Raw genomic sequence first — 90,952 nt, 5'->3', positions numbered from 1 at the left:
ACTCCTCAGGAAAAGCTTTCGGCATGACAGACATCCTTCCAGCAAGGACCCAAGTCCTCACAGATCAGGAGTCAACCGAACCGGGGGCAGTCCCGTACGAAAGGCTTGCAGTCTGGCGCAGAAGTATTGCGAACGGAAGTCTTCCCCGCAGGCAGCAGCTCCACAGCGAAGCTGACGCCATAAGCAAACGATGGTTCCATCCACAGACAACGTGCAAAGGCCCAGCGAGGCTTCATCGTCTGGTCGTCCGGCTCCGGCTGTGCGGTCGCAGCTACTTCTCCTCGGCGCGGGTCCGTATCGTCGAGGTGACTTCCCGCAAAATCGCTAGCTTCTGGCTGAAGAGCGGATCCAGCTGCAACATCCAGGTCACCGCAACCCAAATGACGCAAAAGAATTTGAGCGCACCACCCGACGCTCCGCCAACCGCCATGCCAAACTTTCCCGAGGCAGTGACGACTGCGGGCGGCACGGCGCCAATCACCAGCGTCTTCGCGATCTGGCCGGCCATCGTCAGCCGCTGCGGGCCGGTCACCGGAGGACGATCACGGTCGCCTGAATCCCAGCCTCTGGAACCAGCTCAGCCCGAAACAGCCAGCCAGAACTGAGACAGCCGACGCTCGACCGGTTCGAGGACAGTCTGATTCGCCGGAGGCCGCGCCCCTCTGACGGCTGCCCGGGTAATCGGCGTCGACCTGCGGACATCCGGAAACTCATGTGCGATGCTCTGCCCTGTGCGGCCTTCGATTCGGACCACCGTGGCGATCGCATCGTCTGCAACGGTGGCGGTCCTCGCCTGCGCTGTCCTGATCGGTGTCTTGTCCAGCTCGAATCCGGTAGACGCGGCGCAGATCGTTGGCACGATCATCGCCGCTGTCACTCTGGTCGGCGTCATCGTCACGGGTCTCTGGCGTTGGGGGCCAGCTGCCTTCTCAAGGCAGCGATCGACCATCAAAGATCTTACCGAGGGTGGCAACCGCGGGCTCGTTCCGCGCCTCTCCCAAGTCTCGCTGAGCGACCTCGGAGTGAGAGATCCCAGGGATGCTCTGGGCGGTGCCCAGAGCCACCTTCCCTATGCCTCTCGGCACAGCCTAGATCCGCGTCTGCAGTCTGCGTTACGGGACCGGAGGTTCGTCCTTGTCCATGGACCATCCGCAGCCGGCAAATCTCGGTCTACCGTCCAGGCGGCCATCCAGGTGTCCGGCGACCGGCCGGTGCTCATCCCGGTCTGTCGCACCGACGCGCTCCAGAAGCTTCTCGCCGCGGGCGCGGTCAGCAAAGGTGCGCTGATCTGGCTGAGCGATCTCCAGGAGCACATCGCGGCTGGAGTCGACGCAGCGCTCCTTGAGCAACTGCTCGACATTGAAGGTGTCACGGTCGTCGCCACAATTCGCGACGGCGAGTACCAGCGCCTCGTTCCGCATGAGGACCTACGGCCCCAAGGCCGAGACGTGATTGAGCTGGCGATCAGACACCATGGCCTCGTCTCCTTCGACGGCTGGGACGAAATCGACCGCGACCAGGCAGCGAATCAGTACAGCTGGCTCCAGCGGACCGACGTGACTCAGGCGCTCAAGACAGGTCGAGGCCTCGGCGAGTATCTGGTCGCCGGGCCAGAGCTCATCGAGCGCCTGCAAGTGGGGCAACCACCGGCCAGCGGTATTGCCGTTGTGCGTGCAGCAACAGATTGGTACCGAGCAGGTCTCACCCGACCAGCCCCGCTGAACCTCATCCGCGAGTTGTATCCCGCCTACCTACCGGCAGACGACGGAGCACAACTGGTTCGATTCGAGGAAGGTCTCATTTGGGCTTGTGATCTCGTGTCCGGCACCCGCACGGTAACTCAGATGACCGACGGTACCGGCTTGGTTGTCCACGACTACGTGCTCGATCATTGGCCCAAACACTATCCCCGGCCAATCCCAGATGTGACTTGGGCGGCCATAGCTCACGAGATACGGGATCGGCCCAAGGAGCTCGTCGCAGCGGGGTCCGCCGCGGCCGAAGGGCATCAAAATCCTTCTGCCGCGATCCAGCTACTACGGCCTGCGGTCGATCTCGACAATGTCTTCGCGATGTACAACCTGGGTGTCGTTCTGGTTATGCAAGGCGAATCCGCTGAGGCGGAACGCCTATGGCGACGCGCAGCCGATGCCGGCCTGCCGGATGCCATGTACAACCTAGGTGTTCTCCTGAGCAAGCGCGGTGACGACACAGAAGCCGTAGCCTGGTGGGAGAAAGTGGCCGCGAGCAAAGACGTCAGCGCGATGTACAACCTCGGAATCGTCGAGAAGCGCCGTGGCAACCTGGCGGCAAGCGAGAGATGGTGGCGGATGGCCGCCGAAGCGGGACAGACCGATGCAGCTCGAAACCTTGCTGGTCTGCTACAAGCTCGCGGCGAGCTCGTCGAAGCTGAGCGATGGTTTTATGCCGCGGTCGAAGAGGGCGACGCCAAGGCGATGAACAACCTTGGTGCTCTCTACGCCGAGCAGGACGATCTTGAAGCGGCTGCGCAGTGGTGGGCGCAAGCTGCAGCCTGCGGCATAGCCGACGCAATGAACAATCTGGCCGTCGTCGCGAAGGCAGAAGGCGATCTTGAGGCCGCAGAACGCTGGTGGCGGGACGCTGTTGCGAACGGGCATGTGCAGGCCATGGAGCACCTGGCATTCTTAGCCGAGCTCCGGGACGACCTGGTGGAATCCGAAAGTTGGCGCCAGAGGGCCGCCGAACACGGGTTGACCAGCGCGATGAATGATCTGGCCGTGATGCTCCATGGCCGTGGAGAGGACGACCAGGCAGAGCGCTGGTGGCGAGCTGCTGCAGAAGCCCAGCTGCCTGAAGCAATGAACAGCCTTGCAGTTCTGCTCCTCCGGCGCGGAGAAGTTGAAGAGGCAGAGAGGCTGTGGCAAACAGCCGCCGCGGCCGGCCTGCCTCACGCCATTAATAGCCTGGCCTTCTTACTCCAAGCTCGCGGCAATCACGCGGAGGCCGAAGCCATATGGCGGAAGGCCGCAATGACAGGCCTACCCGCCGCAATGAACAACCTAGGGACGGCACTGCGGAGGCGCGAAGAGTACGACGAAGCGGACGAATGGTGGCGAAACGCAGCCGAGGCCGGAGACACCGACGCGATGTTTAACCTCGGAGTGAGCGCCACCGCCCGCGGTGCCCACGACGAGGCCGAGCGCTGGTGGCAGCAAGCTGCGGCTGCAGGCGACACGGCGTCCGCGAACGCGATTAGGCTCGACCGCCCGCCAGCCCGGGGAAGCGAGTCTCCGTGAGCCCCGCGACTCCCACCGACGGCCTGGACGAACGCAACCGGCCCTGCTCCGGTTACCTCTGCCGGACTTGCGCTCGCCAGTTGGGTAGCCGTCGTGCTGAGGTAGCGTGACATTGGCCTGGCCGAATAGGAAACTGCCAGCTCCGCAGCTTGAGCTCTGACGCAGTCGTGGCCGCCGTGTGCGACACGATCGTCGGCTGGCTCCTCCATGCTAGTACTTGTAATCCACACCGGTCCGGCATCCGGTGCCCGGGAGGACCTGCAGGCAGGATCAACTGGTTCTGACGGTGAGCGCACAGCGCCACCAGGAAACGCGTGCGGTACCGAAGTAGCTTCGCCACCAGGCGCTCAGCATAGGGTCTGCTAGCTGCCGAAGGTGCTCCGGAGGGTCCATGAACAAGATCCCGTCGTTGCATCGCCGATCCGCATACCGAACGGCTCGGCTGTCAGGCCGTTGACATCAAGCTGGGTACGGCGTGGCCGCCGGGCTCCGACGAGCACACGGCGTCCGTGAGCAAATAGCATCACTTGGGTCGTCTGGTCTATCGTGCTTCGCCAGATCTAGGGACGGAGGCTGAGCATGTCGCAGTTGCGGCTCCGGCTGAATCTGCGAGCCATGGGGTCACGCCACTACTGGCGCCTAAGTGCCATACACCAAGGCGTGGGGATGCGGGCAGCGTCGGTGCGGATCGCGGGCCTCTCCAACGTGGCCGACTACACATCTCTCCTACGCACCGGAAGTCAGGCACTCGCCAAATCTCCCCTCCTGCTCCTTCCTGCACTCCTGGCTTTAATCCTGACTCAATCGGTCGTTCGACTTCACGGCCGGTCGCTGCCCTGGTCAGACTCATTACCAGGCTGGGTCAGACAGGCAGCGGGGTGGGTCACCTCGCCGGTTTCAGCGACTTTCGACGCGGCCTCCCTCCCATCTGGAGCAATTGAGGTCGTCGGAGTGTTCGTCGCGGTCTACTTCGCAACAGTGACGTTCGTTGTGTCCACGACATACAAGGACGCCACACGTCGGCTTCGTGACCAGATCGTCCGGCAGCCAGAGACACGCTGGTATGTAGCGTTCTTCACGCCCTCGGTGGTGTACGTGGGCCTGGCCTTGGCTCTGCCGGTCGTTGACCAGGTTGCCACCCACTTGACACTCGTGACCACCGGATTCGCGGGCGCCCTAGTCGTGCTGTCCTTTGGTCGCATCTGGATCACGCTCTTCGTGTCGCTCGAGCCGACCTCAGTGTTCCCGTCGATTCAGCGAGACCTCAACCTCTGGGTACATCGGGCCTACAGGCTCGGCCGTCGCAACAACCCCTCGCCGACAGCTGTCCTCCGCGCGAACCAGAAGATCCGCGAAAAGCTAGCAACGCTTGACGATCTCGTCACACTCATTCTCGATCGGGAGTATGAACGCGCTTCGGATCGCGGCATCGCAGCCAGTTTCGACCCCAGGATTCGCACGGCGTTAGAGCACCTGCGGCTGACCTGGGAGACCTACGCTCGCCGCAAGCACATGCTGAGTGGCCTTCCTGGATGGAATCCGTCCCGCACTCAGGCGAAGGACTGGTTCCTCGCCTCCTATTCGGAAGTCGACATTGCCGTAGCCACGGGGACGACGCTAGCCGGCAGTCAGGTGGTCGACGACCTCTGGTTTGAGCGCTGGATCGCCGCCCTGGTCGAGCGCCTCCTCTCTGGAAGGGATCTTCTTTCAGTCCAGAGGGCGGTTGATGGCCTCATGCCTCTGTCACGAGCGCTCGGCGGCCGAGGCCAATTCGACGAACTGCGGCTGTGGATGACGGCTACGACCTTTTCTCCAATGAATGCCGTCAGCGAGTATGCCGGGCAGAGGGGACCGCTCGAGACGCCACCCACGGCGGGTGACGCGCAACGGTCGTACATGTCACGGTCCAAGCATTTCGCGCTGCCCGGGGAGGCGAGTTCTCACAACCTGGTTGACTTCGTGCTCCTGGAGATGCTGAACACATGCCTCGGGTACACCGACTACTTCGCTCGTATGCAAAGCGAGTTGATGGATGCCGGCGCAGTCATCGCGAATAGCAAATCTCAGCTCGTGGCCGGTAGGTTGGTTCTCGAGATCGCGAGGAACGCGCGTGAAGCCCTGGCGACCGAGACCGCCCTTGAAAGCGAACGTGTCACGCCAGATAGCACTCTGGCACAGCTGATGGCGAGGGGCCTCGCCACCGAGACACTCGACGAGCTACAGCAACTCCTCGCCTACCTGGAGACCGAGCTCTGGCCCTGGGTCCTTGAGGTCGGCGGTTCCAACTCATGGGCCGCCGGGGCGGCACTCAGTCGCGCTACGGAGGTGGCTGCGAAGCTCGAGGTCATGCTCGAGTTCGCACGACGGCTCCTTGACGACTGCGAAACAGCCCACAGGGAAAAAGACGATCGGTGGCCTGACACCGCAACGACGGACATTCTTCGGCGCGCCAGATCATTGCGTGACCAATTGGAGCTGCCCGTAGCCCGGTTGGCGACAACAGTCGACTCAACCCCCGACTCAGATCGACCGGATCATTTCGGATGGGCCTACCACAGGGCACACGAAAACGTTCTGCGACGGCTGCTCGCGGACGAGCCAAGTGAGCCCGAAGCGCTCCGCCAGCAAGTACTCCTGCTGTACTGGGCGGGCGACCTAGCCACACAACGGTTGAGTTCAACCGTTCGACGCAACGACCAGCGGCTCATCAACTCCTACATCGCAGAGCCCTACCTGAGGTTCCTGCAACTCTGTGGAATCGCACTCGTCCTCTCGGAAGTGACGCAGACTCCCGACTTGTTCCGTCCCTTCGAGTCAGCGTGGACTGCCCTACTCACAAGTGCCACCCGATCCACAGCGCTGCTAGGGCGCGCGGCAGCGACGCTGTTCGCCGACACCGGGCTGTTCGCACTCACGCCGGGTGGCGTCTCGCGTTCGAGTATTGAGATCAGAGCCCACCAGAAACTTGAGGAGCTCGGCGTCTCCCACGATTTGTTCGACTTTGGTGGATTCGGAGCGACAGAGGGCGGCAGGCCCGCTTCAGTGAGCGATGAGGCGAAGCGTCTCCTACGCACCGTCCGGTCGAGCAATTACGAAGGGATGTTTTACGCCCATTGGCTTCGGCCGACCGCGATCGCTGCCGGTGCCACCGTCCCGACTGACGCCGAGCGATATCTCTCTCGCCTCGACCTCGACGGTGACATTGAGGAAGACGAGGACGATGACTGACACCGACGCCGTCGATGCGAGACAGAGCGCCTTTCCTTGGATGCTCTATCAGTCGCACCATCTCGGCACAACGCGCTCCGCCCGCAGGCGCGACGGTCTCTACGTGGGAATGCTGAAGGAAGACCTCCAAAACTACCGCTACTCCTACGACCTCTCGATCATTCCTCACGGCGTCCACGAGCCCCGTGCATCCCAGCTACTGGCCGCGCTACTGGAAGACTTCAACCACACTAGCTACGACAGCGGCCCCGCCGAACTGGTGGTCGAATTTGCCATGCGCCTGCTCGAAGAGTCATCTGATGGCAAGGAGATGACTCTGGAGCTCCACAGTGCGGACGGTCGACGCCGCGGCCGCAGATCCCGCCACGGACGGCACACCGACGACCCAGACCAGCGGCCCGGGCCACTGCCAACCCTCGGTTTTATCCCGCAATGGTCAGTCACGAAACATCGAACCGGGCTTCTACAGTTCGCCCCCGAAGCCGGCCATCGGCCTACGCCTATCAGCTCTTCCCGCCTCCACTCCGTCAGCCTACGGAGAGAAAACAAGCGCAACTGGGATCGGGCGATCAAAGGACTGAGGCAGGTCGACACGACGGATCTAGGCGGCTACAGCACCTCGCGCATCTCATGGAAGGGCTACGAGTTCTCGAAGCAACTCACCGCCCAGAAACTCGTCATAGCCGCATCTACGGCAGGTATCGGCTGGGACGCTCGAGGAACTTTCAACGACTACGTGACGTCGCCGTACCTGACCTTCCGGCAGCTCCGCTTCGTCAAGTTCTGGGTCGAGTCGATCGAAGACTCCGTCAGTTTTCTCAATCAGTTCACTGGGAACGCGAGCCTGTACGGCAGTGACGCCTTCACGTTCTCTTTAGCCGGCCTGCCATCGCCGGAGGACCTGTTGGAAGCGATGGACGCCGTCCGCAGCGGCTCGCTGAACGTGAAAGATGCGTATGACACCTTCTTCTACCCCAAGCACGCCAAATCTCGAATCGACTGATGGCTTCCCGCGCAGCGATCACCTCGACGGCGCGCTCGTTTATTCAGCGGACCCGACCGCACTCAGCACCGCTAGAACGATGCGCCCTCGATACACTCGCGGATCGCGGAGCCCGTGGCGAAAGTAGCAGGCCACTGCCACGGACGTCCTGACCGGACTCTAGTGGGCGCGCTCTGCGTAGAGCGATTTGGGCACCTCTTTACGCACCTCAATCAGCGCGAGAGGATGGTCGATGATGAGCATCTACAGACAGCAAGAAGCGGTGGAGGCCCTTACCAGCAAGGGATCGTGGCCACTGACGGCACAGGTCGATCAACCTCGGCTGCAAATCAGCGGGTTCGGGGTTCGAGTCCCTGGCGGCGCACAAACACCGAGGCCCGGGCAGACATCGCAATCTGCACCGGGCCTTCGTGTTGCCCGACTCACCTTTAACTCACCTCTTTGCCGCCTCCGGCACAGGCTGACGGTTTACGTGATCGTGACTGTGCGTCAGATCACATCGGTTGCCGTCGTTGCCGACCTATCGAAATCTTCGGCCTCAGCCCCGTTGATCCAGCTCCTAGACGAGCTGGAGGCATGAGATGGCGAGACCACCGCTGCAGATCGGATCCTGGGGCAAGGTGTCGACCTCGATCACCAATTTCGACGCCAACGGCAAGCCCCTCGGCCACACAGCCAAGGCCAACTTCCGCGACCACGACGGCCACGTCCGCGACGTCACGGCAACCGGCCGCACCAAGTCCGCCGCCGAGCAGGCACTCCTCGCCAAGCTCAAGGACCGCGCAAGAACCGGCGGCGCCGGCGAACTGACAGCAATGCATAAGGTCGGCCTGCTGATCGACCTGTGGGAGAAGAGGTCAAGAGGCTCGCCGAGCGCGGCAAGAGGTCCCCCACCTCCTACGACACCTACTAGCGCGTGACCCGCCTCCACATCCGCCCGGCCGTCGCCGAGCTTCGGATCGGCGAAGCGACCACCCAGCGACTCGACAAAGTGATCACCAAGATCACCGAGAACGCAGGCCCCTCCACCGCCAAGACCGCCCGCGCCATCATCTCCGGCGCGATGAGCCTCGCCGTCCGCTACGGCGCCATCGCGGTCAACCCGACGCGCGAGATCGAAGCCATCGAGGCCGCCCCCAAGAACCCACCCAAAGCCCTGACCGCCGAGGAAGTCACCCTCCTCCGGACAAGCCTCGCTGCCGATCACGCGCGGTCGACGCCGAGCTCCCCGACCTCGTCGCCTTCATGCTCGGCACCGGCGGGGGAAGTTTCGCAGGGGCCACTGATGGGCGCGCGGCCGCGCCGGGCAGGTCAGGGATTGTTGGCTACGCGGAACACCGGCCATCCGATCTCGGTGCGCCAGGCGGCGCTGTCGTCGGTGTCGCGCGGGCCGACCAGGTAGCGCTCCCGCACCGGTCCGGCAACTGCTAGCGCGTTGCTTACCACCCAGGAGCCGAGTTCGCCGTAGGTCACGTCGATGCCTTCGTGTTCACCTTGGTGGGTAGTGACGACGAGTTCGGCGGCGGGCAGGGTGACGGGGTGGACGCGCCCGCGGGTGGGGGGCTTCGGGGTGGGCCGGTAGAGCAGAAGGCGCCCTCGGCCGTTCTCGAAGAGCGCGTTGTCGTAGAGACCGCCGGGCGGTCCGTGACCCGCCGGCGGGCCGAGCGCCGCGTCGAGTTCGGCCATCGCTCCGGCGTACCAAGCCACAACGTCGTCCTCGCCGACCTCGTCCTCGACCGCCGCCACGGTCACGGCGGGCTCCGCGCGCAGCTCCACCTGCAGCGGGGCCGGCTCCGGCGACAGCAGACGTCGCAAAGAAACGACCGCCGCCCGGGTGCGGGCCAGCTCGGACTCCAAACGCTCGACGTGCTGAGCAACCAGGGCAGCTCGTTGGTCCGGGTCGGGCGAGCGCAAGATGCGCTGGACGTCGGAGAGTGGAACGTCGAGCTCACGTAGCCGGTGGATGACCTGCGCGATCGGGATCTGGGCACCCGAGTAGTAGCGGTAGCCGCTGGAGGTGTCCACCATCTCCGGCTCGAGCAATCCCGCCTCGTGGTAGCGCCGCAACGTACGGATGCTGAGGTGTGTCATCCGTGAGAACTCACCGATCGCCAACATGGCAGCAGTTTGCACTCTCTCCCTGGGGGAGAGTCCACTTCTTGACTCTCGCGCTCTGCGAGCCAGCACGCTCCAACATATGGATACCAACAAGCACACAGAACAGTTGCCCACCACGATCCGCGCCTTCCTGGAGGCCCAGGACGCCCGCGATGCCGACACCGCTCTCGCTCTCCTCACCCCGCAGGCCGTGATCGCCGACGTCGGGGAGTCCTTCAGCGGCGACACGGAGCTGCGACGCTTCATCACCGAGGCAGGAGCCGAGTTCACCGTGACCAGCGAGATCACCAAGGTCGATCGCGACGGCGAGATCTGGGTGGTCAGCCACCACCTCGAAGGCGACTTCCCCGGCGGGAAGGCGGACCTGGACTACCGGTTCGCGCTCGAGGATGAGCGCATCGACCGGCTCGACATCGTCCTCGGTTGAACCCTCGCCCAGCGCCGGCTACCGCGCGGAAGAACGAGTGCAAGCCTGCCGATGCGAAGCGGATCTGCTTCGCTGAGCGATAGATGCCACTGCCCGTTTAGCAAATTGGGCTCGAAGTGGCTTGTCGAGCAGTTGAAGCAGGCCTAACCCATCCATCGACAGCGGTACATGACACGTTATAGCGAAGGAGAAGTTCATGAGGACTTGGTTCATCACCGGTGCCACGCCCGGCGGGTTCGGCCTGACCTACGCCGAGGCCGCACTGGAACAGGGCGATCAAGTGGTAGTGACCGCACGGCGCCCGGCCGAACTGCAGGAGTGGGCCGACCAGTACGGCGACCGGGTGCTGGTTCTCGGGCTCGACGTGACCGACACAGCTCAGGTACTCGCGGCGGTCAGTACGGCGGAGGAGCGGTTCGGCGGGATCGACGTGCTTGTCAACAACGCCGGCCGAGGCTGGTTCGGTTCGGTCGAAGGAGCTCGGGACGACGTGATCCGCCGCACGTTCGACCTGAACCTGTTCGGGGTGGTTGAGGTAATACGGGCGGTTCTGCCGGGCATGCGGGCGCGGGGCGACGGCTGGATCGTGAACATGTCGTCGGTCGCAGGCCTCGTCAGCGCTCCCGGCTTCGGCTATTACGCGGCGGCCAAGTTCGCTGTCGAAGGGCTGTCGGAGGCCTTGCGTTCCGAGGTCGAGCCGTTCGGGGTGCGCGTGCTGCTCGTGGAGCCAGGAGCGTTCCGCACCAAGGCCTACGCCGGCTTCCAGGAGGAGCCCGTCGACGAGACCGTCGACGCCTACATACCGATGATCGAGGGCGTCAAGGCGGCGTTCGTCGACCAGGACGGCAAGCAGGCAGGTGATCCCGTCCGCGGTGTGCAGGCCGTGATCAGCGCCATGAACGCAGCCGTTCCACCGCAGCGGATCGTGCTCGGCAACTCCGGGTACGACGTCGTCGTCGCCATGCACGAGAACGCCCTCACAGAGCTCCGCCAGAACGAGAAGCTCTCGCGGAGCGCGGACTTCTAGTAGCGCGCCCCACCACGTCGACCGAGTAGTCAGCGGAGGCCCCGGTCGGCCGGGCGAACCAGCATCCGGCCGACAGCCGTCGGAGCCCTCAAGTGGTCACGCTCGCGATGACGCATCACTGTCTACATAGGTCGCGCCTGACGTAACAACTGCAATCGGCTCTGAGCCTCCGGGAGTTGCGACAGGTTTGTCGTACGGTGTCGGGCATGGCTGCTTGGGACGCAACAGTGTTCGGGAACGACGATGCAGCCGACTGGGCCGGTGACCTGGCCGACGCCGGCGAGGATCAGCGCGTCGCTGAGGCACTCGAGCGCGCCGCCGGGACGGCACGTGGCGAGTACTTGGAGGCGTCCGAAGGTGCGCAGGCGCTGGCTGCGGCTGAGATCGTCGCTGCCGCAGCCGGCGCTCCTACCGGAGTGAGCCCGTACAACGAGCGCGCACTCGCATGGGCGTCTGGCCGCGCTGGTCTGGTCGAACTGATCCCGGTCGCGCTCAGGGCGATCGACCGGGTGGTTGCGGATGACTCCGAGCTGGCCGAGCTGTGGGAGGAGGCAGACGACCCGGCTTGGTTGAAGGCCGTCGACGATCTGCGGGCCCGGCTGCGGACCGGAGGCTGAGACCGGATCGCGGATCCGATCGGCCGGCCAGCTTGCCTAGTCCCACGCCCGAGCTGGGGCGGAATGACCGAGCCGGCCGCGTGGTTGAAGTGACACGAAATGCGTGACACAAATGTGGGTGTAAACAGACTTGCCTCCCACCTTCGGGTGGACGGGAAGTGAAGGCTGGGCCCCCGGTGGACCGGGACCCAGCCTTTGCGCTTGTTAGCGCACCTTGACCTCAATGAGGTCAACCGTGCCGTGCAGCTGATCGAACCGTTGACCACGCCCGCAGCGTCCGGCGGTCACCGTGCCGACTTGAGTGCTGCGGCCGGCGGTCGGGGGTTCGACATACCTGCCGGAGCGGCCGCCTCGTCGGGGTCGGAGTTTGTCTGCTCGAGTCCTTGTTCGGCCTCGGGATACGGGTGCTCCGCGATGAACTGCCGGGGTTCCTCACACGCCCGCTGGATGTACTCCTCGAGCTTGTCGCGCTCGACTCGCCCTGGTCGAGGGTGAGAAATCGCCGGGCTGACGTCAGGCATACAGAGCATGTGGACGGACGGACAGGGCCAGGGTGGGTGATTCCAGCGGAGTCACCCACGCTGCCGGTTGTGGCAGACACCGTCACCGCTGAGGTGGCCTGTCGACGTTCGTCGTACTGAACGAGACCCCCCACTGGGTCAGGGGCAACAACGGCGACCTCATGTACGAGACGATCGGGCCGGCAACTAAGCGTCCGGCTGGAACAACGTCGGCCACACCTCTCCCGAAGACCTCCTCGCCGCGCAACGACCTGCTCGCGTTCACGCTCCAGCAGTTCGACGCCGGCGGGCTCGCGGTGTTCGTTGACGGAAGCAACGTCTTCGCCTTCTACGTCGGTCGCTAGAAGCGTCCGGACTGTAACGTGCGCGAACTCGCCACCGGCCGCGATCAGAACCTCGGCGACCCGGTCACTGCGGCGACGATCGGCTCGACAGTATCCGTGGTCTTCCACTTTTACAGGGTTGGATTTGGTGTCGTACTGGGGTGGGTTTCGGCTTGCGTACGACGCCGGCTCACGTCAGTCGTGGGCGCCGATCGTATGGCCGGCGGCGTGGAACAAACCCATCGGCAGCGCACCGACGGCCAGGCCGAGCAGCGCCCAGCCCGGATGCCGCACCGGGTGGGCACCCCACAGACAGAGCGCCGCGAGCGTCAGGCCCGACCAGCCGGCGATCAGGTTGACCACCGGGGACGAGCCGAACACCGTAGGGAACCGTTGTGCCGTGACTCCCTGGGCGAAGTGGGGATACGCGTTGCACCCCAGCACGCCGGCCAGGAACGCGAGCAGTACCGCTTGCCACATGCCGGTCTCCCTACCGTTGCCGCGGAACCCAGTGAGCTAGAATCGGAATCGTGATTCCGTTTAGAGAATACGGACTGCTCATTCCGTTTGCAAGGCGGGGTCGATGACCACGGGCCGGCCGCTACGCGCCGACGCCCAGCGCAACCGCGGGCGGGTACTAGCAGCGGCCGAGCAGGTCTTCGCCGAGCGAGGTACTGCAGCCTCGATCGAGGAGGTGGCCCGTACAGCCGGCGTCGGCGTCGGTACCGTCTTCCGGCATTTCCCGAGCAAGGAGGCGTTGCTCCAGGCACTTGTCGTGCAGCGCCTCACCCGGATCGCCGCCGACGCCCGCGACCACGCCACATCACCGGACCCAGGAGCGGCGTTCTTCGACTTCTTCACCGCGGTTGTCCATGGCTCGGCAACCAAACTCGAACTCGTGGACGCGCTAGCCGAACTCGGCATCGAACCGAACGAGGCGGTCGCGCCGGTCGCAGCAGACGTGACCGAAGCCCTGACCGCGCTACTGCAGCAGGCGCAGCACGCCGGGGCGGTACGCCGGGACATCGACGTCAGGGACGTCATCGCGCTGCTCGCAGGCGCCTCTCAAACCCGCCGCTACGCCCCCGACGACCGGCCGCTTGCCGTCATCCTCGATGGCCTGCGCGTTCCGATCGCCCAATAGCACCAACGTATTGCCCGTCCCGCTCCCCCAACCCACTCACAAGCCTGCTAAGTAACTAACTATTGACTTAGATCTTGGATCGCGTCATGCTGTATATATCCAGTTAGTTACTCCCTGAGGAGAGGGCATCATGTCCACAGTCCTGATCACCGGCGCGAACAAGGGCATCGGCTACGAGACCGCCCGGCAGCTCGTCGCCGCCGGCCACACCGTGTACGTCGGAGCGCGCGACGCCGACCGTGGTCGCGCCGCCGCCGACACGCTGGGCGCCCGCTTCGTCCAGCTCGACGTCTCCGACGACGCCTCGGTCGAGGCCGCGGCCAAGACCATCGAGGCCGACGGCGGCCTGGACGTCCTGGTCAACAACGCCGGGGTCGAGCCACGCGCGGCCGACGGCGGCTTCGTCCCGGTGGCCGAGGTCACCGCGGACAGCATGCGCAGCGTGTTCGAGACCAACGTGTTCGGCCAGATCCGCACCCTGCACGCGTTTCTGCCGCTGCTGCAGCGCTCCGAAGCGCCGGTCGTGGTCAACGTCAGCAGTGGCCTGTCGCTGGTGCGGGGGATTGCTGATCCGGAGTCCCCGGCCCGCTTCTACCCGGCCGTCGAGTACCCGGCGTCGAAGGCTGCAGTCAACGTCATCACCGTGCAGTACGCGAAGGCGTACCCGGGTGTCCGGATCAACGCGGCGGACCCTGGTTTCACCAAGACCGACCTGAATCACAACTCCGGTACGCAGACAGTCGAGGAGGGCGCGGAGGTCATCGTCCGGCTGGCACAGCTCGGCCCGGACGGACCGACCGGCCAGTTCTTCGACGCCGCCGGCCCGCTGGCCTGGTGATCGAGCGAGCCGTCGGCGGTGCGCGGGGGCTGGACGAGCTGACCGCGATCGTCGGTGCGTGACACAGATGAGAGGGTGAACCGCATGACCGAGCCGACCGCTGAGCGTAAACGGCGTCCCCGCGATTCCGGGGCGACCAAAGCGCTGCTGCTGCAAGCCGCGACCGAGGAATTCGCGGAGTACGGACTCGCCGGTGCCCGAATCGACCGCATCGCCGAGCGTGCGGGAGCCAACAAGAGGCTTATCTACGTGTACTTCGGGGACAAGGACGCGCTGTTCGACGCGGTCGTGGACGAGCAGGCGCGGACGGTGGTCAAGGCCATTCCGCTGGACGAAGGGGATCTGACCGCGTTCGCGGCCCGCCGGTTCGACTACGTCCTGGCCAATCCGGCGGCTCGGCGGATCGCCATCTGGCGTGGGTTCGAACGAGCCGAGCCGACCGAGGCGGAGTTGGCGAGTTATCGCGAGCGGGTCGAACTGGTCGAGACCGCGCAACGCGAAGGGCGGCTGCGGGCCGACATCCCAGCGGTGGACCTGTTCGCGATCGTGCTGCGGATGACCGAGAGTTGGTTGAGTGCGCCGGCGGGGCTGCGGGCGGTGGCCGACGACGACACCGATCGCCTGAGCGAGCATCGGGCCGCACTGCTGACCGCCGTTCGGAGTGTGGTCGAGCCGCCGGGGTGACAGTCCTGGCAATCGACCGCGAACAAGCCGGGCTAGTCATGGGTCACCACCTGCAACGCCGGGTATACGGCTCGGGTGCCCTGACCGCGGACGACGTGCAGCAACTGCTCGGCATGCTCAGCGGCCTGGCCGGCCAAACCCCAACTGGCGCCGCCACATCGCCTGATCCTCGACGACCTCTCCCCCACCGGCCTCAGTGATCGCGAAGGCGTCGCCGAAGCACGTGACTGAGGGCGCTGATCTGTGGCTCAGCGGTTGGCGGCGGTGACGTTGCCGGCGGCCCAGGCTTTGCTGACCGTTTGGTATTCGACGCTGGCCGCGCCGTAGAGGTCGGATGCGGCTTGGAGGGTAGGAGGGGGCGGCCGTCTGGACGGTGTTGAGTGGGACGACAGCGACGTACCGGAGCCAACGGCGGCCGCCGGGTAGGCGACCGTTGCCTGCGGCACCGACAAGGCCGAGGCGCCGGCGGCGACGCCCGCACTGGACTCGCTCCTGTCATCCCGGCTCGCCCCGGAAGGAGGAACTTCCCGTCGACGGCGGGGGCACTCGGTGCGACGATGGCGTGATGAACGAGGTTTCGCGGTTCTACGGCGGCCCCGGCGGGCTATTGGCGACCATCGGGTCCGCCTTGGATGCCGCCGGTCTGGACCGCGCGACGCTGCGACCGGCCGACCTCGCTCCGGTCGACGAGTTCCACATCCGCGGTCGGGCAGCATCGCTGGAAATCCTCGAGGCACTCGCCCTCACCTCCGAATCCCAGGTGCTCGACCTCGGCAGCGGGCTGGGCGGGCCTGCACGAACGCTCGCCGAGCTGACCGGGTGCACGGTCACCGGCGTCGATCTGACGGCAGAATTCTGCGAGGTGGCGACGGCATTCTCGGACTGGACAGGCCTCTCGGAACGCACCCGATTCCTGGTCCGTGACGCCACCGCCACCGGTCTGCCGGACGCGACGATGGACGCGGCGCTGACAGTGCACGTGGCGATGAACATTTCCGGCAAGCATGCGCTGTACGCCGAAGCCTTCCGCGTGCTCCGGCCCGGCGGCCGGTTCGTGGCGTACGACGTACTCCAAGGTGAAGGCGGTGCCGTCCACTACCCGGTGCCGTGGGCAAACGACTCCTCGACGAGCTTTCTCGCGACCCCCGAAGACATGCGCGAACTGCTCCCAGCTGCAGGCTTTGAAGTCATCTCGGAAGTCGACTCCTCGGACGAAAGCCTCGTGTGGTTCCAGCAGATGCGTGCCCGAATCCAGCGCGACGGACCACCTCCGGTCACCTTCGCAGCCTTCCTCGGCGACACGTTCGGCCAGATGGCCGCGAACCAGGTCGCCAACCTCGCCGAGCGACGCATCCGCACCGTCATGTACACCTGCGCGCGACCAGCCTGAGCGTCCCCGCAAGCTGCAGCCGTCCGCCAGTACGCCGGCCCTCCGCCGGCTTGTCGCCGACCGAGAGCTGCTCCTGCGCCGCGACGACTGATCCGGGGCACGGCGCAGGAGGGCGACCAGCCGGCTGCGGCTGGGGAACGTAGGGTTGCTCAACGAGGGAATGATCAGTTCCAGTCGTTGTTCCGCATGGCGACGCACCTCCTCCCGGCAAACCGGGGTGCCCGCCTGGACGATCGAGCCGCCGCTGACAATCCGTGACGCGACAGCTACTCTGATCACCGGGGACCACAGTGAGGGTGGGGATTCCATGCCGAGTATCCGCCATTGGGCGCGGCAGCGCAGGCGCCGCAGACGAACCGATGCAGCTTGGTCGCCGGCGCGCTGGGACCTGTGGTCCGTTTCGCGGCCCGTGCTCGGCTACGTCCTGGCCGTCGACCTGCTCGCGCTCGCGGCGATCGCGGCCACGATCAATCTCGTCGACCTCACCGCGAGTCACTGGCGCTGGCTCGCCATCCTCGCGGCCGGGTCTGCGATCCACATCGAAGGCTCGCTGCGCATCGAGCGGCTGCGCGAACGCACCACCGTCGGCCCGCCGTACGTCAACCTGAAAGGGATGTGGACCTTCGCAGGAATCCTCGTCCTGCCGCCGCCGCTGGCCGTCGTGCTGATCGTGACGACCTACGTCCACTCGTGGCTGCGGCTGAGCCGCGTCCCGCCGTACCGCTGGTACTTCTCCGCCTCCACGATCGTGCTCGCGGCCGCGACCGGCGCGGTCTTCCTGACCGCGATCAGCCCAGACCCCTACCCGGGCTACCCGCACGGCCCGCTCGGGCTTGTCGCTGTCGGCACCGCCGCGTTGGCCTACTGGTTCGTCAACTACGCGCTCGTCGTCGGGGCGATCATGCTGTCCAACCCCACCGGAGAAGCCGGCAAGGCGCTCGGACGGTTGGCCGACCAGTTCATCGTGGCCGGAGCCCTCGGGCTCGGCATCGCGATCGCCGCGCTGATCAGTGGCCAGCCCTGGACGCTGGCCGCACTCCTTGTGACCGTCCTCGCGCTCCACCGCGCCCTGCTCGTCGGCCATTTCCAGGACGCCGCCCGCACCGACCCACTGACTCGGGTCGCCAACCTGGCGTTCTGGCACCAGCTGGCCGCGACCGAGATCGCCCGGGCCGAACGCGGCGGTACGCCGCTCGGCGTGCTCTACATCGACCTGGACCACTTCAAGACCGTCAACGACACGTACGGGCACGCCGCCGGCGATACCGTCCTCACAGCAATCGCCGACGAACTGCGCCACGAGCTGCGCGGCGACGACCAACTCGGCCGCCTCGGCGGCGAAGAGTTCGCCGCACTCCTGCCCGACACCACCGCGGCCGACACCACCGCAACCGGCGAGCGGATCCGTCGCCGCATCGCCGCCCTGACCGTCGAGGTTGCCACCAGCAACGGACCGGCCGTCGTCGACGGCCTGACCTGCTCCATCGGCGCCGCCACCTACCCCGACGCCGGCCCCGACATCAACGCCGCCCTGCTCGCGGCCGACACCGCGATGTACGCCGCCAAGGAAGCCGGCCGCAACCGCGTCATCACCGCACCGACCAGCGCCTCCACCTGAGCGCCACCCGCCTAGCGGCCAGACCACAGCAACCCCGGCAGACAGGTACGCAACCTGGGCGGGGGTCTGCGCGGTTCATCGTGGAGAGTTCCCAGTCGCTGCGCCGCGCAGGATTCCGTCGCATGACTTCACGGAGTGGGAGCACCAACCAACCAGGCGTGAGTTCCGCCCGAGACGGGGCATGCCAGGCCGCGCGCGTTCACTCAGTAGCGCGCGGCCGCTCCAACCAGAGATGGTCCACCGCCGCTGCTTGTCTGAACGACCCAGACCTCGAGGCGAGCCAGCGACGTACGCCGAGTCGCTGGCGACGCCACGCAATGGATTGACGGTGCGTAGAGGTCGCGGTTGGCGATGCGGATCGGGACTGCTCATTGGTTCCACCAGTTCGCCAGGTCGTCGCTGATGTCCTTGGCCTGGTTGGTTCCCGCGGCTGCCGCGATGTCGACGAAGCGGGGGTCGAGCAGGTCGAGCGGAGTCTCGTAGAACGGCTCTGCGACGATCACACGCACGTGGTGACCGTGTTCGGCGAGGGCCGCCTGTTCGCGGGCGAGGGCCTCGGACGGCATCGGCGCCAGGACGAGCACGCGGCCCGGAGACGAATCGGCCGGCAGAGCTGCCCAGTCCGGATCGAGCAGCAGGTCGGCGTTGGTGCCGGAACGGACGCCGCCGTCGATCCATACCGATCCCGCCACGGTGACCGGTGGTGCGGCGCCAGGTGCCGCGGTCGAGCACGACACCGCCACCCCCAACGGGATGTTGTCGGACGCCGACCAGCCACGCGCGGCGCCGGTCTCGGCGTTGACCGCGACGATCCGCAGCTGGGGCGGAAACGGGCCTGTTGGCAAGGCCTGCTCCCACAGGTGCTCCGCCTCGTCCACCGAGATCGGTGGGATCGCGGCGATGGCGGCCCGGCCGATCCGTACGGCGCGGTCCGGGTCGTCGGGCCCGCCGCCGGCCAGGCGGCGCAGCAGACTTCGATCGCCGAGGCCGGCCCCGGCGTTCTTGGCATGCCAGGCGGCGCGCTTCTGCATCAGGCCCGGCAACGCTTGCAGACCGGGCTGGTCCATTGTCAGCCAGGCTCCTGCGACCGATCCGGCCGAGGTGCCCACCACCAGGCCGGACTCGGACAGCGGCAACCCTGCGGATTCGAGACCGAACAGCATCCCCGACGTCCACGCGACCCCTACCGGCCCGCCACCTCCGAGTACCAGCGCGTCCAGCGGAGTCACCCCAGAGCCGGATTGCCCATAGTCGTTCATTCGTCACGGTCCTTTGTTTCGACGTTGATCCAGCCGTGCCGGTGAATCGACAGTTGCCATTTTCGGCCAGGCGAAGCCGATAGTATGGCGAGATGCGAGCGTCGTACCGGCTCTTCGAGGACGCTGGATGATCAAAAACGGACAACTGTCCATCACCGCTCTGCCCTACCGGGCCGGCGTCGGCGCACCGCCCGGCGTCGAGGTGCTCGACTTCGACCGCCTGCTTGTACGGGCCACCGGTCACGGCGTCGACCCGTACGACCTCCAGCGCCCGGAGTTCCACAAGCTGATCACGGTTCGGTCCGGGGAGCTGCGCTGTTCCCTCGACTTCATCGACTACACGTTGGGCCCGGGGAGCTTGCTCTGGGTCCGACCAGGACAGGTACACCGCTACGACTCCGACCTGGGCGCCGCCGATGGGCGGGTGGTGTTGTTCCTGCCTGATCTCCTCAGCCGTACGACGGCCCACCTGGCAGGCGCCGAACTGGGCATCTGGCAACCGGCTTCCGAGCCGGCCTCAGCAGGACGCGACAGCCTGGCCCAGATCCTCGACCTGCTCGAACAGGAGTACGCGCGCTGGAGCCGGCAGCCGTCGCAACTGCAAGTGGAGCTACTGCGGCATCTGCTCGCGACCCTGGTACTCCGATTGACCGCGCTCAACGGCTCCCCCGGCGGACCCGACGCAGGCGGGGATGCGTTCCTCCTCTTCCGCGAGGCGGTCGAGGAACGCTTCTCCTCCACCCGCCGTGTCGACGACTACGCGAACCAACTGGGCTACAGCGTGCGGACGCTCACCAGAGCCAGCCTCGCAGCGGTGGGCCACGGCGCCAAGCAGTACATCGACGACCGGGTCCTCCTGGAAGCCAAACGCCTCCTTGTCCACACCGACCTTCCCGCAGCAGCGATCAGCCACCAACTCGGCTTTGCCGGCGCCACCATCTTCACGAAGTTCTTCCGCCACCGCACCGGCCAAACACCCACCGAATTCCGCGCCCGCGGCGCCTGAGCACCATGATCAACTGCCGAGGCGCGGTTTCCGGAGTGAGGTCCCGGCGCGCGGCGCCAACGAGCAGCGGGACGCTCCGCGAACACGTGAACGGCTGAGGTGGATCAGTCCTTTCGCCCTGTCACCGCGACGGTGACACCGAGCCCGATCATGGTCAGCCCGCCGATTCCGCCGACCAACGAAAGCCGCTGCGGCGAGCGCGCGAACCAGTCCCGGGCAGTGGCCGCGGCCAGCCCCCAGATCATGTCGGACGCAACAGCGATGGTGTTGAAGACCAGGCCCAACAGCAGCATCTGTACGGCGACATGCCCTTGACCGCGGTCGACGAACTGCGGCAGCACGGCAGCGAAGAACACGATGGTCTTGGGGTTGGTCACGCCGACGGCGAACCCCTCCCAGAACGTCCGCAGACCGCCCTGCGCGACCTTCGCCCCGGTGACCACCGCATGCAACGACCCACGCTCACGCCACGCCTTGACGCCGAGAAATACCAAGTAGGCGGCACCCGCCAGCTTGAGCACCGTGAAGACGAGAACCGAGCGCTCCACCACTGTCCCGACCCCGAATGCCACGGCCACGATCAGCACATAAGCGCCGAGCGTGTTCCCCACAACCGTGGTCAATGCGGCACGCCGTCCCTGCGCCAGCGCCCGCCCGATCACGAACAGCACGCTGGGACCGGGAACCACGATCAGCAAGAACGACATGGCCGCGAAGGCAAGCAAACGGTCAGTAGACACCATGACGCACATGCAAGCACAGGAAGGGACCGCCCTTCTAGTCGTATTCCACGTCCGAGTCCGAGCGCCGGATGCCAGGCAGCACGGCGAGTCTGGCAGGTCGTGCGGGCGGCGCTAGTCGCCGCACACCCACCGCGGACTGAAGGTTGCGCTCGACCACAGCCGAGTGCGTGATCAAGGTGCTGGAGTACTGGCTCGAACGTGGGGTGGATGTGTGGCCGCTCGATGCGGCGTGCGCGGTGCCGGCCGAGTATGCGCTCGGCAGGCACAATGCGTTGCTGGACACGTTCGTGCCGCAGACCGGACCGAATAGTTGCCATCAGCATCGATTGTCAAACCGACACCTGCCCCCACGCTCGAGAACGCATCGCCATGAAGATCCCACCCGCCCCCAGCGCCGCCTGAGCATGGCACTGCTGCGGAGTCTCAGTGGGATGCCAGCGAGGTGTCAGCGGGTGGGGTCAAGCTGGGGGCATGGAGACGACCTACAGCAAGAGATCTGTGGTTTCGGTAGACGGGACTGTGGTCGGCTATCGGCAGATGGGCGGCGGGCCGGCGGTCGTGCTCGTCCATGGGTCGATGCTTGCCGCGCAGCACTTCACGGAGCTCGCCGCAGCGCTCGCGGACGAGTTCACCGTCATCGTGCCCGACCGTCGCGGGCGCGGGCTGAGCGGCCCGCACGGTCCGGACTTCGGAATCGAGCGCGAGGTCGAGGATCTCCAGGCGCTCGTGAAGGAAACCGGTGCTGCCAGGGTGTTCGGGCTGAGCTCGGGCGCACTCATCGCCCTGCGAACTGCAGCTGTCACGCCGGCCATCGAGAAGCTCGCACTCTACGAGCCGCCGCTGTCGATCAACGGTTCCGTCCCGAGCGCCTGGGCCGGGCGCTATCGTCGCGAGATCGCCGCCGGCCGGACTGCCGCAGCGCTGGCGACCGTGCTCAAAGGGCTCCGGATCGAGCCGGCCTTCACCGTCGTCCCCCGGTTCGCGCTGGTTCCGCTGCTGACCCTCGGTCTTCGTTCGGAGCGGAACGGGGACGACGTACCGATGACGGATCTGATCCCGACGATGTCCGCCGATCTTGGCCTGGTCGAACAACTGGCGGACACGACGAAGGATTACGCGGCCGTCGACGCCGAGGTCCTGTTGCTCGAGGGATCCAAGAGCCCGGCCTACTTCGGCATCGCTCTGGACGAGCTCAGCGCCGTACTCCCGCGGTCCTCGCGGCGGGTCCTGCCGAAGCTCGACCACTCCGCTCCCACGGACGACGGGAATCCTCAGGTTGTCGCCGACGTTCTGCGAGGGTTCTTCAGTCCCGCGTAGGCAGCGGTCTGTTCCGGTACGGCGGGCTCGAGGCCGCGGCGGAGCTTCTCGCCCTCGACGTCGATGTTCGGCAGTAGCCGGTTGAGCCGGCCGGGCAACCACCAGGCGGATCGGCCGAGCAGCGCCATGACTGCGGGGACGATCGTCATCCGGACCACGAAAGCGTCGATCGCGACTGCGACAGCCAGCCCGAAGCCGAGTTCGCGGAAGAGCGTTTCGCTGGAGAGGATGAACCCGGAGAAGACGGCGATCATGATGACGGCCGCGGCGGTGACGACCCGGGCGGACTGGCTGAAGCCCTGGATCACCGAGCCCAGTGGCGTTGCGCCGTGCACGTGGGCCTCGCGCATTCGGGTGACCAGGAAGACCTGGTAGTCCATGGCCAGGCCGAACACGACGCCGATCATGAAGATCGGGAGCATGCTGAGGATCGGTCCGGTTTGTCCTTCGATCCCGAAGAGACCGGCTAGCCAGCCCCATTGGAAGACTGCTACCAGCGAGCCGAAGGTGGCGGCGACGGTGAGCAGGAACCCCAGAGTCGCCTTCAAAGGGACCAGGACTGACCGGAAGACCAGCATCAGCAGCAGGAACGCGAGACCGACCACCAGGAACAGGTAGGGCACCAGCGCGGAGCCCAGTTTGGCCGAGATGTCGATATTGACCGCGGTGGCACCGGTCACCGACACAGTGGCGCCGCCCGTCGATGGCAGGTCGCGGATCGAGTTGACGAGATCCTCGGTCTGGGTGGAGCTGGGGCCTTCAGCCGGTATCACGGTCATCAGGGCGGTGTTGCCGGCCGGGTTCATGGTCGGCGGCGTCACGAGCTGGACGTGCGACAGACGTCGTACGGCGTTAGCTGTGTCGGCAACGGCCGCTTTCGGATCGGCCGACGCCATCGCGTCGACGACAACCAGCAGCGGGCCGTTGAAGCCAGGGCCGAAGCCGGTACTCAGCAGATCGTAGGCTGCGCGCTGGCTCGTGCCGGGCTTGGCGGTGCTGTCGTTGGACAGTCCGAGCTGCAGATCGAGGGCTGGAATCGCGAGCGTGCCCAGGCCGAGTGTCGCCACCGCCAGTACGGCGGCCGGCCGTCGGGTGACGAACTCCGCCCATCGGCGGCCCATGGTCTTCTTGGCGACCGTGGTTCGCTGAGCGGCGGCCTTGCGAAGACCTCGGATCCGGCCTCCCATGATTCGGGGTCCGACCGCGCCGAGCATGGCGGGCGTGAACGTCAATGCCATCGCAACGGCCACGAGAACGGTGAAGGCGGCGGCGAGTCCCATCTGGGTGAGGAAGGGGATGCCGACCACCGAGAGTCCGGCGAGAGCGATGACGACGGTCAGGCCGGCGAAGACCACTGCCGAGCCGGCGGTTCCGACCGCGCGGCCGGCTGCTTCTTCGGGTTCGAGTCCTGCGGTCAGCTCTTGGCGGTAGCGGGACACGATGAACAAGGCATAGTCGATCGAGACCGCCAGTCCGATCATCAGCGCCAGCACCGACGTGGTTGAGGCGATGTCGAGGAACCCCGACGCCGTACTGATCGAGGTGACTCCGATCCCGACCCCGATGATTGCTGACAGCAACGGGAGCCCGGCTGCGACCAACGACCCGAAGGTGAACAACAGAACCACTGCGGCGACACCGAACCCGATGACCTCTGTCAGGTGCTGCGCTGCGGTCTCCTTCATCGCGTCCCCGCCGTACTCGACCGTCAGCCCGGCGGTCCGCGCCGGTTCGATCGCGGCTCTGACAGCGTCCCTGGCCTCCGGCGTCACTTCTTGCACCGGGACCTTGTAGGCGACCTGCGTGTACCCGATCCGGCTGTCGGCGGAAATGCCGCGTGCTGCGTACGGATCGGTCGCTGCGGCAACCTGTGGCGCCGACGCGAGCCGCTGGACAGTGTCCTTGAAGAGGGCGCGGTTGGCGGGGTCGGTGAGCTTCTCCCCGGCCGGCGCCTCGAAGACGATCCGGGCGGTCGCACTGTTCCCGCCCATCTGCGGGAACCGCTCGTGCAGCAGATCGCCGGCGCGTTGCGACTCGGTGCCAGGGATCGAGAACCCCGTCGATGTCAACGAGGACAAGGTGACAGCGCCTACCACCCCTGCCGCGAGTAGGCCGAGCCACAGGAAGATGACGAGACGTCGACGCCGGAACGCGAACCGGCCCAGCCGGTAGAGGTAAGTAGCCATGCGGCCGATACTTCAGCGACGCACGGGTAGTCCGCGTCTTCCAGCTGCAGGCTGTCGCTCCTGCTGCGGCTGCGGTACGACGTACTGCGGCCGCAGTACGTCAGGCCGGCGTACCGGGCCGGACCAGGCCCGTCTGATAGGCGATCACCACCAACTGTGCCCGGTCTCGGGCATCCAGCTTCATCATCGCCCGGTTCACGTGTGTCTTGGCGGTCAGCGGCGACAGCACCAGCCGTTCGGCGATGTCCTCGTTGGACAGTCCCTGCGCCACCAGCCCGACAACCTCACGCTCCCGCGTCGTCAGTACATCCAGCCGCCGGATCCCCGTCGTCTCGCTGAGCTCCGGCTGGGCCAGGAACCGGTTCATCAGCCCCCGGACGGCCTTCGGCGACAACAAGGCGTCGCCCTGGGCCACCAGCCGGATCCCGTTGATCAGCTCGGCCGGCTCCACGCTCTTGCCGAGGAACCCGCTCGCTCCGGCCCGAATCGCCTCGAACACGTACTCGTCGACCTCGAAGGTCGTCAAGATCAGTACCTTCACCCCGGCCAGCGACTCGTCCGCAACGATTTCCCGGGTCGCCGCCAGCCCGTCAAGCACCGGCATCCGGATGTCCATGAGGACTACGTCGACACGCTCGCTCCGAGCCAACTCGAGCGTCTGTCGCCCGTTGCCTGCCTCAGCTACGACCTCCAGGCCGGGCGCCGAGTTCACCAGCACCCGGAACCCGCTCCGGATCAACGTCTGATCGTCGGCCAGCAGCACCCGAATCGTCACCGAAAGCTCCATTCTCCAGCGGGATGACAGCATGAACACGGAACCCACCGGCAACGATCCGGCCAGTCGACAGCTCGCCGCCCACCGCCGCCACCCGCTCCCGCATCCCGAGCAATCCGTGCCCGGTGCCAGGCGAAGCATCGACCGCAGTCCGAAACGGCGTACTCCGGCGGCCACCGTCATCCACGACCTCGACGAGCAGTGATCCGCGCCGTTGCTCGAACCGGACCTGTACGACGGCGCCCGGCGCATGCTTCACCACGTTGGTCAAGGACTCCTGCAGGATCCGGTACGCCGTCAGACCGATCACCTCGGGCAGGACGTCCGTCGACGGCGATCGCCAGTCGATCTCAAGGCCCGCTGCGGTGAACGAGGCGATCAGCGAGTCCAGATCGCGTAGCGAAGGTGCCGGCGAGGTCGGCATCGAACTACCAGAGCGACGGAGCACACCCAGCAGCACGGTCAGCTCCTGCAGAACCGACCGGCCGTTCTCCCGGACCAGGCCAAGCGCCTCGTCCGCCTCGTGCGGTTGCTCACGGAGCAAGTGCGACGCGACCCCGGCCTGCACGTTCATCAAGGCGATGTGATGAGCGATCACGTCGTGCAACTCGTGAGCGATCCGGAGCCGCTCCTCGATCAAGCGGCGCTCCGCCTCCTCTTCGCGAAACTGCTCAGCTCGCAGGGCCTGCTGCTCCAGCTCCGTCAGATACGCCTGGCGATAGCGGACCGCTTCGCCGAGGACAGCGGCGAACAACACCATCACCGCGCTGAACACGTTGGTGAACAGATCGCCTTCGGTGAAACGGGTCGACACGAGGATCGTGCCGACCGCCGCCGTACTGACCACGATCGTGCGCGTCCGCAGGTCCTTCCGCGTCACCACCGTGTAGACCGCGACCGCCATGAACAGCGCGATCGGACTCTTCACCTGCTCAATGATCGTGTAAACGAGCACAGCGAGGGTGGTCAGACCCAGCACAGTGAACGGGGCTGCGCGGCGAAAGACCAGCGTCACGCCGGCGAACACGCAGAGCACCACGCCTGCGGGCACGTTGATCTGGTCGCTCTCGGTGGACTTGCCAACGAGATGCCAGACGCTGATCACCAAGCCGATCACCGCAAGAACGCCATCGGCCACCAGCGGGTGCACCCTGATCCGGCCGACCCACTCCACAGGTGCACCCATACGCTCACAGTACGTGTCTGCTGAACCGATTCGCATCGTCCGTACGTGGTATCCGGCGCGTACTACGAACACGGTAGACGCGACTGCGCGAGGGCAGCACTGGACGCGACCCCGTCCGCGACGATCACTCGTAATGGGAGCTCCAGACGCGGGCCTTGTAGATCTCCGCTCCGCTCAAGGTCCGCGTGGCCGCCGGTACGGCGAAGCTGACGGTGTCGGTGCACCACGTCGTACGGCAGCCTGTTTTCGGGGAGGTCCGGACCTGCTGAGCGTTCGGCATGCTGCCGATGCTCTTGATCCCGGCTTGGTCAAACGTTGCGACGACAGCCGCGGCCGACTTGCTGACCTGATACACCTTCGAACCCGTCGAAACCCACAGCCGATCGTGATCCTCCAGCACCGAAGTCAGGTCGTGGCCGCCGCCGGTCGGCAGCTCGATCACCGGACCGTCGCCGATCACCGGGTTGGCCGGTGTACCACCGATCGTCAGGCCGGCGAGCTTGTTGCGGCCGAGGACCCAGAGCAGTTGCCGGGCAGGATCCCACTGCACGCCATGGGCATCCGGCAGCGGATAGGTGACGAACCTGGTCGACGACGAGCCTTGGGACGCGGTGTAGATCCGGACGAAGCCGCCGGTGCTCGCAGCGACCGCGACGTTCCCGTTCGGCAGCAGCTCGACACTGTGCGGGTTGTTGACCGCACCGACATTGACACCCCACAGTTTCTGACCGGCCGGGTAGCTGATCAGCCCCGCCAGGCCTCTCGAGTCCGCGACCACGGCGACGTACGCCCCGGCCGAGCTGAGCCGGAGCTTCACGTCACTGGGCAGGCCCCAGGCGGAGGTCAGCCCGGAGAAGCCATTGGCCGTCGTCGGCGACCACCTCCACTTCTCGGCGGCCGCGGTGTTCCAGTCGGCCACCGCTGGATCCATCAGCCGGATCCGGGCAGCCGGCAGGTTGTCGTAGTCCTGATCGGTGACAGCGACCAAACGGCCTGCCTCGGCGGCGGGCTCGGCAGCGGCAGGGGCTGCTGCAGAGGGAGTCAAAACGGTGGCCAAGAGACTGATGCAGCTGAGCACGCGGATCATCGCAACCCCCAGGTCGGTATCTACGACCCAGGGTAAATGCTTACGCATTCATTCGCCAGATTGGAAATTATTCACAGTCCGGGCCGGTCCAACAGTTGCCTGTCGCTACACGTCGGCTCGGACTCGTCACGAGCGCCACTGTCTTGTTGACCTCGGTTGTATGCGTCCCAAGCTGAAGGACTATCCCAGCTCACCCACGCACGCCCCGGCGTCAGATCGCCTGTACGCCGGGCTGTCCGTCTTCGATGACGAAGGACTTCGCCGTCACCGCGGGACGGTTGGTGACCGTCACCTGGTCGACAGATCGGAAGTCGACGCGCATCTGCGCCGGGCTGATCGTCGTACGGACGTATCCGCGTCGCGCGCTGTAGAACTTCAACCAGGGATTGATGTCCACGTCGGGGATCGCCGTCGAGGCGCTTCCGTCGCCGCCCGAGGTCACCGAGCTGGTGACCAACTCGGTGCCGATGGTCGCCGAGTTCGGATTGTCGTAGTTCGCCTTCAGGTCATTGGCCCAGGCGCGGTGCACATCACCAGTGAGCACCACGGGGTTGCGGGTCGCCCGGTCGACCCAGCCTTGCTGTATTCGGGCTCGCGATGCGCGATAGCCGTCCCAGGCATCCATACCTGCTGCGCCGGTCGAGTCGTAGCGCCGCGCGAAGAAGACTTGCTGCGCAAGGATGTCCCATCGCGCGTAGTGCTGGTTCAGCCCGTTGAGCAGCCAAGTCTCCTGGGTATTTCCCGGCAGACTGCGCGATGCCAGATCCGCGTCCGAGCACACCTGCCAACCGTCGCCGCAGGCCTGGTCGTCGCGATACTGACGGGTGTCGAGCAGGTGGAACGTTGCCAGGCTCCCCCATCGGACCCGCCGGTACAACGGGATGCTGTTGCCGTTGTTGGCCTGGGCCGGCCGCAGCGGCATGTTCTCGTAGTACGCCTGGAACGCCGCGGTCCGCCGGGCGGTCCACTCGGCTGTCGTCAGCGCCGGGGAATTGTTGGCCCGCACCATCCCAGCCCAGTTGTTCTCCACCTCGTGGTCGTCGAAGACCACCAGCCACGGCGCCGCCGCGTGCGCCGCCTGGAGATCCGGGTCGGTCTTGTACTGCGCGTACCGGCGCCGGTAGTCCGCCAACGAAACCAGTTCGGTGGCGCCCGCATGCACCCGAACCCCGTCCGCCGTGGCACCTCCTTCGTAGAAGTAGTCGCCCAGGTGCACGATGACGCCGGGGTTCTCCTCCGCCATCCGCCGATAAACAGTGAAATATCCCCCTTCGTAGTTTGCGCAGGAGGTGAACAACATCTCCAGATTCCGGCCGTTGCTTCCATCGGCGGGCGCCGTCCGGGTTCGGCCAACGTCCGACAGGTGTCCCTGGGCGCGAAACCGGTAGTAGTAGTCGGTATCGGCGAGCAGGCCGCCCGCGACCACATGCACCGAGTGTGCGTTGGCATACGTGGCTGTCACCGTTCCGGAAGCGACCAGCGCAGCGAACGTGTTGGTCAGCGAGACCTGCCATTCCACTGTCACATTGACATTTGCCATCCCACCGTGGCCGTCGTCGTTCAACGGCGAAGGAGCCAGCCTGGTCCACAACACCACGCTGCTGCTGTCAGGGTCACCGGAGGCGATGCCTACTTCGAACGGGTAAGGATCTGCAGCCGCCGCCGTGATCACCGACGTTCTCAAGGGCACAATTGCACTTCCGGCTACCGCGAGGCCGCCGGCGAAAAGGGTTCTTCGACTGATTGGGCGCACGTGAATCGCCTCCAACGAGGTGTTCCGGCCGGTGGTTCGGCAACGCGACGGTTGCCGAGGGCAAGATTCGCAGAAAAGAATCAGGTTGCGAAGAGGCGTGAGATCCGCCTTGTCAAACAATCTACGAATTCACCTATTCAGCGTCAATATGCCGCGAGCGGTCTCGAATCGCTTGCGCAAATCTCCTGCAATACAACAGAACTGCTGTGGACGCAGCCGCAGGACTCCCGATGCATCACCTCGACCGGTAGCCGCAGGGTCTGCGGTGTGGCGAAGGGATCCTGCATTCGACGTACCAGCAACTGGACGGCACGGGCGCCGATCGCTGCCGAAGGCTGAGCGATGGTGGTCAGACCGGGGCTGAACAGATCCGCCCAGGGAAAGTCGTCGAAGGCCGCCAACGCCATGTCGTCGGGGACCCGAACGCCCGCCCGCTGCAACGCGGCCAAGGCCCCGATCGTCATGCCACTGTTGGCACTGAACAGGGCGGTCGGCGGCTTCGCCAAGCGCAGCAGGTGGGAGGTGGCCGCGTACCCGCCGGGAGTCGAGGAGTCGCCGACCCGGATCAGCTCCGGATCGACCCGTACGCCGGACCGCGCGTGCGCAAGGTGGTATCCACGCAGGCGTTCAGCGCTGGTGGACAGACCGGGTATGCCGCCGAGCATGCCGATCCTCGTGTGACCGCGCTGCAGCAGGTGTTCGATCACAGCCGTCACCGCCGCTTCGTTCTCGGCGCCGACCTGATCGACTCTCAACTGGGGGTCGATGCGGTCGACAACGACGAACGGCGCACCCTGATCGCGCAGCAGCGGCAGGGTGGAGCCGCGCCATTCGGCCGTCGGCGCGATCACCAGCCCATCGATGCGGTGCGCGAGGAGATTCGCCACCGCGCTGTGCTCGTACGTCGCATCGTCGCGGGTGTCGACGACGACCAGTTTGAGCCCGGCCCGGCCGGCTTCGGTGTCGATGCCTTGGATCAGGTCGACCCAGTACGGATTGTTCGCCACCGTGATCGCCAGGCCGATGGTCCGGTTCGATCCGGCGGCCAGGGATCGCGCTGTCGGCTGCGGCTGGTAGCCGGTCTGCTCGATCGCTTGCAGGACCCGCTCGCGGGTGGCCGGCGCGACCACCCGCGTCCCGTTCAGGACATGGGAGACAGTCGTGATCGAGACCCCGGCGACGGCTGCGACCGCAGACATCGTGACCGACCGGCTCATGGCTGTCTCCCCTTTGTCATCGGTCGATCGGGAGGGTGAAGGAGAGCAGGCCGGCGCCCGTGGCATTGGTGATCCACGGACCTGCGCGGAGATGACCAAGGTAGGTCAGCGCAGTGGCCGCGGTGGCCGGGCCGGACAGGTCGAGCAGCAGCTTCCCACCGGCCTGGGTCACCGAGGTGACGGTAACCGGCGCACCTTCGACCCGGAAGTCGGCGGCAGCTCCGTTGTCGACCGTCAGTACGTCGTCCGAGCGGAGGTTCACCACGAGTTGTGATCCGGCTGCTGTCACCGTGGAAGGGTTCGGCGGTGCCACGCCGGCCGACGGGCCGCCGTACAGATCTCTGGCCAGTACGGCCAACGTGTGATCACCCATCTCCCGATAGCCACCGGCATAGGCGTAGTGGCACCCGTCATGACCCGACAAGCCGTTGGTCGACAAGACGGTGACGCCGTCGGTGTCGCCGAGTCTGCGCTGGGCCTCCCGCAGCTTGATCGTGGTCGAGTCCGAACAGGGCGACGTACGGACCTGGTAGACGTAGTACCGGGTTGCCGCAGTCCCGATCTCGGCCCGCCAGTCCGCCAGCAAGGTCCGGAACCCGGCCACGTGCACAGCGGCATCGTCCTTGTCCTGCTCGCCTTGGTACCAGAGCACGGCCCGGACGTCGTCGATCACTCCCGCGGCGGTCAGTCGTTGCCGCAGGCGCCCATAGTTCGTGGTGATGTCGTCGGGCTCGGCGTCGTTGCGCTGGAAGAACGAGATCGGCCGGCCGCCGTGCGCACCCTGGATGATTGCCACCGGCACCTTGTAGGTGTCCACGATCCGCCGCCCGGTCCGGATGGCCCATTGGCCGACCGATCCGGACTGGACGGTCACGTCGCCGGTCGCATAGTTCCAGGACCGATCGGCCTGGGACAGCGGCGCGTCGGAGGTCGAGCTTCCATAGCTGCGCAGGTACGGCGACTCTTCGGCGTTCGCGGCGCCGTCGCGCTTCGCCGCCTCGGCATTGGACTGGCCTTCGACGACGTACACATCGCCGGAGACAACTCCGGTACGCCGAGCCACGACCCGATCGACATCGCGTCCGGACGCACGCAGTACGAACGAGTATTCCTGCAGTGCCGCGTTGATCCGCGGCGTGAACCGGAAGGCCCGCGACCGCGACGTGTACTTCTGCGTCTTCCCGTTGCTGGTCACGCTGAGCTCGACCTGCTGCACACGCGGGTCGGTGATCCGGCCGGCCACCGGAACGTTCGCGCCGTTGCGACTGTCCCGCGGGATCAGCTGCAGGTCTTGCGGAGCCTCGGACAGCGCGACTGCCGACGTACGGACGTAGGCCGTCAGCTTGCGTTGCGTGTACTGCGCCGCGTTGTTGGCGAAGGTCCAGTCCGGCTGCGCGGTCGGGCTGGTGCCGATCCCCACCGACAACGCACTGCCCGGTTGGATGAACGAGTTGACCGCGAACACGGTCTTGGGCGGAACGCCGGACGCTCGCGTCGCGCCGATCTGTGAGACCTGGAACGAACCGTAGTTCAGTGCCGCGGTCGGGCTGTCGTCCGCATCGAAGACGGTCGACGACGAATTCGCGACCTGAGTGCTCGCACCGGCCGCATAGCTGTTCGGCCACATCTCGAGGTAGCCGGTCTGCCCGGTCCCGGCGGTGACACCGGGAACGTTGGACCACACGTCGAGATCATCGACACGCTGCCGCACCACCTCGCCCGCCTTCGTCGGCAGCCCGATCCTGCTCGCGTCCGGCGAGAACGGCTCCATCGCCGTCCATACCCACTGCGACCCGTTCGGGCCGTTCAGCTGCAGGCAGTACCCGACCCGGTCGAAGTTCGCACCAACCTCGGTACGGCGATCCAGGCTGTACGGCAATTCCTTGTTCAGGAAACCACCTTGTTCCGGCAGCTCGAGCTGCAGGACCGGCGTGAAGCCGGCCGCGGCTGCATCGCAGCTCTGCACAGTTTTCGTGCCGATCTCCAGCGCGTCGAGATTGATCCCGCCGGAGTCGCCGGGTTCGTAGACCAGAGACACCACCGGTGCCTGACCACTGATCGGGACGTCGTCGATCGTGGCGCTGCCCCAGTCGTCCCAGCTCTTCGAGACGATCGGAAGGCTGACCTGCCGAACGGTGGTGCCGTCAACCTTCAGCGTCAGCGTCCGGGCGTCGTTGTTCGCATTGGCGTACTTGACCGTGACCGACACCCGCTCCGGGGCCGCGGCCCGGCGATGCACTGTGTAGGTCGACGTTGCGCCGGTCGCCTTGAATCCGTCGACGAAGGCGCGGCCGCTGAACCCGCTGTGATTCCCGTTCGTCTTCACACCGCCGCTGTTGGTCGCGTCCTCCGCCTCGATGAGCTTCGGATCGGGGCAGCCGCCGAGAGCGGTGGTACCGGCGGTGTCCGCGCAGTTGTCGCGGGCATCCGGCACCAGGTCCGCATCCCGGTCGCCGGCCCCGCTCCCTGCGTGTCGCTCACGGTGCCCGTCCCCGTGGCCCGGGCCGCCGTGACCTCGATCGTCGTCACCCGTCAGGCTGATCTCGACGGTGTGCTTCCCGCGCAAAGACGACGGAACGGAGTTGCCGGGTACGTGCCGGCCGTCGACCGTGAACGAGCGAATGTTCCGGCCGGATCCGCTCAATGTGATGGTCAGGTCGGCGTTCCGGTACCGCACCCCGCGCAGCGTGACGTCGCCCCAGCCGACCGGCAGCGTAGGAGCGAAGGAAAGCTCCCGCTCGCCGAAGGTCAGACCGAACAGTCCGGTGTGGATCATGTCGATGAACCCGGTCGCCGACCAGGTCTGGTTGGGCTGCGAGTTCCAATGGTTCTTCACGACACCGTTGCGAATCTGGTAGCCGCCGTCGATCACGCCGGTGTCGCCGTTGTAGATCTCCCAGAACCCGCCATTGTTGTTGGCCAGCTTCGCCAGCAGAGCCGTCTCCTTGGCGAACTCCTGCTCAGCCCCGGTCTTCGCCAGCGCCTTCGCCCACAGGCCCTGGACCAGCGGCCAGACGATGGCGTTGTGCCGCCCCGGCTGCTCGGCGGAGTACCGGTCCCAGTGCGGGAACGTGTCCGGCATCCCCCACGTCATCTCCTCGGCCTTCGCGATCACCGAGCGGGCCTGCGCCTGATCGGCGATCCCGAACAGCAGCACGAACGCCAGCCCCGTGCCTTCCTGATAGGCCCCGCGTGCCCCGTCCGCCAGCAGTTGGTAGTTGTACGTGCCGGTGGCGCGATTCCAGAACTGCTTGTTGATCGCCTTCTTCAGCGCCGCGGCCTTGTCCCGGTACGTCGCGATCTCCGCCGGCGGGCGGCGCAGCTTCGCCGCCATGTTCGCGGCACTGACGTACGCCGAGTAGTAGAGCGCGTTGGTACTCAGGTACATGCCCGACGCGATCCCGGCGTACGACCTGCTCCCGCTCCCGAACGACTCGTTCGCATCCGCCGGAGGCGCCGGGAAACCGGCGACACCGTCGTTGAAGAACGACGGGCCGTTGAAGAGCCCGAAGCCGGAGTTGAAACCGTAGACCTTCGCCTGTTCGCGGATCGCCAGGGTGGTGGAAGTGGTGCGGTAGGCGTTGCCGAGGAAGTCCTGATCGCCCGTGACCAGGTAGTGGTTCCAGGCGGCGGTCGCCCAGACCACCTGGTCCCACTGCTGGTTGTCCTGCTGAACCCTAAGGTTGCCGGCGGCATCCTTGTCGACGACCGCCCACAACGTGTTCTTCGCCAGGCCGGGTGCCAGTAGGCTCGTCGCGTTCCAGCTGTTGATCGAGGCGTCCCGGGTCCACGGCTGTGCGTAACCACCACCGGCCCGGACCATGCCGACGCTCGGATCCATCAAACCGCTCTTGCTGTGCTCGGCGTCGTACGGAACGGTGTTGATCTCCAGCAGGTTCTTCAGCGCCATCGCGTACGCCGTACCGAACAGAGCCTGACTGTTCGGATTGGTGAACTCCAGCGAGGGCGCGATCGGACTCACCTCCGCCGCCGTGGCCGGTGCAGCGCTGTAGAACGTCGTTCCCAGGAGGCCGAGTAGAGCAATCCATGGTCTGAGGCGCATGGCGTCACATCTCTCTCTGAGGGCAGCATCACCCGGAAAGTAGAGCGACTTATGACTGGCGTCAATCGAAAGAATCTTGTGATCCGTTAGAAGTTTGCGCAAAACCCCGACCAAGTGGTCGAGCGGTAGCTGAGGCACGACGAACGGTTGGGGCCTGACCTGTCGTGTTTTTCGCCAGCTGCCGACTAAAGTCGCTCCATGACCTTGGCCACCGGCGCGGAGGACCTCCTGCGCCTGATGCTCGACGGGCGCCCGCACACGCGCCCCGACCTGATCGAGCTGTCCGGTCTCGCCCGATCCACCGTCGTCTCCCGGATCGACACCCTGCTCGCCACCGGCCTCGTCGTACCGATCGGTGAGGCTTCCTCCACCGGCGGACGGCCGCCGTCCCGGTTCGCACTGGCTCCGCAGTCCCGCTTCTTGCTCGCCCTCGACGTCGGGGTCCGGCACCTGACGGTCGCCGTCACCGATCTCCTCGGCACCACCGTCGACATCACCACCACCGCGCACGACATCGATGCCGGCCCTCGGGCGGTCCTGGGCAAAGCAGTCCGGCAAGCCCGGCGGCTCTTGAAGGACCGGCCACTGGCCGGAATAGGTGTCGGACTGCCCTGCCCGGTCGATCCCGAGACCAGCCGGCCCAACCTCGGGCCGATCATGCCCGGCTGGGACAACTACGACGTCGCGGGCCGCCTGTCCGACGAACTCGGCCGGCCGGCGTACGTCGACAACGACGTGAACCTGATGGCACTCGGCGAACACGCCGCCACCTACCCCACCACGAACAACCTGCTGTTCCTCAAGGTGTCAGCAGGCATCGGCTCCGGGATGATCATCGGCGGCCGGCTCCAACGCGGCGCGCAAGGCCTCGCCGGCGAACTCGGCCACGCGCGCACGGCCGACGGTCACGACATCGTCTGCCGCCGCTGCGGTAACACCGGCTGCCTCGGCACCGTGGCCAGCACCGTCGGCATCACCGCAACCCTCGAACAACAGGGCGTCCACGGCGACCTCCTCGACCTGGCCCGTTCCGGACACCCAGCCGCCCTCACCGCGATCCGGCAAGCAGGCCGCGAGATCGGCTCCGTCCTCGCCACCTGCGTCAACCTGCTCAACCCGTCCGTGATCGTGATCGGCGGCTCCCTGGCGGAAACCGGCGAAACCCTGATCTCCGGAATCCGGGAGAACATCTACTCCCGATCGCTCCCCCTGGCCACCGCCAACCTTCGAGTCACCACGGTCAGCACCCCCGACATTGCCCTCAAAGGCGCGGCCACCATGGTTCTTCAGCAGTTGCTCACCTGATATCAGTCCTAGCGGTCAACGGGAGCGGTGCCCCAGGTTGTGGGCGCCGCTCCCATCTGTACGACGATCCGCCCGCCCTGCGTGGTGAACGATTCCGGTAGCCAGGACTCGGATCGCTCCTGCCCGTTCAGCCGGAGCGACCCGACGTACTGGTTGGTGTCCGAGGTTGCCGGCGCTTCCACCGTGATGCGTACGCCGTTGCTGCGGCGGAGCTCGACCTTGGGGAAGAGCGGGCTGCCGACCAGGAGTTCGGCGCGGCCGGGCGTCTGCGGGAACAGGCCGATCGCGGCGAAGATGTACCAGGCTGAGAGCGTGCCCAGGTCGTCATTGCCGGGGAGACCGGCCGGGCCGGTGCCGTAGACCGTGTCGACGATCTCGCGGGTCGTCGCTTGCGTCTTCCAGGCGACACCGAGGCCGTTGTAGAGCCAGGGGGCGTGCAGACCGGGTTCGTTGGTCGGGTCGTAGCGCAGCGCGCTGCCGCCCTTGACCGCCCAGTTGCCGTTCTCGTCGTGGAAGAAGGCGTCGAGGCGCTCGACCGCCTTGCCGTTCATGAGCGTTGCAAGGCTGGAGACGTCCTGTGGAACCATCCATGTGTACGTCGCGCTCGAACCCTGCGCGAAGCCGGTCTGGGTGGACGGGATGAAGTTGGGTTCCCACGTACCGTCGGCGCGGCGTGCTCGCTGGTAGCCGACTGCGGGGTCGAAGGTGTTCTTCCACCAAGTGCCGCGGGCCTTCAGATCCGGTGCGCTGGTTCCGATCCGCTCTGCCCACTGGGCCAGGGAGTAGTCGGCGAGGGAGTTCTCGAGGGTCTCGGCCGCGCCGCCCCAGCAGTGGCAGGCGTCTTGTGGTGCGTACTGGTGCGCCAGGTAGGTGTTGAGAGCCGGTCGTTGCCCGGTGCATTGCCCTGGGCAACCACCGTCGTTCTCGGCCTCGGCGTTCTGCACGCGGGCCTGCTGCCCGAGCGACTCGAACGCACCCCGTACGTCGAAGTTCCGCACTCCCATCGCGGCGAACGTGGCCAGTGTGGGCGCGGCCGGGTCACCGGTCATCACGTGTGTCGGGCCGTTGTTGTGCAGCCAGCGATCCCACACACCCTTGTTCTGCTGGGCAAACTGATACATCGACTGCGCGAAGTCACCCGCCACATCGGGTTTGAGGAGGGCGAGCAACTGGATGTGCGCCCGGTACTGGTCCCACCCGGAGAAGGTTCCGTACTGCGCCTTCTGACCGCGGGCCAGCCGATGGATCTTCAGATCACTCCCCAGGTACCGGCCGTCCACGTCGTTGAAGATGTTCGGCTGCAGCAGCACGTGGTAGAGCGCCGTATAGAACGTCGTCCGCTGTGCCTCCGTGCCACCGCTAACGTCGATCGCCCGCAGTTCCCGGCGCCAGGCCGCGTAGCCTTCGGCCGCGATCCGGTCGACGGTCGCGTTCGGCCGTACCTCGGTCCTGAGGTTCTGCTCGGCACCGGCCAGACTCACGTACGAGATACCCAGCCGCATCCGCACCTTCGCTCCCGGCGCGAACGTCACGTAGCCGCCCGAGCCGCGGCCCGCACGGTCGGCGCCGGTCGCGTATCCCTCACCGCCGGTGGTGTGCGTGCTGCCCGCGGCCAGGTCGCCGTTCTTCCAGGTGCCGTTGGCAACGACCGGCTGATCGAACGATGCGGTGAAGTACAGCCGGTAGTACGTCTTGCGGTTGTTCACTCCCCCGTTGGCACGGCGGCCGCAGAACGCGCCGGTCAGGACAGAACCGGTCACCTTCCGGCCACTCGGGTCGATGGTGATCTCCGCGTCTTCGCTGCCGTTCAGGGAGTTCGACGTACGGAACAGCAGGTTCGCAGTCTGGTCGGCCGGGAAGGTGAACTCGCCGACACCGGCTCGTGTGGTCACCGCCAGATCGGTCTTGACGCCGGAGTCCAGCGTGACTGTGTAGCGGCCGGGGACGGCCTTCTCTGCCGCGTGGCTGAAGTTCGTGGCGTACTTGGCGTCCTTCGTGTCGGCCGTCGGAGACGAGTCGACCGCGCCGACGTACGGCATGATCGGGATGTCGCCGGCGGCGCCGGGGTTACAGCCCGCGCCACTCAGGTGAGTGAGGCTGAACCCGCGGACACGGGTGACGTCGTACTGGTAGCCGTTCGCGGCGCCGGTGCTGGTCTGATCGCCACGGGTGCTCGTCGGGCTCCACGAGATCATCCCGAACGGCCGGACCGCACCCGGCCAGGTGGTGCCGTCGCGCAGCGAGCCGATCAGAGGATCCACGGACGCCGCAGGGTCGTCCGGCCCGTACGACGCCGCGGCGGGTGCGGCTGGGACGAGCAGTGCGAGAGCGAGACCGGCGGCGATCAGGCGCATGGAGGATGCCTTCCATTGGGCGAACGGAATGACGATAGAAGTCGCAGCTAACCGAGAAGGGAATTTGCGCAAAAGTAGCCACCAACATCGTGAGTCAGGCAACGCTATGCCAAGGAGTTGATGAGTCGGCGGCAGCGGACAGGATCCTCGGTCAGGCCGGCGCCCACCGCCCAGAGGAGGTAGTCGGCAGCACGGACGATGATCCAGGCACGTGCGCGGTCTGCGTTGAGGTTCGTGGCCGAAGCGAGGTGGGCGAGTGTCGACGGGATGTCGTCCATCTCGTCGATCCGGGTCCAGAAGAGCTCGGCGAGAGCTCGCTCGGGGTGCCCGGCGGCGGGTTTCGGGTCGATCGCCAGCCAAGGCTCCCTGTCCCCGGCCAGAATGTTGCCCATGTGCAGGTCGCCGTGGACCAGCGTATTGCCGGGATCGTCGCTTGCCAGCTCGGCGGCCAACCCGCGCACGAGGGCGACGTGATGTGGCGGCAGTACCTCGGGAGGTACATCTGACAGCTGAGCCATGCCGGCTGCGGTGATCGCCACGCTGGGAAGGCCGCTGGGTGCGGGCACGCTGAGTTGGCGTAGAAGTCTCGCGTAGACCGGGATTGCATCGGTGAGATTCAGATCGGACAAGCATCGGTTCGGGTCAAGTCGTTCGAGCAGAAGTGCATCTGGTGCTTCGTCGACCAGGAGTACGGCGCCGTTACCGTCCCAAGCCCGGAGCGCTGCTGCCTCATCGGCCGCGCTGTGGCCGTCACCGACCAGCTTCAGGACGTAGTGTGCGCGGCCGCGGTGGGCGAACAGGATCTCGTTCCAGTCGCCGTACCGGCGCGTCATCGGGTCGAGGTCCAATCCCCACGTGACGGCAAGAGCCTGTGCTCGCTCGGACATGGGAGCAGCGTTCCACGGGCCGCGCGACACAGTCGACCGAGTTTCGCGCTCAGCTCGCTGATACCCGTTGGGCATTACAGAGCGCGGAACAGGTCTTGGACGCGGTTTCCTTCGCTGCGGCACTCTCGTCAGTGAACGGAGGAGTGCAATGGTCAAGCCTGGAATGGATCGGGACGCAGTTCTGTGGTCGGCGTCCGGCCACGCCCGCGGCAGTCGGCCTGTCCTGGTGATGCTGCATGGGTGGAGCTACGACGAGACTCACCTGTATCGGCTGCTCGTGCCGGAGCTGCCGCGGGAACTGGTTGTCGCGTCGGTCCGGGCGCGCATACCGGAGGCCGGTGGGTACGCCTGGTTTCCCAGCCGGGGCAATCCGATCGGTGATCCGCAGCCCGAGGTCGCGAACGCGGCGGCCCATGATGTGCTGCAGTGGATAGCCGGCATCGCCGCGCCCTCGGTCGGCCTGCTCGGCTTCTCGCAGGGCGGCGCGATGGTGCACCAGCTGATGCGGCTGGCGCCGGACCGGTTCGCGTACGGCGTGAGCCTTGCGGGTTTCGTCGTACGCGACGAGCAATCCGGTGACGCCGCACTGGCCGAGTCCCGGCCGCCCGTGTATTGGGGCCGCGGCGAAAGTGACTGGGTCATCCCGAATGCGGCCGTCCAGCGCACCGAACGCTGGCTGGAAACCCATGCAGCTGCGGACATCCGCGTCTATCGCGGTCTGGGCCACGATGTGGCCGGGCGGGAGATCGGCGACCTGACCGAGTTCGTCACCAAGCAGATCGGACAAGGGTGAGATTCGTGCGGACATTTCGACGCCTACGCGGCGATGGATTCACGGTTGCCTCACAGGCCTCCGGGACTGGTTTGCAGAGCATCTTTCTTCCGGCTGCGCGAGGCCCGGAGGTTGTTGATGTTTCCGCAGCTGTGGACGTCGTGCCACTGGCCGCTGTGATTCCGGGAGGTGTCGTAGAAGGCTGACCGGCAGCCCGGTTCGCGGCACAGCTTGAGCCGGGCCCAGGTCCCGGTCAGTTGTGCGAGCAGGATCTCTGACCAGACAGCTGACGCCAGCCAATCGCCGTCCGTACCCTCGGGTTCGATGCCGACTCGTCCTTGCGGGTCCGCTACGAGCTTCGCCCGGGCGTGCACCTGGATGTCCGCAAGTGCACCTTCGGCACGCTGATCCGCCGGTACGGCGAGCAACCCGGCCACTGTCGATCGCAGATCCAGCAGGTCCCGCAGGCCCGCTTCGCTCAGGGCGAGGTCGGGAGCGGTGCGGCCGCGAACCTCGGCCCAGCGCCGAGCGGCGTTCTGCAGCCAGCGCTGCGCCGAGGGGCGGTCGAGCAGTAGTTCCTCGCCGTCGCGTTCGACCGCATGGGTGTTGACGAGGTCCTGCACCAGGGCCAGGCCGGCCGGCGCGGTCCGTGCTCCGAATCTCTCGGTCGCTGCCCATGACATAAGTCAACCCTACTTGACTCAGTCAACGGCGATGGCTACCGTCCACAACAGAAGCAATTGCCCCTTTGACTATGTCAACCATAGAGGAGACCTGTGATGACCACTGTCGGTGGAGCGACCGTTCTGGTGACCGGCGGGCAACAAGGGCTCGGCAGGGAGATCGTGCGTGAGCTGCTCCGGGCCGGAGCCGCGAAGGTCTACGTCACCTCGCGAAACCCGGTGGCGCAGGATGACGCGAGGATCGTCCCGGTCAGCTTCGAGCTGGCGGATCCGCAGGCCGCCGTCGAGCTCGCACGCGTCGCGGGCGACGTCGACATCGTCGTGAACAACGCAGGGATCATGACGATGGGCCCCCTCCTGGCCGACGACCAGGACGAGGTCGACCGCGTCTTCGGGATCGTCGCTTTCGGGCCGCTGCGCGTCGCGAAGGCCTTCGCGCCCGTGCTGGCAGCGAACGGCGGCGGCGCACTGGTCAACATCCACTCCCTCGTCGCGTGGATTGCCGGCTTCCCCGGGTCCGGAACGTACGGCGCCGCGAAGGCGGCACTGATCTCGTTCACCAACAGCCTGCGCGCGGAGCTGTCCGCGCAAGGCACGCACGTGCTCGGCGTACAACTGGGCCTGACCGACACCGATCTTGTCCGCGGGCTGGATGGGCCGAAGAACAATCCAGGTGCCGTGGCCGCGGACATCGTTGCAGCACTGGAGAAGGGAGACCTCGAACTCCTCGCGGACGATCACAGTCGGCACTTCAAAGGCGCTCTTTCCGGTCCGGTGGAAGCACTGGACGTTTCCCGCTGACAGCCGCCAACTCGAGGAGTTCTCTTGCTACCTGACTCACAGCACGCCGGTGCCACGGCCCCTCGCGAGCGCCTGCTCCATGCGGCTGGGGAACTCTTCTACCTCGAGGGCGTACATATCGGTGTGGATGCGATCTGCAAAGCGGCTGGGGTGTCGAAGAAGTCGATGTACCAGTTGTTCCGGTCCAAGGACACTCTGATCGCGGAGAGTCTGACGAGCGTAGGTGTGGAGTTCCTGGCAGCGCTGGCACCGACAGACAACGACGGGCGATCACCCCGGGAGCGAATCCTGCACGTGTTCGAACGTCAGGACCAGATGTCGAACTCTAGGACCTTCCGGGGCTGCCCGTTCGTCAACACCGCAACCGAACTCAAGCAACCGGACCACCCAGGGACCGTCGTCGCACGTGCCTTCAAGCAGCGGATGACCGACTTCTTCCGTACGGAGGCGATCGTTGCGGGGTTCGCCGACCCGGCCACACTCGCCGGCGAGCTGACCATGGTCTTCGATGGTGCAAGTGCCAGGGCTGTCGTCCTCGCGCAACCGCTCAGCGGGGCCGGCGTCGCGATGGCGTCAGCCGTGCTCAGTACCGCCGTACGTCAAACGTAAGGCGTGCTGCACCACAGCTCAGGGACGACGGTGCGCCGCGAAGAACTGCCACATCAGGGTTGAGGCGTCGATCTCCTGGGTGGCGCCGGTGTCCGTCGGACTGCCGGGCCAGCTGTGGGTGCCTCCGGCAACCTTGTACAGCACGACCTCCGCACGGCGAGCGCAGTCACCGTAGGCGAGCCTGGTCACGTGGGCCGAAACGGTGGTGATCGCCGGACCGGACGCGCAGCGGTTGATCTGTGCCCAGGACTGGACCGCGAGCGGTGTCGAGTAGCCCCACCGCAGGTCGGTCGGCCTGCCTTGGTACGGATTGGTCGTGTCGGCATCTCCGTGGAAGGTGATCACCGGCACCGGCTGGTCCGGCTGGCAGCTCTGCACCTCCACCAGCATCGGATCGAGCGGCGCGGGACGGCCGGCTCGCAGGCCCGCGCTGGCACCGGCGGCGGCAATCTTGTCCGGGCGGGCGCAGGCGTACGCCGACGCCATCCGGGCGCCCCCCGAATGACCGGTGATGTAGACCCGGGAGCGGTCGACGCAGCCCAACTCGGCGAGCTCGTCGATCACCCGGGTCAAATAGGAGATGTCATCGCGCGCATCCGGCGGCGGATAGCTGCCCGCGGTGGTCGGGACACCAGGGACGTTCCAGAACCAGATCTTGTTCGGATTCGGCGTCGCGGCGGGACTGTTCCCATTGGGTTCCACCGTGATGAAACCCTCGCGGTCCCCGACCGGTTCGAGGCCCGAGTACGCCGCCTGCTGATCGGCGTTCCCGTTGCTGTAGTGCAGGTTCAGCACCATCGGCAGCCGTTCTGTCGGCCCAGCGGACGGCGGCACGTTGACCCGGACCGGATACACCTGCCCGGCGAAGGACACCTCGGCGGTTTGCAGGCCGGGACTCAAGGTGCGGACACACGGCCGACCGTGACCAGGGTCCGCCCCGGCGCCACCGGCGGGCAGGACGAACTGGGCTGCAACGATCGCAACAACTGCGAGGACGACCGAACCACGACGACGTTTCATCAAGAGCTCCCGGTGGGCAGGCGGCGGTTGCTCCGGCCGACGAGTCTGCCCACCCAGGACGAAGTTCGCCCTACTCAACAATCACCAGCCGAGCGGGTCAAGAGGTCGGACCGCCGCACGCGGCCGCGAAAAGAATCCAGGCCCGCGGCAACCTTTTGCTGTGCCGGTGACAACTAGGGGGCGGATCGGGCCCCTCCGGTGCCTGGATCCGCCTTCTTCCGAATGACATGCAAGGAGTACACCTCCCAATGGACAACCCCACGCGCCGCGGGCGTCGCGGCCGCCGCTGGACAGTCGCTGGTCTGCTGGTCGGCGTGCCCGCGATCGTCGTACCGTGCCTCTTGTTCGCGCAGGATGACTCGCAGGCCGCGACGATCGACGGCAGCGCCTACTACCAGCTGGTTGCCGTGCACAGCGGCAAGGTGCTCGACGTCAACGGGTTCTCCACCGCGGACGGCGCCCGTATCCAGCAGTGGACCGACCAGCACACCGCCAACCAGCAGTGGAGGCTGAGGGCCACCGGCAACGGCTACTACGAACTGGTGAACCGCAACAGCGGCAAGGTGCTCGGCATAGCGGGTGATTCGACCGCCAACGCGGCGACCGCCGAGCAGCAGACCGACAGCTCCTCCACGGCCCAGGAGTGGAAACTCAGCGAGGTGAGCGGTTCTGACGCCGTCACCTTCACCTCTCGCAAGAGCGGCCAACTCCTGGACGTCTCCGGCAACTCCACGGCGCAGGGCGCTGCAGTCATCCAGTTTCCCGGTACGGGCGGTACCAACCAGCAATGGAAGCTGGTGAAGTCGGACCAGCCCGATACCGCCGGGTCCGGACCGTATACCTGGAAGAACGCCCAGGTGGTGGGTGGCGGCTACGTCACCGGTCTGGTGTTCAACCCCCGCGAGAAGGGCCTGCTGTACGCACGTACCGACATGGGCGGCGCCTACCGCTGGGACACCGCGGCCGAGCGGTGGATCCCGCTGACCGACTGGGTCGGCGAGAAGGACTGGAACCTGCTGGGCATCGATGCGGTGGCCACTGATCCCGTCGACCCCAACCGGCTCTACCTCGCTGCGGGCACCTACACCAACGACTGGGCCGGCAATGGCGCGATCCTGCGCTCCACCGACCGGGGCCGCACCTTCCAGCGCACCAATCTGCCCTTCAAACTGGGCTCCAACGAACCCGGCCGCGGGGCGGGCGAACGGCTCGTGATCAACCCCGCGGATCACGGCACCCTGCTGCTGGGCAGCCGTAAGAACGGCCTGTGGCGCAGCACCGACTACGGCGTGACCTGGAGCCAGGTCTCCTCGTTCCCCGTCAAGGACGGGGCGAGCAGCGGTGCCGGCATCTCCTTCGTCACGTACGGCCCGGCCGGCAGCAACACCGTCTATGTCGGCGTCAACGACAAGTCCAGGTCTTTGTACCGCTCGACCGACGGTGGCAGCAGCTGGCAGGTTGTTTCCGGGCAGCCCACTGGCCAGCTGCCGCAGCACGGCGTGGTCTCCGGTGACGGGTCGCTGTACCTGACATACAGCAACAGCATCGGCCCCATGGACGCGACAGCGGGCTCAGTGTGGAAGTACAGCGGAGTATGGAAGAACATCACGCCGTCGCAGGGCAGTTACGGGTTCTCCGGTCTGGCCGTCGACCCGCAGAAGCCTTCAACGGTGATGGTCACTACCCTGGACCGCTGGTGGCCCGAGGACGAGGTCTACCGAACCACTGACGGCGGTACAAGCTGGAAGGCGCTGGCGGACAAGTCGCAGCGCGATGCCTCCGGCGCTCCGTACGTCGGCAGTGGCACCGGGCACTGGATGACCGCGCTGGCCATCGATCCCTTCGACTCCGGGCACGTGCTGTACGGCACCGGCAACGGCATCTGGCGCAGCAAGGACGCCAATGCCTCCGACAGCGGAGGCACCAGCCACTGGGTCTCCGGGGCCCGCGGTCTGGAGGAGACCGCGCTGGCGGACGCGATCGCCCCTCCCGGCGGCGCCACCGTCATCACCTCCATGGGCGACCAGGGCGGTTTCCGCCACGATTCCCTGACCGAGGTGCCCGCCGGACGGCTGAAGAACCCGCTGATGAGCAGCAGCACCGACATCGACTTCGCCCAGTCCAAGCCCTCGGTGATGGTCCGGGTCGGCACCGGCGGCGCGCAGGACGGCGCTTACTCCACCGACGGCGGCAGCAGCTGGACCGGCTTCCCGGCAGAGCCGGTGGGCAGCGCGAGCAGCGGCCGGGTCGCGCTCGCGGCGGACGGCTCCACCATCGTCTGGACCGAGGCCGGCCAGGCGCCGTACCGCTCGACTGACAAGGGTGCGAGCTGGTCGAAGGTCAGCGGCCTGGGCACCGACGCCGAGGTCGTCGCCGACCGCTCCGCGGCCAATACCTTCTACTCACCGTCCGGCGGCACGCTCTACGCCAGCACTGACGGCGGTGCGACCTTCACCGCCCGCGCGGTCAACCTGCCGACCGGCCGACTGACCGCCGTACCGGGCATCGCCGGTGACCTGTGGATTTCGGGCGGCGGCAAGGGGCTGCTGCACTCCACCGACGGGGGCCGCAGCTTCACCACGCTCACCTCGGTGCAGTCCGCCTCCGCCCTCGGCTTCGGCAAGGCCGCGCCGGGCACCACCTACCAGGCCCTGTATCTGATCGGCAGTGTCAAGGACGTCACCGGGGTCTTCCGCTCCACCGACAAGGGCGCCACCTGGCTCCGTGTCAACGACGACGCCCACCAGTGGGGCAGCATCGGCGGAGTCGGCGTGATCACCGGAGACCCCGACACCTACGGCCGCGTGTACATCGGCACCAACGGGCGCGGCCTGCAGTACGGCGACCCGTCCTGACCCCACGTCAAGCCTGTCCAAAGGCTTGCCGAATCCATCGAAGCGGCGCCGCTCCGCACACTAGGGTGGCGCCGGATTCGAGGAGGACCACACCATGAGACGCCTGATCGGGAGCTCGGCTGTGCTCGCCACGTTGCTGCTCCCTGCAGCGCCGGCGGTCGCGGCGGGCAGCGGCGACATCACGCTCGACATCCGGGCGAACCGGGACATCACTCTGACCGGTGCCGCGGTGGTGAACGTGCCCGACGGCACCACGACGTACGACGGGGTGATCCGCGGCGAAGGAACGCTGCGGATCGCGGGCAGCGGCACGTTGATCCTCACCAGGGACAGCAACTTCTCGTTGCCCAAGGCAAGACAACGGCAGGCGGTCCGGATCCTCGGCGGCAACCACCCGTACGTCGTGGTCACGCGCCCCGATCCGCCGGCGATCGTCGTCGACAAGGGAGCGACCCTGCAGTACGGCAACGGCGGCGGCACCGGCCTGATCGGCAACTTCCCGTACAACACACCCGGCTACCAGCTCAATCAGGACAACATCGAGGTCAACGGCACTCTGCGGTTGTCGCTCATCCGGTCCATCAACCTCGGCACGATCAGCGGCTCCGGGCTGATCAGCCAGCCGCGCTTCCTCTGGGGCACCCTTGATCTGGCCGGCACCAACCCGTTCTCGGGTGTGATCGACAACGGGACCCAGGCGTCCGCCGGCAAACCGGAGACCTCGGTCGCACTGCCGAACGCCCGGGCCATCCTCAACCAGGGCACCTGGACCGTCGACACTCCACTGCACCAGACAGTCACCATCCGGCAGAACTTCTACCAACGTGAGTACGGCAGCGACATCAACGTCCAGTCCCGCCCGGGCAGCAAAGTGATCCTGACCGGCCAGTACAGCTACTCGGACCGCGGCGGCAGCACGAACCCGTCGCTGAGCGACCCGGCGATCAACTGGCGGAAGATTCCGCACAACCTGAACAAACGCGGCACCAACATCAAGGGCGCCAATGTCCAGTGGGGCGACGGCACCACCAGCAAGATCTTCATGCCGGGCACCGCGGACACCGTCTACATCAACCTGCTGGCCGCGCGGTCGCGCTCCAAACTCACCTTCGCCTACAACGGACCGGTCACGCTCGGCGCCCCGATCGGCGGCGGCGTGTTCCACGACACCCTGAAGTCGCCTGGCGCCGGTGACGTCGTGATCAAGTCGGTCCGCGGCAACGACGTGACGTTCGCCGCCGGCCAGTACTACGACGGCTCGACGACCATCGAGAAGGGTGCGACCCTGCGCCTCGGAAGTGGCCGGCCCGGCGGTGACGGCAGCCTGTTGACGAAGGCCCCGTCGTACCGGATCGTCAACGAGGGCTCACTGGTGGTTCGCAACACCAGCAAGGAGATCACGTTGTCGAAGATCAGCGGCACCGGTTCATTGACCCAGGCCGGCGCGGCGACAACTCGCCTCGCCGGGGCGCTGACCTACACCGGCACCACCACGATCTCGCGCGGAGTTCTGGCGCTCACCGGTGGCAGCCTGACGTCCAGCAGCGCCGTGACGCTCGCCAAATCCGGCGCCAAGCTGGATCTGACCAAGGCCGGCAACCAAACACTCCGAAACCTCAGCCAGGCCTCCGGCAGCACAGTCCAGTACGGCGATCGCGCCACGCTCACCTTGAGCCGTCAGTCCAAGCTCTCCGGCACCTTCGTGGGCGGCCGGCTCGTCAACGTCGGCACTGCCGGCGGAACGTTCGCCGTCAAGGGCGATTTCGAGCAGACTCCCGACGGCCGGCTGTCCGCTCGCGCGGACGGTACGCCGATCCGCGTATCCGGCAAGGTATCGCTGGCCGGACAGCTCGACCTCACTCACCCGGCCAACCTCACCAAGGAGACCCTGCTCATCGCCAACGATGGCGCCGACCCGATCGCCGGCGCGTTCGCCAACCTCCCCGAAGGCGCCCGGGTCGCGGCGTACCAGATCACCTACAAAGGCGGCGACGGCAACGATGTCACGCTGAAACCCGTTAAGGCGAAGGCAATCCTCGACCAGCCCACCGCGGACAACACGCCCCCGGCAACCACCCCGACTGCGGCCAGCCGCGCCTCCCTCCGCCTTCCGGCCACCCTCGCGGCCGTTGCCGTCGCGCTCCTCGCCTTCATCCTGATCGGCGTCCGCCTCCGACGTCGCACCTCGCAAGGACAATCCGGCGCGTGAGCCTCCGCTCAGCGCCAGGGCATGTGCTGGAGGCACCAGGTGTTGCCGTCGGGGTCGGCGAAGAACGCGTAGAACACTCCGCCGAGATCCTCGACCTCGCCGACCTCGACGCCGCGCTGAACGAGTTCGGCGCGGGCCGCCTCGATGTCGGCGACGACCAGGTGCAGACCGCGCAGGGTTCCCGGCGGCATGTCGAGGTTGGGCAGACCTTCGGCGAGGGCGATCGAGCAGGCCGAACCGGGCGGGGTGAATTGGACGATGCGGACACCGGGCGTCGGGCTGACGTCGACGTCGAGGCGGAAGCCGAGCTGGTCGGCGTAGAACGCTTTGGAGCGTTCGATGTCGGTGACCGGCACGGGCACTAGCTCCAGCAACAGCGTGCCGGGCGGCACGGGCGGGTTGACGACCTCGTTGGCGGGGGTGGACGTGTCAGTCATGATTCGCGCCTTTCGTTGATGAGCGTGTCGAGTACGGCGGCAAGTCGGTCGTAGCCTTCGCCGGCCCCGCGTTCCATCGGGCTGCGAAGAACGGCGTCGCGGATCTCGGACGAGGAATACTGCGCGGTGACGGTCATCGCGGTGGACCCATCGGTCTCGTCCAGAACAGTGGTGACCAGTGCTGCACCGTCGGCCCAGTCCCGGTGGATCTCGGTCTGTACGACGCGCGCCGGCGGCACGAACTCGCGGTACAGCCCATGGGTTTCCATCTCGGCGCCGCCCGGGCCGGTGGAGACGAACCGCCAGGCGCCGCCGGGGCGCGGGTCGACTTCGCAGACGGTGAGCTGCCAGCCGCGCGCGCCGTACCAGCGGCGGAGCAGCTCCGGCTGCGTGAGCGCGGAGAAGAGCAGCGGCGCCGGAGCGGCGAAGGTGCGGGTGAGAACGAGGTCGGTGGTCCCGGAGGCGACCACCCGCAGCCCGAAGCCGGGGTGTGGAGATGTCACTTTTCACCCTCCTGCAGGTCTTCTAGCAGGAGGTCCAGTCGCTGGTAGCTCGCTTCCCAGTAGTCGCGGTAGTCGGCCAGCCAGTCCGTGGCCGTCCGGAGCGGTTCGGCCACCAGCCGGCACGGCCGGCGTTGCGCGTCACGGCTGCGACTGACCAGACCGGCTCGCTCGAGCACCCGCAGGTGTTTGGAGATGGCCGGCTGGCTCATCGCGAACGGCGCGGCCAGCTCGGTGACTGTCGCGTCCCCCGTCGCGAGCCGGGCCAGAATCGCCCGCCGCGTGGGGTCGGCCAGCGCCGCGAACGTCGCGTCCAGCGTGTCGCTTGCAACCATGTAGATAACCTTTCAGTTCAATAACCTACTGGTTTTATACGCGCTGGGGTCGGGGCTCGTCAAGGTCGCGGGCAGGAACCCGTCATCCGTGGTCGTCGAAGAGCGTCGCGAGGCGGAAGCGGAGCCGACGTACGAGCGAGATTTTGAAGCCTGTGGGCGGCGCCGGTACGGCGTGGGGGTGACCGGCGAGCGCCCAGCGGCGGTAGGGGGTGAGCGGGCGATGGTCCTCGACGTAGCCGCCGTCCGGCAGACGAACGACCCGTCCGGTCTCCACGCCGTGCTCGGCGACATCCAGGTCCGCTCGCTCCAGGCCGATGCAGATGCGGCGGGTCACCACCAGCGCGATCGGAGGGCCGATGAGCAGCAGCACCTGGAACAGGTGGATCAGCGTGTTGAACGACTGGTGGAACGTGATCGCGAGGGTGTCAGCGCCGGCGGCGGCCCAGAGCACGCCGTAGAAGACGATGCCGGCCACGCCGATCCCCGTGCGGGTCGGGTTGTTGCGGGGGCGTTCCAGGAGGTTCTGATCCGTGCGGTCGCCGAGGATCCACTCCTCGATGAAGGGGTACGCCGCGAGCACGATGAAGAACAAGGTGCACAGCGCGACCGGAAGCAGGATCGCCAGCGTGAGAGTCCTGCCCCACAGCTCGACCTCCCATCCCGGCGCCAGCCGCAGCGCGCCGTCCAGGAAGGCGAGGTACCAGGCTGGGCCGATGCCCGCCGAGGCGTCCGCCGGGTCGGCCGGTCCGTACATCCAGATCGGGTTGATCGTTGCCGTGGCGCCCATCAGCAACGAGACGCCGGCCACGAACGCGAACAGACCGGCGCCCTTCACCGCGGCGACGATCGCCGGGCGGCCGACGATGTTGTCGTTCGTCCGCCCCGGGCCGCTGAACTGCGCGGGGCGGTGCTTGAGCGCGAGGGCCGCGAGGACGACGAACAGCACGACGATGACGGCGGGTAGCACGTAGACGTGCAGCGGGTAGAAGAGCCCGATCACATCGCCCGGGAACTGGCCCCCGAACATCAGCGACGACAACTCCGCCCCGATGAACGGGATCGACTTCACCACCCCGTCGAGGACGGCGAGACTCGATCCCGAGAGCATGTCGTCGGGCAACGACGTACCGGTGAGGGCTGCGCCCAGCATCACCAGGAACAGCGTGAACACCACGATCCAGCTCGTCCGTCGCGGCCGCCGGAAGCCACCGGTGAAGAACAGTCGCAAGAGGTGCAGCATGATCGCCGCCACCATCAGCAGTGAGGCCCAGTGGTGAACCTGCCGCACCAGCAGTCCCGCGCGCATCTCGAAGCTGATCGCCAGCGTCGAGTCCAGCGCCCGCGAGATCGTCACCCCACGCAGTGGCGCGTACGGGCCGTCGTACACGACCGGGTCGAGCGACGGCTCGTACGGCACCATCAGCACCAAGCCACTGACGCACACCACAACGAAGCTGTAGAACGCGATCTGCCCGAACAACAACGACCAGTGATCGGGGAAAACCCTCCCCCGCAACCCATCCAGCCAGCGGCGCATCAGCCCGACCTCCCGCCACAGAGTCCTCTCGGCTGCAACCCGCAGCCATACACAGGACCCCGCGGTACGCCGCTTTGTGACGTCCTATGAGTCAGGTCACAGCCGACGGCCGAGTCGTGAGTCGCTCAGGGTTTGAGGGCTCGGGTGGCGTAGTAACCGGGGAGCCAACCGGCGGTGGCGGCGGAATGGTGCGGGGCCTCTTCGAAGCCGGTGATCACGAAGCCGGCGGCGAGCTGGCCGCCGAGCTGCTCCGCCATTGTGTGGCTGTACTCGAGCGGCGCGTTGGCTCCCCACAGCCGCTCGCGCTCCTCGGCCGGGACGTGCGTCAAATCGCTGTACGGCAGACGGTGGCGGACGACCAGCTCGCCGCGGGTGTCCAGGGCCTCGTTGTCGAACAGGTAGACGTCAGGATTGAGGAAGCCGCACAGCAGGGCGCCGCCCGGACGCAGGACCCGGAAGCACTCGCGCCACACGGGTGCGAGTTCGGGCACGAACAGGTTCGAGACAGGGTTGAAGATGAGGTCGAACGACGCGTCGCCGAACTCCGACAGGTCGCGCATGTCACCCAGTACCGTCCGCAGCTCCAGACCCTCCCGCTCCGCGACCATCTGATCCTGCGCGAGCTGCCGCGGCGAGTTGTCGAAGACCGTCACCCGCGCGCCCGCCGCGGCCAGCGTCGGGCCTTGCTGTCCACCACCCGACGCCAGGCACAAAACATCCACAGCGGACAGGTCGGCCGGGAACCACGTCCGGTCCACCGGCCGATACCCGATCAGTACGACGGACCAGTCACCGGCCCGTGCTCGCTCGATCGTCTCCGGAGTGACCGGACGCGACCACTCATTGCCGCTCTCGACCTCGAGGTCCCACGCCGCGCGGTTGTGCGCTACCGGATCAATGCTCACGAGCACACGGTAGCGCCCAGAAGGAAGCCCCTGGTCTCCACATTTCTGCGGACCAGGGGCCATCAGCAGCTTCGCCCAGTGAAGGATGATCCTTCACTGCTTTATCAACTACCCCTCCGACAGAGAAAATCTGCGCAATTCTTGCCGCGCAGGCTTTCCGTCACAGGAAATCAGTTACCGCTGCTGTTGCCGCCATCGCCGGACATTTTCAACTCCTCCCGCAAATAACACAGGTGTCATTTCATAGCACGTCATTCCGTGGTCCACAAAATCGACACGCCGTAATTCTCGCGGGGGTGGCACTTATCGGCAAAAGTGTGCTCTACCGCCCCGCCGCTGAGCTTCAGTAGGTGCGGATCTCCGTCCGGCGGTTGCTCACGTCGCTCCCGGTCCGTGGCTTCGGCGTACCACCAGCAGGCTGCCGGCAGTTCTGACTCGTCGAACCTGATCCGGATGGTCAGACCGCTGGTCGGGATGTGTCCGCCGAGTCGTCCGCCGGGCGCGATCCCGTGGTGATCGACCTCCACGTTGACCCAGATCCGGTCCGGTGCCGTCAGATGTTCGTCGATCGCCTCGGAGGAGAAGTAATACTTCTCGTTCCGTGCGAGTGGATGCGCGAACCTGAGTCGAACGGTGACCTCCTCTCGACCCTGAACCGGCGACATGGGTTCGACGGTGCAGCCCCACAACGGCCGCACCGAAAGCTCAGGTGGATCACCTGCCGCGGATGCGAGAGCTCTTGCCTTGTAGCCGCTAAGGTCGTCCACCTGCGACGTGATCAGACGCTCCGTGATTCGCCGATAGGCGGTCCGCTTCTTCATGAAGACCGTTGTGACGAACAGATCCACGAAGACAGGTTGAGCAGTGGCAGAAGGGGAACGGTAGCCGATGGGTTGGCCGGACGCTCCCGGGTCTCGAGCGAGCTCGGCCTCTACTTCGCGGGCGAGTTGCACGTACCCGTCCCACCCGCGGCGATGGTGCACCAGTTCGGCCAGCTTGGTCCGCGCACCTGGCACAAGGTTCTCCCGGAGCGCCCGGCTCCAGGCTTGATGCATTGGAGTGTTGGTCGTCGGTTGCGGATCACCGTAGACACCTTTGAGGGCCATCAACTGATCGAACCGGGCCCCCAGGACGGGCTTCCACGGACCCGTCACCTCATCAGGCGGCGGCAGCCGGAACGCGGCGATCAGCACGTTCCGCCGGCGCGACCGCCGGTCGGATCCCACTTGCCGCACCAGATCGATGATCACGCCCCAGACTGCGAGCGCACGCAGTTCGGTCGTCATGTCGGGCAGATCGGCAACGGTCTTCACGAGCGACTCAAGGTGAACGCCCGACTCGCTGGTCGGATCCTGCAGGGCGAGATGCAGCAGTTCAAGGGGAACCGCATGGCGCCGTGTGGCGAGCCAGCGAAGTGCAGCCTCGAGCCCGGCTGCCGAAGGTGCATCGCTTGGCTCTCCGACCACCCAGACCCCCACACCACAACGTCCGACGACACCCGACAATGTCTGACAACAGAAGGCAGACATTAACAACAGGTGACGCGATCGGACCATCGCTCGACCATCGGAAAAAACCTGCGACAAAGTCCAGCGAACTGTTTCTGACTTACTCTGGAGCTGAACACAGAGGTCTAAAGTCGCGCGCTGCAACCTCGGCCGGACCCGCTCTTTCGCGAACCTCGACTCGAGTTACCAAGTCGTTATCCTAAGGCCCTCGCGGTCAACAATCAAGATCCTCCGCGCCTTAGTCGGAAACCCCGACGAAAACGGCTTCCAGTTCGAGGAGGCACCGAAATGACCAACGACTTACAAGTCCCCGGCTCGGACGACAACACGCCGACGCCCCGGGAGCCCAGAGGCCCGCACGCCGTCGTGTCGGTCATCACCGCCGCTTTCGCCGCCGTCGGAACCCTCTACCTCATGACGGGTTCCGTCGCCGTCACCATCATCGGTGCGATCGTCTCACTGGTCTCCGTGGCTCTCTACCTCGGAACCCCGCAGAAGTAGGAAGCTAGTTGATCGACCATTGCTGGAGGGCGGTGCCGGTGTTGGGTTGTTGGGTGACCTTTGCGCCGTCGGTGGTGGAGGCGGTGGTCAGCAGGAGGCCGCTGCTGACTGAGGTGAGGGTGTAGGTGCCGTTGGCCAACTTGGTGGCGGTCCAGCGTTGATTGGTGCCGTTGGTGCAAGTCCACTGGATGATGGCCGTGCCCGCGGTGGCGGCACCGCCGCTGACGTCTACGCAGAGGTTGGACGAGTTGTTTTTGAGGGTGTAGGAGCCGTCGGTCTGCTGCGTGAACGTCCATTGCTGGTTGAGGTCGCCGTGGTTGGTCCAGGTGATCAGCTGGGTGCCGGTCGCGGTGCTGCGGTCGGGGTCATCCAGGGCTTTGCCGCCTGTGGAGACTGTGTGTACGCCGTTGAGGTTCTGGGGCGCGGTGCCGACCTGGGTGAGGGTGAGCGTCTGCTCGGCGGCGGTGCGGTTGCCGCCAACGGTGTTGCCGGTGGTGTTGGTCCAGTCGCGGGTCGGGGTGGTCTCGGCGAGACGGCTGGAGTCGCCGGAGAGGCCGAGGACGAGACCGCTGTAGCGGTTGACGAATCGGAAGGTGCCATCGGCGTTCTTGATCAGCCACCATTGCCGGCCGACCGATCCGCCGGTACCTACGGTCGGCTTGGTGCCCCAGGCGCGGGTGGTCGTCGTACTGGTGTCGACGCCGAGCGCTTGGCCGGAGGACGAGTTGAGGATCTGGTACGAACCGTCACCGACGGCGGCGAAGTACCAGGACTCCAGGGTGCTGCCCGAGGAGGTGCCGACCGAGGTGGTGGCCGTCGAACCGGACTGCTGGGCGAGGATGCGGTTGCTGCCGGCGGCGATCCGGTACGTCTTGGTGAGGTCGAACGGCGCGGCGGCGGGAGAGGTGGAGTCGATCGTCAGGTTCACGTACTCGCCGGACGCGCCGGCGGAGCAGCCGAACGAGCAGTACGAGCGGAAGTTCTTGCCGATGATCGTTGAGCTGGTCTTGTTCGCGCTGTCGAGGAACCACCGGTACCACGAGGCTGTGGTGTAGCTGCCGGTGTCGCCGACCGAGTACCACTTCTGGCTGGTCAGGTCATCGGTGACGTAGAAGTGCTGCGGCTCGTTGCCGTCCTGCCGGACCGCTTGCGGCTCGCCGACGTACAGGCCGAGGTAGGCGTTGTACGCGATGTCCATCACGAAGAGCGGCGACGTCGGCGACAAGGTGCCTGCGGCAACTTGCTGGTCCACCGTGCCGGAGGCAGCCGGGTTGTACTCCTTCGCCAGTGGCGTGTAGCCGTTCGGGTTGCTCGCGTCGACCGGTACGAGGTTGCTCTCGCGGCCGCCAACTCCGGGCTGCGACCAGGCGCCGTCGTACCACTTCTGCCAGGAGCCCGGCGCCATCTTCGCCGACATCTTGGACCGGGCGACATGCTGCCGGAAGTTCTTCCAGCCACCGGCTTTGTCGACGATCCGCGAACCGTAGTACACGTAGAAGTAGCCGGAGGCGGTGTCGGCGAAGAGCCGCTGGTCGCCGTCGCCGTAGTGGTAGGTCTGGTTCGGGAACGCGGCGGTGTCGTTGCGTTTGGTGCTGTACGGCGACGTGATCACATGGCTCTTGATCGCCCACGTCCGGCCCTGGTCGGTGGAGACCGCGTAGTCGATCGCGTCGTAGTGCAGTCCGTCACCGAAGGGCTGCGGCGTGAACTCGTTGTGCACCAGGCCGTACCAATGGCCGGTGTCCGGGTCGACCCAGAGACCGGCCAGGTCACAGAAGTTCCGTTGCGAGTAGCCCGAACCGCTCGGCGCGTACGTCGCCTCCAGCCCGGTGGGGCTGTTGTTGCATCGCCAGGTGGTGTCGTTGTTCTTGTCGTTCGCGTTGGCCGGATTGACCGCGGAGCTGATCGCGGTCGACTTGGTCGCGGTGTCGAGGTTGGTGCCCGTGTAGAAGTCCCACTTGCGCGGCTCGGTGGCGCCGTACAGGGCGGCGGACTGCTGGAAGTAGAAGGTCCCGTCCTTGTCGATGTACGTGCCGGCCGGGGTGTCGGTCGGCGTACTCCAGGTGCCCTTGCTCCCGACAGTCACCGTGTACGACGCGTTCGGCAGCGCCGTGGTCGACGCCGAGGCGGCCGAGACCGTGAGCCCCGCGCCGAGTAGGCCCACCACAACTGTTTTCCAGGATCGAGACATAGCCGGGACAGTAAGACTCATTTGACCGGTAAACAAGAGTGAGGGTGATAGAAAAATCATCTCTATAAGGCAGTGCGTCGTTGACGGTCACTGCCGCAGCGGTCGATACTGCGGGAACTAGTTGACCGGTCCAACAGATGAGGTTCGCCCGTGGTGACGATGCAGGACGTGGCCACCCTGGCCGGTGTCACCAAACAGACGGTGTCGAACGTGGTCACCGGCCGGGCCGCGGTCCGCCCGGACACGGCGGCCCGGGTGCGGGACGCGATCGCGACCTTGGGCTACAAACCCAACCTGGTCGCACGCTCACTGGCCACCGGTACGACGATGACCGTGGGACTGATCGTGCCGACCGTCGCCAGCCCGTTCTACTCCGAGATCGTCGAAGAGGTCGAGGATGTGCTCGACCAGCACGGCTACCACTTGGTGCTGACCACGACGCGAGCCGACGGCGATCGCGCCAAGCGGCAACTGGCCGGCCTGTCCAGCCGGCTGGTCGACGCGCTGCTGATCGCAGGTGACCGGGATCTGACCGATCCGTTGGCACTGCTTCCGGACCCTCGGTTCCCGATCGCCTTGTGTGCTTGGGAAACGCAGATCCCCGACTCGCTGCCGGTGGTGACCATCGACTACGAGCACGCCGGCTTCCTGGCCGGCAAGCACCTGCGCAGCCTGGGACACAAGCGGGTGGCGGCTGTCGTCGAGTTGCCGACCCACGAACGCCGGCTGGCCGGTCTACGATCGGCGTTCGCGCGGCACCGGCTTCGGATCGGCGACGACATGGTCTTCGCTCCCACGGAGGCGACACCGGCGGGTGGCTTCGCCGCGGCCCAAGCCGCGCTGGCCGCCCATCCTTCGCTGACGGCCATCTTCGCCTCCCACGACCTGCTGGCGCTGGGGGTGCTCGAGGCGGTGAAGGAGTCGGGCCGCTCGGTGCCCGGCGACGTCTCGGTGATCGGGTTCGACGACACCGCCCCCGTCAGCCTGACCCATCCCGCACTGACCGCTGTCGCGATCCCCAGCCGGGAGATGGCTCGGCAGGCGACCAACCTCCTGCTGCAAGCCATCGCCCAGGGCACTCCCCCGGTCAACTCGGCCCAACTCCTCCGGACGTCCCTCGTCATCCGCGAGAGCACCGGCCCGGCCCGGCGTTAGACGAGGACCTCTTCCCGGATCGGATCAGACGCGGGTTGCGGCTTGCCTTCGAGACTGACCTGCGGGAGCAGGCGATCAAGCCAACGGGGGATCCACCAGTTGGCGTTGCCCAGCAGCTTCATTGTTGCGGGCACCAGCACCATCCGGACGATGGTCGCATCGACGAAGATCGCCACCGCCAGGCCGAGGCCGAACATCTTGGCTGTCGGGTCGTCGCCGAGAACGAAGCCGAGGAAGACGGAGATCATGATCAGCGCGGCCGACGTGATCACCCGGCCGGTGCTCGCGATGCCGTCGATGACGGCGCTGAGGTTGTCGCCGGTGGCCAGGTAGCGCTCGCGGATCCGGGACAGCAGGAACACCTCGTAGTCCATCGACAGGCCGAAGACGATTGCGAACATGAACATCGGGATGAACGGCAGGATCGGCACGGCCGACTTGAGCCCGATCAGGTTCGCGCCCCAGCCCCACTGGAACACCATCACCATCACGCCGAAGGAAGCGCCGATGCTGAGCAGGTTCATCACGGCTGCCTTCAAAGGCACCAGCACCGAGCGGAAGACCAGCATCAGCAGCAGGAAGGACAACAGCACCACCGCACCGATGAACAGCGGTAGCCGGTCGCTGACCCGCCCGCCGAGGTCGGCCGAAAGCGCCGTCTGACCGCCGACGTGGGCGCGCGCCGCGCTTTCTCCGAGTACGGCGGGGAACACCTCGGCGCGGAGCCGGTGAATCGTGTCCACTGTCGCATCGTCCTGCGGTCCGGTGACCGGGTAAGCGACGATCGTCGCGACACCCGCTTTCACCTGTGGCGGCAGGGCCGCGGCGATGCCTTTGTCAGCGGTGATGGCGCTGAGCAGAGGCTCGACCACACTGGCGTCCCGCGAGATGTCGACGGCAACGATCAGCGGGCCGTTCAGGCCGGGACCGAAGCCCTTGGCAACAAGGTCGTACGCGCGGCGTTCCGTGCGGCTGTCGGGCAATGTGCCCTCGTCCGGCGTACCGACGCGGAGAGCTACCACCGGGGCGGCCAGAGCCAGCAGTACGACGGTCGCCGTGACGGCGTACGTCTTGGCGTACTTGGCGACATGCCGGCCCCACCGCTGCCAACCAGCACCGGCCGTCGTCCGCGTACGCCGTACTGCGAGCCGGTTGATCCAGTGACCGGCGAGCCCGAGGAACGCGGGGAGCAAGGTGATCGAGGCAGCGACCATGATCAGCACGATGATCGAGACGGCAACCCCTCCCCCGGTCAGGAACGGTACGCCGGCGACCGCCAGCCCGAGGATCGCGATCACCACGGTCCCACCGGCGATGACGACGGCCTGACCCGCCGTCGCGACCGCCCGGCCGATCGACTCGTCGACTGCGAGCCCCCGCGCCAGGTATTCGCGGTGCCGGGTGACCAGGAAGAGCGCGTAGTCGATCCCCACGCCCAGTCCGACCATGCTGCCGATCACCGGTGCCCAGCTGGGGATGTCGATCAGGTAGGTGACCAGCGACAATGAGCTGATACCGAGCGCGATGCCGAAGATGGCGAGCCCGATCGGCAGCCCCATCGCGATCAGCGAGCCGAACGCGACCAGCAGAATGATCACGGCGGCGACCAGACCGATCAGCTCACCGCGGCCGGTCTCCGCTTCCGCGAACGCCGAAAACAGGTCGCCGCCCATCTCGATGCGCAAGGGAGAGCCCGTTGCGTGCGCGGCCGCGAAGGTCTGCAGGTTCTCCAGGTCGGCTGCCGACAGGTCCTCGATCACTGGGTACTGCAGCCGGATGATCCCGACCCGGCCGTCGGGCGAGACCGTCCCGCCGGTGCCGAGCACCTTGGGCAAGCCGGCGACGTCTGATTGCAGTCTGGTCCAGGCCGCCTGCGCCTGAGTGGAAGCGGAGGAGGGCGCCGGAGCCGACGTGGAGAGGGTTGCCTGGTCGTCGCGCGGAGTGACGACCAGCTGGGCGGTGAGGCCGGCCTGGGAGTTGCCGGCCGCGGTCAGCAGCTCGGTCGCGCGCTGCGAGTCGAGCCCGGGCGCTCCGACGGTGTTCTCCAGTTTCTGGCCGAGGACGCCGGCCGCGGTGACGACGAGGACCGCCAGCGCGATCCAGGTTCCGATCACCGTCCAGGGGCGACGGGCGGCGTACCGGCCCAAGCGATACAAGGCGTTCGACATCATCGGTGTTCTCCTCAAAGACCCAGCGGGACAGTGCTCTCAGCGTGGTCAGCCGCGGCACTGCGCACCTCGGGCGATGGGCCGGACTTGGCCCGGCCGTCCGGCCGACGGGAGTCCCGTACTTCCGGCCGATCCCCGATCCGCCCCGAGTTCTCTACGCTGAGGCCATGTCCAACAACGTGCTGCGCTCGCTGTGGGCGGAGCCGCGTGCGCCGCACCCTCCCCGGCGGGTCTGGCGAGACTGGGTTCTGATCGGGTTGCTGCTGCCCACGGCGATCCTCGAAGGGGTACTGCGGGAGGACGTCCACTGGCGACCGGTCGCGATCGCGGTGGCCGTGGGATCGATCCTCGCGCTGCTGTGGCGGCGTACGCATCCACTCGCGGTGTCGGCCGCCGTGTTCGGTGTCGCGATCGTCAGCAGTCTGATCAGCCTGGTCGGCGACCTGCCGGTGATCGGCCTCAACACGATGATCGCCGTGATCCTCCTGCCTTACGCCTTGTTGCGTTGGGGATCCGGCCGGGAGATCGGCATCGGGCTCGGAATCTTTCTGGTCGCTCTGCTCACCGGCTCTGCGGCGGACTACACCGGTCTGCTCAACGCGTTCCTCGGCGGCGTAGTGCTGTTCTTCCCGGCTTCGCTCGGGCACGCGGTGCGGTACTGGGCGACCTCCCGGACCCGCGAACTCGACAAGATGCGGCTGCAGGAGCGGGCCCAGCTGGCGCGCGAACTGCACGACACGGTCGCTCACCATGTCTCGGCGATCGCCATCCGGGCCCAGGCCGGCCGGGTGGTCGCCGCGATCGATCCGTCCGCTGCCGTCGATGCGCTGAGCGTGATCGAGGCGGAGGCCTCGCGTACGCTCGCCGAGATGCGCGTCATGGTGGGCAATCTGCGGGAGGACGAGACGGCCGCGCTGGCTCCCCAGCAGGGCGTCGCCGATCTCGAACGACTGGCCCGGAGCGTCGGGGACCAGCCCCGCGTGGAGCTGGAGTTGTCCGGCGATCTTGCCGATCTGCAGCCCGCCGTCGGCGCGGCGGTGTACCGGATCGCCCAGGAAGCCATCACCAACGCCGTACGGCACGCGCGTCATGTCACGCGGATCGACGTACGGGTTGCCGGGGAGGACCGCAGCGTGCGGCTGACCGTCCGCGACGACGGAGACGCGGGTGCCACGGTGAAGAATCCGTCGGGCTACGGTCTGGTCGGGATGACCGAGCGCGCGGCGCTCCTGGGTGGCTCCTTCGAGGCCGGGCCCGGATCGGATCGGGGCTGGACGGTCGAAGCCGTGCTGCCGAGGTCGGGCGCGGCCCGATGACGATCCGCGTGCTCGTCGCCGACGACCAGGAACTCATCCGGACGGGGTTGTCGATGATCCTCGGCGCGCAGCCAGGGATCGAGGTGGTCGGTCAGGCGGTCGACGGGCTGGAGGCGGTGGCGCTCGCGCGCCGGCTCCGCCCGGATGTGTGCCTGTTCGACATCCGGATGCCAGGCATCGACGGGATCGCGGCGACCCGCGAGCTGGCCGGGCCCGACGTCGCCGACCCGCTGGCGGTCGTGGTGATCACCACTTTCGACCTCGACGAGTACGTCCACGGCGCGCTGAAGGCGGGCGCGCGCGGCTTCCTGCTCAAGGACGCCGGTCCCGACCTTCTCGTCCAGGCGATCCACGCCGCGGCCGAGGGCGATGCGTTGATTGCTCCGCGCATCACCGCCCGCCTGCTCGCGGCGTTCTCCGACACCCGCCTCGGCCGGCCGCCGGTTCAGCCTGTTGAACCGCTGACCAGCCGGGAGGAGGAGGTGCTGATCACCGTGGCCCGCGGCCGGACCAACTCCGAGATCGCCGCGGACCTGCACATCAGCCTCAGCACCGTGAAGACCCACCTCGCCAGCGTGATGGCCAAGCTCGGCGCCCGCAACCGCGTCGAGATCGTCATGTGGGCCTACGAAACCGGCCGCGTCACCCGCTAGACCTCGAGGTCGACGGACAGCGGAAGGTCTGAGACCGACGAGCCCGCGCGGAGGGTGAAGGTGCCGGGCTCGGTGGTCCAGGCGCCGTCCCAGTGCTCGAAGGTGTGCTGGTGCAGAGGGATGGTGACTTCGGTCGTTTCACCGGCTTCCAGGCGCACGACCGCGAAGCCGGCGAGCCAGCGGATCGGACGATCCACGGTGCTGTCGGGGCGTTCGGCGTACACCTGTACGACGTGCTTTCCGGACCGCTCACCGGTGTTCGCCACGGTCACCGACGCGGAGGTCGTGGAGGCGCGGAGATCGGAGAGCGACCAAGTGGTGTAGCCGAGGCCGTGCCCGAACGCGAAGGCCGGTCCGGTCCCAGCACGAAGCCAGGCCCGATAACCGATGTGGACGCCTTCGTCGTACCGGACGATCCCGTCGCGAGGAGTGACATCGATGACCGGTACGTCGGCCTCGTCCCGCGCCCAAGTCGTGGGGAGCCGGCCGCCCGGCTCGACAACGCCAAGCAGTACGTCGGCCAGCGCGTTGCCGTACTCCTGGCCACCGAAGTAGGTGACCAGGAGCGCCGCAACGTCGTCACGCCAGGGCAGCTGGACCGGCGAGCCCGCATTGACGACCACGACCGTGCGAGGGTTCGCCGCGACTACGGCCTGCACCAGATCGTCCTGGCGCCCCGGCAGCGCGAGCGTCGTACGGTCGTAGCCCTCGGACTCGACCTTGGAATTGGTGCCGACCACAACGACCGCGACATCGGCCGCCCGCGCGGCCACGACGGCCTCGGCGATCAACGCCTCCGGGTTCGAGCGGTCCGGCTCGACGCCGACCGTGAGGCTCATGGCGCCGCTCAGACCGCCGTCCTGGGTCGGCAGTTCAAGCTCCACCCGTACGTCGACCGGCCGGCCGGCGATCACGTCGAGCGGCGTGGAGATCGACGGCGGCGACAACAGGGCGGCGCCGAGGTCCGTCCCGACCGGTACGGCGGTCTCCTCCTTCAAAAGGTTGCCATCGGCAAAGATGCGGCCGCGGCCGACCGAGGCGAACCCGAGCAATACCGCACCGGACTCCGCCGGCGTGTACTATTCGACCCGGAAGATCGGGCCGCGGGCGGTGAACGGGAGGGTTGCGCCTCGGGGGAGGAGCCAGGCGTGGGGGCGGCGGAGGCGGACTGTGTCGCACTGGCCGTCGGTGATGAGGAGGATGGGGCCGGTGGCGGGGAAGTCGTCGGCTCGTTCGAGGAGGTCTACGGCGGGTTGCAGGACGGTACCGCCGCGGCCGCGGACCTGGACGCGGCCGGCGATGTCGTCGACGGGGAGGTAGCCGGCGTCGTAGGCGGCGGCGTCGCAGTAGATGACGCGGGCGGCGGGGACGTCGCGGGCGCGGGAGTACGACGCGATCGCGCCGAGCGCTTTGCCGAGTAGCACGCGGTCCATCGAACCGGAGGTGTCCAGCACGACGCCGTACGTCGGGAGTCGCTGCAGTTCGGTGGGTCGGATCCAGGCGGGGCGCGGGATGTCCGGCGTACTGGCCTGGCGGCGGGAGGCACGTGCGTACGTGCGGCTGCGGTCGACCGCGGGGACGTGCTCTTCGAACCAGCGGGCCAGTTGGGCGTCCCAGCTGAGCGGTGGGTGGTCCAGTGCGCGGATCTCCTCGACGAGACCTGCGGGGACCAGTCCGCGGGAGGGGTCGTGGTAGGCGAGGCCGGTGCTCAGTGCGCGGCGGTAGATGTCGTCCAGGCCGGCGGCGCGAGCAGCCTCGCCGGTGTGCGGGAGCGGATGCCCCAGTACGTCGCCCAGCCCGGTACCGCGGAGTGTGGCCAGCTTGCGGTAGCGGCGGAGGTCAGTGGCGATGCGGTCGTAGACCTCCTCGGCGGACATGCCCTTCAGGACCGGGTCGTGCAGCGCACCGTCGGGCATAGTGCCGACACCCATCTCCAGGAGCCAGCCGTTGATGACCAGGTCTGCTGCGACGTTCCACAGGTAGGGATCGCGACCGCCGACGCGCTCACCGTGGCGCAGTGCGGCGTGCAGCATCTCGTGTGCCATGACGAAGCGCCACTCGTTCTGCGTCAGGCTGGTGAGCGGGTTGACGTAGATCTCGCCGACCTCCGCGTTGACGGCGGCCACCTGAATGTCCCACCCGCGGGCGAGCTCGGCCTCCGCCACCACCGTCATGGTGGCCGCGAGCGCACCCAGCAGCGGGTACGACGAGACGAACCAGCCCAGCGCGAGGTCCCACTCGTTTCGACTCGCACCTCGGTCGCTCAGCGACGACCGCGCGCCACCGGCGACGTCCACCGCAGCAGCGGCCGCATCCGACAGCCCTGCGGCGAAAAGCTCACTCCAGTTCGGCGGCTTGCCCCACCCGTCCCACCGCTCGATCCGTACGTCGGCCTGTCCGCCCGCGACACCGAGGCCGTCGTACTCAGCCGGTACGGCGCTCCGCCGCCACTGGCGAGCCAGAACGTCCTCTGCGGTGGTCGGGTACTCGGAGGGCAGCTGCACGACCGGAGTGCCGAGCTTGAGCGAGTAGAGGAAGTGATTGACCGCCGTGTCGCACGCGGCGCTCGCAGCGTGGTCAGGAGCCGGGCGCTCGCGTTCTGCGTGCCCGAGGCCGAGGTGAATGAGCAGGTGCGCGAAGACCCACGTCCACTCGGCCGGTGTGGCGCGGCGGGACGAGTGAACGAGGATGCGGCCGTTGGAGTCGATCGTGGCCCAGCCGTCGCGCGGCACCGAGCTATGGCGGGCAGGGTGGTTGATCCTGTCCGCCATCGGCGCGAACAACGGATGACGGTCGACCGCGGCCCAACCGGCCTGGACTGCCTCCCAGGCGGGGTCCTTGCGGGACTTGCGACGCTCAGGCACGAGCGGCGACCAGCCGAGGCAGGTCCCGGCTGACCTCGACCAGGAACCAGGTCGGCAGCACCGGGCGCCCGTCGTCGTCCGAAGCGATCACCACCTGAGCGATCTCGAGCGAGATCTCGGCCAGCTCGACCAGCAGCGCCTTCCCGCGGTGCGCGAGTTGACGCGCGGCCGGGCTGCCGGAGTTCTTGTCCGCAGGCAGCTCCTTGACCAGCCGGGCCCGGAAGGTCTCAGCCAGGAAGTACAACAGGTCGCGGTCCTCCGGCGCAGCCGGCCAACCCGCCTCGCCCTTCAATACCGCATCCAGCCCGAACGCGTTCCGCACAGTCTTCACGAACGCCCGGAACGCCGAAGCGTGCGCCGCCGACAAGGTGCCGAAGGCAAGCACTCGCAACGTGTCGTCGGTGATGTCGTCGCCGTACGAGTGCAGTGCGTCCGACAGCATGTGCCAGCTCCGCGGCGTCGAGAACGGCTCCTCTGTCTTCGGTGGCGCAGTCCACAGGTGGTCCGGCCGGTTCCGCAGATAGTCGAGCACCCACGGGTGGATCCCCGCCGTACCGGCCCACTCCAGCCAGTCACTCGCGGAAGCCCGCAGGTGCACATGCACCAGCCGGTTGATCAGCGCACTCGCCATCGGCCGCGCCAGCGCGTTGTCCGTCGCCCGGTTCCCCGCCCCGATCACCACCGACCCCTCCGGCAGCTCGTACTCACCGATCCGCCGATCCAGGATCAGCGAGTAGAACGCCTTCTGCACCTCGGCCGACGAAGCGTTCAGTTCGTCCAGGAACAAGCAATAAGGCTCGTCCCGCGCAATAGCCACCGGCGGCGCGAACCGGCTCCGCCCGGCCACGATCTGCGGAACCCCGATCAGGTCCTCGGGTGCCAGTTGCGTCCCCAGCAGCGTCACACACTCAAGCCCCAGCGACTCCGCGAAGGCCCGCACCAAACTGCTCTTCCCGATCCCAGGAGCCCCCCACAAGAACACCGGCCGAACCACAGCCACATGCAGCAAAACCCCCGGCAGTTCCCCCGCCGAAACCGAAATCCCCGCCTGCATCCAGCCCTCTCGTCAAGTCCCGTGACTCCCCAGGGTCCTCGCACCGCGCATCCCTGTCACACGAATTTCCACGGGCAGTCCGGGTAGTGCCGCCGTACCGACTCGCGCAGCCAGTCCTGCTTGGCCTCCGGCAGCAGCGGCCAGGTGCGCTCGAAATCGTGCTGATCCTTCGTCCGATGCAGCCGCGCCTTGAACAGCAGCACAATCTCCGGATTGAGATAACGCACGCCGTCACCCGCCACCCACGTCACATCCTCAAGCCGCCCCACATGCTCAGGCACGTACTTGTTGGTCCACAGCCCATCCCGATCCGGCGTCAACGGCAGATCGATCACCCAAGGCGCATCCCCGTGCTCCCGCACCCAAACCTGACTAGCCGCCCCAAACACCTCCGGATGCCGATCCGTCAGCGGCCGCATGTCCCCACCCGCCAAATTCCACAGATGCCACCGCCCACCCACATGCTCCCGAAGCACCCCCACATCAGAAGCAAAGATCGACACATCCACATCCGAGTGCTCGCGCCCCACCCCCGTGAACGCATCAATCGCCCACCCCCCCCAACCACCCACCAAGGCCGCCCAAACCCCCGCATGAACCCCACCACCCCCGCCAGGTCCATAGGCTCCCACCGCCCATACAACCAAGCCCAATAAGCCGCCTCCGCCGCCTCCTCCACACTCCGCACCCACCAACCATCACCCACCCCACCCCACCCCCCACAAGCCAATAAATGGGCGAGAAGGGCGGAAATGCGTGGGAGAGCGGAGCGCGTGGCGAGGAAGAACAGAGGGTGTTGGAGGAAAGCCGACTGCCCACCTCAGCCACCGCGGTGAAGCCGACTGCCCGCCCCAGCCACCGCCCGAACGCAACAAGCCCACCCCAGCCCAAACAGCCGAGCGAAGCGAAGGCAAAGGGGGTGCGGGTGGCGGAGCCCCCGCCCGCGCCGAGCGAAGCGACGGCGCACGAAACGACGAGGGCGAGGTGGTCTGCGCGTTCCGCAGACACACCTCGCCTATCGACCGAGAGCGGGTGACGAGAATCGAACTCGCGTAGTCAGTTTGGAAGACTGGGGCTCTACCATTGAGCTACACCCGCGTGCACCCACCTGAGTGGGTACGGCGAACATGATTCCACATCCCCGGGTCTCGGCTCAAACTGGTTCCGGGTGGGGGTGGTGGCGCGAGCACCCCTTCGGGTCGACTAGACTCGTGCGGTCACTGCGGGGCGTAGCGTAGTGGCTAGCGCGCCTGCTTTGGGAGCAGGAGACCGCAGGTTCGAGTCCTGTCGCCCCGACAAACCCCCTGCAGCACCGCTGTGGTGCGGGCTGTCCCGCCGCGCCGGTTATGTCATCAGATCAAGGAGAACCGCCACCGTGAAGAGCACCGTCGAGTCCTTGAGCCCGACGAAGGTCAAGCTCATTGTCGAGGTGCCGTTCGAGGAGCTCAAGCCGAGCCTCGACGCGGCGTACAAGAGCATCGCCCAGCAGATCCAGGTGCCGGGCTTCCGCAAGGGCAAGATCCCGCCGCAGGTCATCGACCAGCGGGTCGGGCGGGCGCCGGTTCTCGAAGAGGCCATCAACGACGCGCTGCCGAAGCTGTACTCGCAGGCGGTCCAGGACAACCAGGTCAAGGCCATCGGCCGGCCCGAGGTGGACGTCACCGAGTTCAACGACAAGGAGAGCCTGCAGTTCTCCGCCGAGGTCGAGGTGCGCCCGGAGATCACGCTGCCGGACCTGGAGGGTCTGGAGGCCGAGGTCGAGGACATCGCGATCTCCGACACCGAGGTCGACGAGCAGATCGAGGCGCTGCGGCAGCGGTTCGGCTCGCTGAACCCGGTCGAGCGCGCAGTCGCCGACAAGGACTTCATCACGATCGACCTGTCGGCCAGCAAGGACGGCGAGAAGGTCGAGGAGGCGCAGGCCACCGGCCTGTCCTACCAGGTCGGCAGCGGTCAGCTGCTGGACGGTCTGGACGAGGCGGTCATCGGGCTGAGCGCCGGCGAGAGCAAGACCTTCGTCACGCAGCTCGTGGGCGGTTCGCTCAAGGGTGACGACGTCGACGTGACGGTGACCGTGACCGCGGTCAAGGAGCAGGAGCTCCCGGCGTTCGACGACGAGTTCGCGCAGACGGCGTCGGAGTTCGACACCGCCGACGAGCTGAAGGCCGACGTACAGGCTCGCCTGGAGCGCGGCAAGCGCCTCGAGCAGGCCGGCGAGGCCCGCGACGCGGTGCTCGAGAAGATCCTGACCCTGGTCGACGTGCCGGTCCCCGAGGGCCTGCTGACCGACGAGCTGGCCGCCCGCAAGGAGAACCTGGAGCAGCAGCTCGGGTACTCCGGGATGTCGTTCGAGCAGTTCCTGGAGGGCGAGGAGCAGACCCAGGAAGAGTTCGACGAGGACCTGAAGAAGCGCTCCGAGGACGCCATCAAGGCGCAGTTCGTGCTGGACCTGGTCGCCGAGCAGCAGGAGCTGAGCGTCAACGACCAGGAGCTCACCGAGCACATCGTCCGGCACGCGCAGCGTTCCGGCGTCAGCCCGGACCAGTTCGCCCAGCACGCGGTGGAGAACAACCTGGTCCCGAGCCTGGTCTCCGAGGTCGTCCGCGGCAAGGCGCTGGCGCACCTGGTCGAGCACGCGAAGGTCAAGGACGCTTCGGGCAACACGGTCGAGCTGAAGACCCTGCAGCCGGACGGCACCTACGCCGAGCCCGAGGCCGAGGCGGCCGTCGAGGCTCCGGCCGAGGAGCCCGCGAAGGCCTGAGTACGACCCGTACGCCGCGCAGCCCGGACCCCGCGAGGGGTCCGGGCTGCTGCCGTTTCGGGCGGCTGTCGGTGCGCCGTGAGCGAACACCTGTGGCCCAGCCTTAGGTCTGTCGTCCCGGCCCAGTAATGTCGGCTTCGTGAACGAGACATTTGCAGCCATCCCCACCGCCGCGGGCGGCAATGGTAACGGCGGACACGACGACCACATCTACCAGCGCCTGCTGCAGAACCGGATCATCTTCCTGGGGTCCGAGGTTCGCGACGACAACGCGAACGCGATCTGCGCGCAGATGTTGCTGCTGAACGCCGAAGACCCGAACAAGGACATCTGGCTGTACATCAACTCGCCGGGTGGCTCGGTGGACTCCGGTATGGCGATCTACGACACCATGCAGTGGATCTCCAACGACGTCGCGACGGTCGGTATGGGCCTGGCGGCCTCGATGGGCCAGTTCCTGCTCTGCGCCGGCGCGAAGAACAAGCGCTACGCGCTCCCGCACGCCCGGATCATGATGCATCAGCCCTCCGGCGGTATGGGTGGTACGGCGTCCGACATCAAGATCCAGGCCGAGCAGTCGCTGCACCTGAAGGCGCTGCTGTTCAAGCTGATCTCCGAGCACACCGGCCAGCCGCTGGCCCAGGTCGAGGCCGACGCCGACCGCGACCGCTGGTTCACCGCGGACAAGGCGAAGGAGTACGGCTTCATCGACCACGTGGTCAACAGCGCCGCTCAGCTCAGCTCCGGCAGCCCGAACTCCTGATCTCCCACCGATAGAGGACGCAGACACATGAACTACTTCATCCCGCAGTGGGAGGAGCGCACGTCGTACGGCATGCGCCGCATCGACCCCTACACCAAGCTGTTCGAGGACCGGATCATCTTCCTCGGGACGCCGATCACCGACGAGATCGCGAACGCGGTGATGGCGCAGCTGCTCTGCCTGCAGTCGATGGACTCCGACCGCGACATCAGCATCTACATCAACTCGCCCGGTGGTTCGTTCACCGCGCTGACCGCGATCTACGACACCGTGCGCTACATCAAGCCGGACGTCCAGACCGTGTGCCTGGGCCAGGCCGCCTCGGCCGCGGCCGTCCTGCTCGCCGCCGGTACGCCGGGTAAGCGGCTGGCGCTCCCGAACAGCCGGATCATCATTCACCAGCCGGCCACCGAGGGCACCTACGGGCAGTCCAGCGACATCGAGATCCAGGCGAACGAGATCCTCCGCCTGCGCGCGCTGCTGGAGAAGATGATCGCCGACGCCAGCGGCAAGTCGCACGAAGAGGTCTCCCGCGACATCGAGCGGGACAAGTTCCTGACCGCCGAGCAGGCGATCGAGTACGGCCTGATCGACGACGTACTGCAGACCCTGAAGCCGGTTCCGGCCGGAGTCTGACACCTGAGACGGTGAGCCCCACCCCGGGGCTCACCGTTTTCCATCTCCCGGCCCGGCGGCCGCTGTCAAGGCCCCGTCGCGTTCGCCACCGGCGTAGACACAACCCGGCACAGAGCGCGGCGTTTCGGCTCCTGACGGGGTACCGTCGAAACAGGTTCGGGGGTACCTGTTCGACTGCTCAGAGAAGGGATCTGTCCCGGTGGCACGCATAGGTGACGGCGGCGACCTGCTCAAATGCTCGTTCTGCGGAAAGAGCCAGAAGCAGGTCAAGAAGCTCATCGCCGGTCCCGGCGTCTACATCTGCGACGAGTGCATCGATCTCTGCAACGAGATCATCGAGGAAGAGCTGAACGAGGGCTCCGAGGTCGGACTCACCGAGCTGCCGAAGCCGCGGGAGATCTACGACTTCCTCAATGCCTACGTCGTCGGACAGGACGTGGCGAAGAAGGCGCTCGCGGTGGCGGTGTACAACCACTACAAGCGGGTCCGCGACGGTCAGGGCGCCTCGAGCGCCGGCCGGCACGCGAAGGACGAGGCCGTCGAGCTGGCCAAGTCGAACATTCTGCTGATCGGCCCGACCGGTTGCGGTAAGACGTACCTCGCGCAGACCCTGGCCCGGATGCTGAACGTCCCGTTCGCGATCGCGGACGCGACGGCGCTGACCGAGGCCGGCTACGTCGGCGAGGACGTCGAGAACATCCTGCTGAAGCTGATCCAGGCGGCCGACTACGACGTCAAGAAGGCCGAGACCGGGATCATCTACATCGACGAGGTCGACAAGATCGCCCGCAAGAGCGAGAACCCGTCGATCACCCGCGATGTCTCCGGCGAGGGTGTCCAGCAGGCGCTGCTGAAGATCCTGGAGGGGACCACGGCCAGCGTTCCGCCGCAGGGCGGCCGCAAGCACCCGCACCAGGAGTTCATCCAGATCGACACCACCAACGTGCTGTTCATCGTCGGTGGCGCGTTCGCCGGTCTGGACCACATGGTCGAGCAGCGGGTCGGCAAGAAGACGCTCGGTTTCAACGCCTCTCGCGAGCCGGAGAAGCCGAAGGAGGTCGGCGGGTACGCCGATGTGATGCCGGAGGACCTGCTGAAGTTCGGGCTGATCCCCGAGTTCATCGGCCGTCTCCCGGTGATCACCACGGTCTCGCCGCTGGATCGCGACGCACTGATCAAGATCCTGTCGGAGCCGAAGAACGCGCTGGTCAAGCAGTACCGGCGGCTGTTCGAGATCGACAACGTCGAGCTGGAGTTCACCGACGACGCGGTCGAGGCGATCGCGGACCAGGCGCTGCTGCGCGGCACCGGCGCCCGTGGTCTGCGCGCGATCATGGAGGAGGTGCTCCTCAACGTGATGTACGAGGTGCCCAGCCGTGAGGATGTCGCCAAGGTCGTGGTGAACAGCGGAGTCGTGCTGGAGAACGTGAACCCCACGCTGATCCCGCGCGACCAGATCGAGCGCAAGCGCGAGCGGCGCGACAAGACCGCCTGAGCGCAACACTCCACAGAGGGAGGCCGGGTCCGCCGTACGGCGGGTGCCCGGCCTCCTTCTCGTGGTGGACGCCGACCGAGGCCGGCGTTGCCTACGGTCGGTGACATGAGGCAACGAAGAATCGTTCGCAGATTGACCATCGCCGCCACCGCGTTCGCTCTGGTCGTCCCGGTGACCGCGTCCGCCGCCGGTACGCCGAAGTCCGTCGTACCGAAGCTCACCTGGGGAACGTGTGGGCCGGCGCCGGAGCTGAAGCCGTTCCAGTGCGCGTCGGTCGAGGTCCCGACCGACTACGACCGCCCGCACGGCCCGACCACGACGATCGCGCTGACCCGGTTGCCCGCCAGCGACCCGGCCAGGAAGATCGGCAGCCTGTTCACGAACCCCGGTGGCCCGGGCGGCCCCGGCGTACCGTTCATCCAGCAGATCGCGCAGGTCCTCTACTCGCCCGAGTTGCGGGCGCGGTTCGACATCATCGGCTTCGATCCGCGCGGTGTCGGTGCGTCGGACCCGGCGACTTGTTACCCGACCGCCGCTGAGGAGCAGGCCGCGATCGGAGCGATCAGCTCGTTCCCGGTGACCGCCAAGGAGGAGCGCCAGTACATCGCCGCCGCCGCGAAGTTCGCCGTGAAGTGCCAGACCACGTCACCCGATCGCTTCACGCACTACTCGACGGCGAACGTTGCTCGCGACATGGATCTGCTCCGGCAGGCCGTCGGCGATCAGAAGCTCTCGTACGTCGGCTACTCGTACGGCACCTATCTCGGCGCCACCTACGCGAAGCTGTTCCCGAACAACGTCCGTGCGCTCGCGCTGGACGGCACGCTGTTGCCGGAGTGGTACTCGGGCTCGAACGGCGAGCGGCAGCCGGTCGGAGTCCGCATCCGCCAGGGTGAGGGCGCTTCCGACAGCTACCAGCAGTTCCTTGCCGAGTGCAAGAAGGCCGGCCCGGCCTGTGCGCTGAACGCCCTCGGCGATCCGAGGACCGTGTCCGAGAACACGTTGGCGCGGCTGAAGACGCAGCCGGTCGAGCTGACCCTGCCGGACGGTTCGAAGTTCACCGTCGACTACGCGCAAGCGGTCATGTTCATGTTCCAGCACTTCTACTCCTCGTACTCCTATCCGGAGCTGGCCGACACGATCGCGATGCTGGCGAACCTGACCAACCCCGCCGCTGCCAAGGCGAAGAGCAGTGCCAAGGCACCCCAGGCGCTCGTCGAGTGGAACCGGCGCAAGGAGGACTACGAGTCGGCCGGCAGCAGCATGCAGCCGTGCGTCGAGGCCAAGCAGACCGGACGTCCGCTGTCCTACCCGGCGTACGCCGATGCTGCCGACCAGCGCGCTCCGCACTTCGGCCGGTTCCGTTCCTGGGTGGGTATCCAGTGCGAGTTCTTCGGGCTGAAGGACAGCGACGCGTTGCTCGGACCCTGGGAGAACAAGGTGAAGCAGCCGGTGCTCGTGTTCGGCACACGGCACGATCCGGCCACGCCGTACCAGGCGACGCGTCCGTTCGCGAACCTGTGGCCGGACGCGCGGATGGTCACCATCGAGGGTTGGGGGCACTCCACCAGCCTCGGCGGCAGCAAGTGCGCCGACCAGTTGCTGACGAAGTACCTGACCGAGCTGAAGGCTCCGGCCGACGGCACCACCTGCCAGCAGGATCGCAAGCCGTTCGACCCGCTGCCGACCGCCGAGGTGGCGAGTAAATCGGTGACCAATTTGATTCGATGATCGGAAACTAGTGACAACCGGAAGCGTGACCAGGCAAACTGGGAGCGCTTCCGGTTCTTTTTGAGCTCGCCCCTTCGCCCCAAGGAGCAGTACATGCGTTGGATCCCCCGTGGCCTGGTGACGGCCGCCCTCGCGCTCGGCGTGATCGTTCCCGGCAGCGCTGCCACGGCGCTTGCGGCTACCGAGCTGATCACGAACGGCGCCTTCACCACCGGTACGACGGGTTGGTGGGGCAACAACGTCCCGATCAGCCTGGACGCCGGCCAACTCAAGGCCGCCGTCCCCGGCGGTACGGCGAATCCGTGGGACGCGTTGGTCGGCCAGAAGGTGCCCGCGTTCCCGATCCACCAGGGCCACAAGTACATCCTGGCCTTCGACGCACGCGCCTCAGCCGCCCGGACGGTACAGACCACGGTGCAGCTCAACGCTGAGCCGTTCACTGGCACCCTCAACAAGCCCTTCGCGGTCGGCACGAAGACGCAGCGCTTCGCCTTCGGCTTCACCGGCGCCTTCGAGACCGCCCAGGCCGAGCTCACCTTCCAGCTCGGCGGCCTGGCGGGTGGCGGCTACACCTTCTGGCTGGACAACGTGTCGCTGATCGACCTGTACGGCACGCCCGCCGGCAACCCGGTCTCGCTGACCAATGGCTTCTACGTCGACCCGCACTCCAATCCCAAAGAGTGGATTCGCCTGAATCCGAACGACGACCGGAAGACGACGATCGAGAACGCACTTGCCAGCAAGCCGATGGCCCGCTGGTTCGGCGGCTGGAACACCAATCTCGCCGACGCCATCAACCTGTACGTCGCTCCGGCGACCGCGGCCGGCAAGTTGCCGGTGCTGGTGGCGTACAACCTGCCCGGGCGCGACGCCTGTGGCGGCCACTCCAGCGGCGGTGCGGCGAGCGTGGCGGCGTACAAGGAGTGGATCCAGACCTTCGCCGCCGCGATCGGCACCCGGCCCGCGCTGGTCGTGGTGGAGCCCGACTCGATCGGCGACATCGGGTGCATCAAGGACGATACGGAACGCACCCTGCGATACGAGATGCTCACCTTCGCGCTGCAGACCTTCAAGGAGTTCGCCCCGAACACCTGGACGTACGCCGATGCGACCAACAAGGGCTGGGGCTACGACATCAAGCTCCCCGAGCTGGCGAACCGGCTGAAGCTCGCCGGGGTGGCGAACGCGCACGGGCTCGCGATCAACGTGTCGAACTACTACTTCAGCAGCGACTCGATTGCCTTCGGCAACGACCTGAACACCTATCTGACCACGCCGAAGCCGTTCATCGTCGACACCAGTCGCAACGGCAACGGGCCGGGCGCCGAGCCGGTCGACCCTTGGTGCAACCCGCGCGGACGCAAGCTCGGCTCGGTCGCGCAGCAGGGCGGCGGCGCGGAGATGCTGCTCTGGGTCAAGGTTCCCGGCGACTCCGACGGCGTCTGCAACGCCTCGGCCGAGCCCGCCGGAACGTTCGATCCGAAGCTGGCAATGATGTTGATCACTAGCTGATCGTCAGGTCGTCGGGCCGCAGCGTGGCGACGAGTTCGCCACGGCTGCGGACGCCGACCTTGGCGAACGCTGCCTTGAGGTGGTCCTGAACGGTGTGCGGCGAGATCGACAACCGACCGGCGATCTCGGCGGTGGTGTAGCCGGAGATCACCTCGAGGCAGATCTCGCGTTCCCGCGTGGTCAGCCCGTAGGCGGCCAGCAGCATGCCGACCAGATGCTGGCCGGAGGCGGGCTCGATGGTGACGACGACCTCGGACTGGTCGTCGTCACTGATCAATCGGCTGCCCTGCAACATCACCCAGCCGCCCGAGGTGGTCTGGACGCGTGCCTGGAAGGTGCCGCTGGTCGCGGCGCGCGTGCCAGTCACGACAGCTTGCAGCAGTACGCCGAACCGTCCGGGCGCGATCTGGTCGAGTTCGTCCTGCCAGCTTCGAGCGGCCGCGGTGACGGCGCGTGGCTCGCCGGTCGGTCCGGTGACGACGATCGACGGTCCGGTCTCGCCGCGATAGCCGTGGGCATCGGTCCGTACGGCGACCCGGGTGGCCGCGGCGATCGCCGGCGCGACCGCGGCCAGGAACTCCAGTTCGCGATCGGTGAAGTCGGAGCCGGTCCGCACGAACCCGCCCGCGCCCCAGCAGTCCCCGTCGACGGCGAACGTCGTACGGACTTCGTGCTCGAGGCCGAGCGGTCGCCAGACGTCGTTCAGGCGGCGGTGCCGGACCACCTCGCGATGCGGCAGATCGGACAGCCGGGCGACCGGCTGGCCACGCCGCGCCAGTTCGGCGAACGAGTTCGGGACGTCGCCGGCGTACTCGGTCTCGGCCAGCAGCGGCTCGTAGTCCGGGGCGATCCGGTTGCGGCCGCTGGTCATCGAGCTCATCACGAGGGTCGCCGGGTCGAGGCTGCCCCAGCAGACGAAGTCGTTGGCCACCACCGCGCCGACCACGTCGATCGCGGCGGCGTGCAGTGCCTCGACACCCAGACCGGATGTCGCCAGCGCCGCGATGTCCCGGCGCGCGGTCCGCGCCCGACCCTCCCACATGCGCTCAGTATGCGCCGCGGGCCAGGCGCCGCCTATCCCCGAAATGTGGGGACTCTCGCCGCTGCCGGAAGCCTTGGCGGACGGGATGGTTGTAGGCGCTCTCCCTTCCTACCGTCGCCGGTATGACCATTCATCTGAGTTCAGCAGGAACCGGGCAGGAGTACGTCGCGCCGGACGCGACCGTGACCGTGAAGATCGGAGCCGAGCACACGGCGGCCGAGTACGAGTTGTTCGAGATCGACGCGCCCCGAGGCCCCAGCGGGCCGCCGCACATCGAACCGTGGAGCAAGGCCTATTACGTGCTGCAGGGCCGGATCCTGGTCCAGGCCGGCGACGAGGGCTACGACCTCGGCCCGGGCGCTTCGATCAGCATCCCGGCCGGCACGGTCAACACCTTCTCAGTGCTGACCCCGGCCGCGAAGTTCCTCACCTTCAGCCGGACCGCCGGGATGGGCGCGTTCTTCGCCGAGGTCACCACTGCCGACCAGACCGACTATGCGGCGATCGGCGCGATCGCAGGGCGGCACGGCGTCGCATTGGTTCAGCCATGAGTACGGCGGCGCAGGTGCTGGCCGTCGTCATCGCGGTACTGCTGGCGATGGTCTGGGTGATGGAGTCGTTCCTGTACCGGCATCCGCGGCTGTACCCGCTGTTCCTGACCAAGCCGGCCGACTTCGACGCGGTCCGGTTGTGGACGGTCAATCTCGGCTTCTACAACCTGACGACCGCGATCGCCTTGGTGGCGGGCGTGATCCTGGCCCGGAACGGCCACGTCGAGGCCGGGCAGGCGCTCGTCGTGTTCACCGCGGCCCAGCACACCTTCCTGTCCATCGTGTTGCTGGTGGTTGAACGGAAGCTGTGGCTGAACACCCTGATGGAGGGCATTCCGGCGCTGGTGCTGCTCATTTTGGCCACCGCGTAAGCAGAAGTAGACCAAACGGTAGGAAAGTTACGGAGATTGCGCAAAGATGGCCACCGCACCACGAACACTCAAGGTTTTCCGGATGTGACCGTCCGCTTCATCCGTCCGGGAGACCCCCGCCCTGAGTACCCGTGAAGGTGAGGCCTCATGAGCCCAATCAGTCGCAGATCCCTTGTCCTCGGCGGACTCGCCGCGGCCGGCGTCAGCGCGCTCCCGGTCCGCTCCGCCGTGATCGCCGCGACCGCAGCAGTCCCGTACCCGTTCCAGCTCGGCATCGCCTCCGGCGATCCGGATTCGACCAGTGTGGTGCTCTGGACTCGCCTGGCGCCCTCACCATTGAATGCCGACGGCCTCGGCGGGATGGGGACCGCCGACGTACCGGTGGACTGGCAGGTGTCCACCACCGACACCTTCAGCACGCTGGTCGCGTCCGGCACGGTCACTGCGACGTCCGCGTCGGCGCACTCGGTCCACGTCATCGCCGGTGGACTCAACCCGGACTTCGACTACTACTACCGCTTCCGTGCGCAGGGCCACCTCTCACCGGTCGGCCGCACGCGGACCGCTCCGGCAGCCGGTACCAACGGCCGGGAGCTCGTCATGTCGTTCGCCTCGTGTGCTCACTACGAGGAGGGCTACTTCACCGCGTACCGCCGAATGGCCGAGGACAACCCTGGTGTGATCCTGCATCTGGGCGACTACATCTACGAGTACGGCGCAGAGCCCGATCGGCCGCGTGAGCATGCCGGTGCCGCGGAGATCGTGTCGCTGGCGGACTACCGGCGGCGGTATGCGCAGTACAAGAGCGACCTTGACCTGCAGGCAGCTCATGCGGTGGCGCCGTGGATCGTCGTACCGGACGACCATGAGGTCGAGAACAACCGAGCGGGCACCATCCGGCAGAACAACGTCCCCGCACTGACGGCTGCGCAGTGGACCGCTCGACAGGCCGCCGCGTACCAGGCGTACTACGAGAACATGCCGCTGCGGCCGGCGCAGACGCCCAGTGGCGCCAGCATTCCGCTCTACCGTCGCCTGCAGTGGGGGAGTCTGGCGACGTTCCACATGCTCGACACGCGGCAGTACCGCAACGACCAGGCCTGTGGGGATGGCTGGAAGGACTGCTCGGACGCTGACCTCGCGTCGCGCAGCCTGCCGGGCAACGCCCAGGAGACGTGGCTGCTGAACAGCCTGAACCAGCACACCGGCACGTGGGACATCATCGGGCAGCAGGTGTTCTTCGCGCGCCGGTTCAACGCTTCCGGCGCGAGCATGGACTCCTGGGACGGCTACCGCGCATCGCGGGCCCGGATCCAGCAGGGCTGGGTCGACCGCAGTGTGCGCAATCCCGTCGTACTCACCGGTGACGTGCACCGCGCTTGGGCCAGCGACCTCAAGGCGGACTACAACAACGCGAACTCGGCCACCATCGGCAGCGAGCTTGTCTGTACGTCGGTCTCGTCGAGTGGTGACGGGGACGGCGCCACGACGATTCCTGACGTCGGGACGAACCCGTGGCTGAAGTTCTTCAACAACAGGCGCGGCTACGTCCGGACGACGATCAACCCGACCGAGATGCGCGCCGACTTCCGCGCGATCGCCAAGGTGTCGGAGCACGGTCTCCCGGCGACCACGGTGAAGTCGTTCGTCATCCAAGATGGTCAGCCCGGATTGCAGGCGGTGTGACGATGCTGAAGCGAACCCTGGCCATCACTGGTGTTGCAGTCACTGCTCTGGGGCTGATGGCGCCGACGGCGTCCGCCCACATCGCCGCACCTGTCTGGACCGCGGCCAACAGCACGTCCACCGGCGATCAAGATGCGCCGGCCATTGCGATCAACCGGACCGGGTACGTCGCTGTGGTCTGGGAGGACGACCGCGACACCGATAACGCGACCGACAACGTACACAGCGACATCTGGCTGCGGCTGTTCCGCAACGGGACCGCTGTCTACGAGAAGAAGCTGTCTGCCGGTGGCGACTCCGGTGTCACGAACTGGCGGCACCTGCACCCGGACGTCGGCCTGGACGACAAGGGCAACGCCGTAGTGGTCTGGCAGGACGACCCGGACGGCAACGGTTACTACAACATTCCCTACCGGGTCGTGAACACCGCTGGCACTGTCACTGCGTCCGGCAACGCGAACAGCAGCGCTACCGGTCAGCAGATCAACCCGCGTGTCTCTGTGGACCCGGACGGCGCGCCCTCGGGTGGCGCTGTCGCCTTCACTGCTGTGTGGGAAGACATCCAGACCGGTACGCCGGCCACCGTGAAGGCAGCCGGGTACACCGGCCCGACGACTCGGGCCTGGGAAGTCACCGCCTCACAGACCACTGGCCAGCACCACAACCCGGACGTGGCGGTCTCAGCGTCCGGTGACGCGGTGGTGGTCTGGGACGAGGACGGCGACGCCAATGCGGCGTACAACGTCGGACTGGTTCGCCTCGCCAAGGCCAACGGCGCAGTGAACCTCTCCCGCCGTACGGCGAACTCACTCGGCGACGGTCAGCAGATCCACGCCTCCGTAGCGGCGAACTTCAACGGTGACTTCGCAGTCGCGTGGGAGTCCGACCACACCGGTACGGCGGGCGCGTGGACCCGCACGTTCGACGCGAACGGCACCGCCCGCTTCGTCGAAGTACAGGTCGCAGCGGGTGGTAAGGCGCCCTCGGTCGGCATCGACGACGTCGAGCAGACCGTGGTCGGCTGGACCGCCCAGGCCACCGACTCGGACGTTTGGGTCCGCGGCTTCACCCCGGCCGGCACCGACACCGGCCGACTCTCCGCCCAGCAGCTCAGCTCGGTCCCGGCCGGTCGGCAGGAGCAGATGGCCGTCGGAGTTTCGCCGTACGCCGAAGTGGCCGTCGCCTACACCGACGACAACGACGGCAACACCTACGACCAGGTCTACCTGGGCACCTCGATCTCCAACAACAGTTGGTAGTTCAGGACACCACAACTTCGTCGAGGAACAGGTAGTCGGCGAAGTTGTGGGTCCGGGTCTTGGTGACGTGGACGGTGAGATAGCGGGTGGTGGTCGGGACGAAGGTCAGCTCGAACCATTGGTCCCGCGGTGATGTCGTCTCGGCCAGCGCAGTGTCGGCGCTGACCGAGACGACGTCCGGCGAGTAGGCGTGGATGGCATCGTCGAACGCCCTAAGACGGACGCTCGAGACGGTCTGGACGCTGCCCAGATCGACAGTGAGGTCAACGGTGCGGGTCGCGCCGGCGTCGGTCAGGCGGTAGCCATAGCCGTGACCGTCGTCGAAGCGGCCCGCGATCACCGAGTCGGTGGACTCGGTGCCGTTCGTGTCGGGGTAGGCGGCGTCGGGCGTCGCGGGGAAGGTTGTTCGGTAGGGCCGATTCAGGGCGAGGTTGGCACCCGCGCTGTCGAGGACTTCGAGCTCGTCCAGGAAGAGGAAGTCTGCGAAGTTACTGGTGCGAGTCTTCTCGAAGCGCAGCTTGACGTACCGGGCAGTCGCCGCGGTCGGTAGTTCGTACCAGCGGCCGTTGGCGGTGCTGGTCTGGCCGCGAGCGGTCATCGTGACGATGTCGTCGCCGGTGAAGGCGCGCACGACGGATGGCGCGTAGTCGTGCACACCGTCGTCGTACTTGCTGGTGCGGATCTTGCTGATGGACTTGGCGGCACCGAGATCCACGGTGATGTCCACCGTCCGGGTCTCGCCCGAGGTGGCGAGTTCGTAGCCATGGCCGACGCCGAATCCGGGGGTAGCGACGCCGTCGGTCGACTCGGTGCCGTCAGTGTCCGGGTAGCCGGGATGGGTGACAGCCGGCTCGGTCTTGAGATACGGCCGTCCGGAGGCCAGGTTCTGCCGATCGGCGGCGTACACCTCGATCTCGTCGATCAGCAGTGAGGAGGCCTCGGCGTCGTACGTCTTGGTGAAGGTGATGCGGATGTGCCGGGCCGTCGCCGGCGCGAACTGGAAGCTGTACCAGACCCCGGACGGTCCGCGCGGCGCGAACTGCAGACCGCGTTGCGTGTACGTCGTTCCGTCCGTGCTCGTCGAGATCCGCACACTGTCCGGCCGGTACTTCGGGAACTCCTCGTAGGCGTGGATCGCGGCACTGCCCACGGTCTGCACCGACCCGAGATCGAGATCGATGTCGACGCTCCCGGTCCCGGAGTAGCCGTAGCTGCGCTGGTCGTCCCAGGCGTCGGCGAGGACTCCGTCGGTCGATTCGATCCCCGCGTCCGGCTTGTCGTTCGGCTCGGGCGTCCGGCGGTAGGTCCGGCCGCCGGCCAGATTCGCCTTCGGCAGTGCGGCGCCGGTGACCTCGAGACTGGCCAGATCCGGCGTTCCCGAGGTGACCTGCAGGCGCAGGTACCGGGCCTTCGCGTTCAGACCGGCGAAGTCGCTCCCGCCGTCACTGTTGCCTTCGGCAAGTACCTCGGTCCATCCGGTCCCGTCGTACGACGTCTGGAGCGTGTAGCCGGCGCCCGCGGAGTTCCAGCGTAGGTTGATGCCGTCGAGCTGGGTCTGCCGGCCGAGGTCGACGCGCAGCCAGTGGTTGCCGGCGCCGGGTCGCCAGCTGGTACCCCGGTCGCCGTCGACGGCGAGTGCACCGTCGCCGGCCGAAGCGGTGGTCGCCGCGGCGCGGGCCGGGTCGGTTTGGGTGCGACCCGCGGCGGCGTCGAGCGCCCGCACCCGGATCCGCTGCATGTACGCCGTGTCCGGCGTGAACTTGTCGGCCCGCTGAACGAGGCCGTTCGCGAGACCGCGGGCCAGCCCCGGATCCTGCTTGCCCAGCAGGGTCAGCAGCTCGAAGTCCTCGATACCGTCGCGGAGCGACTCGTACCGCGGCGTCACCTCGACGGTGTTGCGTTCCTTGTCGGGTCGCACGATGAAGTAGTCGCCCTTGGCGTCCGTCGTCTCGGTCGGCACCTTCCAGGAGTTCATCGCCCAGTGCAGATAGCCGTGCAGACCCTGGCCGTAGGCGTACCAGATCGTCATCCGCTGGTACCACTCCGGCTGGTCGATGAACCTGTTCAGGAAGTTGCCGCGGGGCGCGGTGGAGTTGTAGAGCCAGACCTCCTTGCCGCTCGCCGCGATCTGCTGGAACAGCGGCTTCTCGGCGTCGTACACGAACTCCTGGGCGACCGCCTGGTGGTTGACGCCGATGATCTTCGACTGCATGCCGGTGACGTCGACGGCGTCGCCGAGTTTGATCTCCGGCCAGATCTCGTGCATCCGCTGGGCCAGCCGGAGGTAGTCGCCCTCGTTGCCGTGCTGCGGTTCGTCGCCGGCGTGCATCCAGAAAATGTCCTTCCAGCCCTTGGCGGCCAGATGGTCGCGGAGCGCGGGAAGGTAGTGGTTGAGCCAGTTCTGACCCTCCGCCGACGTCCAGTCCACCCAGATCCGGCTGCCGTTGCGGAGCACCTCGATGTCGCGGACGCCGTCCATCACCCCGTTCGCGAAGGCCGGCTCGGGAAAGCCCTCGAGCCGCTTCACCGCACCCGCGTCGATGAAGAGCTGGACGATCTGGTCGAACCTCGACCAGTCGAAGGTGTACCCGCCGCGGCCGTCCGGCGCCGATCCGGCGTCTGCCAGTAGCTTGATCACCGGCAGCTCGAGGTTGTTGGTCCGGTACTGCTTGAACATCGTGGCGACGTTGCGGAGCAGCTCCCACCACTGCGGGCTGTACCTCGGATAGCCGTAGCCGACCGTCGGTGACTCGACCGTGTCGACCGGATGCAGCTCCCAGTTGATGTCACCGAAGAACAGGTGCCACAGGCTCGTCGTGAACTGGCCCCGGTCCGCCGTCGGTAGCGTGACGTCCCGGACATCTGCCTGGATCGGAACCGTCTCGGTGCCCTTGCTGGTCACGACGTCGACGGTGCCGCGGTAGACACCGCCGGCCGTGCTCGCCGGCGCGTACACCCGGATCCAGATCGACTGTGTCGAGCCGGCCTCGACGGCCTTGCTGGTCTCGTTGGTCAGCCGATCCGGGTAGAGCCCGGCGCCCACTCGGACACCGGGGTAGATGTCCATCTTCTTGGTGATGCCGTCGTGGGTGTTCCGCTCGAGGTACTGGTAGTCGACGAAGTTGACGGTGACGTTCCCGGCGGCGATGGTTCCGCCGGGACCGGTAAGCGCGGACGGCCGGACGGCGTCGATCGTGAACGCCTCGTCGCGGCGGAGCACGATCTGCCCGCTCTCGTACTCGTTCCGGGCCAGGTCGAGCGCGACCGTGCGTCCGGAATCGGCGGACGGGCCGCTGTCGCGGAACACACTGGTATAGGCCGATTCGGTCCAGAGATTGGTGATGCGGGCGATGGCCGGGGTCGCGCCGAGAGCGACGAGACCGCTGGCCAGCAGAGCAAGAACCGTGCCGAGCTTGAGAAGTCGCATACGTGTCCTTTGTCCGGGGCGGCGAACCCATCGTCTGGTCGGGACGGAGCGGAGTAAATCCGGTCGGCTAGACCACTGGGCTCACACCGGGAGCGGTGGTCTCGCCGACTTGCCTGCGGATTAGGTTTGGCCAGGTGGAGTTTCGAGTGGCAACTGCGGACGACGCCGAGCAGATAGGGCTACTGCATGCGGACAGCTGGCGACGGCACTACCGAGGTGCGTACGCCGATGCGTTCCTGGACGGCGATGTGGAGTCGGACCGGCGTGCGGTCTGGACGGAACGGCTCGCCGTACCGGCGCACACCGAGACGGTCGTCGCGATGGAGTCGGGCGAGCTGATCGGGTTCGTGCATGTGAGGTTCGATGCGGATCCGCAGTGGGGGAGCCTGGTGGACAACCTGCATGTGCGCACTGCACGGCGAGGGTCGGGGATCGGTGGTCGCTTGTTGCAGCAGGCGGCTCGGGCCGTCGAGCGGCAGGCTGCGACCAACGCCATGTATCTGTGGGTGCTCGAGCAGAACACGGCGGCGCAGGGCTTCTACCGTGCGAACGGCGGTGCGGTGGCGGGGAGTGCGCCGGTGCCGCCGCCTGGTGGTGATCCGGCGCGGCTCAACGGGAGCCCGGTCTGTCTGCGGATCGCCTGGGCGGACGTCGCAGCGCTCTGAGGTCGGTTCCGTCGGCCGGAGTTGCTAGGCTCGACCGGTTGGCACCCTTCTGCTGAACCCCGGAAGTGAGACGTACCGAAAAATGCTCGACCGCGCGGTCATCGATGGCCTGTTCCCTGCCGATCTCCCCGAGCCGGAGTTCTGGGAGGAGAAGTATCCGCAGCGTGAGCTGGCCGACGGTGCGAAGGTGACGCGGCTCGGGCCGTCGCCGACCGGGTTCATCCACATCGGCGGGATCTACGCCGGGATGATCGACCGGGACATCTCGACCAACACCGGCGGTGTCTACCTGGTGCGGATCGAGGACACCGACCAGTCGCGTGAGGTCGAGGGCGCGCTGGCGCAGTTCGCGCGTGGCTTCGACTACTTCGGCATCTCCTCCGACGAGGACGTCACCAAGGGTGCCTATGGCCCCTACATGCAGTCGCAGCGTGAGCAGATCTACCTCACTTACGTGCGGCACCTGCTCCGGCAGGGCAAGGCGTACCTGTGCTTCGCCACCAAGGAGGAGCTGGCCGACATTACTGGTCGCCAGCAGGCCAACAAGGTCCCGACCGGGTACTACGGCAAGTGGGCGATCTGGCGTGACGCCGACGCCTCCGACGTCGCCGCCAAGCTCGCCGAGGGCACGCCGTACGTCGTGCGCTTCCGGGCGCCGGACGACGCGGACGGTCAGCGAGCCCGGTTCACCGACGCGATCCGCGGTGAGCTCGAGCACGAGGCGAACCGGAACGACGCAGTGATCCTGAAGGCGTCCGACCAGTCGCCGCGGCTCCCGACGTACCACTTCGCGCACGCTGTCGACGACCACCTGATGCGGGTGAACCTGGTGATCCGCGGCGACGAGTGGATCTCGTCGGTGCCGCTGCACCAGCAGCTGTTCGCCGCACTGGAGTTCGAGCCGATCCAGTACGCGCACATCGCGCCGCTGATGAAGCAGATCCCCGGCGGCAAGCGGAAGCTCTCCAAGCGCAAGGACCCTGAGGCGGGCGTCGATTTCTACATCGGCGCGGGCTTCCCGGCCGACGCGGTGCTGTACTACCTGCGCGGCCTGGCCAACGGCCGGCTGGCCGAGCTCCCGCTCGCCGAGGCGCTGGCCGCGCCGATCCAGCTCGACCAGTGCGGTGTCGCGGGTCCGCTCGTCGACCTCGTCAAGCTCGAGGACATCAGCGCCGACCACATCGCCACGCTCAGCGGCCAGCAGATCCTCGACGCGGTCCGCGTCTGGGCCACGCAGTACGACGCCGAGCTCGTCCCGGTGCTGGACGCGGAGCCCGAGCTCGCCCTGCGTGCCCTCGCTGTCGAGCGTGACGGCGTCGAGAACCCGCGCAAGGACCTCCGCAAGTGGTCCGACTTCCGCGCCGCCTACGCGTTCTTCTTCCCGGAGCTTTTCGAGCCGGTCGCCGGCCCCACTGACGAGCGCATCGCCGCCCTCGGTGTCGCCGCGGAGGTCGTGACGGCATTCGCCCAGGACCTGGTCGCCACCTACGAGCACCGCGACGACGCCTCCGAGTGGTTCAACCAGATCCGCGACCTGGCCGCCAAGCACGGCTTCGCCGCCAACGCCAAGGAGTACAAGAAGGACCCGGACGCCTACCCCGGCTCCATCCGCGAGGCCTCCCAGCTGGTCCGCGTGGCCATCACCGGCGCCACCAAGAGCCCCGACCTGCACGCCACCACGCAGGCCCTGGGCGCCGAAGAGACCCTCCGCCGCCTCAAGGCCCTCGCCGGCTCCTGACGCGCACCGAGGACTCGCCGACTTTCGTCAGCGAGTCCTCGGCCTACTAGCGGGTGGGGTAGTAGACGACCGCGTCGCCGACGTAGCGTTCGGCTCCGTTCGTGCCGCTTGGCCGGTTGATCAGCGTGCCGTCGCCGCGCGCCATCGCGGTCGAGCCGCCGCCGTCGAGGTTGACCGACTCAGTCAGGCCTAGGGCGTCCGCGACCGCGGCGGTTTCGTCCATCGTGGTTCCGACGCTGGTGGTCTGCCGGCCGTCGATGGTGGCCAGTACGACCTTTCCGTCGGACGTGGTGCCGGCGATGGTCCGCGGGTTGCGGGCGAAGAACGAGCCACCACCAGGCGGTACGACGATCGCGCCACCCTGCGTCAGGCGGTAGCGCCCGACCACGCCGTACAGGCCGGTATGCAAGGCGACCGGGGTGCCCTGGTCGTTGGTGAGCACGTGACTGCGATCGACGCAGCCGCCGTTGGCGGTCAGGGCGAGCAGCGCCTTGGACTCCTTGCCGGTTGCCTGCAGTGCGAATTGGCTGACCGTGAGCGTGCTGCCGCGCGTGGTCAACGTCCGCACCACGCATCCGAGCCGGTCGAAGACGACCTCGACACCGTGTCCCGACGGAGTCGTGGCAGCGAAGTGCGGCGTGAACAGTACGACGTCGCCGGTCGCGGTGCAGGTGGTCTGGTCGACGATGTTGGCGCAGGCGGCCGGGATCACCGCGGGGTGGTTGACGAACTCGAGCGGAAGCGTGGCCGCGGTGTCGCGGTTCGTGATCCGGCCGGTCCAGCTCACCTTCTGAACGCTCAGTTGGTTGCTGCGGGCATCGATCAGCAAACTCATCTCGCTCGAGCTGGTGGTCGGTTCGCTGATCAACTGCCCGTCGGAGATGGCGAGCCCGACCGGATCACCCGGGTAGTCCGGGTTCGAGGTGAAGGTGAAGAACGACCCGTTCGTCCCGACGACCGCGCCGGCGCTCTTGACCAGTGCGGACACCTTCTCGGTTCGCGCCAGGTCAGGCCCGTACGTCGACTGCACGCGACCCTGCGCGAGTGCCTGATCGATCGTCACCACGTTGACCACCCAGGGACCGCGGGTCGTCGTCTCGATCTCGTCGGGGTCGGCGGGCGTGGTACCACGAACGATCCTGGTCAGCGTCACGCCGGGCGCGAGCGCGCTGTTGGTGCGCTTCTCCGTGAGGTCCGCGTCGCCGATCGGCAGGCTGCCGTCGGCTCTCGGTGCGGACGGCTTCGGGACACCTGCCTTGGCGGGTGAGTTCCGGTAGCCCGGCGAGGCGGGGTCGGAGCGGAATCCCGACGATCCCGGGTCGTCGCCCGGCGCGGCGGCGGCCGGTACGACGGTGACGGCGAGGAGGGTCGTGACGACAAGACCTCGCAGGAGTTGAGCAGGCATGGGCGGTACCTTCCCCCTGGGCGGAAACTTTCCGTATTGCGTGCTGCGATGTCAGCGATTACCAGAGTAAGTGGGCGAGCACGCACGGTGCAGGCGTCCACGGGGTGGCGGCCTGAGGATGGCGGAGCGTCGCTTCCGGATACGATCCGGGGGTTGCCGAGCCGGTTGAGGAGTTGAGCGCGGGTGTCCGCCGTCGTGGGTGCGTTCGTCGCGCTGGTGGCGGTCGCACTGCTCGGGTACGTCGTCGGCCTGCTCGGCGTCCTGCGGCCCGAGGACGAGCTCGTCCTGTCGCGGCTGGCGTTCTTCGTCGCAACGCCGGCGCTGCTGTTCACCACGGTCGCGCGGGCTGACCTGCACTCGATCTTCTCCGTCGTGCTGGTGACGAACCTGGCCAGTCTGGCCGTCGTACAGGCGATCTTCCTGCTGGTCGCGGTGCTGCTGTGGCGGCGATCGCGGTCCGAGGCGACGGTCGGCGTACTCGCGTCGTCGTACGTGAATGCGGGGAATCTCGGCGTACCGATCGCGGCGTACGTGCTGGGCAATGGTGCGTTGGTCGCGCCGATCGTGCTGTTTCAGCTGCTGGTGTTTGCGCCGGTGGCGTTCGCGATTCTGGACGGTGATCGGCAGGGGAGCGGGCGGCGGGTTCAGCTGCGCACGCTGCTGACGCGGCCGCTGCGGAATCCGCTGACCGTTGCGTCACTGCTCGGGTTGGTCGCGGCGGCGTTCGACGTGCCACTGCCGACTGTGGTGATGCGTCCGATCGACCTGCTGGCAGCGGCCGCTGTACCGGTGGCGTTGATTGCGTACGGCCTCAGTCTGAGCGCGGGTGCGAAGGACTCGATCACGTTGCAGCGCGACGTCGTACTAGCCGTTGTGCTGAAGACTGTCGCCCAACCCCTGCTCGCCTACGCCGTGGCGCGCTGGGTCCTCGACCTCCACGGCCCGGCGTTGCTCGCGCCGACCCTGCTAGCCGCGCTGCCAACTGCTCAGAACGTCTACGTGTACGCCGTGCACTACCGAACGTCCCGCACCCTTGCCCGCAGTGCGGTACTGCTCAGCACGCTCATCTCGATCCCGCTGATGACCGCGATAGCCGGGCTGCTCGCCTGACTCACTTCATGGCGTGGAAAGCTTCGACGGCGACCGGTGCGACCTGGTCGACGGTGATGCCTTCGTTGGCGGACTGCGCGATGACGGTGAGCGTGTTGGAACCGCGGTAGCACTGCGTCGGCAGGTTGCCGGTCGTCTCCACGCAGGTCGCCTGCCCGATCTTCTTCACCTTGTCCGGCGAAGCGCCCGAGTCCGCCACGGTCTTGGCGATATCCACCTTGCCGCGCAACGCGATCACCACGAACAGCCGATCGCCGTCCAGGTTCCCGTACGCCTCGACCGTCGCCTGCTTGCCGTTGTTGATCCGGCTCAACGCCTGCCGCGTCTGATCCAGCTGCAGTTGATTGCGGATGTCCGCATCCGTCACCCGATCCAAACCGGCCAACTTCGCCGGCGGCGTGATCCCGCGCGCTGTGTTCAGCCGGTTCAACGGTCCCAATCCCCACACATACCCCAGCACCGCGAGCACCAGCAGCACCACGACGGCTCCCGCCACCGTCACAAACGGCCCCCGCCGCCAAAACCCAACCTTCTTCTCAGCATCCTTCGAGTCCCCACCCGAAGCCCCCGGTACGCCGCCCGCCGCGTCAGCTGGCTTGTCGGCAGCAGTCGCAGCCTCCGCCTTCGAGGCCCCAGGTACGCCGCCCGCCGCGTCCGCCGTACTAGTCGCACCAGCTGCCGCAGCCGCTCCATCTGCACCGGCCGGCTTCGCACCATCAGCCGTCTTACCCGCAGCGGCCGGCTTCGCAGCATCAGCCGCTTTGCCCGCAGCAGGCGGCTTCGCAGCATCAGCCGCCTCGCCTGCAGCGGCCCGCTTCCCGCTGTCGGCCGTCTTGCTCGCAGCAGCCGGCTTCTCTGGCGCAGCTGCCCCTTCCGCCTTGGCCGACTTGTCCGCATCGCCCGCAGTCGTCGGCTTCTCCGTCGCCTCCGCCTTCTCAGCAGCAGCCGACTCGCTCGCTGCGGGCTTCTTCTCCACAGCAGCTGCCGCATCGGGAGCAGGCTTGGGCGCACCGGACTCCGGGGACTCCTGGGGTGTGGAATCGCCGGGGGTGGTGGGGTTGCTCATGCGAAGCTCCTTGGTGCTGACATGGGTCGAGGCCGATGGTCGCACATCGGGCAACCTGGTTCCGCAGCGTAGTCGTTCGATTCAAACGCGTAGTGCCCGCCTCCCCGGGCGGGACGGCGGGCACCAGCGACGAACTCGTCAGAGGGTGGCGACGACGCTGACCGTGTCGGTCTCCTCGGCGTTCCAGACGATCTCGCCGGTGATGCGGCCGGCGGCGCGCAGGTCCGGCTCGGCGCGCTCGGCGAGAGCGAGGCGGGCGGACGGGCCGCTGACCTCGACCTTGCTGACCTCGGTCTTCATCGAGACCTGCGCCTCGGACTTCGCACCACGAATCCCGGCGAGGACCTCGGCGACCGCATCCAGGACCTCGGCCTCCTGCGGAGCGACCGCAAGGTCAGCCTCCGGCGTCGGCCAGGCAGCCTTGTGGATCGAGCCTTCCTGCCACCACGACCAGACCTCTTCAGTCGCAAACGGCAGGTACGGCGCGAGCAGCCGCAACTGAACCGACAGCGCGACCGCCAGCGCAGCCTTGGCCGAGGCCGCGGGAGCATCGCCCTGACCGCCGTACGCGCGCTCCTTGACGAGCTCGACGTAGTCGTCGCAGAACGTCCAGAAGAACCGCTCCGAGACCTCGAGCGCACCGGTGTAGTCGTACCGCTCGAAGGCGGCCGTCGCATCCGTGACGACCGTGCGCAGCCGCTGCAGCATCGCCAGGTCGACCGGCTCGGTGACCGCGGCGGTGTCGGCCGTGGTCGCACCGAACGACAGGACGAACTTCGACGCGTTCAGAACCTTGATCGCGAGCCGCCGACCGACCTTCATCTGCGACTCGTCGAACGGCGAGTCCATCCCCGGCCGGGCCATCGCGGCCCGCCAGCGAACCGCGTCGGAGCCGAACTTCTGCAGGATCTCCGACGGGACGACCGCGTTGCCCTTGGACTTCGACATCTTCTTGCGGTCCGGGTCGACGACGAAGCCCGAGATCATCGAGCGCGCCCACGGCAGCGTGCCGTTCTCGAAGACCGACCGGACGACGCGGGAGAACAGCCAGGTGCGGATGATCTCGTGCGCGTGCGTGTTGAGGTCCATCGGGAAGGTCCGCCGGAACAGGTCGTCGTCACGCTCCCAGCCACACGCGATGTGCGGGGTGAGCGACGAGGTCGCCCAGGTGTCCATCACGTCGGGGTCGGCCTCGAAGCCGCCCGGCTTGCCGCGCTGGGACTCGTCGTACCCGCGCGGGGCCTGCGAGGTCGGGTCGATCGGCAGCTCGGACTCTTCCGGCATCAGCGGGTGGTCGTAGTCCGGCTCGCCGTCGGCGTCGATCGGGTACCAGACCGGGAACGGGACGCCGAAGAAGCGCTGGCGGGAGATCAGCCAGTCACCGTTCAGCCCGTCGACCCAGTTCAGGTAGCGGTGCTTCATGTGCTCGGGGACCCAGGCCAGCTCTTCGCCGCGCTCGAGGAACTCGGCCTTCAGGTCGGCGCTGCGGCCGCCGTTGGTGATGTACCACTGCCGGGTGGAGACGATCTCGAGCGGCTTGTCGCCCTTCTCGAAGAAGTTCGCCTTGCGCTGCGTCGGCGTCGGCTCCCCGTCCAGGTCGCCGCTCTCGCGCAGCTTGCCGACGATCAGTTCGCGCGCGGAGAACGTCGTCTTGCCGGCCAACTCGGCGTACAGCTCCGAGCCCTCGAGCCAAGGCGGCGTGTCCCGCAGGATCCGGCCGTCGCGGCCGATGACCGTGCGGACCGGCAGCTGCAGCTCGCGCCACCAGGTGACGTCGGTCAGGTCGCCGAAGGTGCAGCACATCGCGATGCCGGCGCCCTTGTCCATCTCGGCGGCCTCGTGCGCCAGGACCGGGACCTCGACCCCGAACAGCGGGCTCTTGACCGTGGTGCCGAACAACGCCTTGTAGCGCTCGTCGTCCGGGTGCGCGATCAGCGCGACACAGGCCGGGATCAGCTCGGGCCGCGTGGTCTCGATGTAGACCGGTCCGTCAGCGCCGTGGAACGCGACGCGGTGGTAGGCGCCGGGGTAGTCGCGCGCCTCAAGCTCGGCCTGCGCGACCGCGGTCTGGAAGGTGACGTCCCAGAGCGTCGGCGCCTCGGAGAGGTAGGCCTCGCCGCGGGCGAAGTTGCGCAGGAACGCGCGCTGAGACGTCCGCCGGGAGTCCTCGGAGATCGTCGTGTAGAGGTGGTTCCAGTCGACGCTCAGTCCGACCTGACGCCACATCGCCTCGAACGCCTGCTCGTCGATGTGCGTGAGCTCGCCGCACAGGTCGACGAAGTTCTGCCGCGAGATCGGGATCTGCTT

Annotated in this window: 73 protein-coding genes and 2 tRNA genes (1 of these 75 running past the window's edge); 40 read left to right on the top strand and 35 right to left on the bottom strand. The window is 67.0% G+C overall.

Annotated elements, in window-relative coordinates; all coding sequences use genetic code 11:
* Positions 1-271 precede the first annotated feature (271 nt).
* Positions 272-532 (bottom strand): hypothetical protein, encoded by a 261-nt coding sequence (locus ABZS29_RS26415; protein ID WP_355465558.1) that lies wholly within the window; start codon positions 530-532, stop codon positions 272-274.
* Between the two features lie 679 nt (positions 533-1,211).
* On the opposite strand from ABZS29_RS26415, the gene ABZS29_RS26410 reads away from it, so the two are divergent.
* The 5 genes from ABZS29_RS26410 to ABZS29_RS26390 all read left to right on the top strand — a co-directional run bounded on the left by ABZS29_RS26410 (position 1,212) and on the right by ABZS29_RS26390 (position 8,911).
* On the top strand, positions 1,212-3,278 hold the full coding sequence (locus tag ABZS29_RS26410; RefSeq protein ID WP_355465556.1) for a tetratricopeptide repeat protein: 2,067 nt from the start codon (positions 1,212-1,214) through the stop codon (positions 3,276-3,278).
* A gap of 951 nt (positions 3,279-4,229) precedes the next feature.
* Positions 4,230-6,506: a hypothetical protein gene (locus ABZS29_RS26405; RefSeq protein WP_355465554.1), complete on the top strand. Its 2,277-nt coding sequence runs from the start codon at positions 4,230-4,232 to the stop codon at positions 6,504-6,506.
* Entirely contained in the window at positions 6,499-7,509 is a 1,011-nt protein-coding gene (locus tag ABZS29_RS26400) for a hypothetical protein (protein WP_355465552.1), read from the top strand. Before ABZS29_RS26405 ends, ABZS29_RS26400 begins: the two co-directional genes overlap by 8 nt.
* Before the next feature lie 581 nt (positions 7,510-8,090).
* A complete protein-coding gene (locus ABZS29_RS26395) occupies positions 8,091-8,429 on the top strand; it encodes a hypothetical protein (RefSeq protein ID WP_355465550.1) in 339 nt (112 codons plus the stop codon).
* Complete coding sequence (locus ABZS29_RS26390) at positions 8,426-8,911, top strand: hypothetical protein (protein ID WP_355465548.1); 486 nt, start codon at positions 8,426-8,428, stop codon at positions 8,909-8,911. The genes ABZS29_RS26395 and ABZS29_RS26390 overlap by 4 nt, the downstream gene beginning before the upstream one ends.
* Here the strand turns inward: ABZS29_RS26390 and ABZS29_RS26385 are convergent.
* Positions 8,821-9,627 (bottom strand): MerR family transcriptional regulator, encoded by an 807-nt coding sequence (locus tag ABZS29_RS26385; RefSeq protein ID WP_355465546.1) that lies wholly within the window; start codon positions 9,625-9,627, stop codon positions 8,821-8,823. The genes ABZS29_RS26390 and ABZS29_RS26385 overlap by 91 nt on opposite strands.
* A gap of 79 nt (positions 9,628-9,706) precedes the next feature.
* Here ABZS29_RS26385 and ABZS29_RS26380 point away from each other — a divergent pair, with 79 nt between their 5' ends.
* From ABZS29_RS26380 to ABZS29_RS26370, 3 genes are all read left to right on the top strand, one after another.
* On the top strand, positions 9,707-10,054 hold the full coding sequence (locus ABZS29_RS26380; RefSeq protein ID WP_355465544.1) for a nuclear transport factor 2 family protein: 348 nt from the start codon (positions 9,707-9,709) through the stop codon (positions 10,052-10,054).
* A gap of 196 nt (positions 10,055-10,250) precedes the next feature.
* A complete protein-coding gene (locus tag ABZS29_RS26375; protein ID WP_355465542.1) occupies positions 10,251-11,081 on the top strand; it encodes an SDR family NAD(P)-dependent oxidoreductase in 831 nt (276 codons plus the stop codon).
* Positions 11,082-11,287: 206 nt separating this feature from the next.
* Positions 11,288-11,698 carry a DUF4259 domain-containing protein gene (locus ABZS29_RS26370; protein ID WP_355465540.1) on the top strand — a complete coding sequence of 137 codons (411 nt, stop codon included), beginning with the start codon at positions 11,288-11,290 and terminating at the stop codon, positions 11,696-11,698.
* A 284-nt stretch (positions 11,699-11,982) separates the two neighbouring features.
* Here ABZS29_RS26370 and ABZS29_RS26365 read toward each other — a convergent pair whose 3' ends face one another.
* On the bottom strand, positions 11,983-12,219 hold the full coding sequence (locus ABZS29_RS26365) for a hypothetical protein (protein ID WP_355465538.1): 237 nt from the start codon (positions 12,217-12,219) through the stop codon (positions 11,983-11,985).
* A 161-nt stretch (positions 12,220-12,380) separates the two neighbouring features.
* Here ABZS29_RS26365 and ABZS29_RS26360 point away from each other — a divergent pair, with 161 nt between their 5' ends.
* The gene (locus ABZS29_RS26360; RefSeq protein ID WP_355465536.1) at positions 12,381-12,563 is read left to right on the top strand and encodes a hypothetical protein; all 183 of its coding nucleotides are present in this window, start codon (positions 12,381-12,383) and stop codon (positions 12,561-12,563) included.
* A gap of 174 nt (positions 12,564-12,737) precedes the next feature.
* On the opposite strand, the gene ABZS29_RS26355 is transcribed toward ABZS29_RS26360, so the two are convergent.
* Positions 12,738-13,022: a hypothetical protein gene (locus ABZS29_RS26355; RefSeq protein ID WP_355465534.1), complete on the bottom strand. Its 285-nt coding sequence runs from the start codon at positions 13,020-13,022 to the stop codon at positions 12,738-12,740.
* Positions 13,023-13,125: 103 nt separating this feature from the next.
* On the opposite strand from ABZS29_RS26355, the gene ABZS29_RS26350 reads away from it, so the two are divergent.
* From ABZS29_RS26350 to ABZS29_RS26330, 5 genes are all read left to right on the top strand, one after another.
* Positions 13,126-13,686 (top strand): helix-turn-helix domain-containing protein, encoded by a 561-nt coding sequence (locus tag ABZS29_RS26350; protein ID WP_355465532.1) that lies wholly within the window; start codon positions 13,126-13,128, stop codon positions 13,684-13,686.
* A 130-nt stretch (positions 13,687-13,816) separates the two neighbouring features.
* Entirely contained in the window at positions 13,817-14,524 is a 708-nt protein-coding gene (locus ABZS29_RS26345) for an SDR family NAD(P)-dependent oxidoreductase (RefSeq protein WP_355465531.1), read from the top strand.
* Between the two features lie 84 nt (positions 14,525-14,608).
* Positions 14,609-15,208: a TetR family transcriptional regulator gene (locus ABZS29_RS26340; RefSeq protein ID WP_355465529.1), complete on the top strand. Its 600-nt coding sequence runs from the start codon at positions 14,609-14,611 to the stop codon at positions 15,206-15,208.
* 565 nt (positions 15,209-15,773) lie between these two features.
* Positions 15,774-16,598, top strand: a complete 825-nt coding sequence (locus ABZS29_RS26335; protein WP_355465527.1) for a class I SAM-dependent methyltransferase — start codon at positions 15,774-15,776, stop codon at positions 16,596-16,598.
* Between the two features lie 307 nt (positions 16,599-16,905).
* Positions 16,906-18,216 (top strand): GGDEF domain-containing protein, encoded by a 1,311-nt coding sequence (locus tag ABZS29_RS26330; protein WP_355465525.1) that lies wholly within the window; start codon positions 16,906-16,908, stop codon positions 18,214-18,216.
* Positions 18,217-18,584: 368 nt separating this feature from the next.
* Here ABZS29_RS26330 and ABZS29_RS26325 read toward each other — a convergent pair whose 3' ends face one another.
* Positions 18,585-19,475 carry a patatin-like phospholipase family protein gene (locus tag ABZS29_RS26325; RefSeq protein ID WP_355465523.1) on the bottom strand — a complete coding sequence of 297 codons (891 nt, stop codon included), beginning with the start codon at positions 19,473-19,475 and terminating at the stop codon, positions 18,585-18,587.
* A 127-nt stretch (positions 19,476-19,602) separates the two neighbouring features.
* Here ABZS29_RS26325 and ABZS29_RS26320 point away from each other — a divergent pair, with 127 nt between their 5' ends.
* Entirely contained in the window at positions 19,603-20,481 is an 879-nt protein-coding gene (locus tag ABZS29_RS26320) for an AraC family transcriptional regulator (RefSeq protein WP_355465521.1), read from the top strand.
* 104 nt (positions 20,482-20,585) lie between these two features.
* On the opposite strand, the gene ABZS29_RS26315 is transcribed toward ABZS29_RS26320, so the two are convergent.
* Positions 20,586-21,224 (bottom strand): LysE family translocator, encoded by a 639-nt coding sequence (locus ABZS29_RS26315; RefSeq protein ID WP_355465519.1) that lies wholly within the window; start codon positions 21,222-21,224, stop codon positions 20,586-20,588.
* Between the two features lie 471 nt (positions 21,225-21,695).
* Here ABZS29_RS26315 and ABZS29_RS26310 point away from each other — a divergent pair, with 471 nt between their 5' ends.
* Complete coding sequence (locus ABZS29_RS26310) at positions 21,696-22,541, top strand: alpha/beta hydrolase (RefSeq protein ID WP_355465517.1); 846 nt, start codon at positions 21,696-21,698, stop codon at positions 22,539-22,541.
* On the opposite strand, the gene ABZS29_RS26305 is transcribed toward ABZS29_RS26310, so the two are convergent.
* From ABZS29_RS26305 to ABZS29_RS26275, 7 genes are all read right to left on the bottom strand, one after another.
* Positions 22,496-24,727: an MMPL family transporter gene (locus ABZS29_RS26305; RefSeq protein ID WP_355465516.1), complete on the bottom strand. Its 2,232-nt coding sequence runs from the start codon at positions 24,725-24,727 to the stop codon at positions 22,496-22,498. The two genes, ABZS29_RS26310 and ABZS29_RS26305, sit on opposite strands and share 46 nt — an antisense overlap.
* Before the next feature lie 100 nt (positions 24,728-24,827).
* Positions 24,828-25,502, bottom strand: coding sequence for a response regulator transcription factor (locus tag ABZS29_RS26300; RefSeq protein WP_355465514.1), 675 nt, complete (start codon positions 25,500-25,502; stop codon positions 24,828-24,830).
* Entirely contained in the window at positions 25,405-26,688 is a 1,284-nt protein-coding gene (locus tag ABZS29_RS26295; RefSeq protein ID WP_355465512.1) for a histidine kinase, read from the bottom strand. Before ABZS29_RS26295 ends, ABZS29_RS26300 begins: the two co-directional genes overlap by 98 nt.
* Before the next feature lie 124 nt (positions 26,689-26,812).
* Positions 26,813-27,676, bottom strand: a complete 864-nt coding sequence (locus ABZS29_RS26290) for a DUF6528 family protein (protein ID WP_355465510.1) — start codon at positions 27,674-27,676, stop codon at positions 26,813-26,815.
* 310 nt (positions 27,677-27,986) lie between these two features.
* Positions 27,987-29,465, bottom strand: a complete 1,479-nt coding sequence (locus ABZS29_RS26285) for an alkaline phosphatase D family protein (RefSeq protein WP_355465508.1) — start codon at positions 29,463-29,465, stop codon at positions 27,987-27,989.
* Positions 29,466-29,671: 206 nt separating this feature from the next.
* Positions 29,672-30,745 carry a LacI family DNA-binding transcriptional regulator gene (locus ABZS29_RS26280; RefSeq protein WP_355465506.1) on the bottom strand — a complete coding sequence of 358 codons (1,074 nt, stop codon included), beginning with the start codon at positions 30,743-30,745 and terminating at the stop codon, positions 29,672-29,674.
* A 16-nt stretch (positions 30,746-30,761) separates the two neighbouring features.
* On the bottom strand, positions 30,762-34,808 hold the full coding sequence (locus tag ABZS29_RS26275; RefSeq protein ID WP_355465505.1) for a sialate O-acetylesterase: 4,047 nt from the start codon (positions 34,806-34,808) through the stop codon (positions 30,762-30,764).
* 198 nt (positions 34,809-35,006) lie between these two features.
* On the opposite strand from ABZS29_RS26275, the gene ABZS29_RS26270 reads away from it, so the two are divergent.
* The gene (locus tag ABZS29_RS26270; protein ID WP_355465503.1) at positions 35,007-36,113 is read left to right on the top strand and encodes an ROK family protein; all 1,107 of its coding nucleotides are present in this window, start codon (positions 35,007-35,009) and stop codon (positions 36,111-36,113) included.
* A gap of 8 nt (positions 36,114-36,121) precedes the next feature.
* Here ABZS29_RS26270 and ABZS29_RS26265 read toward each other — a convergent pair whose 3' ends face one another.
* Positions 36,122-38,467: a GH92 family glycosyl hydrolase gene (locus ABZS29_RS26265; protein ID WP_355465501.1), complete on the bottom strand. Its 2,346-nt coding sequence runs from the start codon at positions 38,465-38,467 to the stop codon at positions 36,122-36,124.
* 104 nt (positions 38,468-38,571) lie between these two features.
* Complete coding sequence (locus ABZS29_RS26260; protein ID WP_355465499.1) at positions 38,572-39,354, bottom strand: aminoglycoside phosphotransferase family protein; 783 nt, start codon at positions 39,352-39,354, stop codon at positions 38,572-38,574.
* Positions 39,355-39,502: 148 nt separating this feature from the next.
* On the opposite strand from ABZS29_RS26260, the gene ABZS29_RS26255 reads away from it, so the two are divergent.
* The gene (locus tag ABZS29_RS26255; RefSeq protein WP_355465497.1) at positions 39,503-40,147 is read left to right on the top strand and encodes a dienelactone hydrolase family protein; all 645 of its coding nucleotides are present in this window, start codon (positions 39,503-39,505) and stop codon (positions 40,145-40,147) included.
* A 50-nt stretch (positions 40,148-40,197) separates the two neighbouring features.
* Here the strand turns inward: ABZS29_RS26255 and ABZS29_RS26250 are convergent, their stop codons facing one another.
* Positions 40,198-40,809 carry a CGNR zinc finger domain-containing protein gene (locus ABZS29_RS26250; protein WP_355465495.1) on the bottom strand — a complete coding sequence of 204 codons (612 nt, stop codon included), beginning with the start codon at positions 40,807-40,809 and terminating at the stop codon, positions 40,198-40,200.
* Positions 40,810-40,905: 96 nt separating this feature from the next.
* Between ABZS29_RS26250 and ABZS29_RS26245 the strand changes: the two genes are divergently transcribed.
* Both ABZS29_RS26245 and ABZS29_RS26240 read left to right on the top strand, forming a co-directional pair.
* Complete coding sequence (locus ABZS29_RS26245; protein ID WP_355465493.1) at positions 40,906-41,610, top strand: SDR family oxidoreductase; 705 nt, start codon at positions 40,906-40,908, stop codon at positions 41,608-41,610.
* Between the two features lie 24 nt (positions 41,611-41,634).
* Positions 41,635-42,219 carry a TetR/AcrR family transcriptional regulator gene (locus tag ABZS29_RS26240; protein WP_355465491.1) on the top strand — a complete coding sequence of 195 codons (585 nt, stop codon included), beginning with the start codon at positions 41,635-41,637 and terminating at the stop codon, positions 42,217-42,219.
* An 18-nt stretch (positions 42,220-42,237) separates the two neighbouring features.
* Here ABZS29_RS26240 and ABZS29_RS26235 read toward each other — a convergent pair whose 3' ends face one another.
* A complete protein-coding gene (locus ABZS29_RS26235) occupies positions 42,238-43,239 on the bottom strand; it encodes a PHB depolymerase family esterase (protein WP_355465490.1) in 1,002 nt (333 codons plus the stop codon).
* A 248-nt stretch (positions 43,240-43,487) separates the two neighbouring features.
* Here ABZS29_RS26235 and ABZS29_RS26230 point away from each other — a divergent pair, with 248 nt between their 5' ends.
* Together ABZS29_RS26230 and ABZS29_RS26225 are read left to right on the top strand one after the other, a co-directional pair.
* Complete coding sequence (locus tag ABZS29_RS26230) at positions 43,488-46,094, top strand: RICIN domain-containing protein (RefSeq protein ID WP_355465488.1); 2,607 nt, start codon at positions 43,488-43,490, stop codon at positions 46,092-46,094.
* A gap of 94 nt (positions 46,095-46,188) precedes the next feature.
* Complete coding sequence (locus tag ABZS29_RS26225) at positions 46,189-48,303, top strand: hypothetical protein (protein WP_355465487.1); 2,115 nt, start codon at positions 46,189-46,191, stop codon at positions 48,301-48,303.
* Between the two features lie 8 nt (positions 48,304-48,311).
* Here ABZS29_RS26225 and ABZS29_RS26220 read toward each other — a convergent pair whose 3' ends face one another.
* From ABZS29_RS26220 to ABZS29_RS26195, 6 genes are all read right to left on the bottom strand, one after another.
* The gene (locus tag ABZS29_RS26220) at positions 48,312-48,740 is read right to left on the bottom strand and encodes a VOC family protein (protein ID WP_355465485.1); all 429 of its coding nucleotides are present in this window, start codon (positions 48,738-48,740) and stop codon (positions 48,312-48,314) included.
* Positions 48,737-49,243 (bottom strand): SRPBCC family protein, encoded by a 507-nt coding sequence (locus ABZS29_RS26215; protein WP_355465483.1) that lies wholly within the window; start codon positions 49,241-49,243, stop codon positions 48,737-48,739. The genes ABZS29_RS26220 and ABZS29_RS26215 overlap by 4 nt, the downstream gene beginning before the upstream one ends.
* A complete protein-coding gene (locus ABZS29_RS26210; RefSeq protein ID WP_355465481.1) occupies positions 49,240-49,575 on the bottom strand; it encodes a metalloregulator ArsR/SmtB family transcription factor in 336 nt (111 codons plus the stop codon). Before ABZS29_RS26210 ends, ABZS29_RS26215 begins: the two co-directional genes overlap by 4 nt.
* An 82-nt stretch (positions 49,576-49,657) precedes the next feature.
* Complete coding sequence (locus tag ABZS29_RS26205) at positions 49,658-51,112, bottom strand: cytochrome b N-terminal domain-containing protein (protein WP_355465479.1); 1,455 nt, start codon at positions 51,110-51,112, stop codon at positions 49,658-49,660.
* A gap of 125 nt (positions 51,113-51,237) precedes the next feature.
* On the bottom strand, positions 51,238-52,017 hold the full coding sequence (locus ABZS29_RS26200; protein WP_355465477.1) for a methyltransferase domain-containing protein: 780 nt from the start codon (positions 52,015-52,017) through the stop codon (positions 51,238-51,240).
* A 251-nt stretch (positions 52,018-52,268) separates the two neighbouring features.
* Positions 52,269-53,495 (bottom strand): hypothetical protein, encoded by a 1,227-nt coding sequence (locus ABZS29_RS26195; protein WP_355465475.1) that lies wholly within the window; start codon positions 53,493-53,495, stop codon positions 52,269-52,271.
* 318 nt (positions 53,496-53,813) lie between these two features.
* Here ABZS29_RS26195 and ABZS29_RS26190 point away from each other — a divergent pair, with 318 nt between their 5' ends.
* A complete protein-coding gene (locus ABZS29_RS26190) occupies positions 53,814-54,026 on the top strand; it encodes a hypothetical protein (protein WP_355465473.1) in 213 nt (70 codons plus the stop codon).
* A gap of 4 nt (positions 54,027-54,030) precedes the next feature.
* Here the strand turns inward: ABZS29_RS26190 and ABZS29_RS26185 are convergent, their stop codons facing one another.
* Positions 54,031-56,217: an RICIN domain-containing protein gene (locus tag ABZS29_RS26185; protein WP_355465471.1), complete on the bottom strand. Its 2,187-nt coding sequence runs from the start codon at positions 56,215-56,217 to the stop codon at positions 54,031-54,033.
* 159 nt (positions 56,218-56,376) lie between these two features.
* On the opposite strand from ABZS29_RS26185, the gene ABZS29_RS26180 reads away from it, so the two are divergent.
* Positions 56,377-57,372 (top strand): LacI family DNA-binding transcriptional regulator, encoded by a 996-nt coding sequence (locus ABZS29_RS26180; RefSeq protein ID WP_355465584.1) that lies wholly within the window; start codon positions 56,377-56,379, stop codon positions 57,370-57,372.
* On the opposite strand, the gene ABZS29_RS26175 is transcribed toward ABZS29_RS26180, so the two are convergent.
* Positions 57,369-59,540, bottom strand: a complete 2,172-nt coding sequence (locus ABZS29_RS26175; protein WP_355465469.1) for an MMPL family transporter — start codon at positions 59,538-59,540, stop codon at positions 57,369-57,371. The genes ABZS29_RS26180 and ABZS29_RS26175 overlap by 4 nt on opposite strands.
* Before the next feature lie 167 nt (positions 59,541-59,707).
* Here ABZS29_RS26175 and ABZS29_RS26170 point away from each other — a divergent pair, with 167 nt between their 5' ends.
* Together ABZS29_RS26170 and ABZS29_RS26165 are read left to right on the top strand one after the other, a co-directional pair.
* Positions 59,708-60,856, top strand: coding sequence for a sensor histidine kinase (locus ABZS29_RS26170; RefSeq protein WP_355465467.1), 1,149 nt, complete (start codon positions 59,708-59,710; stop codon positions 60,854-60,856).
* A complete protein-coding gene (locus tag ABZS29_RS26165) occupies positions 60,853-61,509 on the top strand; it encodes a response regulator transcription factor (RefSeq protein WP_355465465.1) in 657 nt (218 codons plus the stop codon). The genes ABZS29_RS26170 and ABZS29_RS26165 overlap by 4 nt, the downstream gene beginning before the upstream one ends.
* On the opposite strand, the gene ABZS29_RS26160 is transcribed toward ABZS29_RS26165, so the two are convergent.
* The 5 genes from ABZS29_RS26160 to ABZS29_RS26140 all read right to left on the bottom strand — a co-directional run bounded on the left by ABZS29_RS26160 (position 61,506) and on the right by ABZS29_RS26140 (position 66,525).
* The gene (locus ABZS29_RS26160; protein ID WP_355465463.1) at positions 61,506-62,561 is read right to left on the bottom strand and encodes a glycoside hydrolase family 3 C-terminal domain-containing protein; all 1,056 of its coding nucleotides are present in this window, start codon (positions 62,559-62,561) and stop codon (positions 61,506-61,508) included. The genes ABZS29_RS26165 and ABZS29_RS26160 overlap by 4 nt on opposite strands.
* A gap of 27 nt (positions 62,562-62,588) precedes the next feature.
* Positions 62,589-64,373 (bottom strand): hypothetical protein, encoded by a 1,785-nt coding sequence (locus tag ABZS29_RS26155; protein ID WP_355465461.1) that lies wholly within the window; start codon positions 64,371-64,373, stop codon positions 62,589-62,591.
* On the bottom strand, positions 64,366-65,427 hold the full coding sequence (locus ABZS29_RS26150) for a MoxR family ATPase (RefSeq protein ID WP_355465459.1): 1,062 nt from the start codon (positions 65,425-65,427) through the stop codon (positions 64,366-64,368). The genes ABZS29_RS26155 and ABZS29_RS26150 overlap by 8 nt, the downstream gene beginning before the upstream one ends.
* A gap of 56 nt (positions 65,428-65,483) precedes the next feature.
* Positions 65,484-65,846 (bottom strand): hypothetical protein, encoded by a 363-nt coding sequence (locus ABZS29_RS26145; protein ID WP_355465457.1) that lies wholly within the window; start codon positions 65,844-65,846, stop codon positions 65,484-65,486.
* A gap of 608 nt (positions 65,847-66,454) precedes the next feature.
* Positions 66,455-66,525 (bottom strand) — tRNA-Gly (locus ABZS29_RS26140).
* A gap of 125 nt (positions 66,526-66,650) precedes the next feature.
* Here ABZS29_RS26140 and ABZS29_RS26135 point away from each other — a divergent pair.
* The 7 genes from ABZS29_RS26135 (at position 66,651) to ABZS29_RS26105 (ending at position 74,325) form a co-directional block, all read left to right on the top strand.
* Positions 66,651-66,723 (top strand) — tRNA-Pro (locus ABZS29_RS26135).
* A 79-nt stretch (positions 66,724-66,802) separates the two neighbouring features.
* The gene (gene tig, locus ABZS29_RS26130; protein ID WP_355465455.1) at positions 66,803-68,188 is read left to right on the top strand and encodes a trigger factor; all 1,386 of its coding nucleotides are present in this window, start codon (positions 66,803-66,805) and stop codon (positions 68,186-68,188) included.
* A gap of 139 nt (positions 68,189-68,327) precedes the next feature.
* The gene (locus ABZS29_RS26125) at positions 68,328-68,951 is read left to right on the top strand and encodes an ATP-dependent Clp protease proteolytic subunit (protein ID WP_355465453.1); all 624 of its coding nucleotides are present in this window, start codon (positions 68,328-68,330) and stop codon (positions 68,949-68,951) included.
* Positions 68,952-68,978: 27 nt separating this feature from the next.
* The gene (locus ABZS29_RS26120) at positions 68,979-69,587 is read left to right on the top strand and encodes an ATP-dependent Clp protease proteolytic subunit (RefSeq protein WP_132410342.1); all 609 of its coding nucleotides are present in this window, start codon (positions 68,979-68,981) and stop codon (positions 69,585-69,587) included.
* A 199-nt stretch (positions 69,588-69,786) separates the two neighbouring features.
* Positions 69,787-71,082, top strand: coding sequence for an ATP-dependent Clp protease ATP-binding subunit ClpX (gene clpX / locus ABZS29_RS26115; RefSeq protein ID WP_355465451.1), 1,296 nt, complete (start codon positions 69,787-69,789; stop codon positions 71,080-71,082).
* Positions 71,083-71,187: 105 nt separating this feature from the next.
* Positions 71,188-72,813, top strand: a complete 1,626-nt coding sequence (locus tag ABZS29_RS26110; protein ID WP_355465449.1) for an alpha/beta hydrolase — start codon at positions 71,188-71,190, stop codon at positions 72,811-72,813.
* A 93-nt stretch (positions 72,814-72,906) separates the two neighbouring features.
* On the top strand, positions 72,907-74,325 hold the full coding sequence (locus ABZS29_RS26105; protein ID WP_355465448.1) for a glycoside hydrolase family 6 protein: 1,419 nt from the start codon (positions 72,907-72,909) through the stop codon (positions 74,323-74,325).
* Here the strand turns inward: ABZS29_RS26105 and ABZS29_RS26100 are convergent.
* Positions 74,318-75,367 (bottom strand): helix-turn-helix transcriptional regulator, encoded by a 1,050-nt coding sequence (locus tag ABZS29_RS26100; protein WP_355465446.1) that lies wholly within the window; start codon positions 75,365-75,367, stop codon positions 74,318-74,320. The two genes, ABZS29_RS26105 and ABZS29_RS26100, sit on opposite strands and share 8 nt — an antisense overlap.
* Before the next feature lie 122 nt (positions 75,368-75,489).
* On the opposite strand from ABZS29_RS26100, the gene ABZS29_RS26095 reads away from it, so the two are divergent.
* The 4 genes from ABZS29_RS26095 (at position 75,490) to ABZS29_RS26080 (ending at position 79,234) form a co-directional block, all read left to right on the top strand.
* Complete coding sequence (locus ABZS29_RS26095) at positions 75,490-75,918, top strand: cupin domain-containing protein (protein WP_355465444.1); 429 nt, start codon at positions 75,490-75,492, stop codon at positions 75,916-75,918.
* Entirely contained in the window at positions 75,915-76,289 is a 375-nt protein-coding gene (locus tag ABZS29_RS26090; RefSeq protein ID WP_355465443.1) for a DUF1304 family protein, read from the top strand. The genes ABZS29_RS26095 and ABZS29_RS26090 overlap by 4 nt, the downstream gene beginning before the upstream one ends.
* A gap of 147 nt (positions 76,290-76,436) precedes the next feature.
* Positions 76,437-77,975 carry an alkaline phosphatase D family protein gene (locus tag ABZS29_RS26085; RefSeq protein WP_355465441.1) on the top strand — a complete coding sequence of 513 codons (1,539 nt, stop codon included), beginning with the start codon at positions 76,437-76,439 and terminating at the stop codon, positions 77,973-77,975.
* Between the two features lie 2 nt (positions 77,976-77,977).
* A complete protein-coding gene (locus ABZS29_RS26080; protein ID WP_355465439.1) occupies positions 77,978-79,234 on the top strand; it encodes a hypothetical protein in 1,257 nt (418 codons plus the stop codon).
* Position 79,235: 1 nt separating this feature from the next.
* Here ABZS29_RS26080 and ABZS29_RS26075 read toward each other — a convergent pair whose 3' ends face one another.
* Positions 79,236-82,661, bottom strand: a complete 3,426-nt coding sequence (locus ABZS29_RS26075) for a discoidin domain-containing protein (RefSeq protein WP_355465437.1) — start codon at positions 82,659-82,661, stop codon at positions 79,236-79,238.
* A gap of 134 nt (positions 82,662-82,795) precedes the next feature.
* Between ABZS29_RS26075 and ABZS29_RS26070 the strand changes: the two genes are divergently transcribed.
* Complete coding sequence (locus ABZS29_RS26070; RefSeq protein WP_355465435.1) at positions 82,796-83,326, top strand: N-acetyltransferase; 531 nt, start codon at positions 82,796-82,798, stop codon at positions 83,324-83,326.
* Between the two features lie 82 nt (positions 83,327-83,408).
* Complete coding sequence (locus ABZS29_RS26065) at positions 83,409-85,064, top strand: glutamate--tRNA ligase family protein (protein ID WP_355465433.1); 1,656 nt, start codon at positions 83,409-83,411, stop codon at positions 85,062-85,064.
* Between the two features lie 46 nt (positions 85,065-85,110).
* Here ABZS29_RS26065 and ABZS29_RS26060 read toward each other — a convergent pair whose 3' ends face one another.
* Positions 85,111-86,469, bottom strand: a complete 1,359-nt coding sequence (locus tag ABZS29_RS26060; RefSeq protein ID WP_355465431.1) for a phosphodiester glycosidase family protein — start codon at positions 86,467-86,469, stop codon at positions 85,111-85,113.
* Between the two features lie 183 nt (positions 86,470-86,652).
* On the opposite strand from ABZS29_RS26060, the gene ABZS29_RS26055 reads away from it, so the two are divergent.
* Positions 86,653-87,579, top strand: a complete 927-nt coding sequence (locus ABZS29_RS26055; RefSeq protein WP_355465430.1) for an AEC family transporter — start codon at positions 86,653-86,655, stop codon at positions 87,577-87,579.
* A 1-nt stretch (position 87,580) separates the two neighbouring features.
* Here the strand turns inward: ABZS29_RS26055 and ABZS29_RS26050 are convergent, their stop codons facing one another.
* A complete protein-coding gene (locus ABZS29_RS26050) occupies positions 87,581-88,645 on the bottom strand; it encodes a hypothetical protein (protein WP_355465429.1) in 1,065 nt (354 codons plus the stop codon).
* 138 nt (positions 88,646-88,783) lie between these two features.
* Positions 88,784-90,952, bottom strand: the 3' portion of a protein-coding gene (valS, locus tag ABZS29_RS26045) for a valine--tRNA ligase (protein WP_355465428.1). Its footprint extends 372 nt past the window's final position; the window shows 2,169 of its 2,541 coding nt (coding positions 373-2,541); the start codon falls outside the window, past its right edge; it ends in the stop codon at positions 88,784-88,786.

Origin of the sequence: Kribbella sp. NPDC005582, assembly GCF_040605415.1 — a bacterium.
Taxonomy (GTDB): domain Bacteria; phylum Actinomycetota; class Actinomycetes; order Propionibacteriales; family Kribbellaceae; genus Kribbella.
Note: the sequence above shows the minus strand (reverse complement) of the source record. Positions and strands in the feature narration are given on the sequence as shown.

Bases quoted from the DNA above. Each gene is read 5' to 3' on its own strand.
- ABZS29_RS26230 (WP_355465488.1), top strand. From the start codon at position 43,488: ATGGACAACCCCACGCGCCGCGGGCGTCGCGGCCGCCGCTGGACAGTC.
- ABZS29_RS26400 (WP_355465552.1), top strand. From the start codon at position 6,499: ATGACTGACACCGACGCCGTCGATGCGAGACAGAGCGCCTTTCCTTGG.
- ABZS29_RS26085 (WP_355465441.1), top strand. From the start codon at position 76,437: ATGAGCCCAATCAGTCGCAGATCCCTTGTCCTCGGCGGACTCGCCGCG.
- ABZS29_RS26090 (WP_355465443.1), top strand. From the start codon at position 75,915: ATGAGTACGGCGGCGCAGGTGCTGGCCGTCGTCATCGCGGTACTGCTG.
- ABZS29_RS26145 (WP_355465457.1), bottom strand. From the start codon at position 65,846: ATGCGGCCGCTGACGGATCGGCATCCGGAGGTGTTTGGGGCGGCTAGT.
- ABZS29_RS26295 (WP_355465512.1), bottom strand. From the start codon at position 26,688: ATGGGTGCACCTGTGGAGTGGGTCGGCCGGATCAGGGTGCACCCGCTG.
- ABZS29_RS26255 (WP_355465497.1), top strand. From the start codon at position 39,503: ATGGTCAAGCCTGGAATGGATCGGGACGCAGTTCTGTGGTCGGCGTCC.
- ABZS29_RS26345 (WP_355465531.1), top strand. From the start codon at position 13,817: ATGTCCACAGTCCTGATCACCGGCGCGAACAAGGGCATCGGCTACGAG.
- ABZS29_RS26120 (WP_132410342.1), top strand. From the start codon at position 68,979: ATGAACTACTTCATCCCGCAGTGGGAGGAGCGCACGTCGTACGGCATG.
- ABZS29_RS26330 (WP_355465525.1), top strand. From the start codon at position 16,906: ATGCCGAGTATCCGCCATTGGGCGCGGCAGCGCAGGCGCCGCAGACGA.
- ABZS29_RS26380 (WP_355465544.1), top strand. From the start codon at position 9,707: ATGGATACCAACAAGCACACAGAACAGTTGCCCACCACGATCCGCGCC.
- ABZS29_RS26260 (WP_355465499.1), bottom strand. From the start codon at position 39,354: ATGTCCGAGCGAGCACAGGCTCTTGCCGTCACGTGGGGATTGGACCTC.
- ABZS29_RS26310 (WP_355465517.1), top strand. From the start codon at position 21,696: ATGGAGACGACCTACAGCAAGAGATCTGTGGTTTCGGTAGACGGGACT.
- ABZS29_RS26335 (WP_355465527.1), top strand. From the start codon at position 15,774: ATGAACGAGGTTTCGCGGTTCTACGGCGGCCCCGGCGGGCTATTGGCG.
- ABZS29_RS26205 (WP_355465479.1), bottom strand. From the start codon at position 51,112: ATGCGCCGCTGGCTGGATGGGTTGCGGGGGAGGGTTTTCCCCGATCAC.
- ABZS29_RS26190 (WP_355465473.1), top strand. From the start codon at position 53,814: ATGACCAACGACTTACAAGTCCCCGGCTCGGACGACAACACGCCGACG.
- ABZS29_RS26170 (WP_355465467.1), top strand. From the start codon at position 59,708: ATGTCCAACAACGTGCTGCGCTCGCTGTGGGCGGAGCCGCGTGCGCCG.
- ABZS29_RS26275 (WP_355465505.1), bottom strand. From the start codon at position 34,808: ATGCGCCTCAGACCATGGATTGCTCTACTCGGCCTCCTGGGAACGACG.
- ABZS29_RS26305 (WP_355465516.1), bottom strand. From the start codon at position 24,727: ATGGCTACTTACCTCTACCGGCTGGGCCGGTTCGCGTTCCGGCGTCGA.
- ABZS29_RS26150 (WP_355465459.1), bottom strand. From the start codon at position 65,427: ATGCAGGCGGGGATTTCGGTTTCGGCGGGGGAACTGCCGGGGGTTTTG.
- ABZS29_RS26050 (WP_355465429.1), bottom strand. From the start codon at position 88,645: ATGAGCAACCCCACCACCCCCGGCGATTCCACACCCCAGGAGTCCCCG.
- ABZS29_RS26110 (WP_355465449.1), top strand. From the start codon at position 71,188: ATGAGGCAACGAAGAATCGTTCGCAGATTGACCATCGCCGCCACCGCG.
- ABZS29_RS26105 (WP_355465448.1), top strand. From the start codon at position 72,907: ATGCGTTGGATCCCCCGTGGCCTGGTGACGGCCGCCCTCGCGCTCGGC.
- ABZS29_RS26080 (WP_355465439.1), top strand. From the start codon at position 77,978: ATGCTGAAGCGAACCCTGGCCATCACTGGTGTTGCAGTCACTGCTCTG.
- ABZS29_RS26375 (WP_355465542.1), top strand. From the start codon at position 10,251: ATGAGGACTTGGTTCATCACCGGTGCCACGCCCGGCGGGTTCGGCCTG.
- ABZS29_RS26065 (WP_355465433.1), top strand. From the start codon at position 83,409: ATGCTCGACCGCGCGGTCATCGATGGCCTGTTCCCTGCCGATCTCCCC.
- ABZS29_RS26075 (WP_355465437.1), bottom strand. From the start codon at position 82,661: ATGCGACTTCTCAAGCTCGGCACGGTTCTTGCTCTGCTGGCCAGCGGT.
- ABZS29_RS26270 (WP_355465503.1), top strand. From the start codon at position 35,007: ATGACCTTGGCCACCGGCGCGGAGGACCTCCTGCGCCTGATGCTCGAC.
- ABZS29_RS26280 (WP_355465506.1), bottom strand. From the start codon at position 30,745: ATGAGCCGGTCGGTCACGATGTCTGCGGTCGCAGCCGTCGCCGGGGTC.
- ABZS29_RS26180 (WP_355465584.1), top strand. From the start codon at position 56,377: ATGCAGGACGTGGCCACCCTGGCCGGTGTCACCAAACAGACGGTGTCG.
- ABZS29_RS26320 (WP_355465521.1), top strand. From the start codon at position 19,603: ATGATCAAAAACGGACAACTGTCCATCACCGCTCTGCCCTACCGGGCC.
- ABZS29_RS26060 (WP_355465431.1), bottom strand. From the start codon at position 86,469: ATGCCTGCTCAACTCCTGCGAGGTCTTGTCGTCACGACCCTCCTCGCC.
- ABZS29_RS26315 (WP_355465519.1), bottom strand. From the start codon at position 21,224: ATGGTGTCTACTGACCGTTTGCTTGCCTTCGCGGCCATGTCGTTCTTG.
- ABZS29_RS26185 (WP_355465471.1), bottom strand. From the start codon at position 56,217: ATGTCTCGATCCTGGAAAACAGTTGTGGTGGGCCTACTCGGCGCGGGG.
- ABZS29_RS26385 (WP_355465546.1), bottom strand. From the start codon at position 9,627: ATGTTGGCGATCGGTGAGTTCTCACGGATGACACACCTCAGCATCCGT.
- ABZS29_RS26225 (WP_355465487.1), top strand. From the start codon at position 46,189: ATGAGACGCCTGATCGGGAGCTCGGCTGTGCTCGCCACGTTGCTGCTC.
- ABZS29_RS26100 (WP_355465446.1), bottom strand. From the start codon at position 75,367: ATGTGGGAGGGTCGGGCGCGGACCGCGCGCCGGGACATCGCGGCGCTG.
- ABZS29_RS26370 (WP_355465540.1), top strand. From the start codon at position 11,288: ATGGCTGCTTGGGACGCAACAGTGTTCGGGAACGACGATGCAGCCGAC.
- ABZS29_RS26365 (WP_355465538.1), bottom strand. From the start codon at position 12,219: ATGCCTGACGTCAGCCCGGCGATTTCTCACCCTCGACCAGGGCGAGTC.
- ABZS29_RS26340 (WP_355465529.1), top strand. From the start codon at position 14,609: ATGACCGAGCCGACCGCTGAGCGTAAACGGCGTCCCCGCGATTCCGGG.
- ABZS29_RS26235 (WP_355465490.1), bottom strand. From the start codon at position 43,239: ATGAAACGTCGTCGTGGTTCGGTCGTCCTCGCAGTTGTTGCGATCGTT.
- ABZS29_RS26175 (WP_355465469.1), bottom strand. From the start codon at position 59,540: ATGTCGAACGCCTTGTATCGCTTGGGCCGGTACGCCGCCCGTCGCCCC.
- ABZS29_RS26395 (WP_355465550.1), top strand. From the start codon at position 8,091: ATGGCGAGACCACCGCTGCAGATCGGATCCTGGGGCAAGGTGTCGACC.
- ABZS29_RS26220 (WP_355465485.1), bottom strand. From the start codon at position 48,740: ATGACTGACACGTCCACCCCCGCCAACGAGGTCGTCAACCCGCCCGTG.
- ABZS29_RS26165 (WP_355465465.1), top strand. From the start codon at position 60,853: ATGACGATCCGCGTGCTCGTCGCCGACGACCAGGAACTCATCCGGACG.
- ABZS29_RS26095 (WP_355465444.1), top strand. From the start codon at position 75,490: ATGACCATTCATCTGAGTTCAGCAGGAACCGGGCAGGAGTACGTCGCG.
- ABZS29_RS26325 (WP_355465523.1), bottom strand. From the start codon at position 19,475: ATGAACGACTATGGGCAATCCGGCTCTGGGGTGACTCCGCTGGACGCG.
- ABZS29_RS26245 (WP_355465493.1), top strand. From the start codon at position 40,906: ATGACCACTGTCGGTGGAGCGACCGTTCTGGTGACCGGCGGGCAACAA.
- ABZS29_RS26360 (WP_355465536.1), top strand. From the start codon at position 12,381: ATGTACGAGACGATCGGGCCGGCAACTAAGCGTCCGGCTGGAACAACG.
- ABZS29_RS26355 (WP_355465534.1), bottom strand. From the start codon at position 13,022: ATGTGGCAAGCGGTACTGCTCGCGTTCCTGGCCGGCGTGCTGGGGTGC.
- ABZS29_RS26350 (WP_355465532.1), top strand. From the start codon at position 13,126: ATGACCACGGGCCGGCCGCTACGCGCCGACGCCCAGCGCAACCGCGGG.
- ABZS29_RS26265 (WP_355465501.1), bottom strand. From the start codon at position 38,467: ATGCGCCTGATCGCCGCCGGTCTCGCTCTCGCACTGCTCGTCCCAGCC.
- ABZS29_RS26210 (WP_355465481.1), bottom strand. From the start codon at position 49,575: ATGGTTGCAAGCGACACGCTGGACGCGACGTTCGCGGCGCTGGCCGAC.
- ABZS29_RS26250 (WP_355465495.1), bottom strand. From the start codon at position 40,809: ATGTCATGGGCAGCGACCGAGAGATTCGGAGCACGGACCGCGCCGGCC.